This is a genomic window from Variovorax sp. LjRoot84 (assembly GCF_964254305.1).
Lineage (GTDB): Bacteria > Pseudomonadota > Gammaproteobacteria > Burkholderiales > Burkholderiaceae_C > Variovorax.
Genome location: NZ_CAXUTE020000002.1, coordinates 1,061,867 through 1,170,735, shown reverse-complemented (window position 1 = coordinate 1,170,735; position 108,869 = coordinate 1,061,867). Strand labels below are relative to the sequence as shown.

Genomic DNA, 108,869 nt, shown 5'->3' with positions numbered 1-108,869 from the left:
TGGTTGGCCCCCTGACCCAGATGCGGAAGCATCGGATGTGCCGCGTCGCCGAGCAGCGTCAACCGGCCCTTGGTCCAGGTCGGTAACGGCTCGCGGTCGTAGAGTGCCCAGCGAAATGTCTTGTCGACCTGCTGAAGGACATCGGCGATGCGCGGGTCCCAGCCTTCGAACTCGCGGCGCAGCACCGCCGGATCGCCGGGCGCGGACCACGATTCCTTCATTTCCTCATCGGTCGGTACGAACCCGACGTAGTTGACCATCGTTCCGTGACGAACAGGGAAGACCAGGAAATGCCTGGATGGACCGGCCCACATTTGCCAGCGGTCCATCGGCCAGTTCGGCAGGCGCTCCCGCGAGACCAGACCTCGATAAGAAATGGTGCCGTGAAAGACGGGCTTCGAGGGCGGAAAGACGTAGGAACGCAGTTCGGAATGTATTCCGTCGGCGGCAACCACAACGTCGGCCTCGGCGATGGCGCCGTTGGCAAATTCGACGCGGGCTACGTCGTCGGTCTGCTTGAAGGCGATAGCACGATGGCTGGTATGGACGATCCCGGCGGGCAGGTTGGCAGCGAGGAAATCGACAAAGTCGGCGCGGTGCATGCCAAAGGTCGCGTTCCAGCCGGAGGCATCCGACACCTGCACCGGGGCGATCGGCGTACCGTCGTGGCGAAAGTAGTAGGAGCCGGGACCGACTCGCGCACCCCATCTCTCGACGGCGGGCCCGAGGCCCACACGCTCCAAGTGGCGCACCGCATTCGGTGTCACAAACACACCAGCGCCGATCTCGCCCAGGGCGGACGCCTGTTCATAGACCGAGACACGCAGCCCCTGGCCGATCAGCGCATTGGCGGCGAACAAGCCGCCAATTCCGCCTCCGATGATCAGGACGTTTGGTCGAGATGCCATTTCAACCCAATCGAAAATCCTTCAACAGGGCATTGTGTGAGCGTGACGGGCAGAGGGCAACGGCAATTGACGAGGAGCTGATTCTCGCTATGCCGGGTGAGCGCGACTGAGGTGGGCCGGGAAGATCGCGAATGGCCGCTCTGATCCGCCGCCCTTGACTGTTTTGGGCCCCGACCGGCGACACTACAGTCGGCCAACTGCGGACATTCGCACGCTGTCCCCAGTTCCTCGTGCGTTGCCTTAGCTCGGGACTGGCATGCAGAACAGGACGGTGAAATTTGGCGTTGGCTTGTCGATTCCGTCACGCCGCGGGGTGACCCCATTGGGGCAAACTGACGGCATGCTCAGAGCGCTGCTGCTTCTACTCGTCGCCCTCGGCCCTATCTGGCTCGTCTACACGTTCGGCTTCTGGTTGCTGGTTGCATTCGTCGTGCTCACCGCGGCGACCTTTGTGTTCTCAACCGGTAAGGCTCGCGGGCCCGAAGAGACTCAGGGTGGTCGGCTGACGGGTTATCACACCACGACGCCTGCCGATTTCTAGGTAGGGTTCGGCAGCGTCGGTTGGCACCCGGTCTCGGCCAGAACCCGTCATTCAGTGAGCAGGCTCAGTTCGCCTCATAGCCGACCTTCGCGGCGCGTACACAACGATTTCTGTGGGTTTGCGAGCCGCTCGCGCTGAAGCGCGTGCACACCAACCGAGCGGCCATCAACAATCGGCCAACTGCTGACTTTCGCCCGCTGCAACTATTTGTATGCGCCGCTGATGAAACTCCTTCGTTCCTGGCTGCCCTCGTTGGCTCTCGATTCTGCATACCATACCGCGGCGTGGACGGCAGTCCTCGCGTCGATTTACTTCGCTTTCAGCTATGGCGAATGGTGGCCAGTCGCCGTTGTTCTCCCCGTAGTCCTCGCTGTGGACAGTCTGCTAATTCTCCGGCGAGTGAGGCGAAGGCGCAGAAGCGGCCGTTGAGATGTCGGTGCAATGGAGAAATCATGGAAGTTGGTCGAGGACAAGGCTTCCCTTCAGCGCTTTGTCCAAGAAGCGGATTGGAAAGTCCAGTGGCTCGGCTGACGCCCGCTCGACTTCGGTTCCGAATTCGGCTCAAGCGGAACTGCGTCGCGGCCGCCCAGGTTCACCTGCCAGTGCCGTGCCAACGTCTTCGACCTGGCTAATAGTCGGCCGCCAAGTGCGCATACAACCACCACGGCCTAGATGATTGAACCGCAACAGGCGATGCAGTTGCTAATCGATGCTTGCCCATCGTTCGCCGACCGCTGGGAGGAACACCAACGGGAGCACGGCGAAGACCTGCTCTACGTCGCGGCAGGGTCATTTGCCGCGCATCTGCTGAGCCTGTACAAGGATTCACTAACCGAGACCTTCCCGGCAGTAGCCGCAGCAGTGGAGCGCATGCATGTTGAGGGCTCGCCCTGGGTCAAGGAATTTGCCACGGTCGGGATTCTTGAGTCTGTTCAGAACGTGTGGGCCAATAGCGGGGCCGACCCCGCAACTTTCCGCGCGTACCTCGGAGAGGAAAGCCGAAAATGGTGGAGCAGCCTCAACGATTTTTGGTCTGGGAAAGCCCCTCTAGTACGTCCCCAGCCCTAGCCGCTGGCCAGTTGCAGACATTCTCTCCCGCTCCTGATTGCCCTCAACGCCTGATGTACTACGTCGCACAACTTCTTGTCTACGCGGTTTTCGCGCTCGGGGTTACCGTGTGCATTGGAACGGTCACGATGGCGTCCATCCTTCGCAAACGGTTCCCGGAGGTCTGGGCCAGTTGGGGGCAGCCCGCTGCTTGGGGGTGGCTCGCCAGAACGCCTGCAAGTCGAAGTTTCTTCGAGTTCCTGGACCGACGCGCGTACCTGGCGACGCATGACCGGACGTTCATCGCCTATTGCTCTGCTCTTCGGGCAGGCTGGTACTCGTTCTTCGGGCTGTTCGTAGTTGCATTCATCGTTCTTGTCGCCGCACTGGTTTGGCAGCACGGCGCGTGAAGCCACTTGGGAAAAGGCAGAATTCAGCCACGACCAGGCATACATATACGCACCACGAATCACATGGTCAATTTCGAACTAGACAACGGAGAAGCGATGCATGCGGCTGCACCCGCGACGTTTTATCTTCCTCCACTCGGAGCCAGGACTTGCTTGGTACCTGGCGACATCGTGAAGCTCGTCTTCCGAATCGAGCATGATGGCGAAGTTGACGTTGAGCGAATGTGGGTCATCGTGCAGTCCACCGGTCCATCAGGCTACGTCGGCGCGCTCGACAACCAGCCATATTGCACCGAGGAGCTTGAACTTGGGACACTGGTTCAGTTTGGTCCGGAGCATGTGATTCAAATCCACCTGTCCAGCTAACCGACCGCCGGATGCGGCCAGCACCGGACATTGCCCGGCGAGCCTAAATTGGACAGTAGACACCCGCGAACAATGACTTCAACGACTCGTTGACCATGGCGCCCGACTTCGCCGTTCACTACCTCAGCTCGCCTCTCGGCGTGGGGCTCCTTCTCGCGATTCTTGGGCTTCCGACGCTCTTCCTCCGCGTTGTCGCCTGGCGGTCGTTCCAGCGCTTGGGACTGCGCCTGGTCGCCCAGGGCTACTGCGCAGTCATCGCTGCGATGTTCGTCGTATCGGTGTTGGTGGTTCTCACCGGCGGGGGTAGCATGGAAGAAGCCGGGTACATGTTCGTCCTGTCACTCATCTTTGTGCTGCCGTTTGCGTCGTTTGTAGTGATGCCTTTGTCCGTGTGTCTTGCTCGCGTGGGTGCAGCGACAGTTACGCTGATGGCCGGAGCTGGGGTCGTGTCAGCACTCGCTCTTGGCGCCTTGAAAGCCGCATATCCTTCGAACGAATGGGGTCGCACGCATCGCCTCGAAGCGTTTGTCGACACTGCTCTCTCAGTTGGTGTCATGGCGACTATCGTGTTCTGTGCCTTCGCTCTTGGCGCTCGAATGCCACTCTGGCGCTTCCCACCGCGCGTGCCTGAGGCATCAGAGACGGCGTAGCCTGAAGGCAGAATGCGGCTGCGGACCTTCGACACCGCCCGCCAGTTCATGGCAACGGCATGACCCTCTCTCGACTTCTCTTCTGAGCTCAGTTGCGACGGCGAGCCTGATGGCAACGCCGGTTCATGCCCGCAGGCGCGGCGGTGGCGGTGGCGGCGAAGACCCGACTCCTGGCTCACTGAGTTCGTGGCCTATGCCTTTCTGAGCTTGCTCGCCTTAGCAGTCTTGGGCGCCCTTTGGCGCTACTTCACTCGGCCCTCTGCCGCGGACCTGGCCCGTGAGCGAAGCATGAGACGGCTCTCCAGGCGAGAAGACAAAGCAAGGCGCCGACCGTAGCGCTGACGGCGATGCTTCGGCAACGACCGGCCAGAACCAGACAGTCGCCAAGGCTCTTGCTTCTGGAGAAACAGCTACGCGAAAGGGAAAGCCTCTTGCCGCATGGCTGCCGCATTGGAATTAGGCCCCTAAGAGGCAGTCCCTTGCGACATCCTGCACCGACGACACGCCCAGCATCGCCATGTCGCGCGAGGTCTCTTCGCGCAAGAGCGAGATGGCTCTTCGCACACCGGATTCGCCTGCAACGGCGGCCGCGTAGTTGAATGGCCGGCCGACGAATACGAACTTCGCGCCCAGGGCGAGTGCCTTGAGCACGTCGGTGCCACGCCGGAAGCCACTGTCGATCATGACCGGCACTTCGGGGCAGGCGTGGACGATAGCGGGGAGCACCCTCAAAGGCGAAACGGTGCCGTCGAGTTGGCGACCTCCGTGATTCGAAACGATGAGGCCATCGGCCCCTGTCTCCACAGCCATCCGCGCATCACGGACATCGAGGATGCCCTTGATGACCAAGGTGCCTGGCCATATCTCGCGGATTTTCCGGATGTGCTGCCAGCCAAGGTGGCCGCGATCGGAGAAATCGCGCAACACGCTTGCGGAGAGAATGGGAGCACCGCGCCGCGCGAAGTTGTTCTCGAAGTGCGGCATGCCGTGGCGCACAAGCGTATTTAAGAAAGTACCGAAGAGCCACCGCGGATGTGTGAGACCTTCCCAAGCCAAGGCCATGCTCGGCCGAAGCGGCGTCGAGAATCCAGCCCTGATGTTGTTCTCGCGATTTGACGCGATGGATGCGTCCAGCGTTACCACCAAGGTTCCGTAGCCTGCGGCCTTTACGCGATTGATCAAGGCCACGATTTCTTCCTCCGTGCCGGGGAGGTAAGCCTGGAACCACGCCTGCGGGTTCGCTTTCACGATCTCCTCCATCCGGATGAGCGAGGAGCCGCTCATCACCATCGGCACGTTCTCATTCGCCGCCGCCGTCGTGAGCACCAGATCCCCGCGGTAGGCCGAGAGTGCGCAGATTCCCATCGGCGCAATCCCGAACGGTGCCGACCAAGTTCGGCCGAACAAGTTCGTTTCGGTGGAGCGCCTGGACGTATCGACCAGGACTCTCGTCACGAACTCAAAAGCGTCGAACGCTCTTGCATTCGCTCGCAGCGAATGATTGCGCTCCACCCCGCCTGAAACGTAAGCAAAGACGGGCCGTGGCAGGTGCCGGCGTGCGGCAACTTCAAAGTCGTCCAAGGAAAGAACATGGCCTAGCCGCGCGGGAAGGCCAATCGATTTGCCCAAGCCGGTATCTGCAGCAGCGCGGTCCGGCGGGCCCACGCCGCTTACTGGGGTTGCGCGCTGCATCCGCCGCCTACTTCTCGCCCCAGGGCATCACTTGCCACAGCTGCTTGAAGTTGGCTTCCGTCTCTTTCAGTTCTGTCGAATAGGCTTGAGGCTCGAGATAGCGCAGGGGAGCGTAGTAACTCGCAGCCTTCGCTTGAAATTCGGGGTCCGCGGCGGTTTTCTTCAGAGCCGCGACCAGCTGCTCACGGACCGGCGCGGGCAAGCCTTTGGGCGCTGCGAAGCCGCGCAAGGACGCCATGATGATGTCGTACCCCTGCTCGCGGAACGTAGGCACGTTCGGCGCTACGCTGGTCCGGGTCGCGCTCATCTGACCGAGCTGTCGAAGCTGGTTGCCACCCTTCACAGCGGCCAGCGCCTCGCCGATGTTCATGATTGCGATGGTGATCTGTTTGCCCACCGTGGCATTGAGGACCTCGGCTGCGCCTTTGAAAGGCACATGGTTCATCTTGATCCCAGTCGCCTTCTCGAGCTGCAGGGCTGCGAGATGGTCATCCGAGCCGACTCCGGTTGTCCCGTAGGACACCTCACCAGGATGCGCCTTGGCATACGTGACGAGATCCTTGAGCGTCTTGAATTCGCTGTCAGCGCGCACCGAAATGTTGTCGGGATCGTCGACCACGTTGCCCAGCAAGTCGTAGTCCTGCCAGTGGAAGTTGGACTTTCGTTCGATCGGGATCGTCAGGACATTGGGCGTGTTGATCATGCCGATCGTGTAGCCGTCTGCCGGAGCGCGCGTGAGCTCGCCGAAACCGATGCCGCCGCCCGCGCCTGGACGGTTCACGACCACGATGCTGGCGTTGTTGCCAAGATGCTTGGCCATGTACTGTGCGACCAACCTCGCGATGACGTCGCTGCCACCTCCGGGGGCATACGACACGATCATCTTGATCGGTTGCTCGGGGTACGCTGCGGACGCCATACCAGGGGCGACAGCGACAGCGGACAGGGCCAGGGCCGGCAAGAAGCGGCGCAGGAAATCGGTGATGCGTTGCATTTCGGTTGTCTCTTTCGGAAGGGTGGGTTGGGAGTGAGTGGGCAACTTCAGCCCAGAACCTGCGCGCGCCGTTTTTCGTAGGCAGCCCACGCTTCGGGGTTGATAAGACGGGGAGGCCGGTTGCCGGCCAGCAGGTCGACGATCTGCTCCGCGCTGATGGCAGCGACATTGCCGCGAGATTCGTGCGTCACGCCTGCCACGTGGTAGGTCGCGAAGACGTTGTCCATGGCCAGCAGCGGGTGGTCCAGCGGAGGCGGCTCCTGGTCCCACACGTCCACGCCAGCACCGGCCAGGTGACCGGACCGCAGTGCTTGCACCAGCGCTTTTTCGTCGTGGATGCCGCCGCGCGCAGTGGTGATGAAGATCGACCCCTTCTTCATGCGGCCGAAAGTGTCGGCATTCATGAGCTTCAGGGTGCTCGCATCGCGCGGGCAGTGCAGGGAGACGCAATCCGATCGCGTGAGGAGGTCATCGAAAGACACAGGCTGAGCGCCGCGACGTGTGATCTCTTCGTGGGACAGGAGAGGATCAATGGCGATGACTTCTAGACCGAACGCGCGCGCGAGGGCAGCGACTCGCGAGCCGATGTGCCCGATGCCCACCAGCCCGACCGTCTTGCCGCGGATCTCGTGACCCATCACGTCCTCGCGGGAGTAGCCGATCTCGCGTCGCATGCGACGGTCGCCCTCGATCATGCGGCGGGAAATGCCCAGGATCATCGCCAGCGTGTGCTCGGCGACGGAGACTGCGTTGCCGCCTGCCTGGTTGACAACCAGCACGCCAGCCGCCGTGCAGGCAGCAACGTCCACCGTGTCATAGCCGGCCCCGCCGGCGGACACGCACAGCAAATCCGGGCAACGGGCAAGGAGCTCGTCGCGAGCGAAGAATTCCCTGGGCAGCTCGTCCTTTGCGGCGGAGATGTGATACACGTGCGCCGCCGACAGCATGTCCCACGCCGCGGCGCTGTTGCTGCGCACCGAAAAAATGCGCAGTTCAATGTCTTGCTCGCTGGCCATGCGCTCGTCGAACGCCGGAGCGATCCACAAGTCGGAGCGAACGACGCGCTTTTGAAGGCCGGTCATCAAACAGCCTCCGGGTTGCAGCCAAGGCGCTTGAGCGTGGCATCGATCCAGCTCGTGTCCAGCTGGCCTGCCGCGATGTCGGCCAGCATTATTTTTTCGGCCTCCATCTTCTTGTGTGTCGCGGCGAGCACCTGCTCCGCGTCGTCGAAGGGGATGCAGAGCAGCCCGTCCGCGTCGCCCACGACCAGGTCGCCGGGCTGAATCACCATCCCGTCGATGGCGATCGGGACGTTGATTTCCCCGGGACCGTCCTTGTAGGGGCCGCGGTGTGTGACACCCGCGGCATAGAGCGGGAAATCGCCTTGACCGATCTCCTCCGAGTCCCGGACCGCGCCGTTGAGCACCACGCCGGCCACGCCGATCTTCACCGCCGTAGCGACCATGATCTCCCCGAAAAGAGCGTTGGTCAGGTCGCCGCCCGCGTCCACCACGATGACGTCACCGCGCTGGGCCATGGTCAGCGCCTTGTGGATCATCAGGTTGTCGCCAGGGCGGCACTTGACGGTGAGTGCGGGGCCAGCCATGGAGCCGCCTTTGTGCATGGGGCGGAGGCGAGGGCCACCCGCCGTCATCCGCGACATGCAGTCACTGATGTTGGCAACCGGCAGGCCGCGGAAGGCATCGATGAGTCCTGTGGAGACCTGGCGACGACGGTGGAGGATCTGGAGTCCGAGCATAGGATTTAGTTCGTTGTGAGTGGAATGAAATGTACAATAAAAAAACAAAACAGCAAGGCCAAGAGGCTAAGGGTTGTCTCTTATAGAGGGGGCAGTCAATTTCTGGACGCAACAAATGAACAAAAGCGGAACAATCACAGGAAGCGCAGCGGACACGGCCTATGAAGCTCTGAAGCAGTGGGTAGTCGGTGGCAGGTTCGCTCCCGGTGCACAGCTGAAAGAGGAACACCTCGCGCGTGAACTGGCGCTCAGCCGCACACCGGTGCGCGCCGCCTTGAAGCGACTTGTCGACGATCGATTGGCCACGGCCGATCCGAACCGGGGCGTGCGAGTGGCTGAATGGACCGATTCGGACATCGACGAAACCTTCGATCTGCGAGGCTTGCTTGAGTCGCATGCCGCCGAGCTCGCTGCGCGCCGAGGAGGCACCGCATTGGCTGATGTGCTGGATGACCTCAACGAGCGGATGGAGCGCGCGATCCGCAAAGGGGGAGATGAACTGCCCGAGCGATTGCAAGAAATCAACGCCCGATTCCACCGAGCGATCCTGGACGCGTCCGGATCCCCCCGCCTGCGCTCGATCCTGACGTCCTTGATCGACATGCCCATCGTGCTGCGTTCGCACTTCATCAGCACGCTGCAAGACAAGCTGCAGAGCCTGAGTCATCACCGCGATCTGGCCGCGGCCGTACGGGCACATGACGGCGAACTCGCCAAACAGGTGATGCAACTGCATCTGCGAGTGGCGTCGCACCGCTTCAAACGCCAGCGTGAGGCGTTCAGGCCTGCAGCAACTGGCACCGACGGCGCATGATCCCGGCGCTCATTCCCTCAACCCGCGCCGACTCGGTCACCGCGGAATTTCTGGCCGAGCTGCGCCTGCGTGGCTTCGATGGCGAGATTGCGCAGGGGCACGCCGACCGGACGGTGTTCGCGACAGACAATTCCATCTACCAGCTCCCGCCACAGGCCATCGTCTTCCCCCGCCACGAGACCGACGTCGTCCGGATCGCCAAGCTCGCCGGCGAAGAGCGGTTTCGAACCGTCAAGTTCGCGCCCCGAGGCGGCGGCACCGGCACCAACGGACAGTCACTCACCGAAGGCGTCGCCGTAGACCTGTCACGCCACATGAATGCCGTGCTGGAAGTCAACGCGGAAGAAGGCTGGGCGCGCGTTCAGGCCGGCGTGGTGAAGGACCAGTTGAATGCAGCCGTTGCCGATCAGGGCCTGTTTTTCGCGCCGGAACTCTCGCCTTCCAACCGTGCAACCATCGGCGGCATGATCGCGACCGACGCCTCAGGGCAGGGGTCGGTTCTGTATGGGAAAACGCGTGACCATGTGCTCGAGCTCAGCGCAGTTTTCCTGGATGGAACGTCGTGGTGCTCCAGACCGCTGACGGCCGCAGAGCTGGTCGTCGCGAAGGGGCGCACCGACCGGGTAGGTCATGTGCTCCGGGTGCTGGACCGCATCCGAGAGGACGACGCTGGGCTCATCGCCGAGCGATTTCCTAAGCTCAATCGCTGCGTGACCGGCTACGACCTTGCGCACCTTTGCGACTGCGAGGGCCGATTCGATCTGAGTGCAGTGCTTTGCGGTGCCGAGGGCACTTTGGCCTTTTTCACTGAAGCGAAGATCCGGCTCACGCCTGTTCCTCGATTCACGGCGCTTCTCAATATTCGCTACGCCACGTTCGACGCTGCGCTGCGTGACGCAGGCGCGCTCATGGCGGTGCAAGCCGCCTCCAGCGAAACCGTGGATGCGACGGTTCTGGCACTCGCGCGGCAAGACCCGGTCTGGCTCAAGGTAAGCGAGTATTTTCCGGACGATCTCGAAGGGCCTGCTGAGGGCGTGAACATTGTCGAATTCGTTGCCTCGGACGAATCAGGGCTCGCTGCGCAGCTCGCCAAGGTTGAGGCAGTACTGACCTCTGGCGGATCAGGCCGCCGCGGCTATACGGTCGCCCGCGATCCAGCGGCCGCGGCAGCGATCTGGTCGATGCGCAAGAAGTCTGTGGGCTTGCTGGGCAACATGCAGGGCGAGCGCAGGCCCATGCCATTTGTCGAGGACACCGTCGTGCCACCGGAGCATCTGGCGGACTACATCCGCGAATTTCGTGCGGTTCTAGACGCGCGCGGCCTGGTCTATGGCATGTTCGGCCACGTGGATGCTGGATGCCTGCACGTACGGCCGGCGCTGGACATGAAAGACCCCGCGCAGGAGGTGCTAGTGCGCCAAATCTCCGACGAGGTCTTCGCCCTGACGCGCAAGTACAAGGGCGTCCTCTGGGGCGAGCACGGGAAAGGTTTTCGCTCCGAATATGTCCCCGAGTTCTTCGGCCCGCTGTACCCGCGCATGCAGCAGATCAAGGCCGCCTTCGATCCTTACAACCAGCTCAATCCGGGCAAGATCGCCTCGCCGCCGGGACACGAACTCACCCGGCTCGACGCAGTCGGCACGCGTGGGCAGTCCGATCGCCGCATTCCGATCGCGGTGCGTCAGGCCAACCAGGACTCCCTGCACTGCAACGGCAACGCCGCGTGTTTCAACTACGACCCCGACGATGCCATGTGCCCGTCCTGGAAGGCAACGCGCGACCGCAAGCACTCGCCTAAGGGCCGCGCATCGCTCATGCGTGAATGGTTGCGCTTGCTGGCCGAACAGGACAACGATGCGGAACAAGCGGCGGCGCGGTCCCTACCCCAGAGTCAAGCGCGGCGCTGGCTTGAATTTCCTCTGCGCGCCGTCAATACCTGGCAGGCCCGCCGCGGCTCTGGCGATTTCTCCTTGCAGGTCAAGGAGGCAATGGACGGATGCCTCGCTTGCAAATCCTGTGTCGGTCAATGTCCGATCAAGGTGGACGTTCCGGCGTTCCGCTCCCGCTTCCTCGAGGCGTACCACGGGCGCTACCTCCGTCCCGTCAAGGATTACCTCATCGCGGGACTTGAGATCTGTTTGCCGTTTGCAGCCAGGTTCCCGCGGCTGGCAAATGCCGCGACGCACAATCGTGTCGGTCGCGGTGTCACCCGTGCACTTGGACTGGTGGCGCTGCCTGAACTCGCAACCACCGCCCTCGAACCGGCACTTGGTCGCTCGGGCGTTCGGACGGCGACAGCGCGGGCTTTGCGCGCGCTGACACCGGATGAGAGACGCCGCAGCGTGGTGCTGGTCCAGGACGCCTTCACGTCGTACTACGACACGGAAGTTGTTTTGGACTTTTGCGAACTTCTGCAAAGGCTCGGCTTCCTCGCGTGGCTTGCGCCCTTGCGCGCGAATGGAAAGCCGGAACACGTCCTGGGCTTTCTGCAAAGGTTCAGACGCACCGCAGCCCGCAATGCGAGTCATCTACGCGAACTTGCGTCCACGGGGGTCAGTCTCGTGGGCGTTGATCCGTCGATGACGCTGACCTACCGGGCAGAGTACGTTAAAGCGCTGGGTGCGGAAGCGGTTCCCGAAGTGGCTCTTCCGCAGGAATGGCTGCTGCGACGCTGGGACGAGTTGCCACAGCTGAAAGCCGACCGCCACTCTCGTTGGGCGCTGCTGCCGCACTGCACCGAGCGGACCAATGCGCCCGCCGCGACTGCGCAATGGGCGCAGCTCGGAGAGCGGTTCGGCATTGACCTGCAGGTCGTGGCCAGCGGCTGCTGCGGGATGGCGGGACTGTATGGCCACGAGCGCGCCAATCGCACCACCTCCGAGGCCGTCTATGGGCTGAGTTGGAAGTCCATCCTCTCAGATCCGGAGAATGCCGGCCGCACGGTCGCCACGGGCTACTCCTGCCGCTGTCAAGCGGCGATCATGGATGGCCTGGAGCTTGCGCATCCGTTGCAACTGCTGCTGCGACGCCTCAAGGGCGATCAAGCGGCGCGGCCGAGGCCTGCAGCACCGACACCGGAGCATCATGAAGAAATTTAACAAGCATCGGGCGACAGGGCGCGTCTGCTCTGGGGCCAAAAACTTCAGTTTACGGTTGCAGACAGCTGCCGCTCGTTGCTTTTCGGCAGCCTGTCCTAGTAGGGCTCAAGCGCTATAACGCGTCATGGACCCCATGCAATTGCACGAACTGGCCTCGAAGCGCCTCGACACCGAGGCGCTGGCCTGCGGCTGCAAGGCTTTGCAAACCCCCTCGTGGGAAAGCATCACCGACGATCGATGGCAGGCAGAGGTTGAGCGCGTCGGAAGCTTGCGCCCACCGGACGTGGACGAACCCACCTTCGAAGAATTTCACCCAAACGGGACCCGCTACGGGTCGCCCGACGCACCGATCGCCATCGCGTGGTATCCGTTCAATCGCTGCGACGTGTACTCCTGCCGCAAGTGCCGCAGCGTGTTCATGCGCTACACCGAATACGGGGGTTACTACGTTGACCATCGTGTGCGGATGGTCGACCCAGCCTTCGTCGTGCAGGACACATGAGGGCTCATGGCCAAGTCGATTTCCACGAGTCAGATCCGACAGCAGAGTGACCTGACTGCGATCCTCGCCTTCTATGAATCGCTTCATGTGGCTGGCCCTTCGCACGGCGCAAGCCTTTGAGCTTTGATGCTGGTCGGCTGATGTCAAAAGCGGCAGGCCTCGAGCCGTACCCCTGGCAGGATGCAGGCCACGAGCAGAGATTTCGAAGGACTACTCAGTGACGTTGCGGAAAGACCTCGAGCAGTTCGCTGAATCATACTGATACTGATACTGATACTGATACTGATACTGATACTGATACTGATACTGATGCTGATGCTGATGCTGATGCTGATGCTGATGCTGATGTTTGCTCGCCTCATCGTTGTCGCCGCTGTCTGGCATGCAACGGAGCGGACAAGCTCAATGTCCGAGTACCGCTTTCTTAAACGACTACTCCGAACGGCCGCTAAGTAGTACGGCCCGTGAAAAGTCATCGCGACGAGCGCGCCTCGGACCGGGAGTCAGTGAGCGGCGCTGCGTTGTATGAGATGGTCCCAAGCCACTTCTGAGCGGCCGCTTTGGAGCGAGGCGTACAGCCGGTATGGGCCCATAGCTGAACTACGGGCCGAGGGAAAGCGGACTTCCTCTTTCGAGCCCGCGCCGCTCACCCGACCATTCCGAGGTACATCGGCGGCTGGGTGGTCAGCCCGGCGTGCACGCTGCGTGTCATGTCGTCGGCCAGCAGTTCCGACTGCCCGGCTTCGAGCGCTGCAAGGGCCTGGCGCACGACTTCGTCAGGCGAAGCCTTCGGCCCCGGTACGCCGCGCGCCATGTCGGTGTCCATAAAGGCCACATGCAGCGACAGCACCTGCGTGCCCTGTGCCCGCAGTTCCTGCCGCATCGCATTGCTCAGCGCCCAGGCGGCAGCCTTCGATGCGCTGTAGCTGCCGGTCGCGCCTGGCAGCGTGACCCAGCTCAGCGCCGAGATCACGTTGACGATGGCGCCGTGGCCGCGCTCGCCCAGCGTACCCGCAAAGGCCTGCGCCATGCGCAGCGGCCCGACTGCGTTGGTCTCGAACTGCCGGTGCAGCGTGTCGATCGCCTTCGGGTCCAGCACTGGGCCGGAACCGCCGATGCCTGCGTTGTTGACCAGCAGGCTCACGTCGGTCAATTCGCGGGCGAGTGCAGCGATCTGGTCGGGCTGGGTCACGTCCAGCCGCACGGGCACCACGCCCGGCATGGTGACACTGGCGGGGTCCCGGGCGGCGGCATAGACCTTGGCCGCGCCGGCGGCGAGCAGCCCGCGCGCGAACGCCGCGCCCAGCCCGCGATTGGCACCCGTGACGAGTGCGACAGAACCTTGGATCTTCATGATGTTCCTTCGTGATGCGCGGCGTTCAGGCACGCGACTTCAGGTGAAGCATGGGGTGGTGCTCGTAGTGGCCGACGCCGTTCCTGACGATTGGATCGGCCGAGGTGAGCGCGGCGATGTCCTGGTCGTCGGCGATGCTGAACAGCGAGACGCCGTAGCCGCCGGCCGGGTCCATCACCGGGCCATGGGCGACGATGAGGCCGTGATCGAGCAACTGGTCCAGGTAGCGGCCATGCTGCTTCATCCACTCGCGTTCGTCGGCCGACATCGTGGGCAGGAAATCCGCGCGCGGCGGAATCCACTTGCAGAGGTAGTGCTTCATGGCGCTCAGCCGATGACGGTGAAGCCTTGCGCGTGCAGCCGTTGGGCGAGCATCAGGCCGAAGCCGGACGAGGCGCCGGTGATGAGGATGGTCTTGGTCATGTCGTGGGTTCTCCGGACAGGTCGAGGGGTTGGAAGAGTCGTGGCCATCAGCGCGGGCCATTGGTGTGTGGACCGCCTGAGGGCGCATGTTAGTATCGATACAGTAGTGAGTCAATACTGAAATGATATGAACTCGGCAAATTCCTCCGCGAATCCTTGTCCCATCGCGCGTGCCCTGGATGTGCTCGGTGATGCCTGGTCGATGCTGATCCTGCGAGACGCAGCTGTCGGGCTGACCCGCTTCGACGAGTTCCGCAAGAGCCTGGGCATCGCCCCGACCATGCTGACCAAGCGCCTGGCGGCGCTGACTGAGGAGCAATTGCTCGAGAAGCGCCTGTACTCGGAGCGCCCGCCGCGCGAGGAGTACCTGCTGACCGAGGCCGGACGCGCCTACCTGCCGGTGCTCTTCATGATCGGCGCCTGGGGCCGCAAGTACCGTGGCAAAGGGAAACTGGCGCGCTACCTGGATGCCGAGACCGGCCTTGACATCGAGCCGGTGGCGATCGACGCGGTGACGGGTGCAGAGATCGGGACACGCCCGTTCCGCGTGCTGTCGCCGAAGTGAAGCCGTGCTGCTGGCTCAGCCCCATTCCACTCCGTCACCCGGATCGCCATGAAGCACGACAACACGGTCGAAGCCACCTTGCAGGCCTGGCAGCAGCAGGTGGACCAGGTTCGACAGCGCAGGCGCGAACGCGGCGGTGGTCACGCCGGCCTGGCCGGGCCCGAGCAGGTTCAGGGCCTGACGGGCCTACAGGTGATGCTCGCGTTGCTCGAAGGCGACCTGCCGCACCCCTACATGGCGGACACCTTCGACTGCGAACTGGTCGAAGTCGGCGAAAGGCATGCGGTCTTCCAGGCGACGCCGCAGCTCAAGCACTACAACCCGCTGGATCGGTGCAGGGGGGCTGGTACGCGACCCTGCTCGACTCGCACTCGGCTGCGCGGTGCAGACCAAGCTACCAGCCGGACGAGGCTACACGACCAGCCAGATCAATCTAAACATCGTGCGCGCGGCCCACACGAAGACTGGCCCGCTGCGCTGCGCTGCGTGGGCGCGGCTCTGCACTTCGGTCGGCAGGTCGGCACCTCCGAAGCCAGGATCGTTGGGCCCGACGGAAAGCTGTATGCGCATGCGACAACCACCTGTGCGATCTTCGAGTCACGGCAGGTGGGGCCCTGGGCCAACGAAGTTTGTTCGCTTGTTCGGCCCAGTCCCACCCTCGACGTGTTACTCGCTGAACGGCAGAACCTCAAGGGGGACCATCGCGAAGTGCGATTGCATCCGCCCGACTGTCGGCTTACGAGCGCGAAGCTGAAGGACCGGATCTGGCCGCATGCTGCCTTCCAGGTAGCTAGCCAATCTACTGCAGCGCTCGCGCCAACGAGCCATTTCCAAGAATCAAGGGTGAATCACCCTCAGGGCTTCCAGCCTTGATTTCTTCAACCTGACTCCACTGCAGCTTTCCCTCGACAGATTGGCCGTGCCCATCGCAATCGCGCCGTTCCGTCCGCTCGTGACCACAAGTACGGCCGTCTCGGCGTTACGGTCCGACAGACCTGTGTCGCGCTTATCGAAAAGGATCAGCCGCGCAAACGACGCGAGCCGCGTCAAGAAGCGTGCGCCCTTGCCGGCACCGGGATCCTCTCGCCATGCTCGTCCGAGACGTCCGCCAGGCAGCTCATGGCAGCTCATCGCAGGTGTCCAGAACCCACAGCCTGTCGAGCAACGCACGCGCCGGGCCATTCCCGATCACCGGTGCCGTCAGTTCTATCAGTTTGTCGCTGAGTTCGGCGTCGGACAGTGGCAGTTCCGGGTCGCCCTTGCGGTGGGGCTGGAAGTGGGTGAAGCGGCGGCCGTCGCGCAGTATGACCTCTACGCGCGCGGCGCGGCGGCCCGGGAAGCCGGCGTCGATTTCGGAGTCTACCACCGCGGTGATGCGCGACATCATTGCTCGGGTGGCTAGATCTTCGAGCCTGGCCGGCTCATAGGCGGCCAGGCGCACGCTGCCGTGCACGAGCGCGGTCGCGACGACGTAGTGCAAGCTGAAGCGCGCCTCGGCGGCGCTGCGCGGCTGCGCATGGCAGGCAATCTCCAGCGCCGACTTGTACGTTGCGACGTGCAGCCCTTCGACATCGGCGTGAGTGAAGCCATGCCGGCGCTGAAGCTCCAGCACGCCGTCGATCGCCGGGAAGGTGTGGCCGCACCCGATGTGATTCTTGAATGTGAGCCGCATGATGTGGAAGTCCTGCCCCAGCGTCGCGCCGACCTGCGACCAGTCCGGGCCGGCGCTCATCGCACGGCCCAAACCGGCTTCGCCGTCGAGCACGTCGAGCGAGCAGCGCACTCCCCTGGCCGCCAGCTGCGCCGCCAGCAGCCCCGCTTCGGCGGCGCGGCCCGCGTGCAGTGGCTTGACCATCGTTTCGAGCCGGAACGCCTGCTGCAGGCCGGCGGTGAAGGTGCCTGCGATGGCGAGCGCATGCGCGAAGGCGGGCTCGTCCAAGTTCAGCAAGGCCCCGGCAGCGGCCACAGCGCCGAAACTGCCCATCGTGCCGGTGTTGTGCCAGTACTTGTAGTGCGCTCGGCCCATCGTGACGCCAATGCGTGTAGAGACCTCGTAGCCCAGCACGACCCCGCGCAGGAAGTCGAGGCCATTGGCCCCTGCGACCTGCGCGGCCGCGAGCGCGGCGGCAATGGTCGGGGCGCCAGGGTGAAGCATCGCATCGCGGAAGCTGTCGTCCACCTCCGCCGCGTGCGCAGCGGTGCCGTGGATTAACGCTGCCGCGCGTGCCGTGGCGGGACGCCCGCGAGCGAGGCGGGCTGCGCCACGGTCCAGGTCGTCGGAGAGCACGCCTTCGAGTGCCTGCACGGCCGGCGCATTGAGCCCTGGGTACAGCGACGCATACCAATCGATGACGGCGCGCTTGGCGTGGTGCAGCACGTCCTCGTGGAGCGGCTCGTTGCGAAAGCGCGCGGCGTGGCGCGCAAAGACTTCGGTGGCAAGCATCGACGCTCCCTCAAGCCCGTGTGAACGGCCCTAGTCGGGCTTGATGTGAGCTTCGTTGATCACTTTGGCCCACATGGCGATTTCCGACCGGATTCGCCGGGCTGCCTCTTCCGGTGTCGTCGACTCGGCGAAGGCGCCTTGTTGAAGCAGTCTTTCCTTCACATCGGGAAACTGCAAGGCGTCGGCGAGTGCTGAGTTCAGACGCTCGATGATGGCCTTGGGTGTTCCGGCGGGCGCCAAGATGCCGAAGGTCGAGCTCGCTTCGAAGGTGAACGATGCGACCTCTTCCACGGTCGGAACATCGGGGAGCATGGGGATGCGCTGTGTCGTCGTGACGGCGAGGGCGCGCAGTCTCCCCCCGCGGATGTGCGGTAGGGCCGCTGGCACGGACTCGAAGGCCGCAAGGACCTGGCCGCCGATGAGGTCGTTGATGACCTGGCCGCTACCCTTGTACGGTACGTGGAGCATGTGGATGCCGGTTTTCAACTTGAACATTTCGGCCGCCAGCCGCTGCGGCGCGCCGGCCCCCGAGGATCCGTAGGTCAAGTGCCCCGGCTTCGCCCGTGCATAGGCGATGAACTCCTGCATCGACTGGGCCGGGACGGACGGGTGCACCACCAACACGTACGGCACCGTGGCCACGATCATCACGGGGCTCAGGTCCCGTTCCAAGTCGTACCGGAGAACCTTGCGTTCCAAGGTGTGGTTGATCGAGTGCGAGGTGAGCGCGCCCATCAAGATCGTGTAGCCGTCGCCTTGCGCCTTCGCTACGGCCTCGGCACCGATGTTGCCGCTCGCGCCAGCACGGTTGTCGACAATCACTGGCTGGCCCACTTGTTCTGACAGCCTGTGTGCAAGGACGCGGCCGATAAGGTCGGCAGCGCCCCCCGGCGGGAAGGGGACGACCATGCGCACCGGCTTGGCCGGATACGTTTGCGCGAACGCGAGGCCGGCCGCGTCACACGACAAACAAACCGCGAGGGCGAACGCCTGGATGATGTGTCGCATTGCGGTTTCCCCTTTCCGACGAAAACGTGAATGCATCTTGACCCTGCGCATTGGTTCCTGCAACTATCCAGCTTTCATCAATCGTTGAATCTCGGGAAACGCATGGAGCTGAGGGACATCGAATACTTCGCCGTCATTGCGGAACACCGCAACGTGCGGCGCGCCTCTGAAGCGCTGGGGCTGAGCCCCGGCGCGCTGAGCAAGAGCCTGAGCCGGCTGGAGGAGTCGATGCATGCGCAGCTGGTCGAGAGGACGCCCAAAGGTGTGGCGTTGACCTCAGTCGGGGCGGCACTGCTGGCACAGGTGCATCGGCTCCGCGTCACCTTGATGGACATCCGCCGCGAAGCCGAAGACCTCACCGAAGGGCGGGCAGGCCACCTGCGCCTCGGCGTCGGCGCCACGACGGTCGAGGACCTGCCGCACTGTTGTGCTCCTCTCTTGCAGCAAGCCCCCGCCCTGAGCGTGCAAATCACGGTCGCCGACAACGACGTGATGGTGCCCGCGCTGACCAACGGCGAACTGGACCTGATCTTCAATGTGCTCCCCGATTCGCCGTATGCCGGGTGTGTACAGGAGCGTCTTTTCGACGACGTGTTTGTCGTCTGCTCAGCCGCTGACCACCCGCTGGCCAAGCGCAGACGTCTGGCGATGGCCGACCTCGCCGACGAGCTGTGGACGCTCTCGGTCCCTTCCGTGCTTAACGTGCAATACCTTCATCGCACGTTGCAGGCAAGCGGTCTGCCGCCGCCGCGGGTTGCGATCGAAGCACGGCCACTGCGCCTGCGCCTTCAGATCTGTGCATCGACCCGTCTGCTCAGCTTCAACGCCCGACGATCTCTACAACTCGTTGCACCGCGCTTGCGGGTCAAGGAGCTTCCGGTCGAGCACCTGAAGTGGCGTCGTGCCTTCGGCGTGATCTACCGAAAAGATTCCTATCTGTCTCCTGCCGCTCTGCGGCTGATCCATCTGCTCAGGACGATGGCGCCGGAGTAGTCGCAGCTGTCAAGTCGCTGAAGAGTAGCGATTCGCGGCCCGTTTGGCACGCCAGGGAGCGCTTCAGTCGCAGCGAACACGACCGGGAACGACTGCAACTGGGTCGTGCTGGAACCAACGCGAACGACTGCTCCTTGAGACGTCGAACGTCGGCAACCCGTCGTCATCGCGGCTACACCCTCATGCCGGCGGAGGATTGGTCTTAGATGACTGTAGTTGTTGCGCGGGCCGACCAAGCCCACGGTGTTCGCCAACTGGAAGGCCGTGTCCAGAGTCCGCTCCTGGCCGGGTCCGGCCTGATGGGCCGGCCGATTGTGCTGCGGCAAAGGGCCCGTTGCGGTCTCTCTACAGGCCGCAAGTGAAAGGCTGGCAAACTACGACTGACCTCCCGCCAGCGCACCAAGCTGCTGCATCAGGCTCAGCGTGTCCATCTGAATCCGAGTGGATTTGACCTTCGCACCCTCGAAGCGGTCGATGACCATGCCCGAGACACTGACTGACCTCTGCGTAGGGGGAATTCCCATGAAGGCGCCCTGATGCGTTCCGTGCCACACGAAGCGCGTCAGCACGCGGTTGTCTTCTGCCATCTGCTCCTCAACATCCCAGCGCATGTCGGGAAACGCCAGTCGCAGCGCAACTAACATTTCCTTGAGGCCAGCGAGGCCAGGACCTTGCCCTGGTAATGGAACCTCCTCCACCATGTCGGTGTGAAAGTAGTCGCCGGTCGCGTCAATATCGCCCAAGGAAAGTACCCGGCGCAGGAACTCCCTCACAGTGGCCTTGTTCTGTTCGAGCACGATATTCCCTAGGAGTAGAGGTTCCGCATGATACGGATTGGGATCGGTGGAGAACAGCATCAACCTTGGAGCAACGCAAGACTCTGATCGACGTCCGCTACTGGCCGACAGCGGCATTCATGGCGCCTCCGGCTTGGGGGCCTTCCCGGAAGCGTCGCTAGCGGCCTTAAGCTCCGACGGCGTGGGCGCGAGGAAGCGCATAGTCCCTCGAATGCGGGTTGCTCCGAGTTCGAATTCCACAGGCACACGCATCTCGACCATCTGCCAGATTCTCCCTTCGACCTCTGCCATCGGCCAGCCACGAATGGCCTCAGCGTCGGTCGAGTCGATTTCAAGCGTTGCGCGAATATCTAGCTCTGTCGTTTTCATGGGCTACGTCTCGAATGTGGAGTTTGCGGCCTTCGTTGTGTGAATCGGGAGCGAGGGCGTCAACCGTTCGATTGCCCGGCGCTCTCGCTAACGCAGATGTTGACCAACCTTCTTCTGCAGTAGCGTGACGAGCTCAGGCTGCATGAACTGGTAGCGGTCAGGAACATCCAGGCACACGACCTTTTCCCCCTGCAACGACGCCGTGAACCTCTGCTTGAGCTTCACCCGGTGCTGCTTCTCCATCACGAAGATCAGGTCCGCCCATTCAACCTGTTCGACGCTCAGTACGCAGTCTGCGTCGGGCGCGAGGCCAGCGGAGTCCGTCTCGATGTCCGGCCCCGCGAACACGCTCTCGGCGGTGGGGCTGCGAAGCCTGTTCCTACTGCAGATAAAGAGCACGCGGCGCATTGGTGGCGTCTGGATGGGGATGGATAGAGCAGGAATTCTGGCAGACCCTCGACCGTCCGGTCCTCATGCTCGCGCGGCCAGGAAGTCCAGAAAGCAGGCGATGCGCGCCGCCAGTTTCGTGTTGCGGTAGTACACCGCATTGATCCCCTGGCGTACGTCCGCCGTGTCGTGCGCGAGAAGCTGCACCAGCGCGCCGCGCTCGCGGTCGGCGGCGGTCATGAAATCCGAAAGGCACACCAGCCCGCACCCTCCAGCGCCAGCTGCCTGAGCGTCTCGCCGCTCGACGCCCTGACGCTCGGCGCAATTTGGCATTCGTCGCCATGCACGCCGCGCAGCACAGGCCAGGTATGCATCTCGCCGACGCGCTTCCTCGTGCACAACAGCATCAAGCAAGCCTTCGCCAAAGCGATGGTGAAGCATGCCGAGAGCCTCCAGCTCGGCGACGGCCTGGCCGAAGGCACGACCCTCGGCCCGCGATCAAGAACGCGCACCCGCTGTCGCAGCAGATGGAAGTCGGCATGCTGTGGATCAACCAGCCGGCCACGCCTTCGCCCGAAATGCCCTTCGGCGGCATCAAGGATTCGGGCTACGGCTCCGAGGGTGGCCCAGAGGCGATGGAGGCGTACCTGAACACCAAGGCCGTGTCCGTCTTGGCGGTTTGACCAGGCTGACGAACGCGGCGTCATGGTGGAGTCACGGCCGGATCCTATGGTTAGCGCTTTCCACCTGCCATGGGACTAGCACATGAAGCTCCTGTCGCTGCTCGCCGCGACCACTCTCGCCTTCGGCTCGATCTCCGCCTGCGCCCAGCCAAGTGAGCGGCACGGCGCCCGCCCGCCGGCGCCGCCGCTGGTCATCGGCCACCGCGGCGCCAGCGGCTACCTGCCCGAGCACACGCTGGCTGCCTACTGGATGGCCATCGAGCAAGGCGCCGACTATGTCGAGCCCGACCTCGTGATCACCAAGGACGGCGTGCTCGTCGCCAGGCACGAGAACGCGATCGCGATCCTCAATGCCGACGGCTCGGTGCGGGAAGCCACCACCGACGTGGTCGATCGTCCCGAGTTCGCATCGCGCAAGACCTCGAAGACGATCGACGGCGTGACAGTGACCGGCTGGTTCACCGAGGACTTCACGCTCGCCGAGCTGAAGACGCTGCGCGCCCGCGAGCGACTGCCCGCGCTGCGCACCGCGAACACGCGCTTCGACGGCATGTTCGAGGTGCCGACGCTCGACGAGGTGCTGCAGCTCGTCGCGCAGGCCAACGAGCGGCGCCGCGCCGAGGTGCACGCCGGGCGCGGGCGTCCGGCGGCGTGGCGGCCGATCGGTGTGTATCCGGAGACCAAGCACCCGAGCTACTTCCAGGGCATCGGCCTTCCGCTCGAGGAGCCGCTGGTGCGCACGCTGACGCGCCACGGCTACGTGGGGCCGCAGGCGCCGGTGTTCATCCAGTCGTTCGAGACCGCCAACTTGCGCAAGCTCAATCGCATGACGCAGGTGCCGCTGGTCCAGCTCATCAGCGCGAGCGGCAAGCCGTGGGATTTCGTCGCGAGCGGCGATCCGCGCACGTACGCCGATCTGGCCAAGCCCGCCGGCCTGGCCGAGATCCGCAGCTATGCGAACGGGGTGGGCGCCAACACCAGCGTGATGATTCCGCTCACCGCAGCCGGCACGCTCGGCACACCGACGAGCTTCGTCAGCGACGCGCACGCAGCCGGCCTGATCGTGCACGGCTGGACCTTCCGCGCCGAGAACACCTTCCTGCCGAACGAGTTCGACGCTGGCGCCGACCCGGCGGCCTTCGGCAAGCTCGACGGCCAGATCAAGGCCTTCCTCAAGCTCGGTATGGACGGATTCTTCACCGACCATCCGCACCTCGGCAAGCTCGCGCGCGACTCCTTCGTCGCACCCTGACGGTCGGGCCCGGCGCAGGGGCGGCGTGTCTTCTCGCGCACGACGACGCGCTTGGCTTTGCTAGAGCTCAGCGCTCTGCTCAAGCGGATGCTTGACGAAGATCACGCGGTCAAGCGGCCGCTAGACGCCGCTCTCGCGACCGTCCGCTGATGGCCGATTGTTGCCGAAGCTAGTGCGGTCGCCGCCCTCGCGCCTTGACCATTTGCTCGCTTGCGAAATCGACCATCGCCTCCTCACCATAGTCAGAGAGGTAGTCAATGATGCCGCGCCCCTCGCCATCTAGCGCTGCAAAGTCGGCGCCATGCAACACAAACCAAGCGAACAGCGTGCGATATCCAAGAAGCGCCACCTCGAAAAGGACAGGGGTTCCGAAGTCGTTCTTGGTATCCAAACTCGCGTTCCTCTCGCTCAACCATGTCATGGCGTCGAGATCATCCTCCACGGCAAAGAAGTGCAGGACGGTCTCGCCGAGGCCGTTGCGCAAGTCAAGGAGCCTCGAGTCGGACGCAAGCTGTTCGCTTGCGACATCAAACTGCCGTGCCTGGACCGCGTCGCGAAAAGCGCGCCACTCGGCGTCAAGGGGACCCATTCGGTTGCCTCGGAGCATCGTCATTCTGCGATTCTCGACCAATGCTCCACTGGCTGCTATTGGCCGACATGAGTCATCGGTCGGCGCGCGCCTCAGGAGTGCTCCCGCTGCAACTGAGACACTCGTGACCACCTGCGGCAGGCAGCTGAAAAGATGATGATCCGGAGCCCGGCTACTGCAATTTGACTGAAAACTCTAACGATTGACTGAAAAGTTCGATGAGTTCCTACAGGTAATTTACTTCTCCGGCATGGCCGAAGAATGGTGGCTGGTGATTAGCCATTGACTACCGTCCCACTTGTAGGTGTACGTGTACCGCGCCTTGACGACAGCTCCCGTCTTGGCGAACGTGAAGGTATATAGGCCAGCATCCACTGCCGTGGTGCAACCTATCTCTATTGTTCTGAAGTCAATGCGGCCGAACGGCTTGTTTTCAAGAAAGTGTTCAAAGTAGTCTTCCTTTTGCGCCGCATTGAGACGCGGTGTGTTGGAAACGGTGGGAAGCAGGACCGATTTCTCCGCATAATTTGCAACCACCTTGTGCGCGTCGCCAGTTTGCAAAGACTGGTTCCAGCGGTCAAACAGCGCGGCAACTTCCCGCTCGCTGGTTGCCTTGCAGACTTCGGTTCGCGTAGATGTGGAACCCGGTGGATTTAAGGCGCATCCTGCAAGCACGGCGCCCGCGGCCAAAAGCGAAAATACGACAGCGTTCTTCACGGGTGCTCCTTTTCGGTCTGGGAACTCGGCTGTAGGCGAAGTAGAGGGTTTAACAAATATCACTACTGTCCGGTTAAATGACCCGCGCCGAACCTGAGATCAAGCACTGGCGCGGGCCGCAGGCCGATTTTGTTTGGTGCCGACTTGAACGTCGATCGCGAGGAACCGCGTACTTTCCGGGGTCTGACAGCCCTGGGGAGCACGCGTGTACGTCGGCAAGACCTTGTTCGCTCAACTCATGGAGTTCGTTCCATGGACCAGCTTCGCCCGAATCGTGAATCGCTATGGTGGCAACTCGGGCGTTCGCACACTGACCTGTGCCGAGCAGTTCCGCGCCATGGCGTTCGCCCAGTTGACGTGGCGAGAGAGCCTGCGCGATATCGAGGTCAGCCTGTCCGCCAATGCCAGCAAGCTCTATGCGATGGGTTTTCGCGCGGCGGTCAAGCGATCGACCCTGGCCGATGCGAACGAGTCGCGCGATTGGCGCATCTGGTCCGACCTGGCGGCGGTGCTGATCCGTCGCGCGCGCAAGCTCTACGTGGGCGATGCGGTGCTCGGCGTGGAATTGGACAACACGGTCTACGCCCTGGACTCCAGCACCATCGACCTGTGCTTGAGCCTGTTCTCCTGGGCGCCGTTTCGCTCCACCAAAGCGGCGATCAAGCTGCACACCCTGCTGGACCTGCGCGGGGCCATCCCCGCGTTCATCCACATCAGCGACGGCAAGTTGCACGACGTGAACGTGCTGGACATGCTGGTCATCGAGGCCGGCGCGTTCTATGTGATGGATCGCGGCTACGTCGACTTCGCGAGGCTGCATGCACTGCAGCAGGCCGGCGCCTTCTTCGTCACGCGCGCCAAGTCGCCGATGGACGCCCGGCGCGTCTACTCGGCTACCACCGATCGCAGCACCGGCATCATCAGCGATCAGCAAGTGATGCTCAATGGGCACTACTCGGCGAAGAAGTATCCGCAGCACCTGCGACGCATCCGGTTCAAGGACCCGGAGTCGGGCAAGACTCTCGTCTTCCTGACCAATCACATGGCTTTGCCGGCGCTGACGATCGCTGCGCTCTACAAGAGCCGCTGGCAGGTCGAGTTGTTCTTCAAGTGGATCAAGCAGCACCTGCGCATCAAACACTTCATGGGCAACAGCGAGAACGCGGTAAAGACGCAGGTCTGGTGCGCCGTCGCCACTTACGTGCTCATCGCCATTGTCAGGAAGGAGCTTCAACTCGATGCCTCTCTCTACACTTGTCTACAGATATTGTCGGTCTCGGTATTCGAGAAAACCCAGCTCTCATGCGCCTTGCAGGCCGATCTGTCCCATTCGGAACCGCCTGACCTCGCTAACCAGTTGAATCTGTTCAACTTTTAACCGGACAGCAGTGAACAAATATCACTGCTGTCCGGTTAAATGATCCGCTGCGGGGCTGAGATCAAGCATTGGCGCGGGCTGCAGGCCGATTTTGTTTGGTGCCGATTTGAACTTCGATCACGAAGAACCGCGTACTTTCCCCGGTTTGGCAGCCCCGGGGAGAGCGTGTGCACATCGGCAAGACTTTGTTCGCTCAAGTCATGGAGTTCGTGCCATGGACCAGCTTCGCTCGCATCGTGCAACGCTACGGCGGCAACTCGGGCGTGCGCACGCTGTCTTGCGCCGAGCAGTTCCGCGCCATGGCGTTTGCTCAGCTGACGTGGCGAGAGAGCCTGCGCGATATCGAGGCCAGCCTCTCGGCCAACGCCAACAAGCTCTATGCCATGGGCTTTCGCTCGGCCGTCAGACGCTCGACCTTGGCCGATGCCAACGAATCGCGCGATTGGCGCATCTGGTCCGATCTTGCGGCTGTGCTCATTCGGCGTGCGCGCAGGCTCTACTTGGGCGACTCCGTGCTCGGCGTGGAATTGGACAACACGGTCTATGCCCTGGATTCCAGCACCATCGATCTGTGCTTGAGCTTGTTCTCCTGGGCGCCGTTCCGCTCCACCAAGGCGGCGATCAAGCTGCACACGCTGCTGGACCTGCGCGGGGCCATCCCCGCATTCATCCACATCAGCGACGGCAAGCTGCACGACGTGAACGTGCTGGACATGCTGGTCTTCGAGCCCGGCGCGTTCTACGTGATGGATCGCGGCTACGTCGATTTCGAGAGGCTGCATGCACTGACTCAGGCCGGCGCCTTCTTCGTCACGCGTGCGAAGTCGCCAATGGATGCCAGGCGAGTCTATTCGGCGCCGACCGATCGCAGCACTGGCATCATCAGCGACCAGCAGGTCATGCTCAATGGGCACTACTCGGCCAAGAAGTATCCCCAGCACCTGCGGCGAATTCGATTCAAGGACCCCGAATCGGGCAAGACGCTGATCTTCCTGACCAACCACATGGCCTTGCCGGCGTTGACGATCGCCGCGCTGTACAAGAGCCGCTGGCAGGTCGAACTGTTCTTCAAGTGGATCAAGCAGCACCTGCGCATCAAGCACTTCATGGGCAACAGCGAGAACGCGGTCAAGACGCAGGTCTGGTGCGCCGTGGCCACCTACGTGCTCATCGCCATTGTCAAGAAGGAGCTTCAACTCGACGCCTCTCTCTACACTTGTCTACAGATCTTGTCGGTCTCCGTCTTCGAGAAAACCGAGCTTTCATGCGCCCTGCAGGCCGATCTGTCCCAAACCGAGCTACCCAACACCGCTAACCAGTTGAATTTGTTCAACTTTTAACCGGACAGCAGTGAACAAATATATACATAAACCGCAAACGGGTGAGTCGGTAAGGCGGCTCACGCGGGCCAGCGACCGAGCCCGGTTGATGCATCCCGAGCAGGCGATACAGAGGTTCTGTGAGCTTACCGGTCAACCCCGTACAGAGAAACTCAGGTAATTGCCAATGACAGGCCGGGCCTCTCATCGTCCCAGGCCATTGCGCTCATCTTCCACCCTGTGGGCGTCAGAATGAACTGGGTCGAAATCATCCCACGCGCCGTGAAAGAGCGTCCATTCATGGTTCCAGACTTCGAGTACGCGCTGAAGCGGTGCGCGATATTGCCAAAGATTTGCGTTACCTCGGAAAGCTCTTCTTCTAGGAACCTCGTCAGTTCGCCCTTGCGGATCATGGTCTCCCTTGGCTCGATGAATTCCTGAACAGTAGAGATTTCAGGCGTGGCTCCCACGTTCTTGATGAGCAAACCGGACTTGATGAAGAGCGACCGGATGCGCTCATAGGCTGGTGGGCTGCTGGCGGGTTCAAACGACACAGCGCCGAAGAACTCGGAAGTCAGACGGTCGAGTTCGGTCTTGACAGACACGGTGGTTTGCTGATTGCCCATGGCGCCCTCCTAGAGGAGCCAGATTCTGCGCTGCTCGTCGACAACAGGCCAGCGGGTCGGGTTTGCGAACGCCGCCCGGCCCGCGACCGTGAGTCTGCTTGATCACCATCCGCCAGCGGCGAGCCACTCTTCGACAACCGGCAATTTCTCCAAACCGAAGAACGGCTCTCCATCCACGATGAAGTAGGGCGAGCCAAACACGCCGCGCTGGATCGAGTCATCGACATTGCGCCGAAGGAGCTCAGCCGGAGTTCCCTCGGCGCGAGCCGCCTCGAAGGCGGGCCACGACAGCCCGGCCTTTCTTACACACGCGCTCAGCACGCTGTCCTCCGAGATGTCGAGACAGCGCACGAAGTAGCTGCTAAAGATGAATCCGGCGAGCCGTTTGGCAGCTGCCGGATCGATCCCCTTTGCCCAGGCGAAGGCGCGTCCAGCCTCCACAGGGCGGGACGTTGGAGACGTGCTGGGGCGTTCGAATGCAACTTGATGCTGCCTGGCATAGCGTTTGGCATCGTTGATGACATATGGACCCTTCAGCGGAAGCTCGACGATGGGCGGCAGACCCATCACCTTGAGCACACTGACGCCCACCAGCATCGATGTCCACTCCACCTCGCGGCCATAACGTCGGGCCAGATCGTCGATGCGAAGGCTTGCGAAGTAGCCGAAGGGGGAAATGAAGTCGAAGTAGAACTGGATCGGCGTTGCGGTTTGCGCCGTCATTTTGCTTCCAGCTTGATCGATCTGGCGAGCCGCCGAAGCTTCTCGGTGTCGTCGCCATAGAACTTCGCTGCTTGCTGCAGCGTCAGGCCGGGCTCGGGAACGCTGGTGCCGTTCTCAGCCGAGAACTTGAGGTACTCCGGGGTGCGAATCGCATCATTGACGGCGGCGTTCACCTTCTTTGCCGCCTCGGCGGGCAACGTGGCAGGGCCGAACAGGCCCAACCAGACGGTGTGGTGCAAGTCCTTCATCTGCCGGGACTCGTCCACCGACGCGACTTGTGGGAGCTGGGGATTTCGCTTGGGGCCCGTCAGCGCGATGGGCTTCACCCGGCCTGAATTGATGAGGCCCACGGTCTGTCCGGCCACGGGCAAGAAGGCGAGGTCGACCTGATTGCCGATCAGATCGGTGACGACGGGTCCCATACCCCGGTAGGGGACGTGCAGCAGTTTCCCGCCGCTGCGATTCTTCAGGTCCTCTCCGATCAGGTGGTAGATCGACCCGTCCCCGAAGGAGGCGTAGCTCAATTCCATGCTGGATGCGGCGCGCATGTGCGCCACGAGGTCATCCAGGCTGTTCAAGGCCAGCCCCGGGCGCCCCACGATGACGAATTCGGCTTGGCCCATGTAGCCCAGCAGGCGCAGGTCTTCAGGCTTGTATCGCGCCGACTGGATGGCAAGCGGTGCCAGCACCGTGTCGCTCGCGGTACCGAGAAACAGGACGTGCCCTTCAGGCGCCGCATTCAGCATCTTCTGCACGCCGATGGAACCACCGGCACCCGGCACGTTCTCGACGATGACGGTCTGTCGCCACAACTTCTGAAGGTGCGGTATCGCGACCCGGGCGGTGACGTCCGTCGCGCCGCCGGCGGGAAAGCCGACCACGACGGAAATGGTGCGCGAGGGAAACGCCAGGCTTTGGGCCTGTGCGCTTCCGAAAGGCAAAAGCGTAGCTGCGACGGCCGCTGCGGCGGTCCGCCTGTTGACGGTTTTCAAGGTGATCTCCTGGTTGCGATCAGGACGGGCTTGTCTGGGAGCTTGTCCACTCGAGGGTGAGCAGATAGCCCTTCAAGTCGGCAGCGATGCGCTGACGGGTTTCGTGGGAGGAGTCATCCTCGGCGGCTGCCAACTCGATGCACACGACCAGGCCGCGGCCGGGTTCCTCGCGCACCGTCAGGGCTGCGATCGATTCACCCTGGAGCACCTCCAGCAAGTGCTGCCGTGTGCAGTCCTGCCGCAGCGCGGGCTTGTAGATCTTTCCCACGGCGGTCATGGGCAGTTGCTCCAGGACGAAGAGCCGCCGCGGGAGCGCGGGCGGTTCATTGATGGTGGCCTTGGCGAAAGCCAGCAATTCGTCCTCCGTGACGCTAGCGCCTTGCCGCAACGTGACATAGGCCACCGGCACTTCGCCCGCGTAGGCGTCCAGCATGCCCACCGCGCCCGCATCGGCCACTGCGGGGTGCCGCATCAGGCACTCTTCGATGACAGCCGGGTCGATGTTGTGGCCGCCGCGGATGATCAGATCCTTAGCCCGTCCCGTGATGAACACACGACCGGTGGCGTCGACGTACCCCACGTCTCCGGTGATGAGCCAGCCGTCCTCGGTAAAGAGGCTGGCGGATTGCCCGGCGTCCTTGTAGCCGGGCGTCACGTTGGGCCCGCGAACCACGAGCATGCCCGCCTCACCCGGCATGCAGGAGCGGCTCGAGGCGCTTGTTCCAGCCAGCGCGCGCGCCTCGACTTCGCAGAACGGTATGGGGCACCCCGCGGACCCCATGACCCGCGCGCGGGACACCGGGTCGACGCAGATCACACCACCGGCTTCGGTCATGCCATAGACCTCACGCATGGGCTTGCCCGTGAGCAGCTCCATCTGCTCGGCGACACTGCGAGGAAGCAAGGAGGCACCGCAGATGTTGATGCGCACGCGGCTCAAGTCCGCGCCTTTCGGATCGACCTTCACCACGGCCGAGAGCGCCGTGGGTACGCCGCCGACGATGGTCGTTTCGGTGCGCTCCACGATGCGCCAGAAGTTGGCGACGATCTGGGGGTTGCGAAATCCGGCTGGCGAGAGGATCACCATCTCCGCGCCGGCAACGAACATGGCCAGGCTGCAAAAGATCGCGGATGCCACATGGAACATCGGCAAACCGTTGACGATCACGTCGTCGGTGCAAGCGCCTACCGCCCAGGCGCCTCCGTAGGCAGCGGCCAGCTGGTTGCGATGGGTATGAACGACCAGCTTCGGCGCACCGGTCGTTCCGCCCGTGTGGAAATAGGCGGCGACATCGTCTGGCTCGGGCAGGTCAGAAAATGCCAGTTGCCGCGAGTTCGACCGCAGCAGATCCGCCAGCAGATGAACCTCGGCGCCGCCGGCGGCTTTCTCACCTTCCACCTGGATCAGGGCGCCGATCGCCGGCACCAGCGCGCTTACCCGCTCGGCCTTGTCCCAGATCTCGGTGCCCGGCAGAGGTCCCAGTGCCACCAGCGCCTTGACACCGGCTGCCCGGCAAAGGCTGGCGATCTCCTCGGCCTTCAGCAGCGGGTTGAGCGGCAAGGCCGACGCAGCCGTCGCCGCGCCCCACAGCACGAACTGCGTTTCGACCAGCGACGGCAGCATATAGGCCACCACGTCGCCCCGCCGCAAGCCGAGAGACCGGAAGGCATTCGCCGTCCGCGCGATCCCCTCCACCAGTTCCGTATAACTGACCTTTCGCGGCAGGGCTTCAGGTTCCGTGCCGAGGAAAGTGATGGCTGTCTTGTCGACGCAGCAGCGCCTTTGCGTGCGCTCGATGGCATCGAACGCGTTCGCAGCCTGAATCCAGTCTTCGAAGCGCGTTCCGGAGCCGGGTGTATCGATGGTCGGCAAGGCGACGCCGGGGGTGCTGTTCATGCTGGTCTCCTTTCTTGTGCAGATTTCAGGCGGCAGCGCTGGCGGCCTGCGCGACAGAATCCTTCAGCATCCGTCCGAACTCCAGGGAGCCGACGGCGGAGAAGCCGCCATCGATCGGAATCACCACGCCATTGATGTAGCGCCCGGATTCGCTGGCCAGGTACAGCGCCAGGTCGGCGATCTCCTGCTTGGATGCGCCACGTCCGGACGGAATGGACTGCAGCAGCCTGGCCCAGCTTTCCTGGCCCTGCGGCGCGAGCCGGACCATGCCTTCGGTATCGGCCACCGGGCCCGGCGCTATGCCCACGCATCGGATTCCATCGTCCGCCCACTCCACCGCCAGCGAGCGAATCAACATGTCGATGCCGGCCTTGGCGGCGCACACATGGGCCTGGGCGTAGGTGGGCATGCTGGACTGGACGGCGGAAATGGCCAGCACCAGGGCGGATGGCTTGCGAAGGAAATCGTAGGCGGCGCGTAGCGTATTGAAAGTCCCGACCAGATCGGTGTCGATGACGGCACGAAAGCCGTTGGAACTCATCCCCGTCGCCGGCGCGACGAAATTTCCGGCGGCGCCGGCGACCACGATGTCGATCGGGCCAAACGCCGCGTGCGCCTGCTCGACGGCGTTTCGCAACGCCTCATAGCTGCGCACATCCGCGGACAGCCCGATCGCATGTCCGCCGACAGCCCCGATCTCGGCAGCGGCATCGCGCGCCTTTTCCTCGCTGCGGCCAACGATCGTCACTGACGCACCGGCAAGCGCGTAGGTGATCGCGATCTGGCGGTTGATGCCGCTGCCGCCGCCCGTGATGAACACGGCCTTGTTGCGCAGGAGGCCGGGTTGGAAGGTGTGGTGGGTGCTCATGGCGTTCCTCTCAATGCGCGCGCAGCGCGGCAGCGATGGCGGCGAACGCCCGCCGGTCGAGGTTGTGCGTGAAGCCGGTATCCCCATTGGGGTGGGAAGAGAGCTTGACGATGACCAACTCGGCCGCCGGGTTGATGTGCATGTGCTGCCCGTTCAATCCCTTCATCTCGAAAGTGCCGTCGCGGTCGTGGGGAATCCACCACTGGTTGTGGTACGAGTAGCCAAAGCGCGTCGCCTGGCCGCTGGCCTTGAACTTCTCGATGTCGGCGCCCTTGCGGATTTCCGCGACGACGCTTTCCGCGATGACCTGCTGCCCGTTGGAACGGCCCGCCGTGCGCAGCGTCTCGCCCACCCGCCCAAGGTCTCGCAGCGTTGCGCTGAAGCCCACGCTGGTGATCTGCGTGCCGATCGGGTCGACCCAGACGTACGCGTCATCCTGGGCGCCGATGCGCGACCAGAGGCGTTCGGACAGAAGCGCGGAATAGCTCTTGCCCGTGACGCGCTGCAGGAGCCAGCCCATGACCTCGGTGTCGACGGTCTTGTATTTGAATCCCGCGCCATGCTCACCATCCTTCTTGAGGGTCACCAGCAGGTCGGGGATGGTGCGGGGCCCGCTGTAAGCGGGAGGCGCGGGCAACAGCCCGGCGGCGTGCAGGTACTGGAAGATGCCGGAGCTCGGGTCGCGGAAGTTTTCCTGGTACGCAACGCCAGTGGTCATGTCGAGCGTCTGCTGTACGGTGGCATCCGCCCACGCGCTGTCTTTCAGCTCGGGCAGGTACTTCGTGACCAGGGCGTTGGGATCGATCACCCCCTCCTTGATCAGCATCGTTGAGAGCAAGCCGGTAAACGACTTGCTCATGGACCAGAGCGAATGCGGCTGGTGGGCGGCCATGCCGGAGTAGTGCTTCTGGTAGACGATCGCGCCCTTGTGCAGCACGAGAAGGCCATCGGTGTAGGTGCTGCGCTGCCAGTCGGCCAGGGTGGTCTTGCCGCCCTTGTCGTCCTCGAACTTCAGCGCGCCGATATCCTGTTGGGCCTCGCGCACGATGGACGGCTTCTCGTCGCCACGCCAGACCTGCGCCGTCGGACCGAGTTCTCGCATGTGGTGGAACGCCCAGCGGCCATTGGGGAATTTCAGGACCGTGGACAGCCTGACGGTTTTGTCGGGCGCCGGCGGGAATCCTTTCATGAGTTCCAGCTTCACGGGATCGGTGGCCTCTGGCGGCGGAGGCTGCGGAGCCTGCGCCAGGGAGGCCGAGGCACTGAGGATGAGAGCAACCGCGACGGCAACGGCGCGATGCGGTTTCGATGGGTTCTGCATGATGGTCCTTGCGAGGTGGGATTGGGATTGGGGTTGGGGTTCAGGGGATTTTTCTTGCCGCTTTGCGAGCGGGGGCGGGGCTGATGCGTTCCAGGGCGCTTGTGCCGCGGCTGCTGGCCGTCCCCTGATGGGCGCCGCGAACCAGGGCTGACATGGTCCTTTCATGGAGTTGCCGCAGTTCGGTGTCGTCGGCCACGATGCCCGAGAGCCTCAGCATCACGAGGCCGTGTGCGGACGCCCACAGCATCTGCCCCAGGGCTTGCGTTTCGCCGCGCAGGATTCCCTTGTCGATCAGTGGGGCCACGTATGCCACCATGCCGCGGCGCGCCCGCGCCAAAGCTTCTGTCAGCTCCGCATTGCCGGTCACGGCGGCTTGACTGACGTCGAACATCATTCGGTAGGCGTCCGGGTTCTCCAGGGCAAAACCCAGGTAGGCCTGGCCGACGTTGCGTGCGCTCTTGCGCGGGTCCGGGCTCGAGCGCATCGCTTCTTCGATGACTTCGCAGAACCGGTTGAATGCAGCGGCTCGCACAGCCGCAAGGATTTCTTCCTTGTTCTTAAAGTAGCGGTAGGCGGTGGTAGGACTCCAGGCAAGCTCCGCGGCAATCTGCCGCATCGTGACGCCCTCGACGCCATGACGCGCGAACAGCACCTCGGCAACGCGGCAGACATCGGCACGGAACTGAGCTACCTCTTCGTCGGTCAGTACAGGTCGCATTTCATTTACACCGTTAAATAAACAGTGTTAAATGTACTTTGCTTGCGTTCCTTGTCAATGCTTTTTCGGGCGGATCGCTGAAAGGGCCAGTAGGGACAGGGCACAACGCCCCCACGCGGCAACGGCCGGTACCGACTTCTGAAGACCGATCGCTCGATCTGGACGTCGTGTGCCGCCCGTATTGAGAAAGAGATCGAACAGCTCTCTGGTCTCGCGCAGCGTGAGGGGGTGCACACCGCCGCACTCGCAATCGATGCCCGCAATTGGCAATGGATGAAGTTTGTAGCGTGGGAGCACGCAGTTCCGATTGACGAGGTTGTCACCGAGAAGTACGAGATCCTGCATGTGTCCACGCCCGGCGGGCCGGGTTTGGTAGGGAGCACCGCCTACGCACAGGTGCGCCGAATTTTCAGAGCACCTCTGCGGTCTTGGCAACGCGTGGCGTTTGCCGGCCTGCCATCGCGCTCGTGGCCATGGCATTGGCGCCTACCGCGATCTTGTTCTTCTCACGCGGGCGCTTGTGGCAGCCGTGAGCCAAATGGATCTGGCGGCAGAATGGCGTGCTCATAGACTCGCCCTGCTTACGGCCACAAGCATCGGTGATCGGGCGGGTCCAGTAGCTCGCGGAGTCGCCTCTCTAGACTCGTAGCCCTTCACGAAGGAGAGATCGAACGAGGTCGGCGAGCGCAATTCAGGGCGAGCGATCTGCTGAACAGGACCGACGCATCGATCGCCGATGGCGTGCCCATGCAGGTGGCGTTGTCGTTGATCGACTTCGATCCATCGCAGCCGCGGCGTTCGGTCGATGAAAGGACCATCGCGGAACTGGCGGAGTCGATTCAGACGCACGGGGTGCTGGAGCCCGTGTCGCTGCGCCGGCATCCGGAGGCAGCGGGACGCTACATCGTGAACCGGGGGGAACGTCGCGTTCGCGCGGCCAGGCGCGCGGGACTCGAAACGGTGCCGGCCTTCCTGGACGACCGGGTGGATCCGTTCGCCCAGGCCGCAGAAAACCTCCACCGCGAAAACATGTCGCCGTTCGACCTGGCGCTGTTCATCGCGGAGCGCGAGAGGGAGGGGTATTCGCGCGCGGAGATTGCCCGCAGGCTCAACAAGCCTCGATCATTCATCACCGAAGCCGCGAGCCTGATCGACGCGCCGGCGCAGGTGCGGTCTGCATTCGAGACAGGACGTGTGGGTGGCGATACCCGGGTGCTCTACCAGCTCGCAGCGGCGATGAAGAAACGACCGGCCCAGACCGTGGCGTTGCTGGAGGCAGCGCAGCCATCACGCGTGGCAACGTCGATGCGATTCTTGGTCGACCACCGCCAGCTGAGTCGGGCGCAGCAGCGACTGCGGCGCCCGCCGCGGTTCGTTGCGACTCAAGGCGCACGACAACGACCTGGCAGAGATTCGCTTCGGCGATGGCTCTCGCGACCTCATCAATTTGAAAGAGCTCCGGCTCGTCTGCTGGGCGACGGAGGAATGAACCATGGACCACTTCAATATCGGCCGATCTCGATCTGTGACCGTGCCCACGCACCGCATTCCCATCGCGCTTCGGTTGCTAGAGATCTCGCTTTTCGTCGGTTGGCAGGTGGTGCGCCTGGCATGCTGCGCCTTGCTCGTGCTGATGGAGCCGTTTCTGCGCGCGACGTTCGTGCCGATCGGATTCCTGGGGTTCCTGGTAACCCTGGTCTTCGGCTTCCTGATCGGCGACCCCCGATTTCCGCGCTGGGGCATGCTTGCGTTCTCGGTGGGGGCTGATGCTCTACTGGCTATTCCTGGGCCTGATGAGCCTCTTCATGACCTTGCCGCCCAGCCATGACCGTCATTGACAGCCACCTGCTCGAACGCGTCGCGCGCGAGCGGCGCTTCGATCCGCGGACATTGGAGATTGCCTGGCGGCTTTTCATCGAGAAGGAACCGGTCAAGAAGTTATCGGCCGAGTACGGCGTGAGCAGATGACCGAGCTGACCGCGGAAGCGAACAGTAGTCGATGGATCGGCGACCGCGAGGGCATCGGTAGTCGCGAGATCGACTGTTGACGCCCCTGCGCTGCCCATGGAGTGCCAGCGTCCTGGTCGCGTGGTTAACCCCGGAGGTCTTCCAGAGTCTTTCCGGCGGCCAGTGCGGCCTTCAGCCATCCGGGCTTGGGCCCCATCCCGCTCCAGGAATTGCCGGCATCATCCTTGTAGGTCTTCGACGCGGCGCGCTTCGCCTTCTTGCGGGCAGGGCGGGCAGCTGGCGCAACAGTCTCGCCGGACACGGTCTCCACGGAGACAGGCTTCGACTTCTTGCGCGATCCCACTCGGAATTCGTCGATCGACCGACCCGCCGTCAGCGCGTCACGAAGCCATTGAGGACGCGGTCCACGGCCTGACCAGACGTTGCCGTTGCCGTCACTGAACTTCGCACCGGACTTGCCCGAAGCGTTCGTGGCCTTCTTCGGCTGAGCAACTGTCTTGTTCGTGCCAAGTCCCAGTTGTGCAGCCGTCAGGCCGTAGTGCGCAATCGCCACCTTGATGCGGTCGATGACACCTTTGACCTCACTGTTGCGCAGAGCTTCTGCCTGTCGTTGAAGCTGTTCGATCTGCTTCTGGATCTGCTTGTACGTTTGCGCCATGGATACTTCCATTGAATGAATAGAGGGCCGACTTTACTCGGTTGCCAATGGGAAGCTGATTAACTCCATTCGCCAGTCCACCAATGCGTCTGATTGATGGGTGCCCGTTCGACAGTGTGAATCATGCTAGACCACATCTTCGGGACTGCTCACGACTCTGCGGTATTTGCCCATGGCCTCTGGCTCGACCCCAAGCCACCGTGCGACCTGATCGGAATCTGTCCCGCGGCGCAGCTGCCGCAATGCAAAGGTATGCCGCAACCGGAACGAGCCGCCATCGCTGGCATCCAGACCTGCTTCCTCCAAGACCTGCCTGGCGGCCTTGTACTGCGCGTCCTTGCTCCAGGGCTTGCCGCTGCGGGTCGACGGGAAAAGGAAATTGCCCAGAATGCGAGCTTCCGTGCGGACTTGGAGCCAGTGCTGCAGCAACTCGCCCGCCCAGGGGGCGATCGGCGTTTCGCGTGCGGGCGAATTGCCGTTGCCCGGCACCGCGACTTTCCATGGGCGTTCGCGCACGCGGCCACCGCGCGATGTCGGCGCATCGAGGGTCAGCGCGCGAACATCGCCCGGTGCCAGGCCCCCGCCCAATTGCAGCGCAACGGCCACTCGATTGCGCAGCTGCTGCCAGGTGAAAGCCAGATGACTGTCGCGGCGTGAGCCCGACAGACCCGGGCGAGGTCGCGCATCCGACAAGAACGTGATCAGGTGCCGCGCCTCGGCCACCGACAAAAACTCAGGCAAGGGATCGGCCTGCGCGGCTTCGGCGTAGCGGATCTCCGGGTGCGCATCGATCCAGTCGCTCGCCGCCGTGTTCACGGGTTCGCCGGTCTCAGCGGCATGGTGACGCAGCACCCGGTCGATCAGGCGCAGCAGGCGAAGCGCGTGACGCGGGGTGAGCGACAGGTCGGCGCTTTTCATGCCGAAGCGCGCCGCCTGGAACGCCTGCAGATCGCGGACATCGAGAGACGCCAGCGACACGGCCGGGGATTGTCCGAGGCACCAGGCCGTGAAGCTGCCCCACATGTCTCGGTAGACCTCGATGGACGACGCCTGGCGCAGGGATCCAACGGCGCGCTGATCCTGCAACCATCGCTCGAACGCCAGGCGATGAACGGCGAGGGGCGACTCTTCGAAGAGGGAGAGAGAAGGCATTGAAATTACGCTAACGGCGAAGGCCTTGATTTTGCCTAGCTGGGTTCGTTTTGTCACTTTGTAGTGGAGTGGGCGTGCGCTTGCTGGTTGCTAAGTTGGTGTGCCGTTAGTGTATTAATTGCGGCACAAGGGATGGGGCCCGGCCTGGGGTTCCGGGCTCGAACTCTGGGACAAGAAGCAGGACCGCTGCGTGACCACCGTGCAGCCCGAGTTCGGCCGCACCATCGTGCTGCCGCACGGCCCCGCGAGCTACCACGGCCACACCAAGCCGCTGCAGGCGCCGGACGGCCGGCCGCGCCGTTCGGTCGCCGCCTACTACTACACCAGCCCGCTCGCCGGCAAGCAGCACGGGGACGAATCGGCCTCGGTCTTCATGAAGACGCACCGCGTCGACCGCGTCAAGGCGCTGGCCCGCATGCTGACGCCGCCTGTGGTCTGGCTGCTGGCGCGAAAGGTCAGCGGGCGCGCCTGAGGAGCGGACCCGGCGCTGCCCCGCAGGACGGGGGAGATGTCAGTCTTTCGACTTCGGGACTTCCCCGAGTGTGCGACAGTCCTACGCCAGCACTGGCAACTCCCGACACCTTCGGCCGGTCGCGCTGCAGCAAGATGAATCATGAGACATCTGTGGTTAATGGCCAGGGTGATCGTGATCATCGTGCTGACACCCTTGGTCGCGATTGCGGGCTTGGCCATGGGCCAGATCTACGCCGTGCTGGCGCTGCTGTCGCTGCCGTTCCTGTTGGCGTACGAACTGATCCAGCGGAAGGCCGAAGAAGCCGCCTTGGCCGAGCGCGAACTGGATCTGCTGCAGATGACCTACCCAGACGTTCCGCGGCACATGCTGCGGCAAGCCAGGCGGGAGACTCTCATGCAGGAGGGCGGACATGAAGTAGACGCGCGGCAGTTGGAGCGCGATGCGACAGCGGAGATGTGGGCCGACACTGCAGGGCAACGCGCTCCAGACCTGTCGCGCTGATGCGCTCGCTCGCCGAAGCGTTCGACGGCCCCGTGCTCAACGCGCGCACACGCATCAATCATCCTTGCGAGTCGCTTGGCGACCTGGCATTCAGTTTCCATCGTCGTGCTCGCATTGACGCAATGAAAGTGGCAGTAGTTTCTGCTGCGGCCAACATCCTAGATTCCTGGATCGAGGCCGCGGCGCTGCTGCCGCTCGAAAGTCGTGCAGGTCTTTTCTGCCAATGGCATGCGCCTGCTGTCCCGCAGACAGTCCGGTTTGGTCATTCACGGCTACCTCCACGCGCAGTCGCACATTGTCGAATGGCTGAGCTGGTTTCAGCTCGGAAATGCTGCCGCGCGCAGCTCGCTCAACGAATTCGAAGAACCCCCGCGACACCCGCTTACCGTCAACACCGGGGCCGTAGACGCGAACGCTTCCTAGGTCCGGCCCGGCGGCACATGAAAGATGAAACTTGAAGTCGCACCCATCGTCCGAAATGGGGACCAAGTGCGATGGCAACCCGTCGAGCAACAGGTTCCTGAGCAGCGCTCGAACGTCAGTCCAATAGGGTGGCTTATTCCCAAGTCCTCACAGGTGTCCATTTGGTGATGGTCCGCCATCGTCGCGGATCGCGCGATTGACACACCCAACAAGGCCATCACCTGGCGCACGGCCAGGTCTAGGGCCGCGCGGGACAAAGCACACTAACATTGCGGGCGACCAGCGGCAGGTGTTGGTCGTTCCTGCCGCTCTCGCAAGACGGCACCCCCGGCCCGAGTGCAAGTCTGAGCAATGAGCAACAAGAGCAAAAGGATTCGCGGCACCGTCGAGATGGTTGCCGCCATGCTGATTTCGGGGACGATCGGGTGGTTCGTCGTTTTCTCCGGGCAGCCCGTGATCCAGTTGCTGTTCTGGCGCTGTGTCTTCGGTGCCGTGACGCTGCTGATCGCATGTTTCCTCACGAGAACGCTGGTCGGCCCGCTGACGCTCAAGCAAGTCGGTTGGGCCGCCCTCGGCGGTGTGGCCATCGTCCTCAACTGGCTGCTGATCTTTGCCTCGTTCTCGCGCGCGTCGATTTCCGTCGCGATCGCGGTCTACAACACACAGCCTTTCATCCTGGTCGGCCTCGGCGCGATCTTCTTCTCGGAGCGCATCACTGGCACCAAGCTCGCGTGGCTTGGCATCGCATTCGCGGGCGTACTGCTCATCGTCTATGCCAGACCTTCAGCGGCAGCCTACGCCGGGCCCCCAAGCGCGTATATCGCCGGAGTCCTGATGGCGCTCGGCGCTGCATTTTTCTACGCCATCGCGGTGATCGTGACCAAGAAACTGGGCGATACGCCGCCGCATCTCATCGCGTTGATCCATGTCTGCGTCGGCACCGTCATGATCGCGCCGTTCGCGGACCTCACGAATCTTCCAACCGACTATCGGGCCTGGCGCGATTTCGTGGTGATGGGCGCCGTATACACAGGTCTGGTCTTCGCGCTTCTGTACGGCGCGATCCAGAAGCTGCCGACGCACTCAATAGTTCGCCATCGGGCGAGCCCGACCCCGGGGCATGAAGCGGGGGACGTGGCTGGCGACAGATGGCGCGTGGTTGTAGGATGAATTTGGGCGCTGCTGACGAGGTCGGCTTTCCCTTGGTGCGACAAGCCCGTTCAGTAGTTGGACCCGCAGTCCTGCGAGCACCCCGGAATGTGGCAGAGGGCGGCGACGCCCCGAAGCACGCTTAGTAGAGTTCGATGACGAGGACTGCCTGCGGTGCCCATCAACCGCCAGGAGGTTCTCATGCAAGTGCTTTACACGCGCTGTGCGGGCCTGGACGTGCACAAGGACACCATCGTGGCCTGCGTGCGGTGCGTCTCGCCGCCCATGCACCAGGAGGTGCGCAGCTTCGGCACCACGACTGCCCAGTTGCTCGAACTGGCCGATTGGCTGGCCGAGCACGACTGCACCCACGTGGCGATGGAGGCCACCGGCGTGTACTGGAAGCCGGTGTGGCATGTGCTGGAGGCCGAGTTCGAGTTGGTGCTGGCCAACGCCGCGCACATTCGCAACGTGCCCGGGCGCAAGACGGACGTCAACGACGCGATGTGGATTGCCGATCTGCTGGCGCACGGCCTCATTCGCTCCAGCTTCGTGCCGCCGCAGGCGATCCAGCAGTTGCGCGACCTCACGCGCACGCGCAAGCAACTCGTGCGGGAGGTCTCCCAGCACTCGCTGCGTATCCAGAAGGTGCTGGAGGACGCCAACCTCAAGTTGGGCAGCGTCCTGTCGGATGTACTGGGCAAGAGCGGCCGTGCGATGCTCGATGCCATCGTGGCCGGCCAGAGCGATCCGGCGCTGCTGGCCGCGCTGGCCCAGGGCACGGCGCGCAACAAGACCGCCGAGTTGCGCGAGGCGCTGCGCGGGCGCATCACCGAGCACCATCGCACGATGCTGCGGCTGCACCTGCAGGTCATCGATGCCTTGCAGCGCACGCTGGGCGAACTGGATGCGGCCGTGGGAAAAGCGCTGGCGCCGATCCGGCAGCGCGCCCGCCTGCTCACGACGATGCCCGGGGTCTCTGACCTGACGGCCAGCGTCGTGGTGGCGGAGATCGGCGTGGACATGTCGCGCTTCCCCACTGCCGGCCATCTGATCTCCTGGGCCGGACTGTGTCCACGCAGCGACGAGAGCGCCGGCAAGCGCCGATCCACCCGCGTGCGCAAGAGCGGCACCTGGATCAAGACCACCCTGGTGACTGCCGCCTGGGCCGCGGTGCGCGTGAAGACCAGCTACCTGCGTGCGCAGTTCCTGCGTATCAAGGCACGTCGCGGAGCCAAGAAGGCCATCCTCGCCGTGGCCGCTTCCATGCTCACTGCCGCGTACCACATGCTTCGCGACGGCACCGAGTACAGCGACTTGGGTAGCGAATACCTCGACCGCCACGACCGATCCAAAATCATCCGCCGCTTGATCAAGCGCCTTCAAGACCTCGGCTGCGAGCTTCCTGTGGTTGCTCATACGGGATAGCGCTTCTTAGTAGGTGCACTGTCCTTCCTCTATCCCATCTTCGCCATGGTCGTGGACTTCGTCGCCTTCGACCATAGGCTCAAGCTGTTGCAGTTCGTCGGCTCGGTTGCCATCCTGATCGCCGCTGCCGGAATGACCCTCGGGTGGTCCCTGCATCGAAGGAAGACTACTTCGCACACCTGAGCTTGGAAGGGAGCCGCAATGGGAGCGGCGGCTGGGCGCGACAGCATGACTCTCTTCGTCGCCGCTCGAGTAGTTCACGTTGATGGCCGCGATCGGAATTCTGGCGTGTCCCGGCTCGCCGGAGCCGGCGTTCCACTCGGGAATTGGGTGGTCCATCACCGCGGCCTATTCAGCCGAACAACGGGTAGGAAAGCTTCGCGCGCCATAGGCTCTGAAAAGGTGTTCCCCTCTGCTAACCGTAGGGACCAGCCTGCTCCCACTCCTTCCGGTGGATTCATGCAGCGCTTTCGATCTTGCAATGAATGCTTTAGTAAACGCTGAAGGATTGGCTGGCCGAGAAGTGCAGCCGGGGGTTGAACGGCACTGGCCGACAAAACGCCGCCCCTCGAAGCAATTGCGTCGTGACAACGCAACTTCATTCACGCTCGTGCGATCTCTGGTCGCTCACGCACGCGTGCCGGGCGGGCTTTTATGAGTATGCTGGCCGAGGCGTTGACCCGATGACCAGAGCGAAGCGACGCTTCCGGGTCTGCGGCATCGAGCTGCGGCTGTTCTGACCTGAACTCACATGATGCGCCTCCCAGTCCTTCGCCTCTCTCGCCTCGGCCTCCGCGCCCGGTTGACCGTGGGCGTGGTTGCCGTTGTCCTGCTGACGACGCTGGGCGTCGCCACCGCCGCGCTCTACTTTGTCAAGCGCCACATGCAGGAGGACATCGCCAACGAACAGTTCGAGCGGATTTCGGCCATCGCCGATGCAGTGGATCAGAAGTTCTTAAGCCGGCGCACCTTGCTCAAGACCTTCGGCAACAGCGTCGAGGCACAACACATTGCCGACAGCAAGCTGCTGCAGGACTTTGTTATGCAGCACAAGTCGCTGAAGGAGGCCTTTGACAACGTCGCCTTTGTCGACAGGAACGGCGACCTTGTGGCCAACCTCAACGGCGCGGACAAAATCGGCAAGGTCAATATCAAAGACCGTGAATACTTCCTGCGGACGGTCGCTGCCAAGGCGGGCGTCATCTCGCAGCCCTACCGGAATCGACTCAACGGCCTGGCGCAGATCGCGATGACGGAGCCGGTATTGAACAGCCAGGGTGAAGTGGTCTATGTCATCTCCGGCGCCATCAGCCTCAAGGAGCAGAACTTCCTGGGTGAACTTGCCAACATCAAATTTGGCAAGAGCGGATACATGTTCATCGCCAATACGGATGGCATTGTTATCGACCACCCTCGCAAGGACCTGATTCTGCAGAGTGTGAATGCTGAGGGAGGCCGCAATCCTGCGCTGGACCGCGCCATCGCCGGATTTGAGGGTACGGCCGAAGCCATGAATCGCGTTGGCGTGTACGGGCTCTACGCATTCAAGCGCAGCAGCCAGACCAACTGGGTGCTCGGGGGCATTTATCCGCGAAGCGAGGCCTTTGCCCGGATCGAAGAGATCGAACGGTACACCTGGGCGGGCGCGCTGCTCCTGACCGTGCTGGTGGGAGGCCTCGCCTTCGTGGTCATGCGCTCCCAGCTCGCGCCCTTGTCGCGGCTGCATGAACACATGCAGGTTTCGCGCGCCGTCTCGAACTACGCCCCCTTGGAGCAGGTCGGCCCCAAGGACGAGATCGGCGATCTTTCGCGCACCTTCGATTCGCTCATGCTGGAGCGCCAGATCTCTCACAAGCGGCTGCGGTCGAGCGAGCGGTTCTTGCGCGATGTGACCGACAACCTGCCGGCCGTCGTCGCCTACTTCGATCGCCACCAGGTCTGCCTCTTCGGCAACAAGGCGGGACTCGCCATGCGTGGCAAGACGCCGGCCGACATCGGCACCCTGACGATGAAGGAGTCGCTGCCGGAGGCGGTCTACAAGCAACTGGAGCCGGAGATTGCCAAAGTGCTGGCGGGGACGGCGACGCGCTACGTGGGCACCTACGATCGCAATGGCAAGGAGGGTTTCTTCGAGTGCCATCTGGTGCCCGACATACGCCATGCCGGCGAGGTGTTCGGCTACTACGTGATGACCTTCGACGTCACGCGCCAGAAGGTGGCCGAACGCGAGCGGGCTGCGGGCGAGGCTCGCATTCGCACCATCACCGATAACCTCCCGGCACTGGTCTCGCACGTGGATGCATCGTTGCGCTACACCTTTGTCAACGCACATGTGCGGGCGCTGCACGACAACGCGGAGCTGGTGGGCCAGAGCATGGCCGATGTGCGTGGAATCGAAGACTTCAAGATGGTCGAGCCCTATGTGCAGCGTGTGCTCGCCGGGGAAGCGGTGACCTTCGAGAAGACTGGATACCGTACGCGCGGGCTCAGTCAGAACTGGTACCAGTCTCACTACATTCCGGATCTCGATCAGGAAGGCATCGTGCGAGGCTTTTATGCGATGACCTTCGACGTGACCGAGCGCAAGCGAGCCGAGATCCGCAGTGCCGAGAGCGAGAAACGCCTGCGCGGGCTCACCGACAACGTGCCGGCGCTCCTGACCGAGCTGGATCGCGATGAGCGGGTGGTATTCTGCAACGGCAGGTACCTGACCTGGCTCGGCATCCCGCCATCTTCGATGATGAACCGGCCCATTCGGGAGGCCGTTGGTGACGCGCACTACGAGATGCGCAAGCCGCTGCTGGCGCGCGCGTTTGCCGGCGAGGAGGTCTCCTTCGAGCAGACGGCCAAGCTGCTGGTTGGCGAGCGGACCCTGCAGACGACCTACCTGCCGCAGAGGAATGCAGAGGGCGAGGTCGTCGGCCTGTACATCCTGGCGAACGACGTGAGCGACCTGAAGCAAAAGCAGATGCAGCTCGACACCCTCGCGCGTGAAGACGCACTCACGGGCCTGCCGAACCGCCGGTCCTTCGAAGAGCACGTGCGCGAGGCATTCGCCAGATCCCGGCGGTCCCACCTTCCGGTCTGTCTCATGTTCCTGGACATCGACTACTTCAAGTCAATCAACGATTCGCTGGGCCATGCAGCGGGTGACGCGGTGCTCAAGGAGTTCGGCCGTCGGCTCAAGGAGAGCGTGCGTGAGACGGACATGGCGGCGCGCTACGCCGGCGACGAATTCGTGGTCCTGCTCGAAGGTGTCACCGATGCCGACGAAGCGCGGCTGGTTGCCGGCAATGTGATCAGTGCGATGCAGCCGATATTCCACCTTCCGAGCCGCACCTTGCAGGTGACGACCAGCATCGGTGTCGCGATCTCGGAGGGGGATGAGGACTTTCCCGCGCTGCTGGCATGCGCCGACTCGGCGCTGTACGCGGCCAAGAAAGAGGGACGAAACCGATTCATGATGGCCGCGTCGAGGTCCGAAACCCAGGAAGCCCGGTACGGATCCTCATTTGCGAGGCGGGAGCAGCTGGTCCAATGAAAACCGAAAACATCGCCGACGCCGCCGGTTCTCGCATCGGGCCGGACTTCACCATCGCGTTCCAGCCCATCGTGGACCTCGAGCAGCGAGGCATCTTCGCGCATGAGGCGCTTGTTCGAGGCATTCACGGGGAAGGGGCCTTTGAGGTGCTCGGCAAGGTGCAGGCGCGTCATCGCTTTGCTTTCCATGAGGCGTGCCGCGTGAGGTCGATCGAGATGGCATCGATGCTCGGCATGCAATCGAGGCTCAGTCTCAATGTCACGCCCAACGACATTGCAAGGCCAGCGCAATGCTTTCATACCGCCATCCGCACGGCCGAGCGAGTGGGCTTTCCCGTCGATCGCCTGATGTTCGAGATCACGGAGGGCGAGCCGTTCAAGGACCTGCGCGAACTGGCCGCGACGTTCGAAACCTTCGAGCGCTTCGGGTTCACCTCGGCCATCGACGATTTCGGTGCGGCCTATGCAGGCTTCGAACTGCTGGCCGCTTTTCAGCCGGATATCGTCAAGATTGACATGAGCTTCATTCGGGACATCCACCTCAGCGCCGTGCGCTTCACGATCGTGAAGGGGTTCGTCGCGACGTGCGACGAACTCCAGATCAAGGTGATCGCGGAAGGGGTGGAGACCCGGCAAGAGGTCGATTCGCTCCGAAGCCTCGGCGTGAAGTTGTTCCAGGGCTACTTGTTTGCACGTCCTTGCATAGCCATGCTGCCGAATGTTGCCTGGGATGCGGCCTGAGCTTGGCGCTGCGCGATGCCCGTCGGCGCCAGCAGACGGGCGCGCGCGATGGCCTGCTGTCGATTGCCCATGTCGCCGCTGACTGGTGTCGACGTCGCCGTGCCGTTGGCGAGGGTCGTCACCGGAGGACTGAGATGGGCGAGGCCGTCAGGGCGCAGTCCTGGCCCACCCTCGCTGCGGGCTCAGAGGCTTCGTAGGCCTCGGACATCGGCTTCGGGCAGCGTGGTCGCACTGTCAGAGCCCAAGACCACGGCCAGCAAGGCATTGCACGTCCGCCGATCGGTCCGAGGGACAGAAAGCCGGACCTATGCGCCGCCGCGGAAGCAGGACAGGCCCCACGGCGTCAGCTTCACGGGCAGGTGGTAGTGCTGCGACATATCGGCCAGGCCGAAGCGGAAGACCTGCACGCCCATGAACGCGGGCTCGGGCAGCTTGACGCCTCTTGCGCGGTAGTACTCGGCCACGTGCAGGCGCAGCTCGTAGAAGCCGATCTCGAACAAGGACTCGCGGCTTTCGATGCCGTCGACCACGCCATTGCTGCCGACCTTGCCCGAGGCCACATCCGTCCAGCCTTCGCCCTTGAACCGGGCGATGTCGACCCGCATGCCCTGAGCGACAACGCCATGGGCTACATCGACGACGTGGATGGAAACGGCCTGCATTTGAAAGCTCCATGAAGTATCGATGGCCGGCAGTATGACGCCATCGCCAGTGCCGCATTCAGGGGCAACTCGCCGCTGCGTGGGCTGATCCTCGACATGTTTGCGAAGCCAAACTGATCCTGACGCTGCGGGAACGCCGGCTTGGTTCTCGCGACTTCCTCCGTCAAATGCCCCGATAGCGACGTCGAGGTGATGGGCAGCCGCGAGCGCAGGCCGCTGCACCCGTTCCAGGCTGTGCGCGTCCGCAATGCCGAGGGTGACGCCTTGCACATCGCGTTCGATGCGCCAGCACTCCGGGAAGCGACGTGGCAACGCCCGATGCAGCGGAACGGACACGAAGCTTCCGAACGCTGTTGGTGCCCAAACGGGCGCGGAGACGTCGGCCGACTGATCGAGGCACCCGGATGCATGAGCAACTCCGCGTCACATGAAAACTTTGGATTTCATGTCGCCATGAGTCTCTCCAATGCACGCCATCTGGCCACACCGACTTCGTCAGTAATGCACGTTTCCCTTGTGGAACCGAACCCCAGAATCCGCACGCGCGGCCGCTCGCAACCGTACGATACAGCCGTGCCGCACGAGGAAGCGAAGGAACTGAACCATGAGCAAACGCAGCGATGACATCGAGACGGTGCCCCATAGCTTGGATGTCTGGCCATCAGGGCCGAAGGCCCAAGCGAATGCCAGGCCGTTCGCAAGCACCGTGGCCAACTTCTTTCGCAGAAATGGCGGCGCGGACGCTCCAGAGTCGATGGTCGCCAAGATCCAGCCATTCGGGCCGACATCGGAGGTCGTCCAGCGCGAGCAGACAGCCGCGAAGTCGGCGCTCTACAAGCACTGGGACGCCATCAAAGCCGAAGGCATCACGGCATCGCAGTTCATCGCGTTCTTGCAGCCTCTCGCCGACTTGGACGGCATCACGGTCTCGTACACCTACAGCCATGAAGATGGCACGGAGCACGTCTACAACCACAGGCGCGGTGAGTTCGGGAGTGCAAATCCGCTTTCCCGAGCCATTCAGGAAAAGAAGCTATCCAAAGACAAGGCGCTGACCTTCGCGCTGAATGAGGAGGGCCGCGTCTGGATCGAGAGCAACTTCATCGAGCTCAGCGACCTCACGTAGGGTTCAAGACGCGGGCCGGAGAGCTCCAAGGTGCTCTGCATTGGGCCGACATGAAAAGGCTCGTTCTCACTGTCCTCCTGCTGCCCTTGGCCTTGCCCTGCGCGGCAGCGTCAGGTGCGGGGAGCAGTCGTGCAACAGGCCACATCAGCTTCAAGGTGCACGTGCCACCGGTTTTCAAGGTCCTGCAAACAACGCCCACCGCCGGTGGCTACGAATACCGGGTGTGGGCGAACATGAAGTCCATTGTGATCGACGGCAAGGAACATCGATTGACCCGAGTCGGCGAGACGACCTTGTTCGTACCCTCCTCGAAGGACGCCATTATTGTTCATGGGCTCTAGGGTCAGGTTGGCCGTTTTGAGGTCGAGCCCGCAGACTTCAGTTCAGGCGCGCCGACGCAAGGGCTCTGTCTGCCGATTTCAGGTAGCCAAGTGCCGCAGACGGGCCTTCGGCATGCAGGACGGCCGTGAACGTCTCCAGATTGCGGGGCAACGCCATCACCCCGATTGTTCGCATCGAGAGAGGAGGCGGACATGATGGATACCCGAAGTCCAGGTCCCGCTGAGCTCCATGGATTGACGCCCGCTCATACTTCCTCCGACGCTGTGCAGCTCCGCAGATTGCGGCCAAGAGACCGCGTTGGAGATGAATGAGAATTGCTTGTTACTGCATTCCGTCTTTCTTCATTTCATCCAGCGCCCAGCCCTTGTGCGAAGTGAAAAAGAACAGCCGCCACTTGCCGCCTTCGAAGCGCCAGCCGCCGAAGCTTGGCTCGCTCACGTCCTCACGCTTGTACTTGCCATCGGTCTTGGGCGGTATCAAGCCGACCTGACGCAACATGACGCTGGCTGTCCCGTCGGGCATCATGCGGACTCCCTTCACCTCCCACCGGAGGTCGGTGTTCTTCACGTCGTACTCGAACGCGGTTTTCACCGCCGTCTTGCCCTTCATGCGCCCGTAGTGGTCGAGCGCTTGGGTGAACCAGACATCCTCGGTCATCAATGCCAGGCAGGCATTCACGTCGTGCCGGTTCCAGGCTTGAGACCCGCGCCGTGCAGCAGCTGCTGTTGCACGGGCTGGAACGCCATCAGGTCTTCTTTTCTGCTGCGCTCCCCAAGCAGATCTCGCCACCGCTCTTCAATCGCTACGGCGGTGCCTCCAACAGCTTCGGCAACCACGTGGACAGCTCGGTGCGCTTCCTGCGCAACGGCGCCGGCCGCGTGCGCACCGATGTGTCGTGCACCGTCTTCCTGAGCGAGCCTTCCGACTACGACGGCGGCGAGCTCGTCATCGAAGACACCTTCGGCGAGCAAAGCGTCAAGCTGGCGGCCGGCGACATGGTCATGTACCCGGGAACCAGCGTCCATCGCGTGATGCCCGTGACCCGCGGCGTGCGCGTGGCCAGCTATTTCTGGATCCAGAGCATGATCCGCAGCGACGAGCAAAGGCTCCTGCTCTACGAGATGGACAACCATCTGCGCCATCTGCGCAGCACCTTCGGCGAGACCGACAAGGGCGTGATCGGCCTCACCAGCACCTACCACAACCTGCTGCGCATGTGGCTCGACGTCTGAACCATCGCGGCAGCCTCTTCTGCAGGAGTTTCTCGTGTCATCCATCCCTTTCCGGACGATCGCTTTCGCATTGGCGCTTTGCGGCGCGGCCAGTGCCTTCGCCCAGTTCGTCGATCACAACACCGTGCGCTGCGAAGCCGTGCCCAAGGAAGAAATGAAGCCGCAGATGGAACTGCAGCGAAAGCTCAGCGACGAAGGCTGGAAGGTTCGGCAGGTGAAGAACTTCAACGGCTGCTACGAGGTCTACGGCTTCGATGCGAAGGGCAAGCGCACCGAAGCCTTCTTCCATCCCAAGACTTTCGCCAAGATCGGAGAGGTCCGCCAGCCCGAGTAGCGCGAAAGGCTTGCATGGCAGTCATCCGCCCGCTGGTACCCGTCTGGGACGTCGCGCAACGCCTGCTCCACTGGGGGCTGGCCGCCGCTGCGACGGCCGCCTGGCTCAGCGGCGAAGAAACGCTCGCGTTCCACATTGCGGCCGGCTACGCGACCCTGGCGCTAGCGTCGACACGGATCCTCTTGGGCTTTGTCGGCAGCCGCAACGCCCGCTTCGCCAACTTCGTGCGCAGTCCGGGCGCCGTCTGGCGCTACGGGCGCAGCATCGTGCAAGGCCGCGAACACCGCTACCTGGGGCACAACCCGCTGGGCGGCTGGATGGTGCTTGCACTGCTGCTGTTGACGGTCGTCGTCTGCGCCAGCGGCTACATGTACACGACCGACGCCTTCTGGGGCTTGCGCTGGGTCGAATGGATTCACCGCGGCAGCGCCTGGCTGGGTGTCGCGCTGGTCTGCGTCCACGTCAGCGCCGTCTTCGTGATGGGCCGGCGCCACGGAGACAGGTTGGTCGCAGCCATGCTCACGGGCCTCAAGCGACCGGCTCGGCCTCCATGCGACGCGGAAGCGTCCGAGGCCGACTGCAGCTCGAACTAGTACATCCCGTAAATAGGTTTAATTATTAGGATCGAAGTAGGGGTTGAGTAGGAGCGCGGGCGCCGGCGTGACGAGATGAAGGCCATCTCCGGCTCCCACGCCTTGCTGACGAACATCGTGCTGGCCTGGAACACCAGGGGCATGAACGAGATCGTGGAGCGACTGCGAAAGGATGGTATGGCGATCGACGATGCGTGGTTGCGTCGCATGGGACCGGTGCACTTCGGGCACATCAATTTCCGCGGCACGTTCCGGTTCGGGATCGAGAAGTACGCGCAGGTGCTGCTGCGGCAGTCGTCAGCCACCGGGGAGAAAATGCTCTCCGAAGGCTGATCTAAATGGGTGGCCCGACGCTCTGCGCCAGGACCTCAAGCGAAGCGTCGAGGGACTGTGTCATGGAATACGACAAGGCCAAGATCGAAGAGGTGCTATTGACGCTACTCGGCGTCTTCGAATTCGAGAGCGGGCGAGTATGGAAGCGCTACGACTTTGCCACGATGGATGCCCTGCACGCCAAAGGCCTCATCACTGAACCGCACGGGCGGCGGCAGTCGATCTACCTGACCGACGAGGGCATGCGCATGGCCAAGAAGATGGCGGCCAAATACTTCGGGCCCCGACGCAGCGGCGAGGAATGCTGATCTACAGGAGCCGGTGGACTCACTCGTAGGGCGCGGGGACGACCAGCCGGGAAGCCAACAAGCGGCCCAGTGCGACGATCAGCGTCGCGATCCCCAGGTTCCAGATCAGGATCATCACGGTTGCGTCCAGGCTATGGAAAAGCGACATCGCCGTGGCGCTCATCGCCGCGACGGCCAGGCTTCCTGTCAGCGAGACCGTGCTCGCCGATAGCAGCGCCCCGCGGCGCAGCATGGCGAACATGGCGAGCGACAGCGGCAGGCTGGTGATCAACGCGGTGGCGAAACAGCGCGCCGTCTCGCCGAGTTGGACGCCATCGGGGCCGATGCCGACCCAATTCACCAGACATCCGTACCCGACGGTGCCCACCCACGCGAGCAGCGCCGGCACCGGCAGCAGGGCCCAGCCACGCGATCGGTCGGGCAGATTCAACATGAACGACGCGACCGCCGCCAGCACACTCGTCAGCAGGGCGGCGGCCGTGCCGACGATGAAGGCCGGCTGGTCCAGCCGCTGCGCAAGGTCAGGGCGCACGCCATGGCCCGCGGCCAGCAACCCAAAGATCAGCACCGCCAGCAGCAACCACAGCGCCGCCCGAACCACAGGCGGCCGCAAGCGGCGCACCGGAGGGGCATCGGCCACCAGCGCCTCGATGAGTTCGCTCGTCGTGATCATGATTCGCCGCCAGATCCGTTGAGTAGCTTGCGCAGCCTCTTGAGCCCACGGTGAGTGGCCACCTTCAGGGCCGCGATCGACATCCCGCTGACCGTGGCGGCCTGGCGCAGCGACATCTCCTGCAGTTTCATCAGCTTGATCGCCTCGCGTTGTGCCGGCGGCAGGTGCTCCACCGCCTCGCGCACGGCCATCGAGTCGACCGTGTCCTCAAGGTAGTTCGCTTCGGTGGCCGCCAAGGTTTCATGTCCGGGGGGCAGCGGTGTTTCGTGCTGGACAGTGCGGCCCTGGCGGCGCAGCCGGTCGACGATGCGCCGATGCGCAATCGCCACCAGCCATGGGCCGAAGGGGCGGCTCGGATCGTAGGTATGACGGATGGAATGCACGGTGAGCAGGACATCCTGCACCGTGTCTTCGACATCGCTGCGATCGCGATGCGCCTTCGCCGCCAACGAGCGCAAATACGGCGTGATCTCGTCGAGCAGGCGCCGATAGGCCTCTCGATCACCCGCCTGGGCACGCGCCATCAGGATGGACCAGTCGAACTCGCGCACCACGACGGCCATCTCGGTCGGCGACGTTGCATGAGGGACGAGCCTCAGCGCAGGGTTTCGATCGCGGCTGCTGTTCACGCAATGCACGATAGCTCTCAACGCGGTCCGCCGGGGCGACTATTTTTCTCTCGCGGCGCGTAACCTTTCCCCGCCGTCGAGCGAACTGTCGGTTGTGGTCTCGACCCGAGACCCCAACCGAGAGGTGAAACCATGACTCATCAGGTGTTCGCAGGTTCCGCGCTGTCTACCGCGCTCGGACTGGTGTTGGCCGCATCGGGGATGGCGGCCCAGGCGCAAGGCATGGACATGAGCAAGGCGCCGCAGGCCGTCAAGGACAACATGGCGCGCATGGAGAAGAACAAGCTGGAAAAGTGCTACGGCATCAACGCCGTCGCCAAGAACGACTGCGCCGAGGGTAAGCACTCCTGTGCCGGCCAGTCCACGCAGGCGCGCGACACCAAGTCCTTCGTGCTGCTGCCGGTGGGCGACTGCGCCAAGATCCAGGGCGGAAGCATGAAGTCGAGCTGAGCGCGGTGGCGGCCATGCGTGACGAACGCGGCGCGGTGCCCGCCGCCGCGGGGATCGGGCTGCGCTTCCAGCACCACGAGGCCGTGCTCGAGACACGACCCGCTGTCGCCTGGCTGGAGGCGCATACCGAGAACTACATGGGCGGCGGCCCACCGATCCGCACACTCGAGGCCATCCGGCGCGACTATCCGATGTCCCTGCACGGCGTCGGCCTGTCGCTGGGTAGCGCGGATGGGCTGGACGCCGCGCACCTTGAACGCATTCGGGATGTCGTGCGCCGGATCGAGCCGGGGCTCGTGTCCGAACACCTGTCATGGAGCGCCGTCGGCGGTACCTACCTGGCCGACCTGGTGCCGCTGCCGATGACCGACGAAGCGCTCGACCTCGTCTGCCGCCATGTCGAGCAGGCCCAGAGCTGTCTGCAGCGCCAGATCCTGATCGAGAACCCATCGACCTACCTGCGCTTCAAGCATTCGATGATTCCCGAATGGGACTTCATCGCGGCAGTGGCGCAGCGCACCGGCTGCGGAATTCTGTGCGACGTCAACAACATCTACGTCAGCGCGTGCAACCATGGCTGGGACGCCTCGGCCTACCTGGACGCACTGCCCGCGCATGCCATCGGCGAAATCCATCTCGCCGGCCACACGCTGAAGCAGATCGAAGGCGGACAGGCCTTGAGGATCGACGACCACGGCTCGCGCGTCGCACCGGAGGTCTGGGCACTGTATGCGCAGGCGTTGGCTCGGTTCGGCCCGGTGCCGACGCTGGTGGAGTGGGACACGAACATACCGCCCTTGGACGTGTTGCTGGCCGAGGCGGCCCAAGCCGCGGCGCTGCTCGAGGAGACGGGCCATGCCGTCGCTGCATGATGTACAGCATGCAATGCGGTGCAGCCTGCTGCAGGACGGGGAAGGTCCTGCGGCGGACCTGATCGTCGGCGCGGGACTGGCGCCCGCGCAGCGGCTGAGCATCTATCGCAACACCATGGTCGCAACGCTCGCCAACGCGCTGCGGCTGTCATTTCCGGCCGTGCATCGGCTGGTCGGCGCGGACTTCTTCGAGGGCGCCGCGCAGATCTTTGTGCGCGACAAGGCGCCACGCTGCGCCGATCTGAACGCCTACGGCGCCGAGTTTCCGGATTTCCTGCAGCGCTTCGAGCCCGCGGCAACGCTCGCCTACCTGCCCGACGTGGCTCGCCTCGAATGGGCGGTGAACCGTGCGCTGCACGCGCCCGACGCCGACCCGCTCACGGTGGAGCGGCTGGCAACCGTCGCACCCGCCGACCACGGCAAGGTGTGCTTCACGGCGCACCCGTCGGTATCAATGTTGCGCTCGGAGTTCCCGGTCGACGCCATCTGGCGCGCCGTGCTGCAACAAGACGACGAGGCCATGGCCGCGATCGATCCGGGCAGCGGGCCCGTGTGCCTGCTGGTGCAGCGCCTGACGGGCGAGGTCGAAGTCGAGCGCCTCGACGAGGGCGCGTGGCGTTTTACGGCCGCATTGTTCGAGGGCAGGCCACTCGACGCCGCGCTCGCGGCGGCGGAGGCGGCGGGCGTCGATGCGCCCGCACTTCTCGCGCAGCACCTGAGCGCGGGGCGCCTTGTTGCATTTCGGCTCGCTGCTGCGGAGGGCAACGGGCCTTGCCGAGAGGGAGACACGCCATGATCCAACTTCTCGCGCGCCTGCGCCGCTGGCTCGAGGCGGTTCCCTACACCGCCCTTGCCGTCCCGCTGCGGCTCGCGGTGGCGACCGTGTTCTGGAACTCCGGGATGACCAAGCTCGCGAACTGGGACACGGCCGTTGCACTGTTCGCGGACGAATATCGCTTGCCGTTGCTGCCGCCGGAACTTGCGGCGTACATGGCAGCAAGTATCGAGTTGAGTGCACCGGAGATGCTCGTGCTGGGACTCTTGACCCGGCCCGCCGCCGCCGTGCTGCTGGGCATGACGGCGGTCATCGAGATCTTCGTCTATCCCCAGGCGTGGCCGACGCACATTCAGTGGGCTGCGATGCTGCTCGTTCTGCTGTGCCGGGGCCCCGGAGCCTTGTCGCTCGATCATTGGTTGTGGCAGAAGATCGGCCGGCAGTTTGACCCGATTCTCAAATGACCAGCGACACGCCGACCCGATGCCAGGAATTCGCGCGCTTGACATCATCCGCCGAGGTTTATCTTCGGTGCCACGATGTGTGCTACATAGCTCACCCCTCCCACCGGACGCCGCCATGAACATCCTGCGTTGCATCGCCATGCTCGCGCTCCTCGCCTATGGTCCTCTCAGCGCTGCGGCCGACGGCCTGATGATGCTCAAGAGCCCCTACAGCGTCACAGAAACGATGAATCGGCTCGAAGAGGTAGTGAAGAAGCGCGACCTCAACGTCTTCGCGCGCATCGACCACGCGGCAAGTGCGGCGAAAGTCGGCAAGACGCTTCGCCCGACTGAGCTTCTCATCTTCGGCAATCCCCAAGGGGGCACCCCCTTGATGGAATGCGCGCAGACCGCCGGCATCGATTTGCCGCTGAAGGCGCTGGTCTGGCAGGACGAGTCCTCGCAGGTCTGGCTGGGTTACAACGATCCTGCGTACTTGGCGCAGCGCCACGGAGCTGTGTCATGTCCGGTCGTCGAGAACTTGCGCAAGGTGCTGGCGGGTGTGGCCGAGGCCGTCGTTGCGCGCTGATGCAATGTCACGCGCGTCGATGGTCGGGAAAAATTGGGGTGCCGAGACCCGCCGAGTGATCATGAAGGCCGCCTTCAGGCCGCTAACGAGGATATTGCTGGCCGTGACGGCGTTCGCTGGCAACTCGCTTCTTGGATCGGCGTTGGCGATCGGCGCTTGCACTCTTCGCATTTGCGACAGCCCTTTCCCTCGCCTACGTTGAGCAATCGCTGCGACCGACGCGCCAGCGGGCAGCGCAAGCGATTCGCCCACGGTACGTCCAAACTGATACGGTCAGCAGCGATATTCGGTTGGAGATCAAGGCTGTAAGACGACCGGCGGTCACGACATCACCCACGCTCGCAAGGCGTTGCCGCGCAAAGCGTTCTTACTGTCGATCTCCACCGATCCCTGAATTTTCTGCAGCTAAGTTAGAACTCGCGGGGTCCGGGCGGCCAGGGCACCATTGCGCGGGGCAGTGCTTTCCGGAGAGGGCACCGTGCCGTGACCTGCAACCTCATCGATCTGGCGATGGTGCGAGCACGGCTCGACGCAGGTCGTCGAAGCCATCGATGATGAAGTCGTACGCCATGTTCGGCAGCGGGTCGGGTGGACCCTCGGGGCCCCACTCCTCGGGCCGGCGCACGAAGGCCGTCCGCATGCCGGCTTGGTGGGCGGCGTTCAGGTCGAAGTTGTGGCAGGCCACCATCAGGATCTGCGCGGGCTCGAGGTTCATCCAGCGCGCCGCCGTGCGATAGGCCTCGGCGTGCGGCTTGTACACACCGATCATTTCGCAGGAAATGATCGCGTCCCAGACGATGCCGTTGCGCCGCGAGACATCGACTACCAGCGAAACCGGCAGCATGGTGAAGGACACTACTGGCAGCGCAGCCCTGAGTGCCGCCAGCGCGGCCGGGAAGTCGGGCCAGGCGTCGAGTTCGTGCCAGGCGCGCCACAGGTCGAGGCGGTCCGCGGCGGTGAGTCGGTCGAAGCCGAATTGGGCCAGCGTGTCGTCGAGAACGCGCCGATGCACGTCGTCCATGTGGAAGTCAGGCCGCACTTGGCCGACGATGCCCTTCATGGTGCGCCGCCGCCAATCGTTGACCGGCGCGTGCCAGTCTGCGGTGATGCCATGGCGGGCGCCGACACGATGGAACGCATTCACGAGCCCGGCGTGCCAGTCGAGCACGGTGCCGCCGGTGTCGAAGGCCAGGGCCTGGATGTTCATGCGGTGTCCTCGGTGTAAGTAAGGCGGCGCGGGTCAGGCCCGCGCCGCGCCGTCGCGTTGCTGCCAGGCGGTCGGGCTTTGCCCCAAGCACTGCGAGAAGACGCGCCCCAGCGCGCTGGCGTTGGCGTAGCCCACTTCCACGGCCACCTGTTTCACCGGCAGCCCCCGGCGCAGCATGGTGCGCGCCAGCCCGAGACGCCACCCGGTGAGATATTCACCCGGCGGCACACCGACGAGCTGCGCGAAGTGCGCCGCGAAACGCGCACGCGACATGCCGGCCTCGGCAGCCATTGATTCCAGCGTCCAGGCGCGCGCGGGCTCGGCGTGCACGGCGCTGAGCGCCTTGTGCAGCCGCGGGTCGGCCAGGCCCGCCATCAGGCCACCGTCAACCAGGCGCTGCTCGATGGCATAGCGCAACACCTGGATCACCAGCACCTCGGTCAGGCGGTTCACCACGGCGTCGTGGCCGCAGCGTTGGCGGAAGGCCTCGCCGAACAACAGCTGTTGCGTGAGGTCCAGCCCGGGCAGACGAGCCAGCGGCACGAGCAGCCGAGCGGGCAGGGCACGCAGCAAGGGGTTCTCGTCACCGACACCGAACTCGACCGAGGCACACACCAACTCGGCGCCTTGCACCGGATCGGCGTCCAGACGGTGTGCCGCTGGCCGGGCGAAGAACAGCACGCTCGGCTCGTCGAGCACCGTGCGCTGCCCGTGGACATCGGTGACGCCGAGGGTGCCGTGTCGCAGCAGGTGCAGATGGCCCACGCCGTGCTCGGCGTCGAAGCCGCTCACGCCGCACAGCGCACCACTGTGAAAGACATGGGCGCTCAGCTCGAAGCGCTGCAGCAAGGCGGAAAGACGGTCCGACATGAGACGTATCGTATATCAATTGAGACGAACAGCGTCCCAAAGTCTCACTCAAACCCGTAGACTGCGACTCATTCCAAGGAGACCCGTCATGCTGATGCCCCGCCAACCCGTACCCACGCTGCACGTGCCCACGCTCGCCCATGGCAACTTCAAGCTGGCCGAGGACGCTGCGCCGAACTTCACCCTGGTCGTGTTCTACCGCGGCCTGCATTGCCCGATCTGCCTGAAGTACCTGCTGGAGTTAGGCCGGCTGCAGCCCGAGTTCGAAAAGCGCGGCGTGAAGGTCATCGCCCTGTCCAGCGACGGCCGCGAACGCGCGCAGGCGATGGCTGACAAGCTGAACGCGCCCGGCCTGCGCATGGGGTACGACCTCGGCTTGGCGAGCGCGCGCGCGTGGGGCCTGTACGTCAGCACCTCGCGCGGCGTCACGTCGATCGGCATCGAGGAGCCGGCGCTGTTCTCCGAGCCCGGTGTCTTCATCGTTCGCCCGGACGGCACGCTCTACTACGGCGCCGTGCAGACCATGCCGTTCGCGCGGCCGCATTTCGACGAGCTGCTGGCGGCGATCGACTTCGCGCTGGCGAAGGACTACCCGGCCCGTGGCGAGTACGCGGGTGCGGTGTAGCCTCGTCCGCGCGCGTTGTCCGCATCCATCGTGAAGAAGATCCTCCTCCTCATCGTTTCGCACGCGGTGGTGGCCGCCTTGGGCTTCGGCGCGGGCTTCTATACCTTGCCCATCCTCACGGCGCCGCCCGCGCCCGCGCAGGCCGAGGTCACGGCACTGGCCGCCCAAGCGCAGCTCACCGGCCGGTTCAGGCGCAACCTGACAGACAGCGATGCGCTCACTGGGTGAAGGCACGGTGGCGGTGAGCCGCAGCGCTGTGTCACTGCAAGGCAGGATCGCGCCCGGGCCCGACTACAAGCTCTACCTGGCGCCGGAGTTCGTTCAGACCGAGGCCGACTTCCTGCGGCTGAAGGCGAAGATGCTGCGCGTGGGCGACGTGAAGACCTTCGAGAACTTCATCGTGCCGATGCCGGCATCAGCCGACACGACGGCCTACAACACGGTCATCGTCTGGTGCGAATCGTTCGGCCAGTTCATCACGGCGGCCCAGTACCGATGATGCGGATGCGGCAACGCGCGAGAGGCTCTTGCGAAGTCCGCCTGTTACGGGTGGCACGCCCACGATTCGACGCAGGCTCACCCTCGTCGCGATGGCGGGGACTGATCGGGACGCCAGCGCTCGCAGTGTCGAAGCCATTGGTGTTCCAACCTGTGGCGACACGTGAGCCGATGGCGCAGATCGCCGCAGGCGGGCCGACCGGTCTTCTGCGTGTGAGCGTGAACGGCGCCGCTGGTGATGGGCGCCCGCGGATTCGGCGCCTGATTCATCCTGTGCTGATCCGTCGCACGCGGCTTTTCCGCATCATGTAACGGTATCGACCGGTCCATATGCCCGATCACTCCATCGTCACGTCGACATGAACTTAGCTCCAGATGCGCTTCAGCGCCACGGGCCTTCCAAGGTGGCATTCCGCAGGAAGCCGGTGGGCATCTGTGACGCACCGCCGGCCTGCTGATGGGCCTCGAGCAACTGGTCCAGTCGCTGATTTCGCATCACCGTTGAAGGGGCGCCAGTACCGATCACGACCTGCGTAGGCGTGAGCCGGGACGTGGCGGTTTGCGGCGGCCCGCGCGATGCCGCAAGGACCGAGCCCGAGCCTTGCTGGTGTGCCAGCGGTGTCGCTGCTGGTTGAACTCCGTCGCCGCTGACCCAATACCATCCGATGGCTGATGTTGCCGTCAGCGATGCGAAGCCGGCCACCAATTTCCACCAGAACACCGGCTCGTTGGCGCCCGCTGAACGGGGTTCCCCAAGCAAGGCCTCGGGAAAAGGAGCCGGTGCGGGGGACTCCGCAGCGAGTCGATGCTGGAACTTCGCCAAGAAGAAGGAGGTATCGCTACACGAAGGATGGACACCCGACCGCAGCACTTCGCCAACCAACTGGTAGGTGCGCCAGGTCGTACGCAACTCCTCATCGCCACAGACATCGCCGATGGCGTGCGCAAGCTCACCCTCCCGTAGCTGGCCGTCGGCGAGGGCAGAAATCTGTACGTGGCTCGTGGGTGGATGATCCATCTGATTCACCTGCTCCTAGCGCTTGCCGCAACCTGGAAGGTACGCAAATGGGCAGCGCCAACGGGCTAACTCGTGCCCGCAGCAGCGTCTGCTTGGTTCGGCCCTGTATGTCGGTACGTAACTCGCCCCGCCTAAGCCAACAACGTTTCCGGGCCGCCGCGACCATGACCACATGGACGGCCCGTTCGATTCGGGGACCTCGTCGAAGATGGATTCTTTCCCAGGGCGAGAAGTTCTTTGATTTTTCGCCGGGGGTGCCCCAGACGGCTATGGGCCCCAACGGTCGAGGATCAAGAAGATATCGACAAGCTGGTGGTGTTGAAGGGCACGGAGCTGATTGAGGCAGAGTTCCAAGATGCGCCGACCATCGGGCGCGCACCGGTATGACGATCCTGCGGTGGTCCTGCGGTGGTCCTGCGGGTGACCGAAAGGGGCCGCGCGCCAATGAGAACGGCGTGCGCTGCCTTGAAGGCAGTACGTGGCGGGTGCCACCGGGGACTTGGCGTGATGGGCTAGCAATGCGCTGGCCGCTGAGGTCTACTGTGTTGCGCCCCTCGGGTGGCTGGGAGATATGCGTTGGCCCTTTTTTTGGAAGCCGCCGAAGCCTTGGTCGCCGACTATCTGAACGGACGCACCTTGCCGGAGGCTGTGCACAAGGCTGTAGTGCTTGCGGCCCGAACGCGGCTGATCAATGGGGAGGTGCCCATCCTTGATGAGACGCTGCGTAGCGATATTGACCGCGAGGCGAGTAAACCGATTCCGCCATGAGCTACAAGAATCCGAGGGGTATCGGACTAGGGCCAGCTCCCCCGCACCCCTTGCGGCGAGGAATAGGATTCCGGCGCCCTTGTCTAAGCTTGAAATCTAGGGCTGGCGCGCCATGTCGCCGCCCTCGAACGACTGGTCCGGCCGGATTCCGCCTGCGGGAGCCCGCGCCAGCTGGGGCTCGAGTGCCTCCAGTGACTTCCGCAGCGCCAAGGCCGGTCGCCGCGACTGCACCTGGTTGGCCAGGGCGCAGGCTTGTCGATTAGGGACTGGGGGGAACGTCGTCGTTACCGCGGCGGGTGATTCCGAGGGACGTGGTCGTCGTGTCGGCGGCGCCGGTGTTGTCGATCGCCACTGCGAACGGCAGCCTTCGCGACTCGGCTAAATTGACCACAGAGACCGGCGGGTCGTAGCTCATGGAACCGGCCAATGTCTCGTAGCCACGCGACCTGTACCTTTCGTGCGTGGCGGTGATCGCGGGCATCTCCTTGACGCAGGTGGCACAACTCGTCGCCCAGAAGGTGACCAGCACCACCTTGCCGCGTAACGCTTGCAACTCCCCCTGCTTGCCGTCGAGCAGCGTGTAGACCACGTCCGGCGCCGATTCGCGCGAGCCGGTCAGCTGCACCAACACCGCGCCAACGGCGACCGTCAACGCAACCAGGCCAGCGGTAATGCTCCGGGGGAACTTCATTGGCCAACTCCCACGACTGCGTTGGCAGTATAGGAAGTCGCGCGGAGATTTGCAGGTTTGCGATCAGCGCTTGGAGGCCGCTCGCTCCTGCTCAACGGGTCGGTACGGCAGTTGCGATGCCGCAAACCATCCACGCAGCACGCCACGGCACGAGCGCGTCGATGTGGAAGCCTCTACGCTCTTCGCTTCTGACCGCTTAGGCCGTTCGAAGGTGAAAACCGACACACGCGCCCTTATTAACGCAGATTGCCGGTATGCCCCAGCGAATAGCGGCCGGGCTGAGGCCATACGGTCAACCCGTGCGGTTCACGGCCGACCTTGATCTTGTCGACGCTGCCCGAGCGGGTATCGAAACGGTACACGACATCATCATATCGGCCCGATAGCCACAGATGCGTGCCATCAGCGCTGACATTGCCCATGTCCGGGCTACCACCACCGGGAATGGGCCAGTTCTTGATGACCTTTCGAGTGGCAAAGTCAATCACCGAGACGCTACCTTTGCCCGCTGGTTTGCCGCGGATTTCGTTGGAACCGCGATTGGCCACATACAAGCTCTTGCCGTCGCGACTCGGATACAGCCCGTGGGCGCCGACGCCGGTGGGGATGAAGTCGATCTGCTTGAAGGACTCCGCATCAACCACGTGCACGCCATCGGCCATCATGTCGGCAACGAAGAAAACCTTGCCATCTGGCGATGCACGAACATCCTGCGGCATACCTTGGGTGGTACAGATCTCTGAGCCCAGCTCGCTGGGGTCCGGAACTTTTTTCGGTTTTTTCCCCGGCGCAGCAATGATCGCGAGGACCTCCGGGCGGCTGAAGTATTTGCTCAGCTTGATGGTGCCGACCACCCGCCGATTGACCAGATCTACCTTGGTAATTGCGCCGGCAAACTCGCACGTAAAGAAGGCGACCTTGCCATCGATCGAGAAATCGGCATGGTTAATGCCGCCACATTGCGGCGTTGCTATCGAATATTGCAAACGCATGGTGTTGGGATCGCGGAAGTCCAGCCGTTTGTATGCTTCCGCCACCACGATCGCGGACCGGCCGTCCGGCGACCAATAGAGGTTGTAGGGATCTTCGACGCGAATCGAGGCTCCAGGCTTGCCGGTTTTTGGATCGATTGGCGTCAAGCTGCCGTCGGTGCGTCCTTCCGCATTGTTTGCGACCCACAAAGTGCGCAAGTCCCACGCCGGCACGACATGCTGCGGATTGATGCCGACCTTGAATGTATCGATCACGTTCAACGTCGCCGGGTCGATGACGGACACCGTATTTGCCGTGCGGTTCGGAACGTAGACGCGCTCCAGCGCACCGGAAACCGCAGCGCTCATGTGGCTTGCGCCAATCTCGCTGTACAGGTTCTGAGGGTCAACGACGGCCGGCATTCCAGGCACCGTGATCACTGCCGCGGCGGGGCGGGCCGCATCGGGCGGCGACGACTTGGCGGCGGTCTGGGCCGCGACCCACCAAGCCGCCGATCCCAGCAGGAGGAACAGGATTGAAATTGCTGCTGCACGGTTCTTACGCATCGTCGGCTCCTCAAGTACTCGGTCTATACGGGACGGAATGAAACAGCGCGCTCAACGCGAAGGTCCCTTCGCAGCGCGGATGGCGGCCACCGTCTTCGCCACGATCAAATCGACACCCAATTGACCCAGGGCTGCACTGGAGGCTCGCGGATCGCCTGTGACGCCATTGGCCTCGCTTTCGCGAGGGTCATGTGCAATTTGAGCCGGCCGAACCAAGGTGGCGTCAACGGCCATCATCAACGAGGTGTCGGCCGTGCCTGCATGCACGCCAATCTGAACGTCACTCAATCCCTTGGCCTTGAGTGCCTGCACGTAATCGGTTTGGGTGACGCGGTAGTAGTCGCCGATGAAGTGGGCGCGAGCAGGCGTCGCCGCCCAGTCGCGATTGAGACGCGTCGCCACCGCCTTGAGCTGGGCCTGGTATCCGCCGTGATCACCAACCAGCACCACATCGACAAAGCCGCTTTGCTTGAAACTGCGTGCTGCGCCCTCGAGTACGCCCTTGAAGGCGTCCTCCGGCACCGAGATCGTGCCAGCAAAGCGCATGTGCCCGGTGGGCGGCGCGATGCTGCCTTCGGGCACGTAGGCCACCACCGGCGCGACCAGCGTGTGACCCAGCGAAGCGGCGATCCGTCCTGCCAGCACCTTCACTCGCACGTTGTGTTTGCCCAGGGCCATGTGCGGGCCGCTCTGTTCGGTCCCGCCGACCGGAATGATGATCGTCGTCGTGCCCGCGCGGATGGCATCTCGGGCTTCGGTCGATGTCAACTCCTCAAGGTAGACACTGGTCGAGGCGGACCAGGCTGCGGAGCTGAAAGCGACCGCCCCAATCATGAGCAAGCGAGGTATGGTGAGCATCAATGGTTCGTGTCTGGCTGCGAGTTGGCGTTTTGGCAATTTGAACCTGCGATCACTTGTTCGACCGATGCAAGGAAGGTTCTGCCTTTGGCGGCAAAAAGAGTGTATGAGATCACAATCACGCAGTCAGGATCTCTTGCCATGACCATGAGCGCCCCTCTTCGCAAGCTCACGCTCACCGCCCATGTCACCGCATCGGTTGGGTGGCTTGGCGCGCTTGCTGTTTTTTTCGCTCATACCCTCGCCAGTATGATCAGCCAAGACGAGCAGATGGTGCGTGCGGCATCTCTCGCGATGGATCTAACCGCCTGGTTCGTGATCCTGCCGCTGAGTCTCGCCTCGCTGACAACTGGGCTGATTCAAGCACTGGGTACTGCGTGGGGCTTGTTTCGGCACTATTGGATTCTTTTCAAACTCCTACTAACCGCCGTTGCCACCGGCGTGTTGCTATTGAAGCTGCAGCCAATTAGCTACCTGGCCGACGTGGCGGCAGAGGCGACATTTTCCAGCGCCGACCTCATTGGGCTGCGAACCTCCCTCGTGGTCCACACCGGAGGTGGGCTATTGGTGTTGCTCGCGGCCGTCACGCTGGCGGTATACAAGCCGCGGGGCATGACTCGGTACGGTGTGCGAAAGCAGCGCGAACAGGGCAACGCCAGGGCAGGGTCCGACCTCGGGTCGACCACGAGCACGCCACTCTGGGTGAAAGTCTTTGGCGGAATTGTCATCGTCCTGATCCTGATAGTTGGTGCCATGTTGCTTGGCGGCGGCCATGGCCCAGGCGCCCATGACTAACAAGGCGCTGCACCGGACGGCAATTCCGCTGCGCACCAGCGCGCCGGTGAGCTTTGGCGTTGTGCCCCACCTTCGCTGCCATGAACTCGCTTGAGCTGAAGGTCCCGCCTCCTGCCGTGGCGTTGCTTTTCGGCGTCCTCATGTGGCTCGTGTCCTCGCTGGTCGCGCCGGCTGAAGTGCCGTCCGGCCTTCGCGTATCGGTTGCCCTTGTTCTTGCTTCGGTTGGCCTGGTTTTCGGCCTAGCAGGCATGGTCTTCTTCTGGCGAGCAAGAACCAAGATCAATTCAACTGGGCCCATGGCTACATCGTCTCTGGTCACCAGCGGTGCCTTTCGCCTCACACGCAATCCCATGTACCTCAGCCTTCTGCTCTACATGCTTGTGTGGGTCGCGTACTTGTCAAACTGCTGGCTTTGCTTCTGCCGGTGTTCGTGCTCTACATCAACAAGTTCCAAATCAAGCCCGAGGAGCGCGCGTTGTCCTCGCTCTTTGGTCCACAGTACGCCGCATACAAGAAAAGGGTTCACCGGTGGGTGTGAGGCATAACCGTTCCCATATGGACTCCGTCTCAACCGCAAGAAAGCTGCCCGATATTGATGGCTTGAGGGAAGCGCCCGCCCAAGTTCACGATCGCCTTCATAGGGGCCGTTCGTCGGCGACCTCCCATCGTCGTCGGCCACCGCCTGCTTGTAGTTCCGTAGCACCTCCAGCTCGAAAGTTTTGCAAACGTCGAATCTGTGCGCCGTCGCAACACCTCAACGATGGCTTGTAGCCGCGCGCGACGGCACGAAGCTGGTTTGCGTGGGGTGGAACTGTTTTACCTGCCGATACACAAATCATCATGACGACGCCCCTCGCGAGGTGCTTGGTCTGTCGCCTGCTGATTGGCGTGCTTGTGCCCACCCAGTTGGCGATTGCTGCCTATGGCCTCTCCGGCGAGTCGACGCTGCTTATCGGTGTGGGAGTCGTTTGCTGATCCGCAGGACCGGAGGCCTCAGATGATTCGTGCGAGCTTCGCCCAACGACAGACTCTCCACGCCTGGATGCTCGCATGCGCACTTGGCGTCCTCGCGGCGCCGCCGGTTCGTGCCGGCCAACCGGTGACCCTGACTCACGTCCACGGGCTGTCCTATAGCGCTGACGGAAAGCAGCTCCTGATCCCCAGCCACCATGGCCTTGCCGTGTACGCGGACGGACATTGGTCCAAGGCGGAGGGGCCGGCGCACGATTACATGGGCTTCTCCGCCACGCGCGATGCGCTGTACAGCAGCGGGCACCCGGCGCCGGGTTCCGAGCTGACCGATCCCTTTGGCCTGATCAAGAGCAGCGACGGCGGCAAAACCTGGCAGCAGCTCGGGCTCACGGGCGAGTCGGACTTCCACATACTGGCAACCAGCTTCGCGACCAACGCCGTGTACGTGGCCAACAAAGAGGCAAACACCCGCATGAGCCAAGTCGGCATCTACCACACGCGGACCGACGGCCTCAGGTGGCGACGCGCCGCGGCCAAGGGACTGGGGCGCTGGCTCCATAGCCTGGCCGTGCATCCCACTGACGCTGCCGTCGTCGCCGCCGGCACGGACGAGGGACTCTATCTGTCCCGGAATTCGGCCGAGAGCTTCGAGCGGCTGGTCGGCGGCATGGTGACTGCCGAAAGCTTCGATCTGGATGGGCAGCACTTGTGGTTCAGCACCTATGCCGACAAGGCGGTGCTGGCGAGGATCGTATTGAAGGCCAGGGCCAAGGCCGAAGAGGTGCCGATCCCAGCGCCGACAGACGATGCTGTGGCGTACATCGCGCAGAACCCTGTCCGGCGCGGAGAGATCGCGATCGCGACCTTCAAGCGAAGCGTGTTTCTCAGCAAGGACCAGGGTCGGACCTGGACGCAGATCGCGAAGGGCGGAACGACCCATGAGTGACTCGACGCCACGCCGGCGGCCTCCCGCATCGACGGTTAAGGCTGGCGCGTGCTGCCCAAGCGGTTCGGCAACCGGCACACTGTCTAGTCGTTGTGAAGCGGAGCGGCGTCCAAAGCGGGCTGAGCAACGGTAGCCTACATCTTGGGCCCGCGTTGCCCCCTAGGACAGGTCAAAGCAGCAACCCGCGTAGTACGCTTTGTCGCCGCCGTCGACGAGAGGCACCTCGATCGGCTTGCCCTCGTTGCGCCAGGCGTCGCGCCGCTTGTAGCCGGATTCGGCGAGCTCGGCGAGGAGCTCGTCGTGGTGCTGGATCCGGTAGGGACAGACGGCAAAGCCGATGCTGTTGAGCGTGTAGAGCGTGCGCTCGGGATGCACCGCCGTCGTGTTGAGCACGATGCGCCGTGGCTTCACAGGCAGCGCGGCAATGATCTCGGACATGCGCGTCGGCAGGTACTGCAGGCTGCCCGAGGCGTAGAGCACGTCGCAGCCGCTCGCGTCGCGCCAATCGGTGGTGAAGCTGAGCTGTGCGCTGGCCTCGCGCTGCACCGCGAGCTCCCGGCCGCTCGCCACCACGTTAGGCACGTCGCAGACGGTCCAACGCAGGTCGGCAGGGTAGTTGAGCATGCGGCGGAAGGCGTAGTACTTGATGCCGACATGGCCGCCCAGGTCGAAGATGCTGCGCATGCCGTCGTCGAGCGCGCGGCCGAGCCAGAACAGGCCGGGGTAGTCGTAGAAAGCGACCTGGTGACTGTAGAAGGCGTCCGCCGGGGCGTTGTCGTATCCGATGGCCTTGGAGGGCGGCGCGCCGGCTTCGGCAGCGGCGAAGCTCTCGAAGGAACCCATGAACAGGTCCTCTTCGCGGTTGTCCAGGAACTTGCGCCGGTAGGCAGCTTCGCGGACCGACGACGGCAGCAGACTCAAGTGCATTCTTCCTCCTGTGTATGCGCAACGGAGCCGGGTGTAAAAACTGATGCAAACCCACTCAATAGTTCGTCATCGGGCGGGCCCGACCCCGGAGCATGAAGCGGGGGACGTGGCTGGCGACGGATGGCGGGTGGTTGTAGGATGAAATTGGGCGCTGCTGACGAGGTCGGCTTCTCCTTGGTGCAACAAGCCCGTTCAATAGTTGGACCCGCAGTCCTGCGAGCACCCCGGAATGTGGCAGAGGGCGGCGACGTCCCGAAGCACGCTTAGTAGAGTTCGATGACGAGGACTGCCTGCGGCGCCCATCAACCGTCAGGAGGTTCTCATGCAAGTGCTTTACACGCGCTGTGCGGGCCTGGACGTGCACAAGGACACCATCGTGGCCTGCGTGCGGTGCGTCTCGCCGCCCATGCACCAGGAGGTGCGCAGCTTCGGCACCACAACCACCCAGTTGCTCGAACTGGCCGATTGGCTGGCCGAGCACGACTGCACCCACGTGGCGATGGAGGCCACCGGCGTGTACTGGAAGCCGGTGTGGCATGTGCTGGAGGCCGAGTTCGAGTTGGTGCTGGCCAACGCCGCGCACATTCGCAACGTGCCCGGGCGCAAGACGGACGTCAACGACGCGATGTGGATTGCCGATCTGCTGGCGCACGGCCTCATTCGCTCCAGCTTCGTGCCGCCGCAGGCGATCCAGCAGTTGCGCGACCTCACGCGCACGCGCAAGCAACTCGTGCGGGAGGTCTCCCAGCACTCGCTGCGTATCCAGAAGGTGCTGGAGGACGCCAACCTCAAGTTGGGCAGCGTCCTGTCGGATGTACTGGGCAAGAGCGGCCGTGCGATGCTCGATGCCATCGTGGCCGGCCAGAGCGATCCGGCGCTGCTGGCCGCGCTGGCCCAGGGCACGGCGCGCAACAAGACCGCCGAGTTGCGCGAGGCGCTGCGCGGGCGCATCACCGAGCACCATCGCACGATGCTGCGGCTGCACCTGCAGGTCATCGATGCCTTGCAGCGCACGCTGGGCGAACTGGATGCGGCCGTGGGAAAAGCGCTGGCGCCGATCCGGCAGCGCGCCCGCCTGCTCACGACGATGCCCGGGGTCTCTGACCTGACGGCCAGCGTCGTGGTGGCGGAGATCGGCGTGGACATGTCGCGCTTCCCCACTGCCGGCCATCTGATCTCCTGGGCCGGACTGTGTCCACGCAGCGACGAGAGCGCCGGCAAGCGCCGATCCACCCGCGTGCGCAAGAGCGGCACCTGGATCAAGACCACCCTGGTGACTGCCGCCTGGGCCGCGGTGCGCGTGAAGACCAGCTACCTGCGTGCGCAGTTCCTGCGTATCAAGGCACGCCGCGGAGCCAAGAAGGCCATCCTCGCTGTGGCCGCCTCGATGCTCACCGCCGCGTACCACATGCTTCGCGACGGCACCGAGTACAACGACTTGGGCAGCGAACACTTCGACCGCCAGGATCGAACCAAGATCATCCGTCGCCTCATGAAACGACTTCAAGACCTCGGCTGCGATGTTCCTGCGCTGGTACATACGGGTTAGCGCTTCTTAGTAGGAGCCCGGCGGCGGTGTCGTCACCGGCTTGAAGCGCCGCGCCGATGCGGTCATGTCGACGAGAGGCAGGATCGCGTCGCGCCGACCAGTGGGTCAAGCGCCTTCTTCTCTGCCACATCGAAAGCTGTGGTCATCGCCGGCACCGCGAGATTGCGAAGTTTTGGATTCGCGCCTGCGCAAGCGCCCGTATCGCGTCGCCCCTCTCTTGCGATCGATCACCTGCCACTCCGGATAGGCGAACCGTTCCGAGTCGATGGCGCGTTCATGCAACGAGGTCAAGCTTGCGGGCTTGGGAACGGCAGGAGCGAAACTAATGTCACGACGGCATGGGCAAACCCTCAAGAAACAATTGGTGACATTCGGGGATGCTTCATCTCGCCTGCTTTTGGGCAAGGAGATCGATATGAAGAAACTGATGGTCGCCCTCGTCGCGCTGATGATGAGCGTTGGGGTTTGGGCGCACTCCGGCGGCACGGACAAGAATGGCTGCCACCACGATCGGAAGAGCAGCGGATACCACTGCCATTGAGATAGATCAGCGCGCGGGCCCGCCAAAATCGCGGGCATGCATCTGCGCCGCATCGACCCTCGGCTAGACTTGCGCGATGCGCCGCAGGCTAGCCCTCGTCCTCCTCCTACTTTCTGCGTTCTGGCAGGCCATCGCCATCGGCGGGCAGGCCACCGCGTTTGCAGATGTAGAAGAAATGGCCCACGCCGTCTTGCACTGGCAGGACGAGGCGCATCACCATCACGATGACGGGTCCGTGGCGCAGGACGACTCGGACGAGTCCGTCCAACACGTCGTTGCCGATGGCTGCCTGGGCGCGTCCGCGGTCTGGCTCACGGCTTCCTTTTTCTTTGCACCTGCCGAAGCGCCCCGACCGATGATGGTCAACGAGGCGGCCGGACCCTGGCCGCATGTCGACGGTCCTCGACGACCTCCAAGACTGACGACCTGAAAACGCCACTGCTCACCCCGCGTTCGCGCGCGTGGGCCGTTTTCATGTTGGCGACCCTCGCAGGCTGATCCCAGCACGCATCGCGCGTGCGCGGCCGGCTCGCCGATGTCGCCGTCCCGTCAGTCAGGAGTCTTGTGAAATCCGTTCCATGGCTTGTGTCCTGCACGATCGCAGGAAGCGTGCTCCTTGGGGTCACGGCGCCCGCAGCCGCGCAACCATCCACTTTATCCGTCAGCGCAGCGTCGGCCAGCGTGAGCATCGCCCAGGCCTTCGAAGCGGCCTGGCAGCGCGCCGTCCAATCGCGAGAGACTGAATCCCAGACTCGACGCGCACGCGCAGAGCGGACGGCGGCGTCCAGCCTCTGGGCGGCGCCGCCTGCCGCCGAGCTCAACCACATCAACGACCGCTGGCATTCGAACGCCGGGCGTCGCGAGACGGAGGTGGGCCTCGTGTGGCCACTCTGGTTGCCGGGCCAGCGCGACGCGCGCGCCGCAGCCGCCGATGCCGAACTGAGGCTCTCGGACCTTGGCCTCGAAGCGGCGCGATTGCGCGTGGCCGGACAGGTCCGCGAAGCCGCCTGGAAGCTGTCAGCAGCCCAGGCCGAAGCAATGTCGGTCGCAGCTCAGACGCGCTATCTGCAAGGCATCGCCGATGACGTGCAGCGTCGTGTCCAGGCAGGCGACCTGGCACGGGCTGATGCCTTGGCGGCCCGTGCCGAGTTCCTGGAGGCCAAGGCTGTCCAGAGCGAAGCCGATCAGCGATTGCAGGCGGCTCGCGCGCAGTGGCGAACGCTCACCGGCATCGACGCGATGCCGCAAATGCCGAGCCCGCCAGCGCCGGCTGCTGGAGAGCAGCCGTCGACGACCGGCGAGCATCCCGAACTGCGGCTCGCCACGCAGGCCGTCGAGCGGGCGCGCAAACGCCTGGACGCCGTCAACGTATCGCGACGCGACCCGCCGGAACTCTCGCTTCGGTACCGCGAAGAGGCACCCGGCATGGGTGAGGCGACACAACGTGGCATCGGCATCGGCCTGCGGATACCGTTCGGCACCGACAGCCGCAATGCGCCTCTGCAAGCCGCTGCCTTCGGCGACCTCGATGTGGCGGAGACGACCGAGCAACGCCTGCGCGAGCGACAAGACGCCGAACTCGCTTTGGCGCGTGCAGCCGTGCAAAGCGCCGCGCTGCAACTCGACAGCACGCGCACCCGCGCCGGTCTGCTGCGCGAACGTGCGCAGCTCGTCGACGCCTCGTTCAAGGCAGGCGAAACATCCCTTCCAGACCTGCTGCGAGCCGCCAACGCCGCCGCGCAGGCCGACGCCGCGCTCGCGCGCCAGCAAGCGGGGCTGGGCTTGGCCCATGCCCAACTCCAACAAGCACTCGGACTGTTTCCATGATTCATCTCACACACACCTCCAGCCTCAGGCGCCGCCCCCTGCTGCTGGCCGTCATCATTCCGCTGATGCTGCTGCTGGGTGCCAGCGCCTGGGCCAGCCCGGGGGCCCACGGCCCGAACGGTGAGCACCTCGATGCCCCTGGCCAGACCGTCAGCGGCGGCAACAGCGCTCCGCGCATGGAGGCCAAGTCGGAAACGTTCGAACTGGTCGGCCACCTGCGCGAGGACGAGCTTTCGATGCTCATCAACCGGTTCGAAACCAATGAGCCGGTCCTCGATGCGAAGGTGGAAGTCGAGTCCGGCGCGCTCAAGGCAATCGCCAAATTCCATTCCGATCTGGGCGACTACGCCGTCGACGATGCCGCCTTCCTCAAGGCCCTGAAAGCGCCCGGCGAGCATGCGGTCGTGATCACCGTGCTGGCCGGTGCAGACGCGGATCTGCTGGACGCGACGATCAAGAGCGAAGGAGCCGCCGCGGGCTCCCACGGGCACTCCCATGACGACGAACACGGCCACGGCGTCCCCTTGACCGTCTGGCTCGCACTGGCGCTGCTGGCTGCCGGTGCCGTCATCTATTTCCTCAATCGCCATGCCGGCAGCCGCCCCGGCCTTCCGACCGGAGGTGCCCAATGACGCAGCGACTTCAACTTGCATCCTGCAAACCGGCGCCGTATCGCACGGCGGTGATCGCCGCGCTCGCGGTGCTGCTAAGCCTCGTCGCACCCAGTGCAACGCTTGCAGCGCCCGGCGCGCACGGACCTAACGGAGAGCACCTTGACGCACCGAGCAGCAACAACACATCGGGCCTTGCTCGCCTGCCGGACGGCAGCGTTCAGGTGCCAATGCTGGCCCAGCGCCGCATGGCCATCAGGACCCTTGTGGCCACCGAGGGCGAGGCGGCCGCCACCGTGGAGCTGCCGGGGCGGATCGTGATGGATCCCAACGCCGGCGGCCGCGTGCAAGCTGTGCACGGCGGGCGTATCGAGCCGGGCCCGCGCGGCTTGCCGGTGGCCGGCCAATCGGTACGCCAAGGCGAGCTGTTGGCCTATGTGAAGCACCATGCCGAGCCCTATGCGCTGGCGAACCAGCAATCGCAGCTGGCCGAGCTGCGAAGCAGCCGGGAACTGGCGGCGCAGCGGGTGCAGCGCCTGCAGTCGCTGGAAGGCACGGTGCCTCGCAAAGACATCGAAGCCGCGCGCGCGGAGCTGCAAAGTCTTTCGGCGCGTGAGAAGAGCATCGGTGCGAGCCTCGGCGCGCGCGAAGCGCTCGTGGCGCCCGTGGCCGGTGTGATCGCGAGGGCCGATGCAGTCTCCGGCCAGATCGTGGAAGCGCGCGACGTGCTGTTCGAGGTAGTCGACCCGAGCCGGGTGCTGGTCGAGGCCACGACCGCCGATCCTGGCTTGCCTGCTCGTCTCGGAGACGCTTACCTGCAAGCCACTGCCGGCGTGAAGCTGAAGCTGCTGGGTGCCGCACGCAGCCTGCGCGACGGCGTGCTTCCGCTCACGTTCCGGGCGCAGCCGGACAAGCCTGGCGCAGCCATGCCCTTGGCCATCGGCCAGCCGGTCACCGTCGTGGCGACGCTCACGGAACGCATCAAGGGCTTCGTGCTGCCGGCGCAGGCCGTCGTGCGAAACAGCGCCAACGAGCCCATCGTGTGGATCAAATCTGGCGCCGAGCGCTACATCCCGCAGCCGGTGCAGTACAGTCCGCTGGACGCATCGACCGTGATCATCACCCAGGGACTGGGTGCCGACAATCGCGTGGTGGTGCAAGGTGCTCCGCTGATCGCGCAGATCCGCTGAACGGAGCTTCTGCATGTTCAACTGGATCGTTCACCACAGCCTGCGCGGGCGTCTCTTCGTGCTGGCCGTCGCGGCGCTGCTGCTGGTCTATGGCGCCATCACCGCGTGGCGCACGCGGGTCGACGTCTTTCCGGACCTCAACAAGCCGCTGGTCACCGTGCTCACGGAAGCCGGCGGCATGGCGCCCGAAGAGGTCGAGCAGCTTGTCACCTTTCCCTTGGAGACGGCGCTCAATGGCATGCCGGGCGTGACGCGCGTGCGTTCGATCTCCGGGGTCGGCCTGTCCATCCTCTATGCCGAGTTCGACTGGGACACCGACATCTATCGCAACCGCCAGCTCGTGGCCGAGCGCCTGGCGCTGGTGCGCGAGCAACTGCCAGGTGGCATCACGCCCGCCATGGGGCCGGTGTCCTCGATCATGGGCGAGGTGATGCTGATCGCGCTGCCCCTGGCGGAAGGAAACGGCAAGACGGCCGCGGACCCGATGCGCGCGCGTGAGTACGCCGACTTCGTCCTGCGCCCGCGCCTGCTGTCCATCGCCGGCGTTTCCCAGGTCATTCCGATTGGCGGTGACGTGCGGCAACTGCGCGTCGAACCCGACACGGCCCGCATGGCCCAGTACGGTGTCTCGCTGACCCAGGTCGAGCAGGCGCTGCGCGGCTTCGCGAGCAACGCGGGCGGCGGCTTCATCGACCTCAACAGCCGCGAGTTCCTCATCCGCCATCTCGGCCGCACCAACCGGGTAGAGGATCTGCGCGGAATTGCGGTTGCCTGGAAGGAGGGCCGTCCCGTCCTGCTGGACCAGGTGGCCAATGTGCGTTTCGCAGCCAGTATGAAACGGGGCGATGCCGGCTACAACGGCCTGCCGGCGGTGATCGTCAGCGTGCAAAAGCAGCCCGCCGCGGACACCGTGAAGCTGACGGGCGCCATCGAGACCGCCCTGGGCGAGCTCCAGCAAGGCTTGCCGCCGGGCCTGGCGGCACCCAAGGTGCTGTTCCGCCAGGCCGACTTCATCCAGGCATCGATCAGCAACGTCAGCGAGGCATTGCGAGATGGGGCCATCATGGTTGCGATCGTGCTGTTTGCCTTCCTGCTCTCGGCGCGCACAACTCTGATTTCCCTGGTGGCGATCCCGTTGTCGCTGGCGGTCACCGCGCTGGTGTTCAAGCTGCTGGGCCAGTCCATCAACGTGATGACGCTGGGTGGCCTGGCGATCGCAATCGGCGAGCTGGTCGACGACGCCGTGGTGGATGTGGAAAACATCCTGCGCCGACTCAAGCAGAACCGTGCGGCCGGCAATCCCCTGTCCACGATGGAGGTCGTGCGAAGGGCCAGCGTGGAAGTTCGTTCCGGCATCGTCTATGCGACCGCCATCGTCGTGCTGGTGTTCGTGCCCTTGTTCGCGCTGCCGGGCATCGAGGGACGGTTGTTCTCGCCGCTGGGCATCGCCTACATTGTCTCCATCCTGGCTTCCATGCTGGTGTCGATGACGGTGACTCCAGTGCTGTGCCTCTACCTGCTGCCAACAATGAAGCGCCTGGATCACGGCGACAGCCCGCTGGTCATCCGCCTCAAGCGCTGGGACGAGAAGGTATTGGGCTGGTCTTTCGAGCGCGCCAAGCTGCTGATCGCCATCGCCGCCGTGGCGGTAGCCGCTGCGGCGACCAGCGTGCCGTTCTTCCCGCGCGCCTTCTTGCCGGCCTTCAACGAAGGGTCGTTGGTGCTTGGGATGGTCTTCAATCCCGGCACTGCGCTGGCCGAGGCCAACCGCATGGGATCGCTCGCGGAAACGCTGATCGCCGAGGTGCCCGAAGTCACCCAGGTCGGGCGTCGAACCGGGCGCGCCGAGCTCGACGAGCATGCCGAAGGCGTGCACGCCGCCGAGATCGACGTGGACCTGAAGCGATCCGCGCGCGACCGCGAGACCGTGATGGCGGATATCCGGGCGCGGTTGTCGGTGCTGCCGGCACAGGTGGCAATCGGCCAGCCCATCTCGCACCGCCTGGACCACCTGCTGTCGGGTGTACGCGCGCAAATTGCGCTGAAGATCTTCGGCGACGACACCGATACGTTGCGCGGCCTCGGCGAGCAGATGCGCCAAGGGCTGTCAGGCGTACCCGGCCTGGTCGACCTGACGGTGGAGAAGCAGGTGCTGATTCCCCAGATCACGGTGCGCCTCGATCAGCGCAAGCTGGCGCAGACGGGCTTGTCGCCGGGCGAAGCTGTGCGGGTGCTGCAGGCCTTGACGGACGGGGCACACGGCGCCCAGATTGTGGACGGCCAGCGTCGCTATGACTTGGTGCTGCGCCTGCCGGACGGTCGGCGCAGCCCGCAGGACCTTGCCGCCACGTTGATCGACACCCCGGCCGGCCGCTTGCCGGTCTCGGCGATTGCCACGGTGGAGGAAACCGATGGCCCGAACCAGATCGGACGCGAGAACGGGCGCCGGCGCATCGTGGTCTACGCCAACACCGACGGCTCGGACATGGGACGGGTGATCCAAGATATCCGCAATGTGATCGCCAAGACGCCATTGCCGCCGGGCACCTTCGTGAGCCTGGAGGGGCAGTTCCAGGCCCAGGAGCAGGCGATGAAGCTGATCGTGGGTCTGTCGCTGGTCTCGCTGGCGATGATCTTCCTGGTGCTCTATGCGCGCTACAAGTCCGCGGTGCTGGCCGGAATCATCATGGCCAACATTCCACTCGCCCTCATTGGCAGCGTGGTGGCCATGTGGCTCGCCGGTGTGAGCCTGTCGGTGGCCTCGATGGTGGGTTTCATCACGCTGGCGGGCATCGCGACGCGCAACGGCATCTTGAAGGTCAGCCACTACATCAACCTGTGCCGCTTCGAAGGCGAGAGCTTCGGCATTCCGATGATCGTGCGCGGCTCGCTTGAGCGTCTGACGCCGGTGCTGATGACCGCGCTGGTGGCCGCCTTCGCGCTGACGCCGCTGCTGCTGGCCGCCGATGCGCCGGGCAAGGAAATCCTGCACCCGGTCGCCGTGGTGATCTTCGGCGGCCTGGTCAGCTCGACCGTTCTCGACACGCTGCTCACGCCGGTCCTGTTCTGGCTGCTTGGCCGCCGCGCTGCCGAGCGTTTGCTCGAAGTGGAGGTGCCCGGACCTGGCCTCCAGCCGGTCCCGCAGGAGTCGTACTGAGGTGAGCTGCACGATTCTTGTTTCCATTCCCCAAGGCTTTGCGGCGCCGCCTTGTCAAAGCGCGCCATCCCCTGACCAAAGGACGATCCGATGATCCTGAAAAACTCTCCCTTGCGCCTTCTCGCCGCCGCTGTGGTGCTGACGGCATCGACGCTGAGCGTGAACAACGCGTTTGCGCACGGTGCTGCGAAGCCGCAGCACGGCGGCATCGTGCAAAGCGCGAGCGACCTGTCTTTCGAACTGGTCGCAGCCGGCGACGGCGCCACGATCTACGTCCTCGACCACGAAGACGAGTTCGATACGGCCGGTACGAGCGGCAAACTCACGGTGCTCAACGGCGCAGAAAAATCGGAAGCCGCTCTGAAGCCGGCGGGCGGCAACAAGCTCGAAGCGAAGGGTGTCAAGATGGGCAAGGGGTCCAAGGTGGTGGCCGCGCTGAAGACGGCGGACAAGAAGACCATCACCCTGCGATTCACGCTGAAGTGATCAGCAGCACGCGGCGGCGCCCTCCAGCAGGCGGCGTGGCGTTGGCACTCGTCGTGCTCAACGGCCTGTTGCAAGGCTGCGCCGGTCTGCTGGACGAGCGTGCCCGCTTCCTGGAAGGCTGGCGGCCGGGCAGGGTCGTGCAGATCGATCAAGGGGCCGCCATCCACGTGCGGATCGCCAAGGATTGCCGCAAGATGGTGGCGCCCGACGCCGCGGCGCGAGATCGCTACGTGCTGGTTCGCTACTCCGAGACGCCCAGCCGCTGTGCGTATCGAGTCGCACCGTTGTCCGGCGCTGAAACGATCGAAGTTAGTGATCGGGTTCAAGTCAACATTCAGCACTGTCATGTTCCGCTGGCAATGATCGGTGGCTGAGGGAAATAATCTTTCGAAGGTGGTCGGCGCATGAAGCAACCCCATGCTCATCTACCCGCATTGCGCGGAGGCCTCCTGGCTCTGGTGGCGGCGGCGCTGTTCGGCATCAGCACCCCGCTGGTTCAGCGATTCGGGGCAGGTCTCGGGGCATTCACGACAGCGGCTTTGCTCTATGCGGGTGCTGCTGTCGTGGGAGCGTTTTCGCGACAGCATGTTGAAAAGGAAGCTCGGCTCAAGCGTGGCGACCTTCCACGCCTGCTGTCGATGGCGGCCTTCGGCGCCGTGCTGGGGCCCGTCGCGTTGGCATGGGGCCTGCAACACACCAGCGGTACCGGTGCTTCGCTGATGCTCACCCTCGAAGCCTTGTTCACCGCCTTGCTGGCGCGCGGCTTGTACGGCGAGACCATGGATCGACGCGTCTGGGCCGCCATGCTGCTGCTGCTCGCCGGCGGCATCGCGCTGGTGCTGGACCAGGGCCGCCAGGGCGGAAATCAGCTCTGGGGAGTGCTGGCGGTGCTGCTGGCCACGGTGGCCTGGGGCGCAGACAACACGCTCTCGCGTGCGCTGGCCGAGCGCGACCCGGCACAGGTGGTGCTTGGCAAGGCGGTCCTCGGGGCTGCCGCCACGACAGCGCTGGCGATGCTGTTCGGTGATCCGCTGCCCACGCTCGGCGCGGCGATCGGGCTGCTGGTAGTGGGCGCGACCGGCTATGGACTGAGCCTGCGTTTTTATCTGCTGGCCCAGCGGGCCTTCGGCGCGGCGCGCACAGGCTCTGTTTTTGCGTTCGCGCCATTCATAGGCGCCGCGCTCGCGATGGCGTTGGGGGACCGCAGCGGTAGTTGGATCATGGCGGTGGGCGGTCTGCTCATGGTGCTGGGGGTGGCGCTGCACTTGGCGGAATCGCATGGGCATGCGCACGCGCACGAGGCGTTGGAACACGAGCATGCGCACCAGCATGACGACGGGCACCATAACCACGCGCACGAGGTGATGCCGGCGGGCCCGCACAGCCATCGACACGTGCACGAACCGATGAGCCATGCGCATCCGCATGTGCCGGATGCGCACCATCGGCACGAGCATTGACGGCGAATAGGAACAAGCTGGTCACACGTTTGTCTGATCTGGTTGACCAGCAAGCCGGTGCATCGAGGCCTGCGGCTCAGTCGAGCGTCACCACTGCGACGTACAGTTCCACCACCAGCCAGCCGATCAACGCCGCAGCGCCGATGGCCAGGAGCACTGAAGCAGCTCTGCCCTCAATGCGTCGAAATGCACTGCTTGCCATTGGGCGACCGGTCCCAAGAATTACCTGATAGGCGCTTCATGGAACGATTGTTGATCGCTTGGCGCGCAATGTAAAAGGCACGCTGGGCGCGAGGTTTCGCCGCGCAATGAGAGGAGCTTCGCATAGAGCGTGTCAACCGTCAGCACGCTCGGATGCACCCATTGCGCCGGAAAGAAGGCGCTGCTATGGCCACATCTGGGCGACTCTTGCGGGTCTTGTTCGTTCAGCTGTACCCGCCGATCAGCAGTAGTGCGGTAGTGCGCGTGCTCCAGGTAGGGCCTCGCACAGGGGATTTCTTGTGGTGTGAGCCGGCTACCAGACACTTCGCGGGCCGGCTCGGCGCATTGACTCAAGCGCCCAAAGGACGCTGGCATGGACGCCACAACAGTCCGCAGAGTGCAATCAGGCAGAAGGCCGCCCCGGCATAGAAGGTGGCAGACGCCCCGAGCCGATCCCACAACAGCCCGGCGACCACGCTGGCTACCAGCATCGCCACTCCGCTCACCAGGTTGAAGAACCCGTAGGCGGTGCCGCGCAGATCTGCGGGCGTGGTATCCGCCACCATGGTGGCTAGCAAGCCTTGCGTGATGCCCATGTGCACACCCCACAGGGCGACGCCTGCCAACACGACCCACCAATGATCGCTGGTGGCGAGCACGACGTCGGCCGCGATCAACACGGCCAGGCCGAGCGCCAGCAATTTGGTGTGGCTCATGCGGTCGGAGAGCTTGCCAAAGGGATAGGCCGACAGCGCGTAGATCAGGTTCATCGCTACCATCACGAGGGGCACCAGAGCGACCGCAATGCCGCCTTGCTGTGCTCGCAGCACCAGGAATGCCTCGCTGAACCGCGCCAGCGTGAACACGGCACCGATTCCCACCACCCACCAATACGGCGGGCCAAGCCGCTTCAGGTTTTCTCGGCGGATTGGATTGGTCCGCTTCTCAAGCTGATGATGTTTCGGCTCCCGAAGGCCGAACAAGAGCAGTGCGACAGCCATCAAGCCCGGGACCACTGCCACCCCGAAGACGGCCCGGAAATCATTGGCCCAGAGCAGCATCAAGCCCACCGCCAGCAGCGGACCGAGGAAGGCCCCCACGGTGTCGATCGACTGGCGCAGCCCGAAGGCGGCGCCGCGCAAGTGCGGCGGCGCAATGTCGGCGACCAAGGCATCACGGGGTGCACCGCGTACCCCCTTGCCGACCCGATCCAGCAGCCGGGCCGTCAGCACAATGCCGATCGTAGGGGCCAGCGCGAACAGCGGTTTGGACAGTGCCCCCAAGGCGTAGCCAAACACGGCCAGCCCTTTTCGCTTGCCGAGATAGTCGCTAAGCGCCCCCGAGAAGACCTTGACGATCAGCGCCGTGGACTCGGCCAGCCCTTCGATCAGACCGACCGCCGAAGCGCTGGCGCCCAAGGTCGAGACCATGAACATCGGCAGCAGGCTATGGATCATTTCCGACGAGATGTCCATCAGCATGCTGACAAAGCCGAGCACCCAAATGCCGGCCGGAATTTGATGCAGGGTGCTGCTGCTTCTTGTGGTCATGGGTTCCGGCGCAGCATTGCTGTCAAAGGGCATGTCAGGCGTGATGGGGGTTGGATCCACTCAGGGCTTGGCATCTCGTTTGGCAGGCCGCTTTGCGGTCGCTCTCTTTGCAGTTGCGGGCCGTCTCGTCGGCGCAGTTTTCGTGTTCTGCTCCCGCTCGAAAACCTCATTGGCATAGCTCTCCAGCAAGGCCTCGCACTCGACCAACTGCTGTTCGGCCCTCGCGCGCGCCGGCGCGCCATAGAAGTCGACGATCTTGATGCGCTCGAGCCAGTTCTTGAGCTTCTTCAGGTCTTCGTTCTCTTTGATCTCAGCGAAGCTGTAGCGGCCAGCCTTGACCTCTTTCTCAATCTCCTTCTTGTAGTCGTCACACTTTTCGAGAAACTCCTCGTAGTCCTGCTCGCGGTCGCGCTTGAAATAGGCCACAACACGTTCCTCCTGCTTGGCGTCGACTGCCTGCGTTTCGAAGATCACCGCCTCGCCGCCCGCTTGCTCGATATCGCTTTGCACCGTGCGCAGCTGACGCTGGTGCTCGCTGCTGGTCGACCTGACACCGGAGTTGCTGCCGCTGCCGAGCTATCTGGACGACCTGGTCATGTTGGCTGGATTGTCCTGGGCGGCGATCCACCTGGTTCTTGCAAACGTCTGGGATGCAAGTTGCGTCCAAGGGGATCATTGGCTGAGGCACGCGTTCGCGTGGATCCAAGTCAGAAACGACGATGTGATTCTGTGCATCGTTCTCGCAGCACTCGCCCTGTGGTTCAAGTTCTGGTTCGGAGGGTGAATTGGCCGGCGAAGCCCCTGGATTTCCCGATCAACGAGAAGCTCGCGGTTGGCAAGAAGGTCGACATCGAGTGCGTTCACAAACATACAAGGAAAACGAGCCTTCGCGGCCCGTTTTTTCTTTCGACCCCCACCCGGTCCGGGCGAGCGCCGAAGCAACCTCTACCAGCGCCTGCCGGCTGTCAGGATGAATTGTGAGGTGCGACGGTGAAGCAACGATTACAAGACCCAACGTCGCTTGCAACCGCCGCTGGATTTCGCTCTTCTTTGTCGGCGGGCCAGCTGAGGTGCTCAGCGGCTCCGCAATGCCGAGAACTGGCGCGCTCAGGCTGGAGGATTTTCTTGTGATCGGCGCTCGAAACGCGAAGCGGGCGTGCCATGCGTAGCGAGCCAAGCCCGCCGTTCCAACTCGCAAGCCTCACAGGTCGCGACTTCAGAGTCGATTTGCGTGACCAGGTCATCGTCCGAACCATAGCGAGCCCCGAGATCGCCGACGAGCGTGACCAAGTCGTGAAGGTGCCGGGACGTAGAAGGCATAGACATTGCGTTCTCCTCGGGGGGACGAAGCTTAGGTCATGTCCTCGGCGCTTGGCAAATCAAGAGGCGATTCGTTTCACCCCGCTCCTTTGCGCGTCAACCGTGGCGGCGCGCTACGGCTGCCTGCAGGCGATGGCGCAGCCATTGCGCGCCCCGCGCCCCGCGGCTCAGGGCGCAGGCACAGCCTCGCGGTTGCCGGGCACGATCATCGGCTGGTAAGAGAAGACATCGCGGCTCTTCGGGTCCACGACGACCTTCAGCCACTGGACGTCGTTGTTGCCGTTGGCCGCATTGTCGCCGAAAGTCTCGACGCGGGTGAAGTTCTCGAGCCGGCGGCCGCGGGCGTCGAGGAACGGCTTGTCGATGCGGAAGTAGTGCGAATCGCCATGCACGTACGCCACCGGGCGCCGGAACGCGATCACCTGTTCGCGCAGGGCCAGGAGGTATTCCTTGTAGCCGTCGGGCGCAGCGTCGGTCTGCTCCAGCGTCAGCGGGTTCCGCACCGGCGCGCGCGTGGGATCGCTCTTGTCCCAGCCGGGGTTGGCCTGGGCAATGATCATGAGCGCCACCGAGCCCGCTTGCGCCGCCGCCGCGAAGGACCCGCGCAGCCACCGGATGTTCGCTGCATTGCGCGCCTGGAACTCCGCAGGGTCCGGGGCCGTGTCGCACAGGTTGTTGCAGGAGCCTGGAATGTTCAGCGTGACGTAGGTGACCCTGCCCACTTTCCAGCGTCGATTCTCGACGCAGGGCACGGCCCCGGCCTGACCGAGGCACAGGGCTTCGGTCTGGACCTCCTGCACGATCGGATCGCGGCCCATCGAGAGCGGCGTGGAGAAGAACACCTGGCGTTCGCGGTCGAGCCGTTCGCGGGAGTTGAAGCCGCCGTTGGCCGGTCGGTCGCAATCGGTCCAGTCGTTGTCGCCCGGCGTGAACATGGCCGCGCCCTGCAGCGTATTGAACCAGCCCACCGCCCGGTGGAAGAGGGCGTCGTCGCACAGGCTACCCGAGCCCTGCTTGAGGTCGCCGTTGTGCACGGTGAACGTCAGCTTCTGCGCGTTCATGTCGGCCAGCAGGTTGGGCAACCCGACGGCTTCCTGGACGGGGGAGTAGGGAAGGTCGCCCCAGAGTCCAATCGCATATGCTGCGTTCGCCTCGCCCTGGTCGGCGTGGGCCGGCAGCGGGATGCAGGCGACCAGGCCGAGGGTGATCAGTCCTGCGCCCAGCCGCGTGGCGAAGCTGTGCAGGCGTCGAAGCAGCGAGCGGGTCATCGGGTGTTCTCCTCCAACGGGCCGGCGGGATCGCCGGGGCGCATCTTGGGGCTCACTCGGTGACGCGCCGATGACATTCGCGGCGCCACCGCCGTGCGGATCGATCACCTTTACCTTGCTCCAGGATCACTTTTTTTCACGGCCATTGAAGTCGCAAACAGGCCAACACAGTCGCAAATGCAGCGGCTAAGCAGGGCAAGAGGGTGGGGCGTTGCCGGTGCGTAGCGCGCGACTCAGAAAGCGACCGATGCGCGCGACCGTTCACGCGATTGAGACCGCGTGCCACGGCAAAATCACCCAATGACTGAACCCGGTGAACTCTCCGACGCTGATCTGCGGGAACGCGCTCTCGCTTGGCGCCGGCAGGCCCTCGAGTGCGTTGCACGCACGGGCATCAGACCGACTACGGACTGGCGCTCGACCGAGAGTTGCCGAACCGCCGTGCCGCGTTCTCAAACTCCTCGTGTGCAACCTCAGTGGGGTCACGGTCGGCTTTTGAAGGGTAGATCTCGATGGCCCAGTCCGCGAGTAGCTCCAGTGGGGCCTCTCCATTGGAGAGCCTGGAAAACTCCTGCGTGAAGCCGCGCAGCCATGCCTCTGCCGGCGAGAGGGTGTAGCCGGCGATGACGATAGGCGCGGCAGGTTTCCACATGGCTCTTGGCGCATTGGCGTATTGCATGTGATGGCGTTAATGCTGGGCCAAGCAATTCTTGTGCGCGCCATGTCCATTTTCAAGCGATCATGGGAGTCCGGCGCGGCGCCTGCGTGTGGACTTTCGGGGCGACGAACCATACTTCAGGCTGACAGTCGGCCGGCGCTGGTAGAGGTTGCTTCGGCAACCGCCCACTCCGGGCGGTTCCTCGATGCCGCCGGCTGTCGCGACCAAGGAGGCCGGCATGCCATCGGACCGTTATGCCGTGAGACTGTTGATTGGTCAGATTTCGTTTTCGTTGATCTCCGATGATTTGTCTGGGCAGTGAGCGCAGGCGCTCAAAGAGGCTCCGTATACGCAAAGGCGATTCGATCGTTGGCCGCCTCGAGCTTTGGCCGCTTCAAGATTTCGATCAGGCCCAGGTTCAGGAGCGCCCGCGCCGCGGCGACCGGATCTTTCAGCGGAGAGAGCTGATGAAGGTGCTGCAAAGCAGTATGGCCGTTGACTCGCAACAGCAACGAGCGTTCGTCCAAGCCCAGCGCAGACGCGCGGAACAACACCTCACGCTGGCCACGAGTGGTGCGCGCCAGGACAATTTGCAGATCTTCTGTATGGTTCATAAAGTTCCAGGGTACGTGTCAGAGAGGCGCAATGCTGGCTGATGTTGCATGCGCGTTTCCCGAAGCGCGACATCAGGCGCAGGGCGGTCAACTCGCCTTCTTGACCCATGCACTGCACCACCCGTTGGCTGCCACCAGCTTGCCCGGGAACAAGGGGCAGCCACCTGTCGCTTCTTTCGGCTTGCCCTGGAATAACTGGCAGTTCGCGCAGGTTTGCGAGACCACGTGCTTGGGGTATTTCTTGGGGTCCACCTTGGTAGTGTCTTGCTTGTAGCCGAGCGCCGTTGCCTGGGGATCGCTTTCTTCCAGCTTGGGCCCCGTAGATTGGGCGTAGACGCCAGTTGCCGCGAGTGCTGAACCTGTGGCGACGACTTGAAGCATGAAGCTCCGACGATTGCTGCTGTTCATGGAATGACTCCGGGTGATCGAAAAATGTTCGGGCAAAAGTTTGCGTGTAAGCGGCGGCAAGTGCCGGTGTCAGGATCGGGGTAACGGCGCACCTCGCGTCGCGACTCTTGCATTCGACGCATGACGGCCGCGAACCGTGCGCACCCGAGCGCGATGCTCAGCATCGCAATGCCCCAGTCCGGCCTCCGTCCGCCTTTCCAGGTGGGAGATGCGAAATATCGTCCGTTGCGGGCCTCCCGTGTCCTTAAGGCATCCCCTGGCTATGCCATCTGCCGAACCGCTTGATCATGGAAAAGCTGGGCGCCAGTTGCGTCCATGCTTCAGGCGCCAGCGTCGATGCGCAACGTTGCAGGTTTGCAAGCAGCGGCGGCGCGGGCGTTTCCTTGAATGCGAAGGCAATGGTGTTGCCATGATCAAAGTCACTCACGGTGACGACACGTCCAGCAAAGCTTTCTTTGATCCGCTCAAGGTAGAGCGGGAAGTGCTCATGATGGGAGTGGAGGTTTGCCACCAAAACCCCGTTGGGCTCCAGCATGCCAAAGCAGTTGTCGTAGAAAGAGCGCGAGCAAAGACTCGCAGGCACCCCGTTGGCATCGAAGCCGTCGGCTACGATCACGTCGTAGCGATACGGGGCAGTACGCACATAGTCAGCAGCGTCCTCCTTGCGGACATGAAACCGGTGGTCGTCTCTGGGCACCTCAAACTCATCGCGGAGCGCGATGACATAGGGGTTGATCTCGATCACCTGAATGCGTGAATCTGGCAGATACCGGTAGCAGAATTTCGGCAGTGACCCGCCACCCAAACCCACCATGGCGATGTGGCGGGGGTTGGGCGCAAACAGCAGGAAGCCCATCATGAGGCGCGTGTACGCCAGCATGAGGTTGTTGGGCCGGTCGATCTGCATCCGGCTTTGAACGTCGCAGATCGAGAAATGCATGGTCTTTGAGTTCAGCGATTTTTCAACAAGAGGTCGCGGGTGCCGGTTGTACTCGAGGCGGTCTGACATCAATGATTCAATGAGATGAAAAAGAAAGGCGGGCGGGGCGGGCGCGCGCGCTTGGAAGGACTACTTGTCGCTTGGGATCTCGGCGACAGTCAGGGCAGTCATGTTGAAGATGCCGCGCACCGTTGCCGACGGTGTCAAGACATGGATGGGCCGTGCTGCGCCGAGCAAGACGGGACCGATGGTGATTCCACCCCCCATGGCAGTCTTCATCAGGCCGTAGGAAATGTTGGCGGCGTCGATGTTCGGGAAGACCAGCAGGTTGGCGTCGCCAGCCAGCGCACTGTGCGGCATGACGGCGGCGCGCTGCTTGCCGTCGAGCGCCACATCGCCCTGCATCTCGCCGTCGACTTGCAGCCAAGGCGCCTGGATCAGAAGGGCGTCGAGCGTCTGGCGCATCTTGACCGCGCTGGGCTGGTTGCTGCTGCCGAAGTTGGAATGCGACAGCAGCGCAGCCTTCGGCTTGAGGCCGAAGCGCATCATCTCCTCAGCCGCCATGGTGGTGATCTCGGCGAGTTCCTCGGGCGTCGGGTCGTAGTTGACGTGCGTGTCGACCAGGAACACCTGGCGGTCGGGCAGGAGCAGGCCGTTCATGCAGGCGTAGGTGGAGACGCCGGCGCGCTTGCCGATCACCTGGTCGATGTAGTGCAGGTGCAAGGCGGTGGTGCCCCAGGTGCCGCAGATCATGCCGTCCACGTCGCCCTTGTGCAGCAGCATGGCGCCGATCAGCGTGAGGCGGCGGCGCATCTCGATCTTGGCGGTCTGCACCGTCGTGCCCTTGCGCTCGGTCATGCGGTGGTAGGTCTGCCAGAAGTCTCGGTAGCGATGGTCGTGCTCGACGTTGACGATGTCGTAGTCCAGCTCTTCCTTGAGGCGCAGGCCGAACTTCTCGATGCGCTGGGCGATGATGGCCGGCCGGCCGATCAGCGTGGGCCGGGCGATGCCTTCGTCCACCACGATCTGTGCCGCCCGCAGCACGCGCTCTTCCTCGCCCTCGCAGTAGGCGACCCGCTTCTTCGGCGCGCGCTTGGCGGCATCGAAGATCGGCTTCATCGCGGGGCCTGAGGCGTAGACGAAGCTCTGCAGCTTGTCGCGGTAGGCATCCAGGTCCGCGATCGGGCGCAGCGCGACGCCGCTCTCGGCCGCGGCCTTGGCCACGGCCGGCGCGACCTTTATCATGAGCCGCGGGTCGAAGGGCTTCGGAATCAGGTACTCGGGACCGAAGCTGAGCTTTTCGCCGACATAGGCGGCAGCCACGCGCTCGCTCTGCTCGGCCTGCGCGAGTTCGGCGATGGCATGCACCGCTGCGACTTCCATCTCGTCGGTGATGGTGGTCGCGCCGCAGTCGAGCGCGCCGCGGAAGATGTAGGGGAAGCACAGGACGTTGTTGACCTGGTTCGGGTAGTCGGTGCGCCCGGTGGCCATGACCACGTCGCTGCGCACGGCATGCGCGTCCTCGGGCGAGATCTCGGGGTTGGGATTGGCCAGCGCGAAGATCACCGGCTTGGCCGCCATCTTCGCCACCATCGCGGGCTTGAGCACGCCGCCGGCCGAGAGGCCGAGGAACACGTCGGCGCCTTCGATCACCTCGGCCAGCGAGCGCGCCGAGGTCTTTTGCATGTACTGGCGCTTGTCGTCGTCCATCAGCTCGGTGCGGCCTTCGTAGACCACGCCGGCGAGATCGGTCACGAACACGTTCTCGCGCTTCAGGCCGACCTTCAGCAGCAGGTTCAGGCAGGCCAGCGCCGCGGCGCCGGCGCCCGAGGTGACGAGCTTGACCTGCGAGATGTCCTTGCCCACCACCTTCAGGCCGTTGAGCATGGCGGCCGCCACCGTGATCGCCGTGCCGTGCTGGTCGTCGTGGAAGACCGGGATCTTCATGCGCTTGCGCAGCTCGCGCTCGACGTAGAAGCAGTCCGGTGCCTTGATGTCTTCGAGGTTGATGGCGCCGAAGGTCGGCTCCAGCGCGGCGATGACCTCCACCAGCTTGGCCGGGTCCTTCTCGTCGATCTCGATGTCGAACACGTCGACGCCGGCGAACTTCTTGAACAGGACGCCCTTGCCTTCCATCACCGGCTTGGCGGCCAGCGGCCCGATGTCGCCGAGGCCCAGCACGGCGGTGCCGTTGGTGATGACCGCCACGAGGTTGCCGCGCGCGGTGTACTTGAAGGCGTTGACCGGGTCCTTGACGATTTCCTCGCAAGGTGCCGCCACGCCGGGCGAGTAGGCCAGCGCCAGGTCGCGCTGGTTGAGCATCTGCTTGGTCGCCGCGATCGCGATCTTGCCGGGCACCGGATACCCGTGATATTCAAGCGCGGCAAGGCGAAACGGATCAGTGGGGTTGGTCATAAGGTTCCTGTTCTGGCGCTTCATACGGAGCCGAGATACGCTCCCCGCCAGCTGAACGCGCTGGTCCTCGAGGTCTGTGGGGCAACTTCATGACGACAGTGGCGTAGCCCACACCAGCCGAACCAACCCGTTGGCGATGTGTGGCAGCCGCATCCCCGTCGCGAGCACGCTGGTTGTCAGCCGGAGAGGTAGCGCGCCCTTCAACTGAGCGAATACAAAGAACGAGACTTCCGAGTCCGAGCGCAGGCGAAAAAGCCGATCACTCTCCGCAAGCAACTGGGGGACCACGCGACTCGGACGCGTATCGCGATCAAAGTAGATGCGTACGAGCCGGTCGTCAGGGAGGAGAAGTCGCGCGCACTCGCTCGAACCCTCCTCGGATATCAGCTCCAATGGAAGGCCCTTGAGAACGGCATGCTCCTTGACGAGGTGCTCCAAGGTCAGGTTCACAACGGTCCGAAGCATCTCGACATCCAGCAACTGCGCTTGGTTCTCTCCTTCCAGCAGGCTGGCGAGATCCCCGCCACGATCCGGTCCTTCGTACCGAACGCAGCTCAACCCCAGGCCCGGTTCTGTCTGGCAGGCCTGTGCAACGTCCAGTAGCTCGCGCGCAGCGCTGCAAACTGACTGCAGCCAGGTGATAGCGGCAGCGAAGTGATCAAATTCGTATGTGGCTTCTGGAAACCGGTCAACGAAGAGCTTCGGGTCCAACACGTCATTGAGTCTTCGTGTGATCGGTGACGTCCACCGGACTTCGTTGCCCAGTTGCCAAACCGCACCGAAGGTGCGGCTTGCACCTCCCGATGGAGGCTGGTAACGCAGCAGCTTGATGTGTCGGCTGACGGTGCGGTTCGTTCCCGCAGCGGCTTTCACGAAACATCCCCCGTAGATCTGTCACCCATCGACCTCAAGTCTTGCAGCATCGGCAGTGCAGCCAACGTCACCAGCACGGCGGCAAAGAGCACCGCCGCCGCAAAGCCCACAACCGAGAAGGCGATGGCGTCGACAACGCCTCCGCCCACAAACAACCCAAGGATCGTCGTATAGAGAGCCACCTTCTCGGAGTCGGCCTTCACCATGCGTTGGCCATCGACTCCCCGAGGATCGTCACCGTGGATCCATCGACCCAGTTCAACGCCCAGGTCCGTGATAACGCCAGTCATGTGTGTCGTCCTGATCTCGGTCTTCGAGATCTTGCTGACGATCGCGTTCTGCAGCCCCATGATGAAACAAGGGAGCAAAACGGTGGACGGAACGAACCATTCGCCAAGCAGCTCGAGATTGGCGCCCAACAAACCAAACAGCAACAGCAAGACCGCCTCGAGCACAAGGGGGTGCGCGAACTCGCCCTGTAATCGCCGGCGGCGCGCACGAGTGGCCAGCGCTCCGGTGGTTGCCGCTCCGCAAATAAATGAAATGAGCAACGCGACTCCGGCAAACGCCCAGGCGACGTGCCCGGAGATCAGGTCGCCCGCGATGGCGGACACGATCCCGGTCGTGTTCGACGTATAGCGCTGCACCGCCAGAAACCCACCGGCGTTGATCGCGCCGGCAATGAACGCGAGCACGCCTCCCAGCTGTCGGTTTGTTCGTTGGGCCCGAACCAACTGGATGAGTTCTTGAAGAATGTTCGCTCGCATGGACGGTGGGGGCGTCGCGAGCTCATCGGGCTTCACGGCGGAAGCGCAAATATAGTTTTCATTGTGTATCATTGCAATTACCATTTGATTAACATATTTTTCGATCACCTCAGCGCGACAGGTACGCCCGTCGTAACACCGCATCTGCGTCGCCTGAGGCTCAATAGATGAAAGTGCTCGAATGGCCTGTTCAGCGCCGCGGCGTCACGCTCCTCGCAGCCGAGCGCCAGCTATTCAGCAGTCCGTCCTTAAGGGAGCTGACGGAGTTTTTTCTGCGGATTTCGGTCTGCGTGGCGGGATGAACGGCCGAGATTTGGCCGAGAGGAGCTGGGCGATACGACCCAGCCTCAAGGTGCTGTTCGTTACCGGCTATGCCGAGAGCGCCGCGTTTGGCAAGGGGTTTGTGTGAAGTTGGACATCTACGAAATTCTGAAGAGGCTTCCCCACCGCTATCCGTTCCTTTTGGTGGACCGCGTCGTGAATCTCGAGAAGGGCGTGCGGATCGAGGCGCTGAAGAATGTCACGATCAACGAAGCATTGTTCCAAGGTCACTTTCCTCATCGTCCCGTGATGCCCGGCGTACTGCTGCTGGAAGCGCTGGCGCAGGCGGCTGCATTGCTCGCATTCGAGACTTTCGGTGAAACACCTGATGACACGAAGATGTACTACTTCGGTGGAATCGATGCAGCGCGATTCAAGAGGCCGGTCGAACCTGGGGATCAGTTGATGATGGACGTTCGACTGCTGCGCAGGAAAGCGGGGGTCTTCAAGTTCAAGGGGAGCGGCTTTGTAGACGGTCAGCTCGCCGTTGAGGCCGAGTTGCTGTGCACGCGTGTGGTCATCGCGTGATGCTTCGATGCCGCGCGTGCCGCCTGACCCGGCGCGTGGCCACCTATCGAAAAAGAGCTCGTTCTACAGGTGGGAGGGGGACATCCTGGTCCTCAACATTCTCGGGACACCCGGCGCAGCAGAAGACGCCACCGGCAAGGTCGAGGGCAATCAGCTGAAAGTCAGCGTCACCGAGGCGCCGCGCGTGGCCCTGCAACAGACCACATGGTGCGTTTCCTGGCCGGCGAGTTTGGCGTATCGCGCTGCGCCATCGAGGTTGTGTTCGGGCGCAAGAACGTCAACAAGCAACTGCGAATCAAGGCTTCCTCGAGGTTGCCTGCATGCATTGAGCCGCCTGCCATGGTCTCACCAGGTTCAGCTCGACCCAAATAGGGCTGTCCAGTCGACAGAGCACGGCTTGCCAACCGGCATGGAGTATCAATGAGCGGGAATGGCCCGCCGACTCCTGTCTGGCACCGAGGCTGCAGACCACGATGTCCGCAGGCACCGAAATCCAAGGTTTGACGAGGAGCGGGCGGGCGGTGGACGCAGGCGTGGCGCCAACCTCGGCGCCTTTCGCCTCAAGCAGGAATCCGTCGGCAATCATCATGGTGAACGCTTGCCGGGCTGTGCCTGACGTTGTCGAACAGCGCTAAGGATCCCGCGCAGGATGTCGATCGGCGGTGGGGGACAGCCGGGTACCGCCACATCGACCGGAATCACGTTCGCCACCTTGCCACAGCTGGCGTAGCTCTCGCCGAAGATGCCGCCGGTGCAGCCGCAATCACCGACGGCGACCACCAGCTTCGGTTCCGGCGTGGCGTCGTAGGTGCGCCGCAATGCCTCTTCCATGTTGCGCGACACCGGCCCGGTGACCAGCAGCATGTCGGCATGGCGCGGACTGGCGACGAACTTGATGCCGAGTCCCTCGATGTTGTAGTAGGGGTTGTTGAGTGCGTGGATCTCGAGTTCACAGCCGTTGCATGAGCCGGCATCGACCTCGCGGATCGTGAGCGCCTGGCCAAGGATCACGAGGATGTCGCGCTGGATGCGATCGACCGCGGCGTGTTCGGCATCGTCAACCTGCGGCGCCGGCTCAGTGACGATGCCGGTGCGCACGATCTGCTTGAGGATGTGCCACATCAGAGGTCGTGCCCCGAATAGCTGAGGTTGAAGGACTTATTGATCAGCGGGAAGTCCGGAACGATATTGCCCATGATGGCGTGCTCGAGCACTGGCCAGTTCTGCCAGGACGGATCGTGGCAATGGCAGCGCACGATGCGGCCATCGCTCCCGATCTCCAGTGCGACGAAAACCTCGCCCCGCCAGCCTTCGACCCAGCCCGCACCCAGCGATGCCGAGGCCGGAGGCCGAAGCTCGGCGCGAGCAGCGCCGTCCGGCAAGCCAGAGCAGATGGCGCGGATGAGCCGCAATGACTCGAATGCCTCTTCGAACCGCACCGTCACGCGCGCTGCGACATCGCCGTCGCGGTGCGTTGCGATCGCAACCTTGAGTCGGTCGTAGGGCGACCACGGGAAGTCGCAGCGCAGATCGGCCGTCTGCCCGCTGGCGCGTCCCGCAAGGCCCGTGAGACCGAGTAGTGCGGCCAGTTGTGGCGTCACCCCTCCGGTGCCGACAAAGCGGTCCTGCAGGCCCGCATGTTCGTCGTACACACGCCGCAGCGCGCGCACCTCTCGCTCGATCACATCGCACTGCATGCAAAGGCGATCTCGCATCGTTGGCGTCAGATCGATCGCCACGCCGCCGGGCACAACGGCGTCCATCATCAAGCGGTGCCCGAAAATCTCCTTCGACAGACGCAACCAGTCTTCGCGCAGGCGCGAGAACTGCGCCAGGCCAAAGGCCAGGGCCGCATCGTTCCCAAGAGCGCCGAGGTCGCCCAGATGATTGGCCACGCGTTCGCGCTCCAGCATCAGCGCACGCAGCCAGGCGGCGCGTGCCGGGACCTCGTCGCTCCAGGCCGACTCGAGCGCCATGCTGTAGGCCCACGCGTAGGCCACCGTCGTGTCGCCCGAGATGCGTCCCGCGAGGCGGTGCCCCTCGAGCGGCGTCAGTTCCGTGAACCGGCGCTCGACGCCCTTGTGCGTGTACCCGAGGTGCTGTTCGAGCCTGAGCACCTTCTCGCCCACGACCGAGAAGCGAAAGTGGCCGGGCTCGATGATGCCGGCATGCACGGGCCCGACGGCGATCTCGTGCACCCCGTCACCGTCGACGCGCACGAAGGGATAGTCCGCAGGTAGCGCACCGGCGGCGGAGGCAACTTCGGACTGGGGTTTGTGCTGCAGCGGCCATGATCCGGGCGGCCACACCCCATGGTTGAGCCAGGGGCGATCGTCGCAGCTGCCCTCGGCGCGGATACCCGATAGATCGGCCACAGCGCGCTGCATGCGCCCCGCGCACGGGAATGCGACTGCCAGATCGGGAAATCCTTGCGCTGCATCGTCCAGCTTCAGTTCGAGCCAGATCAGCCCCTCGGAGACGGCGTAAGCTGCACACGCCACCATGCCGTCGCCGGCGGCACTGCGGTCGAGGCCCCAGACCGAGACCAGACGCCCTCCCGTGTCCGCGATTTCGCGCGCGACGGCGCTCCAGGCGTCCCGACCCACCCGTCCATGCCAAATGGGCATCGGCGCCGACAGGCGCCGCAGATCGAGTCCGAGTTCCGGCAGCGCCATTTGATCAGTTCCCCAGCATCGCCGCCGCCTGGACGTACCAGGCGTTGAGATAGGGCGGGATGTAGACGCCGAGCATCAGGCCAAGCGCCAAATGAACGAACACCGGAACCAGGGCCGGCGGATGCGCCAGGGGCCTGACGTTGGTCTCGCCGAAGACCATCGGCTGGACCCGGCTGAAGACGGATGCAAACGCCAGGCCCAGAGCGATCAGCAGGAACGGGGTCGCCCAGGGCTGCTCGCGCATTGCGGTCGTGACGATCAGGAACTCGCTGGCGAAGACCCCGAACGGCGGCATGCCGAGGATGGCGAGCGATCCGAGCATCAGCCCCCAGGCGACCGTCGGGCTGACCTTGATGAGCCCGCGGATGTCTTCCATGATCTGGGTACCCGCCTTCTGCGTGGCATGGCCGACGGCGAAGAAGATCGCGGACTTGATCAGCGAATGCACCGTCATGTGCAGCAGCCCGGCGTAGTTGGCGATCGGGCCGCCCATACCGAAAGCAAAGGTCATCATCCCCATGTGCTCGATCGACGAGTAGGCAAACATGCGCTTCACGTCCTTCTGCCGGATCAGGAAGAACACTGCCGCCACCACCGACAGCAGGCCGAAGCCCATCATCAACCGGCCGGCCAGAGGATAGTGCAGCGCACCGTCGGTCAGCACCTTGCAGCGCAGGATCGCGTAGAGCGCGACATTCAGCAGCAGGCCCGACAGCACGGCCGACACCGGCGTCGGACCCTCGGCATGCGCGTCCGGCAGCCAGTTGTGGACCGGCACCAGCCCGACCTTGGTACCGTAGCCGATGAACAGGAACGCGAACGCCAGCGTAATGATGTTCGGGTCGAGCTGGTCCTTCACTGCATCGAGGTTGGTCCAGAGCAAGGCGCCGCCCTCGGGGCCGATCACCTTTTCGGCCGCCATGTAGAGCAACACCGTTCCGAACAACGCCTGGGCGATGCCCACGCCGCACAGGATGAAGTATTTCCATGCGGCCTCGAGACTGGCCGCGGTGCGATAGACGCTGACCAGCAGCACGGTGGTCAGCGTGGCGGCTTCCATCGCGACCCAGATGATGCCCATGTTGTTGGTCGTCAGTGCCAGCAACATCGTGAAGCTGAACAGCTGGTACATGCTGTGGTACAGGCGCAGGCGCGGCGGCGTCATCTTGCCGTGGTCGCGCTCCACGCGCATGTAGGGGCGCGAGAAGATGGAAGTGGTCAGGCCGACGAATGCGGTCAGCGTGACGAGAAAGACGTTCAGCGGGTCGATGTAGAACTCGCGGTCCCAGACCAGCATCGGCCCGCTCTTGACGATCTGCGCCGTGAGTACGCATGCGGCGACGAAGGTGCCCAGGCTGAAGGCGACGTTGACGTCGCGCGCGTTGTCGCGATGGCCGACCAGCGCCAGCACCAATCCGCCGGCCAGCGGAGTTGCGAGGAGGAAGGCCAATGCGAGCAACTCAGTCGTCCTTCAGCTTCTCGAGGTGGCGAATGTCCAGGCTGTCGAACTGCTCGCGAATCTGGAACATGAACACGCCCAGGATCAGCACGCCGATCAGCACGTCTAGCGCGATGCCGAACTCGACCACCATCGGCATCCCGTAGGTGGCCGACGTGGCGGCAAAGAACAGGCCGTTCTCCATCGCGAGGAAGCCGATCACCTGCGGAACCGCCTTCGCACGCGTGATCATCATCAGGAACGACAGCAGCACGCAGGCCAGCGCGATGCCCAGTGTGCCGCTGGCCAGCGCCGACGACAGCTGGGAGATCGGTATCGCCAGATTGAAGGCGAAGATCACGACCCCGATGCCGATCAGCATCGTCGTCGGGATGTTGATCAGTGTCTCGACGTCCCAGCGGATGTTGAGACGGTCGATGACCCGGTGCAGCAGGTACGGGATCAACAGCACCTTGAGCACCAAGGTCAGCCCGGCCGACAGGTACAGGTGGTGCTGGTCGGTCGCATAGCCGACCACGGCGGTCGCGAGCGCCAGCGCAGCACCCTGCATCGTGAACAGGTGAATCAGGGTGAGGATGCGCCGCTGCGAGATCATCGCGAATGCGAGCATCAGCAGCACCGCACCGAGCAGGTTGACGAGTTGGGTCAGGATGCCGCTGCTCATGTCACTGGTTGAGCAGCAGGTGCACCAGCATGCCGATCACCGCAAGCAGGAAGGCGGTGGCCAGGAACTCGGGCACGCGGAAGATGCGCATCTTGGCGCTTGCCGTCTCCAGCGCGGCAAGCAGAAAGCCGCCCACGGCGAGCTTGATCACCAACACGGGCAGCGCCAGCAACATCTCCAGCGGCGCCTGGGCCTCGGCAACGCCCCAAGGGAAGAACAGGGCCAGGCCGATGCACGAATAGGCGAACAGCTTCAGGCTGGCCGCCCATTCGATCAGCGCCAGGTGGCGGCCCGAGTACTCGAGGATGAGCGCCTCGTGGATCATCGTCAGCTCAAGGTGCGTGGCCGGGTTGTCGACCGGCACGCGCGCGTTCTCGGCCAGCGACACCATCGCGAATGCAACCCCGGCAAAGGCCATACCGGGATAGATCGCCAGTTCGCGGTGCGCCAGCGTCTCGACTATCGTGGTGAGCGAGGTCGACTGGGAAATCAGCGAAGCCGAAAACAGCACCATCAACAGCGCGGGTTCGGCAAGGAAACCGACCAGCATCTCGCGCCGCGCACCCATGGTGCCGAACGCGGTGCCGATGTCCATGGCGGCCAACGAGATGAACACTCGCGCCAGGGCGAACAGGCCGACCAACGCGATCGCATCGGCCGCTGGCGCCAACGGCAGATCGGTCGACAGCGTGGGGATAATGGCGCAAGCCAGCACCATGCAGCCGAACATCACATAGGGCGCGACGCGAAACAGTCGCGATGCATGGTCGGCGACCATCGACTCCTTGTTGAACAGCTTGTGCAGCATCCGGTAGGGCTGCCAGAGGCTGGGCGCGGACTTGTTCTGGAGCCACGCGCGCCACAGGTTGACCCAGCCGGTCAGCAGGGGCGCCAGCCCGATCGCGATGACGATCTCCAGCAACTGCGACATGAAGCCGGCGAAGCTCATGGCGACCTCATCGCATCACCACGAGCAACGTGGCCACCAGCGTCAGGAAGCTGTACAGCAGGTACACCGAGATCCGCCCTTGCTGCATGAGGCCGATCAGTCGCGCGAGGTACGCCGCCAGATCGGCGATGGGCACATAGAGCCAGCGCCAGAAGTGATCCTCCACCGTCACGCGGTAGCGCGGTTTCGCGTCGAACGGCGTGGGCAGATCACGCCGCATCAGGAAGAAAGGTTCGAAGATCTGGCGGATCGGCTGCCCGAATCCTTCTGCGGTGTCCTGCATGCGTGCTGTGCTCCATGGGAAGCCGCAGGCCCAGGGCAGGCCGCGACGCACGCGGCCGTGGTAAAGCTTGCGCACGAGCAGGAAGGCGAGCGCAAAGCTCCCCAGGATGCCGAGCAGGAAGATCACGGGGCCGTAGCTGGCCTGCGCGAGACTGTTCGGCGCCAACAGCCAGCCATTGGCTGCTACCTTGGCGCCGAGACCCGACTCGACAAGCTGCTGCGTCACGGGGTCGATCAGCTGAATGAATTGTGTCGGCAGCAGTCCGAGCGCGATGCAGCCGAGCGCCAGCCACACCATACCCATGCGCTCCCAGCGGCCGCCATCATGGGCGTGGGTGAGCTTGTCCTCGCGCGGCTGCCCGAGGAAGATCACGCCGAAGAACTTGACCATCGTGTAGCCGGCCAGCGCGGCCACCAGAGCGATGAGCGCGGCGACCACCGGGATGAGCATGGTCAGCAACGGCACCGGCAGCCCCGGCGTGAAGAGGAAGCTCTGCAGCAGCAGCCATTCCGACACGAAGCCTCCCAGCGGCGGCAGACCCGCGCTGGTCAGCACGCCCAACAGCGTGAGCCAGGCTACCCAGGGCATCGTCCGGATCAGGCCCCCCAGCTTGCCGAGGCTTCTCTCGGAAGTGGCATGAAGCACGCTGCCGGTGCCGAGGAAGAGCAGGCTTTTGAAAAAGGCGTGGCTCGCGACGTGATAGAGGCTCGCGGTCAGCGCGAGCGCGGCCATCGGCTTCATGCCGTAGGCCGAGAAAATCAAGGTCAGGCCCATGCCGACGAACAGCAGGCCCATGTTCTCGATCGACGAATAGGCCAGCAGCCGCTTCATGTCGGTCTGCACCGCCGCGAAGATCACACCGAACAGGGCGGTCGACAACCCGACTGCCAGCAGCAGCCCACCCCACCACCACAGGTGTGTGTGCAGCAAGTCGAAAGACACGCGCAACAGGCCGTAGATGGCCGTGTTGAGCATGACCCCACTCATCATGGCCGAGACGGGGGAGGGCGCGGCGGGGTGGGCTTCGGGCAGCCAGACATGCAAGGGCAGGATGCCGGCCTTGGCGCCGAACCCCAACACGGCGAGCAGGAAGCCGGCCGAGGCCCAGAACGGCGACAGTGCCTGGGCGCGCATGTTGGCGAAGGTGTAGTCGCCCGTGTTGGCCTGAAGCACACCGAAGCACAGCAGGACAGCGATCGCGCCGATTCTCGCCATCGTGATGTAGAGATAGCCGGCGCTGCGCACTTCAGCCATGCGGTGGTTCGCGGTCACCAGGAAGAACGACGACAGCGCCATCGTCTCCCACATCACCATGAACGAATACGCGTCGTCGGCGAGGATCACCCCCACCATGCTGACCAGAAATACGTGGTACTCCAGGCACAGCAGGCCGGGGGGCGTGCCTTCGCCCTTGCGGAAGTATCCGGCCGCAAATGTGGAGATCCCGGCTGAGGCGCCACCGACCACCATCAGGAAGTAGGCCGACAGGCTGTCCAGGCGGAGATGGAACGGCAATGCCGGCAGCCCGATGGGCAGCACGGCAACCTCGGGGGTGCCAAGCAGTGCGTCCAGCGCCAAGCCGAAGAGCGCCAACCCGAGCAGCGCCCCGACCGGGAAGAGCACCTGGGACACCAAGCTGAATCGATGCAGGGCAAAGATCCCGGTAGCCCCCACGACCAACCAGGCCATCGCCACAACGAGTATCCAGTCGAGATGGATCCATTGCGCGACGGGGGGCAGGCCGCTCATGACTCAGGCACCGTCCTGCGCGATGTCTCGGGGTAGCTGTCGCACCATCTGCGGCGCCGGCCGATCCTGCAGCGCACAAAGCCGCTCGAAGGCTTCCTTCCTATGAGGGGCGATGAGCAGAGTCAGGCGCGCAGTTTTGAACTCCATGGATCCTCAGCATGGCAATGCAATAGGTACCCGCAGCACATAGTATATGAACGCCATGCAATTGGAGAGGTCTAGCTTCGCTGGTCTCTCAGCACCGATGCGATCAGCGCAAACCCTGCGAGTAGCTGGTTGGCGGCGCCTGGGTCGAGGTCTGGCGGCCTGCGAATCGCTCCCAAGCGGTACGTCTCGAGGGCATCACCTTTGCAGGCAAACACGATGCTATGGCTCTCCTCGCCGTCATCGACCACCAGGACCGAGCCATTGAAACTGCGACGGATGTGAGCCAGGTGCTCGTCAGTTTCAGGGTCACCGTACTGCAAATTGACCACCATGATCCCGTCGGGCTGGAGCGACTCGCGGCAGTCGTCGTAGAAGCTTCGAGAAGACAGCTGCGCAGGCAGTCCCTCAAGGTCATAGCCGTCGACGATCAATACGTCGAAACGATTTGGACCACGGCGTACAAAGTCCGCCCCATCGGCTTGAAAAACGATGAAGCGCGCGTCATCGCGCGGTATGTGGAACTCCTCGCGCAATGCGATCACCATCGGATTGATCTCTGCGACCTGGATTCGGGCGCGGCTCAAATGGCGGTAGCAGAATTTGGCCAACGACCCACCGCCCAAGCCGACCATCCCAATGCTGCGTGGCTCCGGCTTGAAAAGCAGGAATCCCATCATCGTGCGTGTGTACTCGAGAGCGAGCGCGTACGGGTCGTTGAGTCGCATGCGGCTTTGAGTGTGACTGATACAGAAGTGGAGAGCCTTGGAGCTGACGGTCTCGTAAATGAAGGGTTTGATGTGCTGCGCAGATGCGGAACTGTCGGACATGGGCAAGGTTGGTCTACTGTTTCTTGATTGAGGAGCTCGGGTTTCCGCGCTTGGCCATGTCTACCAGCGAGGCTCGAACGTGATCAGTGTCCATGTTGGTGATCGCCACGCGCGGGGTAAGGAACGTCGGCTGGTTGATTTGGAGATGGGGCACTACGAGCAGGCATTGGGTCCGAGCATTGTTCGGGGCAGTCATCCTGTGATGTGCCAGCACCCCTTGATGTACGACGTCCGTCGAGGTGATGTTCGCGAGCAAGGTGACAACCACCATTCGACCCCGCCCGAGGTCCAGCGTCGCGACGTCGTCCCCCTTCTGAGAGGTCGATTCGATCTGCCCTGCCACCAGATCAGGGTCGTTCTTCAGGATCTGCCTGATCATTTCCAGCAGGCAATCGCGCATGATCGCCTCCGGGAATGCGCCGGCTGTCTCCGTAGCCCGAATGAGGCTTGCCAGCCCCAGCAGGTTGGCGTCGCTTCCGTCGTACCGCACGCATTGCAGCCTCCACTCAGGGTACAGCTGGCAGGCAGTGTCAACCTCGTGCGGATCGGCAGCGCCATAGCACGCTGCATCCAGGCAGGTCATGGCTTCTTCAAAGGCATCGATCGACGCCAAGGCATCGGGAAACTGTCGTGCAAAGGACTTCGGGTCCCGAACACCGTTGCGTGCGCGCATGAGCGGCGCTGCGAGGTGTACACGGTCACCCTCGCGCCAGAGTGCTGCACAAACTCGTGGTTCCCCGCCGGGCGGCAGAAATTGCACCAGCATCAGGTTGTGGTTGAGCCGTGATCCGCAGGCCGCCGTGGGCTTGTTGAAATGCTGTTGGGGCATGGTGTCGCCTCAGGCGCCTCGAACGACGTTGATCAACCGTCGTCTCGGTGAACACCGCCGGCCAACTCGAACTGCGATCGTCGTCGCTGCCGGAACGGCAACAAGAGTCGGGCGAATGAACCCCACGTCATCGAGCCTCTGCACTGCAAGTGTGGCCAGCGACGCGATCTCTCGACGCTGGGCTAGCCAACGCGCTCAAGGAGGCATAAGCTTCAAGGCAAATGTAATGCGTTGAAAGTGTAATTGCAATGGTAATGATATTACCATGTTTGGCGGATACGGATGCCGGATCGCTGCAGGTGCGGCCACCGTGATGCGGCGATGGAGCCGACGCGCTATCCGTCGCTGCCCGTACGGCCGACAACAACAAGAATGCGCCGGAATGTTCAAGGCCCTGGTAAATCGGCTCGATCGCCACGGCATCGACGCTTCGGGCATCGTCAACTAGAACCTGGAAACCTGTCTCGTCGAGTTCATCGCAGGGTTGTGGTACTTGTGGGAGAGAAGGCCGCTCTTGCAAGCCGTTGGAGGGACGCCTTGACGGAACAGCTGTTGCTTCCTGCCTTCTGGCTCGCGGTTGGCCAGATCATCATGATTGACATCCTGCTGGGTGGCGACAACGCCGTTGTGATCGCTTTGGCCTGTCGCGGCCTGCCTGATCACCAGCGCATCCAAGGGATCGTGTGGGGAACGCTTGGCGCGATCCTCATGCGAGTTGTTCTGATCTTTTTCGCGCTCCACATGCTTGCGATCCCCTACCTGAAGATCGTCGGTGCGGTGCTCCTCAAGTGGATCGGGGTCAGACTGCTGCTCCCGCAAGATAACGGTAGTAGGCATGCGCATATCGGGAGCACCGAGCAGCTCGGCAGAGCCATACGGACCGTGATCACCGCCGACTTGGTGATGAGTATCGACACGTGTTGGCGATTGCCGCGGCAGCTGAAAGCGCCGCCATCCAGCACAAGATGCCGGTCGTGGTGTTCGGGCTGCTGGTAAGCATCCCCATCATCGTGGTCGGCAGCCGTTTGGCATTGCGGCTGATGGATCGCTACCCGATCGTCGTGACCGCAGGTGGATTACTTCTTGGCTGGATCGGCGGTGTCATGCTAGTCACCGACGTCGGGATCGCGTGACTGGTCCCGCAGAATGCCATTGCAAGGTACGTCAGCGGTGCGGTCGGCGCTGTTTTAGTGGTCGCGCTCGGCAGACTGGCGGCTGCGAGAGCTTCCAGGGCAGCTCACGAGACCGAGCCGGGCGGATGCGGGTGACCCGCCGTTCGACCAGCGGTCGAGCGCACCGCCCAGAGGCGGCGGCATGCGCGGTCACACGCAAAACAAGGTTCGGGCGACGCGGGGCAGAGCGGCCGACCGTTTCAGCGACAGGCGCCACTCAAGCCGGTACCCCTGAACGCCGGTTAGAGCGCACGATGTGCTTCGGAAGATTCCTCCGCGCCGAATCGTCTCCACGCCAACCATTGTGAGCAGGTCGCGCCGGACGACTGCTGCGACGGTCAAGCGACCGCGAACATCCCGAAGCCGAGCACGACGGCCACGCAAACTATCGTCACGATGTGACCGGCAGCGACCGAGCGCACCCGCTGAAGGCTGCTCCTAAACGCAAACAACCGCTCCTGCGAAAGCGCGCACTGCCGCATGTGAGATGCGAGCGCATCGACGTCGCCAGATACGAAGTCGATCTGGGAATGGGCATGGGTGTTGGGGGAAGACATGGCGAAGATTCCGGTGAACGACGCTCAAACTGCCGCCTCAGTACGAGAGGCGAGAACTGTAAACGGGGCAAAAAGCATACTCCTCATCCAGAACAAAGACCATTGCCCTTAATACTGTGGCTCTGGTTGTGGGGCCACGTATTCTCGAAGCCGCGAGTCAGTGAAATATCTCAGCTCTTGATGCCGAGCAGGTCGAGCACCCCGCATACGAAAGTGAGCGGATGGGGCGGACACCCAGGCACGTAGAGCGTCGGCTTGAAGCGGTCGAGGAAGCTTCGCTCCAAGGCTGACGATTCCTCGAAGGGGCTGCCCGATATCGCGCAGGCCCCGACTGCGATCACCAGCTTGGGATCGGGCATACCGTCCCAGCACAGCTGCAGCGCCGCGGCCATGTTGCGCGTGATCGGCCCCGTCAACACCAGGCCGTCCGCATGCCGCGGGGATGCCACGATGTCGATGCCATAGCGCCCGATGTCGAAGTTGACATTGGTGAGCGCATTGACCTCGAGTTCGCAGCCGTTGCAGCCGCCTGCCGAGACCGATCTCAGTTTGAGCGAGCGACCAAAGCGCTTGCGTAGCCCTTCGGACACCTTGACGGGATCAGGTGCCGGCCGCGCGGCGCTGATCACCAATCCAGAGCGGTTTGTAGAGGCCAGCTGAAAGTCGTTCGTGAAAGAAAGCTTCCCGCTTGGACATGCGGAGGCACAATCCCCGCACATCACGCAGCGGCCCAGATCGATCTGCACCGGGTCCGGCGTGATTGCCTCAACTGGACAGGCGGTAACGCAGGCATTGCAACCCGTTTCGCAGGGAGCAGCACCGATGACGGGCTTGCCGCGGAAGCCGACAGGATTCGCCTGGCGAGGATCCTTGATGTATTGAGTCCCCTGCGAGACCCTGACCTTGATCGACTGGAGCACCGATGTTCCTAAAGATCGTTCCCACAATAGGAAAGATCAAAGCTCTTGTTGCAGATGGGAAAGTCCGAGATCTCGTTGTCGCGAAGCGCGAGCGCGAGGCCGAACCAGTTCAGCAGCGACGGATCCTGGACCTTGTAGTGAACGAGGCGCCCGTCGACGCCAGTTTCGAACGCTTGGACCACGGGTCCGCGGAAGCCTTCGCGCACCGAGACGCAAAGCGTGTCGGGGCAGAGCGGCCCTATCGGAACGGGCGTCGTGGCCGCCAGGTCGAGCCCCGGTGTTTCGAGCACCTGCGTCAACCAGCGGACGGATTCGTCGATCTCGCGCATGCGAAGCTTCAGCCGCGCCCAGCAGTCGCCGGTCTCCTCGGTCAGAAACCTGACCGGATGGCTGGTGTACAGCTGCCCGGGCAGGCTGATGCGCATGTCAACGGCAACGCCGCTGGCGCGACCCACCAAGCCCACGAGCCCGATGTCCTGCGCCGCCCCGTTGCTGACGACGCCCACTCCCTGAAAACGGGACTGAACGCTGCGCGCGTTGAGCATCAGGTCGTTGACTTCGGCAATGTCCTTCGCGAAGGCTGCGATGGTCGCGAGCAGGTCCCGTCGCAGCTCATCGGTGATCCCGAACCGCACGCCGCCCGGTCGCAACCAACCCCGGCCGAAGCGGCTTCCGCAGGCGCGCATCGATGCGTTGATGACCGCCGTGCGCAAACGCCCATAGGTGGCGCCCCCCTGCAGGAAAGCGATATCGGTGGCGAGCCCGGTGAGGCCTGCCAGATGCATGGCGACGCGCTCGAGTTCCAACGCGACGCCGCGCACAAGATCGGACTCGGTGCTCACCTGAGCACCGGACAGCGCTTCCACCGCGGCGCAGTAGCCCCACGCATAGGCGATGCTGCTGTCGCCAACGATGGACTCGACCAACGACGTGAGCGCGAGCGGCGGGCGGCGCAACAGGAGTGCTTCGACGCCGCGATGCTGGTAGCCGAGCTGAATTTCCAGGTGATGCACTTGCTCGCCGTGGCACATAAAGCGGAAATGTCCCGGCTCGATCACGCTGGCGTGGATCGGACCGACCCCTACCTCGTGGATCTCCTGCCCGCGCACCTTGAAAAAAGGATGTTCAGCCATGCGCTGCTGGCGAGGCCCTTCGTAGCGCACTGGCTTGAGCCAGGGATGCCCAACAGGGGTAAGTCCCGTTTGCTCCCACAACTCCCGTTCGAACATCTGTACGGCCGGATGCCGTGGTGTGAGTGAGGGGAACGATGCATGGCACTTCCCGCGGCCGCGCAGGACGCTGAGCTGCCCTTCATTGCCCTGCAGAACCGCCGTGACCACCACTTCGTCGTTCGCATCGGGGCGCCCGAAGAGCGTGATCATGCGATCGCCGGCGCCGAGGGCCTGCGCGCAACAGCCCGCCCACTCGGCCAAGCCGAAGGGTGCGATCTCGCGGGTCGGCACCATGGCAGTCGGCTTGGCGAGTCCCCTCATTGCCATCATTGCCCGCCAATCGATTGCGCCACTTGCAGCAGCAGTTGGCTGATCGGGGCCGGTGTGTAGACGCCGAGCAGGACCAGGACAACAACGAATCCGAGCTTGGGCACCGCAGTCACCCAGCTTTCGGTGATCGGCGGACCTTGCCGGTCCGACGGTCCCCACAGCATCGGAAAAATGGATCGGCCGGTCGCGACGAAGATGATCGTCAGCATCGTGCACATCATCGTGAACGCGATCAGGTTGCCCGACTGCACGATGCCCGACAGGATCAGCATCTCTGCCATGAAGCTGCCGAAGGGTGGAAAGCCCAGCAGGGCGAAGGTGCCCACGGCGAACAGCAGCCCTGAGAACGGCAGCACCCGGATCACACCGCTCAGTGCCTTGACTTCGTTGGTGCCGTAGACGGCCCGCAGCCGGCCCGCGGTGAGGAACAGCAGCGCCTTGACGAAGGCGTTGCTGACGACATAGAGCAGCACCCCGTACGCCGCCGCCTTGCCCACCGACAACCCGATCGCGATCACACCGGACGAGCTGACGCACGCATAGGCGATCAGCCGCTTGTAGCTGCGCGCGGCCATCACCTGAATCGCTGCCACCACCAGCGACAGGCAGCCCATGATCAACAGCTGATATGCCACGAAGCCGGTGTCCTGGGCACGAAACACCTGCAGGATGCGGAAGACTGCCACCACGCTGATGTTGAACTGTACGGCCGCCAGCAGCGCGCTCGCGCTGGTCGGCGCTGCTTCGTAGGTCTCCGGCATCCAGCTGTAGAGTGGCGCGAGGCCGAGCTTGCTGCCCAGGCCGAACAGCATCAACCCCAGCCCGAGGTGCTGCCAGGTGTCACCGACGGTCGGTGCGGCCGCCGCCATTTCGCCGAGGGCGAAATTGATCTCCACGCCCTGCAGGTACGCCGAGCGGGTGAGGCACATGATGCCCAGGAAAGTCAGCGCCAGAGACATGCTGGAATACAGCAGATAGCGCCAAGCGACGCGATGCGGCGCCGGCGCACTGCCCTGGGCGACCAGAGGCGCTGCGCACAAGGTGGTCAGCTCGATGAACGCCCACAACAGCAGTAGGTTGTTGGCCATCACTCCCAGGTTCATAGCCACCATGAACGCGAGCGTGAGTGAAGCCCTGGACAGTATGTTCTTGGCCAGCGAAGTCGACGTTCCCACGCGCGAGGCCATGTAGACGCTGATGCCCAGGAAGACGCCGTTGATCACCAGCAGAAACAGCAGCGAGGTCGCGTCGAGCACGAAATAGCGCTGTGCAAAATAGAGCGGCAAGCTGGTAAGCGGCGCGAGCACGAAGACAGTGGCCGACAGCAACAGGCTCGCCAGCGCCACCGCGACCAGCGCCGGGCCGACCCACCGGTGGCGCGCCCCCGAGTGTGAGCGTGCCAAAATGGAATGCGCTTGGATCATTGATGGGCGCTGAGCGTCGCGCGCGGCCTCGCCAAGCGTGAGCGCGTCTGCCTGGTGACTGACGGGTGGCGGACTCAGGCGCTTTCCTTCGCCACGTGTGGCTCGCCGCCCGCTTCGCTCGACTCGCGCGCCCCGACCAGCCAACCGCCCACCCCCACCGTGAGCAGGTAGATGGCACTCAGGGCAGCGTGGACCGGCAGCGGCCACGGCTCGGGAAGCAGCGACTCGAACAACGCCAGCGCGTTTTCCATGAAGAGCACGGCAACCAACTGGGCCGGAGGCGAATTGTTGGTCGACAGCACCAACAAGGCCACGGCCACTGTCGCACCGACGACGCCGAGCGCGAGGGCCTGCCGATCGGACATGGCGGGAGCGCCGAATTCGAACGCCAGCACGATGAGCGCGATGGCGATCGCCCAGGTAAAGAGGTTCGAAGGCATCAGGTCGAGGTTCGGCTCTGCGCGCAGGCGGATGGCCCGGCGCAACAGTCGCGGGGCAATGGCACCTCGCACGAGGATGACCTCAAGCAGTGCCACGAGAGCGTGGACCGATACCTCCGCGTGATGCGCGATGCCGTTCCAGCCCAACGCCAGGGCCTGCACCGCGAGCCAGACCGGCGCGGAGCGGATCTTGCCGAAGAAGACCGGGATGACCGCGGCGACCAGGAAAACGACCAGCGCTAGCGTCATCGAGATCCTTCCAACCAGCCGGCGCCGCCCAGGCACAGGGCCGCCACGGCCGACGCCAGCATCAGATACCGCGGCACCAGGCTCATGCGCAGCCGCGCGACCAGCGACTCGACGCATCCCACCGCCACGGCGACGCCGGCCATGGTGAACAGCGAAGCAAGTACACAGGCCAGCGGCGCGCTCAGGGGGTCAAAGGGATTGAGCAGTGCCGCGATCAAACCCGCATAGATGGTCATTTTCAGCGCCGCCGCGTATTGCATCGCAGCCAGTTCCGGGCCGCTGTGGTCGAGGACCATCACCTCGTGGACCATCGTCAGCTCGAGGTGAGTCAGCGGGTCGTCCACGGGCACTCGCGAGGCTTCGGCCTGCAGCAGGACGAAAAGAACTGCGACAGCGGGCGCCGCAAGCCAGCGGAACGACTCGGCTTGGTGCAGATGGCCGATCAGGCCGGCGAAGCTGCTCTGGCCGGTCGCCACGCTGGCGGCCCCGACGAGCAGGAACAGCGCCGGTTCGACAAAGGCGGTGAACGATGCCTCGCGGGCAGCGCCCATGCCCTCGAACGAGCTGCCGACGTCCATGGCCGACAACATGAGAAAGATGCGGGCCAGCGCGAGCGTGTAGGTAAAGAAGATGAAGTCATGCCTGAACTCGAGCGGCGCGATGCTGCCGAGAATCGGCGCAATCATCGCGGCGAGCATGGACGCCGCCAGGACCACCCAGGCACCAGTCCGGAACAAGGGCGTGGCGACGACGCTGAATACCGGCTGCTTGCGCAGCAGGCGCAGCAGGTCCCAGCCCAACTGCATCAGACGCGGGCCCTTGCGCCCGGCCCACAGCGCTTTGGTTCGATTCACGAGGCCGACCATCAGTATTGGCATCCCGAGCGCGATGAGCACATGGACGACTCCGATCAACAGCTTCATCGCAGCGGCCCGCTCATCAGCACCAGTACTCCGGCGATCACGACGATGCCGATCAGGGCGGCCGCGAAGGCGACGCGCGGATCGTCTTCGCGCAACCTCTTTGACAGGTCGGCAGCCGACGCATCTCCGTGGCCGATGACGGAGAACAGCCTTCGCTCGACCGCGTCCACACAGTCGGTGATCAGGTAGCTTTCGGTCGGAAAGTAACCCGCTGGCGCCTTCCGCCGCCGCAGCGTCAGCACCACAGCGCGAAAGCGGGCGCTGAAGTCTGAAGAGAAGCTGGAGCCGGTGTACTGCATGCGCGGGGTCGGCGCACCATAGCCACAACCCCAAGTCAGATGGCTGGCGGCCAATTTGGACGACACAGCCCTCGACCGCACCCAGAGCAGCAGCTCGATCGACAGGACCAGCGCGCCGGAGATCGCGCCAATCCACATCAACGTGTCGGCGATTTGCTTTAGGGCACTGAAGGTCGGCTTGGACAGAGACTCCAGCGCGATGACAGTTGAACCTTGCACCAACTTGAAGCCCAGCAACGGTATGACGCCGAGCACAATGACGCCTACCGCATGCACGCCCATGGGCACCAGCATCCAGCGGCTCACCTCGGCGGGTGGTGTCACGCTGCGATCTCGCGGCACGCCAAGAAAGACCACACCGAAGGCGCGCGTGATGCTCAGCGCGGAAACGGCACCCACAAAGGCCAGCAGCGCGCCGGCAGCGCCCAGCGCTACCTTGGCCCAGACGCCCACGGGGGCATCGGTGAACAGACCCGAGTAGATGACGAACTCGCTGGTGAAGCCGTTGAGCGGCGGCAGCGCGGCGATCGCGACGCCGCCGAGAATGAAGCTCAGCGCCGTCCAGGGCATCAGGCCTGACAGCCCGCCCAGCCTTTCCATATCGACGGTATGCGTCGCCTGGTAGACCGCGCCGGCAGCGTAGAACAGTTGGCACTTGAAAAACGCATGGTTCAGCACGTGCAGCAACCCACCCGCGAACCCGATCGCTACCAGCGAGGCGTTGCCCCAGCTCAGCCCGAGGCACCCGACACCGAAGCCGATGCCGGCGATGCCCACGTTTTCGGTCGACGAGTAGCCCAGCAGGCGCTTCAGGTCACGTTGCCCGACCGTGTACAGGGCGCCGACCACCGCCGACAGGACGGAGAAGCCGATCAGGAACCAGCCCATCCATTCGTCAGGCTTGCCGATCAGAAAAACGAAGCGCACCAGCGCGTAGAGGCCGGCCTTGTGGATGACGCCCGACATCAGCGCCGACACGTGCGCCGGCGCCGCCGCGTGGGCCCGTGGCAGCCAGGAGTGAAATGGGAAGAACGCGGATTTAAGGCCGAAGCTCGTGACCAGCAGCAGGAAAACGAGGTTGCGTTCCGAGCCCGCGTTGTCGCGCAGCCATCGCCCGAAGCTGCTGAGGTCCCACGAGCCCGAGTGCGTGTACAGGATCATGAACGCCGCAACCAGGAAGATCAGACCGATGTGCGTGGACACCAGGTAGTTGAAGCCGGCGAAGCGGACTTTCTGGTTCGTGTAGTCCCAGATGACGAGAAGCCATGCGGCCAGAGCAGCGGTTTCCCAGCCGAGCAGGAAGATCAGTGCATGATCCGCGGTGTAGACGAGCACGAACGACAAGGCCGTCAGGTTCAGCAGCGCGTAGTGCACCCCCAGATGCCGCTTCGATGTGAAGTGCGGCCGCAGGTAGCCGACCGCATAGACGCTGCCCAGCAAGGTCATCGGGAGTGACCAGGCCAGGAAGAAGGCGCCGAGTGCGTCCAACCGTACCCGCAGCGCGCCCACCGGATAGGCCCATGCCAGTTCGCCGACCACGGGTGTTCCACCGGCCAGAATGGGTGTCACCGTTGCCCAGACCAAGGCCGTAGCGACCACTTGCGACAATATCCCGATGCCGGCATGCGTGGCGCCGCGCGCGGGCAGCAAACAGGCTGCGGCACCCAGCAGCAAGACGAATACGGCGGCGCTGAGAGCCGTCATTGGTGTTCCGGAGCCTTGGGCGACGTGAAGCCGTCTCGAACTCGTCCGGTTTCGCGCTTCAGTGATCCGGGCGGCCAAGCCGCGTGCGCTGCGCAGGAATC

Annotated in this window: 116 protein-coding genes and 5 pseudogenes (1 of these 121 cut by a window edge); 57 read left to right on the top strand and 64 right to left on the bottom strand. The window is 63.7% G+C overall.

Going from position 1 to position 108,869, the window contains the following annotated elements; genetic code table 11:
* Window positions 1-908, bottom strand: partial view of an FAD-dependent monooxygenase gene (locus tag ACSQ9I_RS36360; RefSeq protein WP_436316806.1) — the 5' portion only. 277 nt of this gene lie to the left of the window's left edge; 908 of the gene's 1,185 nt are visible here — the first part of the coding sequence; its start codon is at window positions 906-908; its stop codon lies off the left edge, out of view.
* 256 nt (window positions 909-1,164) lie between these two features.
* Between ACSQ9I_RS36360 and ACSQ9I_RS36355 the strand changes: the two genes are divergently transcribed.
* The 5 genes from ACSQ9I_RS36355 (at window position 1,165) to ACSQ9I_RS36335 (ending at window position 3,922) form a co-directional block, all read left to right on the top strand.
* On the top strand, window positions 1,165-1,449 hold the full coding sequence (locus ACSQ9I_RS36355; protein WP_436316805.1) for a hypothetical protein: 285 nt from the start codon (window positions 1,165-1,167) through the stop codon (window positions 1,447-1,449).
* A gap of 672 nt (window positions 1,450-2,121) precedes the next feature.
* Window positions 2,122-2,517 (top strand): DUF7674 family protein, encoded by a 396-nt coding sequence (locus tag ACSQ9I_RS36350; RefSeq protein ID WP_436316804.1) that lies wholly within the window; start codon window positions 2,122-2,124, stop codon window positions 2,515-2,517.
* A 53-nt stretch (window positions 2,518-2,570) separates the two neighbouring features.
* Entirely contained in the window at window positions 2,571-2,906 is a 336-nt protein-coding gene (locus tag ACSQ9I_RS36345) for a hypothetical protein (RefSeq protein WP_436316803.1), read from the top strand.
* A 63-nt stretch (window positions 2,907-2,969) separates the two neighbouring features.
* On the top strand, window positions 2,970-3,272 hold the full coding sequence (locus ACSQ9I_RS36340; RefSeq protein ID WP_436316802.1) for a DUF2314 domain-containing protein: 303 nt from the start codon (window positions 2,970-2,972) through the stop codon (window positions 3,270-3,272).
* Between the two features lie 95 nt (window positions 3,273-3,367).
* On the top strand, window positions 3,368-3,922 hold the full coding sequence (locus tag ACSQ9I_RS36335; RefSeq protein ID WP_436316800.1) for a hypothetical protein: 555 nt from the start codon (window positions 3,368-3,370) through the stop codon (window positions 3,920-3,922).
* 456 nt (window positions 3,923-4,378) lie between these two features.
* Here ACSQ9I_RS36335 and ACSQ9I_RS36330 read toward each other — a convergent pair whose 3' ends face one another.
* From ACSQ9I_RS36330 to ACSQ9I_RS36315, 4 genes are read right to left on the bottom strand one after another with little or no spacing between them, the layout of a single operon-like run.
* On the bottom strand, window positions 4,379-5,614 hold the full coding sequence (locus ACSQ9I_RS36330) for an alpha-hydroxy acid oxidase (RefSeq protein WP_436316799.1): 1,236 nt from the start codon (window positions 5,612-5,614) through the stop codon (window positions 4,379-4,381).
* A gap of 7 nt (window positions 5,615-5,621) precedes the next feature.
* Entirely contained in the window at window positions 5,622-6,608 is a 987-nt protein-coding gene (locus tag ACSQ9I_RS36325; RefSeq protein WP_436316798.1) for a tripartite tricarboxylate transporter substrate binding protein, read from the bottom strand.
* A 47-nt stretch (window positions 6,609-6,655) separates the two neighbouring features.
* A complete protein-coding gene (locus ACSQ9I_RS36320) occupies window positions 6,656-7,690 on the bottom strand; it encodes a hydroxyacid dehydrogenase (protein ID WP_436316797.1) in 1,035 nt (344 codons plus the stop codon).
* Window positions 7,690-8,367 carry an RraA family protein gene (locus ACSQ9I_RS36315; RefSeq protein WP_436316796.1) on the bottom strand — a complete coding sequence of 226 codons (678 nt, stop codon included), beginning with the start codon at window positions 8,365-8,367 and terminating at the stop codon, window positions 7,690-7,692. The genes ACSQ9I_RS36320 and ACSQ9I_RS36315 overlap by 1 nt, the downstream gene beginning before the upstream one ends.
* Before the next feature lie 115 nt (window positions 8,368-8,482).
* Here ACSQ9I_RS36315 and ACSQ9I_RS36310 point away from each other — a divergent pair, with 115 nt between their 5' ends.
* The 3 genes from ACSQ9I_RS36310 (at window position 8,483) to ACSQ9I_RS36300 (ending at window position 12,781) form a co-directional block, all read left to right on the top strand.
* Window positions 8,483-9,181 carry a GntR family transcriptional regulator gene (locus ACSQ9I_RS36310; protein WP_436316795.1) on the top strand — a complete coding sequence of 233 codons (699 nt, stop codon included), beginning with the start codon at window positions 8,483-8,485 and terminating at the stop codon, window positions 9,179-9,181.
* Window positions 9,178-12,279: a D-2-hydroxyglutarate dehydrogenase YdiJ gene (ydiJ, locus tag ACSQ9I_RS36305; RefSeq protein WP_436316794.1), complete on the top strand. Its 3,102-nt coding sequence runs from the start codon at window positions 9,178-9,180 to the stop codon at window positions 12,277-12,279. The genes ACSQ9I_RS36310 and ydiJ overlap by 4 nt, the downstream gene beginning before the upstream one ends.
* A gap of 124 nt (window positions 12,280-12,403) precedes the next feature.
* Window positions 12,404-12,781, top strand: coding sequence for a hypothetical protein (locus ACSQ9I_RS36300; protein ID WP_436316793.1), 378 nt, complete (start codon window positions 12,404-12,406; stop codon window positions 12,779-12,781).
* Between the two features lie 646 nt (window positions 12,782-13,427).
* Here ACSQ9I_RS36300 and ACSQ9I_RS36295 read toward each other — a convergent pair.
* From ACSQ9I_RS36295 to ACSQ9I_RS36285, 3 genes are read right to left on the bottom strand one after another with little or no spacing between them, the layout of a single operon-like run.
* The gene (locus ACSQ9I_RS36295) at window positions 13,428-14,135 is read right to left on the bottom strand and encodes an SDR family oxidoreductase (RefSeq protein WP_436316792.1); all 708 of its coding nucleotides are present in this window, start codon (window positions 14,133-14,135) and stop codon (window positions 13,428-13,430) included.
* A gap of 25 nt (window positions 14,136-14,160) precedes the next feature.
* Window positions 14,161-14,457, bottom strand: coding sequence for a YciI family protein (locus ACSQ9I_RS36290; RefSeq protein WP_436316791.1), 297 nt, complete (start codon window positions 14,455-14,457; stop codon window positions 14,161-14,163).
* 5 nt (window positions 14,458-14,462) lie between these two features.
* Complete coding sequence (locus tag ACSQ9I_RS36285; protein WP_436316790.1) at window positions 14,463-14,558, bottom strand: SDR family NAD(P)-dependent oxidoreductase; 96 nt, start codon at window positions 14,556-14,558, stop codon at window positions 14,463-14,465.
* 127 nt (window positions 14,559-14,685) lie between these two features.
* Between ACSQ9I_RS36285 and ACSQ9I_RS36280 the strand changes: the two genes are divergently transcribed.
* The gene (locus ACSQ9I_RS36280; protein WP_436316789.1) at window positions 14,686-15,123 is read left to right on the top strand and encodes a winged helix-turn-helix transcriptional regulator; all 438 of its coding nucleotides are present in this window, start codon (window positions 14,686-14,688) and stop codon (window positions 15,121-15,123) included.
* A 48-nt stretch (window positions 15,124-15,171) separates the two neighbouring features.
* The gene (locus tag ACSQ9I_RS36275) at window positions 15,172-15,996 is read left to right on the top strand and encodes a PaaI family thioesterase (protein WP_436316788.1); all 825 of its coding nucleotides are present in this window, start codon (window positions 15,172-15,174) and stop codon (window positions 15,994-15,996) included.
* Between the two features lie 244 nt (window positions 15,997-16,240).
* On the opposite strand, the gene ACSQ9I_RS36270 is transcribed toward ACSQ9I_RS36275, so the two are convergent.
* Window positions 16,241-17,566: an MmgE/PrpD family protein gene (locus tag ACSQ9I_RS36270; protein ID WP_436316787.1), complete on the bottom strand. Its 1,326-nt coding sequence runs from the start codon at window positions 17,564-17,566 to the stop codon at window positions 16,241-16,243.
* Between the two features lie 30 nt (window positions 17,567-17,596).
* Window positions 17,597-18,574: a Bug family tripartite tricarboxylate transporter substrate binding protein gene (locus ACSQ9I_RS36265; RefSeq protein ID WP_436316786.1), complete on the bottom strand. Its 978-nt coding sequence runs from the start codon at window positions 18,572-18,574 to the stop codon at window positions 17,597-17,599.
* A gap of 30 nt (window positions 18,575-18,604) precedes the next feature.
* Here ACSQ9I_RS36265 and ACSQ9I_RS36260 point away from each other — a divergent pair, with 30 nt between their 5' ends.
* Complete coding sequence (locus ACSQ9I_RS36260; protein WP_436316785.1) at window positions 18,605-19,567, top strand: LysR family transcriptional regulator; 963 nt, start codon at window positions 18,605-18,607, stop codon at window positions 19,565-19,567.
* A 374-nt stretch (window positions 19,568-19,941) separates the two neighbouring features.
* Here the strand turns inward: ACSQ9I_RS36260 and ACSQ9I_RS36255 are convergent, their stop codons facing one another.
* The 4 genes and pseudogenes from ACSQ9I_RS36255 to ACSQ9I_RS36240 form a co-directional block, all read right to left on the bottom strand.
* The gene (locus ACSQ9I_RS36255; protein ID WP_436291137.1) at window positions 19,942-20,424 is read right to left on the bottom strand and encodes an ester cyclase; all 483 of its coding nucleotides are present in this window, start codon (window positions 20,422-20,424) and stop codon (window positions 19,942-19,944) included.
* 57 nt (window positions 20,425-20,481) lie between these two features.
* On the bottom strand, window positions 20,482-20,733 hold the full coding sequence (locus ACSQ9I_RS36250; RefSeq protein WP_436291138.1) for a hypothetical protein: 252 nt from the start codon (window positions 20,731-20,733) through the stop codon (window positions 20,482-20,484).
* 87 nt (window positions 20,734-20,820) lie between these two features.
* The gene (locus tag ACSQ9I_RS36245) at window positions 20,821-21,141 is read right to left on the bottom strand and encodes a low molecular weight protein tyrosine phosphatase family protein (RefSeq protein ID WP_436316784.1); all 321 of its coding nucleotides are present in this window, start codon (window positions 21,139-21,141) and stop codon (window positions 20,821-20,823) included.
* A 63-nt stretch (window positions 21,142-21,204) separates the two neighbouring features.
* Window positions 21,205-21,494: pseudogene (locus ACSQ9I_RS36240) on the bottom strand (LysR substrate-binding domain-containing protein); the annotation flags it as partial.
* On the opposite strand from ACSQ9I_RS36240, the pseudogene ACSQ9I_RS36235 reads away from it, so the two are divergent.
* Window positions 21,472-21,803 (top strand): annotated as a pseudogene (locus tag ACSQ9I_RS36235) (aldehyde dehydrogenase family protein); the annotation flags it as partial. The pseudogenes ACSQ9I_RS36240 and ACSQ9I_RS36235 overlap by 23 nt on opposite strands.
* Before the next feature lie 82 nt (window positions 21,804-21,885).
* On the top strand, window positions 21,886-23,055 hold the full coding sequence (locus tag ACSQ9I_RS36230; protein WP_436316783.1) for a glycerophosphodiester phosphodiesterase: 1,170 nt from the start codon (window positions 21,886-21,888) through the stop codon (window positions 23,053-23,055).
* Window positions 23,056-23,224: 169 nt separating this feature from the next.
* Here the strand turns inward: ACSQ9I_RS36230 and ACSQ9I_RS36225 are convergent, their stop codons facing one another.
* Window positions 23,225-23,668 (bottom strand): hypothetical protein, encoded by a 444-nt coding sequence (locus ACSQ9I_RS36225; protein WP_436316782.1) that lies wholly within the window; start codon window positions 23,666-23,668, stop codon window positions 23,225-23,227.
* Window positions 23,669-23,881: 213 nt separating this feature from the next.
* Window positions 23,882-24,361, bottom strand: coding sequence for an SgcJ/EcaC family oxidoreductase (locus ACSQ9I_RS36220; protein WP_436316781.1), 480 nt, complete (start codon window positions 24,359-24,361; stop codon window positions 23,882-23,884).
* A 205-nt stretch (window positions 24,362-24,566) separates the two neighbouring features.
* Here ACSQ9I_RS36220 and ACSQ9I_RS36215 point away from each other — a divergent pair, with 205 nt between their 5' ends.
* Window positions 24,567-25,739 (top strand): IS4 family transposase, encoded by a 1,173-nt coding sequence (locus ACSQ9I_RS36215; RefSeq protein ID WP_436316779.1) that lies wholly within the window; start codon window positions 24,567-24,569, stop codon window positions 25,737-25,739.
* A gap of 167 nt (window positions 25,740-25,906) precedes the next feature.
* The gene (locus ACSQ9I_RS36210; RefSeq protein WP_436313178.1) at window positions 25,907-27,079 is read left to right on the top strand and encodes an IS4 family transposase; all 1,173 of its coding nucleotides are present in this window, start codon (window positions 25,907-25,909) and stop codon (window positions 27,077-27,079) included.
* Between the two features lie 152 nt (window positions 27,080-27,231).
* On the opposite strand, the gene ACSQ9I_RS36205 is transcribed toward ACSQ9I_RS36210, so the two are convergent.
* The 8 genes from ACSQ9I_RS36205 to ACSQ9I_RS36170 all read right to left on the bottom strand — a co-directional run bounded on the left by ACSQ9I_RS36205 (window position 27,232) and on the right by ACSQ9I_RS36170 (window position 34,548).
* Window positions 27,232-27,684, bottom strand: coding sequence for a hypothetical protein (locus tag ACSQ9I_RS36205; RefSeq protein ID WP_436316778.1), 453 nt, complete (start codon window positions 27,682-27,684; stop codon window positions 27,232-27,234).
* Between the two features lie 102 nt (window positions 27,685-27,786).
* Window positions 27,787-28,407 carry a 2-hydroxychromene-2-carboxylate isomerase gene (locus ACSQ9I_RS36200; RefSeq protein WP_436316777.1) on the bottom strand — a complete coding sequence of 207 codons (621 nt, stop codon included), beginning with the start codon at window positions 28,405-28,407 and terminating at the stop codon, window positions 27,787-27,789.
* Entirely contained in the window at window positions 28,404-29,399 is a 996-nt protein-coding gene (locus ACSQ9I_RS36195) for a Bug family tripartite tricarboxylate transporter substrate binding protein (protein WP_436316776.1), read from the bottom strand. The genes ACSQ9I_RS36200 and ACSQ9I_RS36195 overlap by 4 nt, the downstream gene beginning before the upstream one ends.
* A gap of 19 nt (window positions 29,400-29,418) precedes the next feature.
* Complete coding sequence (locus ACSQ9I_RS36190; protein ID WP_436316775.1) at window positions 29,419-31,296, bottom strand: AMP-binding protein; 1,878 nt, start codon at window positions 31,294-31,296, stop codon at window positions 29,419-29,421.
* A 25-nt stretch (window positions 31,297-31,321) separates the two neighbouring features.
* On the bottom strand, window positions 31,322-32,164 hold the full coding sequence (locus ACSQ9I_RS36185; RefSeq protein ID WP_436316774.1) for an SDR family oxidoreductase: 843 nt from the start codon (window positions 32,162-32,164) through the stop codon (window positions 31,322-31,324).
* A 10-nt stretch (window positions 32,165-32,174) separates the two neighbouring features.
* Window positions 32,175-33,485, bottom strand: coding sequence for a serine hydrolase domain-containing protein (locus tag ACSQ9I_RS36180; protein ID WP_436316773.1), 1,311 nt, complete (start codon window positions 33,483-33,485; stop codon window positions 32,175-32,177).
* Window positions 33,486-33,525: 40 nt separating this feature from the next.
* Window positions 33,526-34,203: a TetR/AcrR family transcriptional regulator gene (locus tag ACSQ9I_RS36175; RefSeq protein ID WP_436316771.1), complete on the bottom strand. Its 678-nt coding sequence runs from the start codon at window positions 34,201-34,203 to the stop codon at window positions 33,526-33,528.
* Window positions 34,204-34,257: 54 nt separating this feature from the next.
* The gene (locus ACSQ9I_RS36170) at window positions 34,258-34,548 is read right to left on the bottom strand and encodes a hypothetical protein (RefSeq protein ID WP_436317129.1); all 291 of its coding nucleotides are present in this window, start codon (window positions 34,546-34,548) and stop codon (window positions 34,258-34,260) included.
* On the opposite strand from ACSQ9I_RS36170, the gene ACSQ9I_RS36165 reads away from it, so the two are divergent.
* From ACSQ9I_RS36165 to ACSQ9I_RS36150, 4 genes and pseudogenes are all read left to right on the top strand, one after another.
* Window positions 34,432-34,773 carry a hypothetical protein gene (locus tag ACSQ9I_RS36165; RefSeq protein ID WP_436316770.1) on the top strand — a complete coding sequence of 114 codons (342 nt, stop codon included), beginning with the start codon at window positions 34,432-34,434 and terminating at the stop codon, window positions 34,771-34,773. The two genes, ACSQ9I_RS36170 and ACSQ9I_RS36165, sit on opposite strands and share 117 nt — an antisense overlap.
* 177 nt (window positions 34,774-34,950) lie before the next feature.
* A pseudogene (locus ACSQ9I_RS36160) lies at window positions 34,951-35,421 on the top strand (ParB/RepB/Spo0J family partition protein); the annotation flags it as partial.
* Between the two features lie 274 nt (window positions 35,422-35,695).
* A complete protein-coding gene (locus ACSQ9I_RS36155; RefSeq protein ID WP_436317128.1) occupies window positions 35,696-36,031 on the top strand; it encodes a hypothetical protein in 336 nt (111 codons plus the stop codon).
* Entirely contained in the window at window positions 36,028-36,171 is a 144-nt protein-coding gene (locus tag ACSQ9I_RS36150) for a hypothetical protein (RefSeq protein WP_436316769.1), read from the top strand. The genes ACSQ9I_RS36155 and ACSQ9I_RS36150 overlap by 4 nt, the downstream gene beginning before the upstream one ends.
* Before the next feature lie 124 nt (window positions 36,172-36,295).
* On the opposite strand, the gene ACSQ9I_RS36145 is transcribed toward ACSQ9I_RS36150, so the two are convergent.
* Window positions 36,296-36,829 carry an H-NS family nucleoid-associated regulatory protein gene (locus ACSQ9I_RS36145; protein ID WP_436316768.1) on the bottom strand — a complete coding sequence of 178 codons (534 nt, stop codon included), beginning with the start codon at window positions 36,827-36,829 and terminating at the stop codon, window positions 36,296-36,298.
* Between the two features lie 126 nt (window positions 36,830-36,955).
* Window positions 36,956-37,981 carry a tyrosine-type recombinase/integrase gene (locus ACSQ9I_RS36140; protein ID WP_436316767.1) on the bottom strand — a complete coding sequence of 342 codons (1,026 nt, stop codon included), beginning with the start codon at window positions 37,979-37,981 and terminating at the stop codon, window positions 36,956-36,958.
* A gap of 118 nt (window positions 37,982-38,099) precedes the next feature.
* On the opposite strand from ACSQ9I_RS36140, the gene ACSQ9I_RS36135 reads away from it, so the two are divergent.
* From ACSQ9I_RS36135 to ACSQ9I_RS36120, 4 genes are all read left to right on the top strand, one after another.
* Entirely contained in the window at window positions 38,100-38,453 is a 354-nt protein-coding gene (locus ACSQ9I_RS36135) for a hypothetical protein (RefSeq protein ID WP_436316766.1), read from the top strand.
* A 141-nt stretch (window positions 38,454-38,594) separates the two neighbouring features.
* A complete protein-coding gene (locus ACSQ9I_RS36130) occupies window positions 38,595-38,957 on the top strand; it encodes a hypothetical protein (RefSeq protein ID WP_436316765.1) in 363 nt (120 codons plus the stop codon).
* A 774-nt stretch (window positions 38,958-39,731) separates the two neighbouring features.
* Window positions 39,732-40,550: a DMT family transporter gene (locus ACSQ9I_RS36125; protein ID WP_436316764.1), complete on the top strand. Its 819-nt coding sequence runs from the start codon at window positions 39,732-39,734 to the stop codon at window positions 40,548-40,550.
* Between the two features lie 180 nt (window positions 40,551-40,730).
* A complete protein-coding gene (locus ACSQ9I_RS36120) occupies window positions 40,731-41,957 on the top strand; it encodes an IS110 family transposase (protein WP_436315254.1) in 1,227 nt (408 codons plus the stop codon).
* Between the two features lie 6 nt (window positions 41,958-41,963).
* On the opposite strand, the gene ACSQ9I_RS36115 is transcribed toward ACSQ9I_RS36120, so the two are convergent.
* On the bottom strand, window positions 41,964-42,296 hold the full coding sequence (locus ACSQ9I_RS36115) for a hypothetical protein (protein ID WP_436316763.1): 333 nt from the start codon (window positions 42,294-42,296) through the stop codon (window positions 41,964-41,966).
* A gap of 412 nt (window positions 42,297-42,708) precedes the next feature.
* On the opposite strand from ACSQ9I_RS36115, the gene ACSQ9I_RS36110 reads away from it, so the two are divergent.
* Together ACSQ9I_RS36110 and ACSQ9I_RS36105 are read left to right on the top strand one after the other, a co-directional pair.
* Complete coding sequence (locus tag ACSQ9I_RS36110) at window positions 42,709-45,498, top strand: PAS domain-containing protein (RefSeq protein WP_436316762.1); 2,790 nt, start codon at window positions 42,709-42,711, stop codon at window positions 45,496-45,498.
* Window positions 45,495-46,238, top strand: coding sequence for an EAL domain-containing protein (locus ACSQ9I_RS36105; protein ID WP_436316761.1), 744 nt, complete (start codon window positions 45,495-45,497; stop codon window positions 46,236-46,238). The genes ACSQ9I_RS36110 and ACSQ9I_RS36105 overlap by 4 nt, the downstream gene beginning before the upstream one ends.
* A 305-nt stretch (window positions 46,239-46,543) precedes the next feature.
* On the opposite strand, the gene ACSQ9I_RS36100 is transcribed toward ACSQ9I_RS36105, so the two are convergent.
* Window positions 46,544-46,900, bottom strand: a complete 357-nt coding sequence (locus ACSQ9I_RS36100; protein WP_436316760.1) for a hydroxyisourate hydrolase — start codon at window positions 46,898-46,900, stop codon at window positions 46,544-46,546.
* Window positions 46,901-47,504: 604 nt separating this feature from the next.
* On the opposite strand from ACSQ9I_RS36100, the gene ACSQ9I_RS36095 reads away from it, so the two are divergent.
* Both ACSQ9I_RS36095 and ACSQ9I_RS36090 read left to right on the top strand, forming a co-directional pair.
* On the top strand, window positions 47,505-48,026 hold the full coding sequence (locus ACSQ9I_RS36095; RefSeq protein ID WP_436316759.1) for a hypothetical protein: 522 nt from the start codon (window positions 47,505-47,507) through the stop codon (window positions 48,024-48,026).
* A 50-nt stretch (window positions 48,027-48,076) separates the two neighbouring features.
* Window positions 48,077-48,367: a hypothetical protein gene (locus ACSQ9I_RS36090; protein WP_436316758.1), complete on the top strand. Its 291-nt coding sequence runs from the start codon at window positions 48,077-48,079 to the stop codon at window positions 48,365-48,367.
* Window positions 48,368-48,689: 322 nt separating this feature from the next.
* On the opposite strand, the gene ACSQ9I_RS36085 is transcribed toward ACSQ9I_RS36090, so the two are convergent.
* Complete coding sequence (locus tag ACSQ9I_RS36085) at window positions 48,690-49,046, bottom strand: hypothetical protein (RefSeq protein WP_436316757.1); 357 nt, start codon at window positions 49,044-49,046, stop codon at window positions 48,690-48,692.
* On the opposite strand from ACSQ9I_RS36085, the gene ACSQ9I_RS36080 reads away from it, so the two are divergent.
* From ACSQ9I_RS36080 to ACSQ9I_RS36060, 5 genes and pseudogenes are all read left to right on the top strand, one after another.
* Window positions 49,028-49,600 carry a Fe2+-dependent dioxygenase gene (locus ACSQ9I_RS36080; RefSeq protein ID WP_436316756.1) on the top strand — a complete coding sequence of 191 codons (573 nt, stop codon included), beginning with the start codon at window positions 49,028-49,030 and terminating at the stop codon, window positions 49,598-49,600. The two genes, ACSQ9I_RS36085 and ACSQ9I_RS36080, sit on opposite strands and share 19 nt — an antisense overlap.
* A 34-nt stretch (window positions 49,601-49,634) precedes the next feature.
* Window positions 49,635-49,934 (top strand): PepSY domain-containing protein, encoded by a 300-nt coding sequence (locus ACSQ9I_RS36075; RefSeq protein ID WP_436316755.1) that lies wholly within the window; start codon window positions 49,635-49,637, stop codon window positions 49,932-49,934.
* Between the two features lie 14 nt (window positions 49,935-49,948).
* Window positions 49,949-50,527, top strand: a complete 579-nt coding sequence (locus ACSQ9I_RS36070; RefSeq protein ID WP_436316754.1) for a cytochrome b/b6 domain-containing protein — start codon at window positions 49,949-49,951, stop codon at window positions 50,525-50,527.
* Window positions 50,528-50,578: 51 nt separating this feature from the next.
* A pseudogene (locus tag ACSQ9I_RS36065) lies at window positions 50,579-50,860 on the top strand (Tn3 family transposase); the annotation flags it as partial.
* Window positions 50,861-50,922: 62 nt separating this feature from the next.
* Window positions 50,923-51,168 (top strand): DUF6429 family protein, encoded by a 246-nt coding sequence (locus tag ACSQ9I_RS36060; RefSeq protein WP_436316753.1) that lies wholly within the window; start codon window positions 50,923-50,925, stop codon window positions 51,166-51,168.
* A 19-nt stretch (window positions 51,169-51,187) separates the two neighbouring features.
* Here ACSQ9I_RS36060 and ACSQ9I_RS36055 read toward each other — a convergent pair whose 3' ends face one another.
* On the bottom strand, window positions 51,188-51,841 hold the full coding sequence (locus ACSQ9I_RS36055) for an NrsF family protein (protein ID WP_436316752.1): 654 nt from the start codon (window positions 51,839-51,841) through the stop codon (window positions 51,188-51,190).
* Window positions 51,838-52,404 carry a sigma-70 family RNA polymerase sigma factor gene (locus ACSQ9I_RS36050; protein WP_436316751.1) on the bottom strand — a complete coding sequence of 189 codons (567 nt, stop codon included), beginning with the start codon at window positions 52,402-52,404 and terminating at the stop codon, window positions 51,838-51,840. The genes ACSQ9I_RS36055 and ACSQ9I_RS36050 overlap by 4 nt, the downstream gene beginning before the upstream one ends.
* A gap of 198 nt (window positions 52,405-52,602) precedes the next feature.
* On the opposite strand from ACSQ9I_RS36050, the gene bufA1 reads away from it, so the two are divergent.
* From bufA1 to ACSQ9I_RS36025, 5 genes are all read left to right on the top strand, one after another.
* Entirely contained in the window at window positions 52,603-52,920 is a 318-nt protein-coding gene (gene bufA1 / locus ACSQ9I_RS36045) for a BufA1 family periplasmic bufferin-type metallophore (RefSeq protein ID WP_436316749.1), read from the top strand.
* A gap of 14 nt (window positions 52,921-52,934) precedes the next feature.
* Window positions 52,935-53,792 carry an MNIO family bufferin maturase gene (bufB, locus tag ACSQ9I_RS36040; protein WP_436316748.1) on the top strand — a complete coding sequence of 286 codons (858 nt, stop codon included), beginning with the start codon at window positions 52,935-52,937 and terminating at the stop codon, window positions 53,790-53,792.
* Window positions 53,776-54,588 (top strand): HvfC/BufC family peptide modification chaperone, encoded by an 813-nt coding sequence (locus tag ACSQ9I_RS36035; protein WP_436316747.1) that lies wholly within the window; start codon window positions 53,776-53,778, stop codon window positions 54,586-54,588. The genes bufB and ACSQ9I_RS36035 overlap by 17 nt, the downstream gene beginning before the upstream one ends.
* Complete coding sequence (locus ACSQ9I_RS36030; protein ID WP_436316746.1) at window positions 54,585-55,031, top strand: DoxX family protein; 447 nt, start codon at window positions 54,585-54,587, stop codon at window positions 55,029-55,031. The genes ACSQ9I_RS36035 and ACSQ9I_RS36030 overlap by 4 nt, the downstream gene beginning before the upstream one ends.
* A 115-nt stretch (window positions 55,032-55,146) precedes the next feature.
* The gene (locus ACSQ9I_RS36025) at window positions 55,147-55,599 is read left to right on the top strand and encodes a DUF302 domain-containing protein (RefSeq protein ID WP_436316745.1); all 453 of its coding nucleotides are present in this window, start codon (window positions 55,147-55,149) and stop codon (window positions 55,597-55,599) included.
* Window positions 55,600-56,095: 496 nt separating this feature from the next.
* Here the strand turns inward: ACSQ9I_RS36025 and ACSQ9I_RS36020 are convergent, their stop codons facing one another.
* Together ACSQ9I_RS36020 and ACSQ9I_RS36015 are read right to left on the bottom strand one after the other, a co-directional pair.
* Window positions 56,096-56,806 carry a haloacid dehalogenase type II gene (locus ACSQ9I_RS36020; RefSeq protein ID WP_436316744.1) on the bottom strand — a complete coding sequence of 237 codons (711 nt, stop codon included), beginning with the start codon at window positions 56,804-56,806 and terminating at the stop codon, window positions 56,096-56,098.
* A 33-nt stretch (window positions 56,807-56,839) separates the two neighbouring features.
* On the bottom strand, window positions 56,840-57,676 hold the full coding sequence (locus tag ACSQ9I_RS36015; RefSeq protein WP_436316743.1) for a cupin domain-containing protein: 837 nt from the start codon (window positions 57,674-57,676) through the stop codon (window positions 56,840-56,842).
* A gap of 88 nt (window positions 57,677-57,764) precedes the next feature.
* On the opposite strand from ACSQ9I_RS36015, the gene ACSQ9I_RS36010 reads away from it, so the two are divergent.
* The 3 genes from ACSQ9I_RS36010 to ACSQ9I_RS36000 are packed head-to-tail and all read left to right on the top strand — an operon-like array spanning window position 57,765 to window position 58,800.
* The gene (locus ACSQ9I_RS36010) at window positions 57,765-58,301 is read left to right on the top strand and encodes a peroxiredoxin-like family protein (RefSeq protein WP_436316742.1); all 537 of its coding nucleotides are present in this window, start codon (window positions 57,765-57,767) and stop codon (window positions 58,299-58,301) included.
* Window positions 58,302-58,331: 30 nt separating this feature from the next.
* Window positions 58,332-58,529 carry a hypothetical protein gene (locus ACSQ9I_RS36005; RefSeq protein ID WP_436316741.1) on the top strand — a complete coding sequence of 66 codons (198 nt, stop codon included), beginning with the start codon at window positions 58,332-58,334 and terminating at the stop codon, window positions 58,527-58,529.
* Window positions 58,513-58,800, top strand: coding sequence for a DM13 domain-containing protein (locus tag ACSQ9I_RS36000; RefSeq protein WP_436316740.1), 288 nt, complete (start codon window positions 58,513-58,515; stop codon window positions 58,798-58,800). Before ACSQ9I_RS36005 ends, ACSQ9I_RS36000 begins: the two co-directional genes overlap by 17 nt.
* Window positions 58,801-59,181: 381 nt before the next feature.
* On the opposite strand, the gene ACSQ9I_RS35995 is transcribed toward ACSQ9I_RS36000, so the two are convergent.
* Window positions 59,182-59,817 carry a sigma-E factor negative regulatory protein gene (locus ACSQ9I_RS35995; protein WP_436316739.1) on the bottom strand — a complete coding sequence of 212 codons (636 nt, stop codon included), beginning with the start codon at window positions 59,815-59,817 and terminating at the stop codon, window positions 59,182-59,184.
* Window positions 59,818-60,393: 576 nt separating this feature from the next.
* On the opposite strand from ACSQ9I_RS35995, the gene ACSQ9I_RS35990 reads away from it, so the two are divergent.
* On the top strand, window positions 60,394-60,585 hold the full coding sequence (locus ACSQ9I_RS35990; protein WP_436316737.1) for a hypothetical protein: 192 nt from the start codon (window positions 60,394-60,396) through the stop codon (window positions 60,583-60,585).
* A 259-nt stretch (window positions 60,586-60,844) separates the two neighbouring features.
* Here the strand turns inward: ACSQ9I_RS35990 and ACSQ9I_RS35985 are convergent, their stop codons facing one another.
* From ACSQ9I_RS35985 to ACSQ9I_RS35975, 3 genes are all read right to left on the bottom strand, one after another.
* A complete protein-coding gene (locus tag ACSQ9I_RS35985) occupies window positions 60,845-61,276 on the bottom strand; it encodes a TlpA disulfide reductase family protein (protein ID WP_436316736.1) in 432 nt (143 codons plus the stop codon).
* Window positions 61,277-61,512: 236 nt separating this feature from the next.
* Window positions 61,513-62,814 carry a hypothetical protein gene (locus ACSQ9I_RS35980; protein ID WP_436316735.1) on the bottom strand — a complete coding sequence of 434 codons (1,302 nt, stop codon included), beginning with the start codon at window positions 62,812-62,814 and terminating at the stop codon, window positions 61,513-61,515.
* A 51-nt stretch (window positions 62,815-62,865) separates the two neighbouring features.
* A complete protein-coding gene (locus tag ACSQ9I_RS35975; RefSeq protein WP_436316734.1) occupies window positions 62,866-63,672 on the bottom strand; it encodes a creatininase family protein in 807 nt (268 codons plus the stop codon).
* A 141-nt stretch (window positions 63,673-63,813) separates the two neighbouring features.
* Between ACSQ9I_RS35975 and ACSQ9I_RS35970 the strand changes: the two genes are divergently transcribed.
* On the top strand, window positions 63,814-64,467 hold the full coding sequence (locus ACSQ9I_RS35970) for a hypothetical protein (RefSeq protein ID WP_436316733.1): 654 nt from the start codon (window positions 63,814-63,816) through the stop codon (window positions 64,465-64,467).
* A 997-nt stretch (window positions 64,468-65,464) separates the two neighbouring features.
* A complete protein-coding gene (locus ACSQ9I_RS35965) occupies window positions 65,465-66,385 on the top strand; it encodes a F510_1955 family glycosylhydrolase (RefSeq protein ID WP_436316732.1) in 921 nt (306 codons plus the stop codon).
* A gap of 159 nt (window positions 66,386-66,544) precedes the next feature.
* On the opposite strand, the gene ACSQ9I_RS35960 is transcribed toward ACSQ9I_RS35965, so the two are convergent.
* A complete protein-coding gene (locus ACSQ9I_RS35960; protein ID WP_436316731.1) occupies window positions 66,545-67,312 on the bottom strand; it encodes a TIGR04325 family methyltransferase in 768 nt (255 codons plus the stop codon).
* Between the two features lie 322 nt (window positions 67,313-67,634).
* Between ACSQ9I_RS35960 and ACSQ9I_RS35955 the strand changes: the two genes are divergently transcribed.
* From ACSQ9I_RS35955 to ACSQ9I_RS35910, 10 genes are all read left to right on the top strand, one after another.
* Window positions 67,635-68,861 (top strand): IS110 family transposase, encoded by a 1,227-nt coding sequence (locus tag ACSQ9I_RS35955; RefSeq protein ID WP_436316730.1) that lies wholly within the window; start codon window positions 67,635-67,637, stop codon window positions 68,859-68,861.
* 415 nt (window positions 68,862-69,276) lie between these two features.
* A complete protein-coding gene (locus tag ACSQ9I_RS35950) occupies window positions 69,277-69,402 on the top strand; it encodes a YHYH domain-containing protein (protein ID WP_436316729.1) in 126 nt (41 codons plus the stop codon).
* 76 nt (window positions 69,403-69,478) lie between these two features.
* Window positions 69,479-69,832 carry a hypothetical protein gene (locus tag ACSQ9I_RS35945; protein WP_436316727.1) on the top strand — a complete coding sequence of 118 codons (354 nt, stop codon included), beginning with the start codon at window positions 69,479-69,481 and terminating at the stop codon, window positions 69,830-69,832.
* Between the two features lie 86 nt (window positions 69,833-69,918).
* Entirely contained in the window at window positions 69,919-71,229 is a 1,311-nt protein-coding gene (locus ACSQ9I_RS35940) for a TolC family protein (protein WP_436316726.1), read from the top strand.
* A 65-nt stretch (window positions 71,230-71,294) separates the two neighbouring features.
* Window positions 71,295-71,861 (top strand): hypothetical protein, encoded by a 567-nt coding sequence (locus ACSQ9I_RS35935; RefSeq protein ID WP_436316725.1) that lies wholly within the window; start codon window positions 71,295-71,297, stop codon window positions 71,859-71,861.
* The gene (locus ACSQ9I_RS35930) at window positions 71,858-73,030 is read left to right on the top strand and encodes an efflux RND transporter periplasmic adaptor subunit (protein WP_436316723.1); all 1,173 of its coding nucleotides are present in this window, start codon (window positions 71,858-71,860) and stop codon (window positions 73,028-73,030) included. Before ACSQ9I_RS35935 ends, ACSQ9I_RS35930 begins: the two co-directional genes overlap by 4 nt.
* Window positions 73,031-73,043: 13 nt before the next feature.
* Window positions 73,044-76,187 carry an efflux RND transporter permease subunit gene (locus ACSQ9I_RS35925; protein WP_436316722.1) on the top strand — a complete coding sequence of 1,048 codons (3,144 nt, stop codon included), beginning with the start codon at window positions 73,044-73,046 and terminating at the stop codon, window positions 76,185-76,187.
* 90 nt (window positions 76,188-76,277) lie between these two features.
* Complete coding sequence (locus tag ACSQ9I_RS35920; RefSeq protein WP_436316721.1) at window positions 76,278-76,673, top strand: hypothetical protein; 396 nt, start codon at window positions 76,278-76,280, stop codon at window positions 76,671-76,673.
* A gap of 41 nt (window positions 76,674-76,714) precedes the next feature.
* Window positions 76,715-77,047: a hypothetical protein gene (locus ACSQ9I_RS35915; protein WP_436316720.1), complete on the top strand. Its 333-nt coding sequence runs from the start codon at window positions 76,715-76,717 to the stop codon at window positions 77,045-77,047.
* A 30-nt stretch (window positions 77,048-77,077) separates the two neighbouring features.
* Complete coding sequence (locus tag ACSQ9I_RS35910; RefSeq protein WP_436316719.1) at window positions 77,078-78,133, top strand: EamA family transporter; 1,056 nt, start codon at window positions 77,078-77,080, stop codon at window positions 78,131-78,133.
* 551 nt (window positions 78,134-78,684) lie between these two features.
* Here the strand turns inward: ACSQ9I_RS35910 and ACSQ9I_RS35905 are convergent.
* From ACSQ9I_RS35905 to ACSQ9I_RS35860, 10 genes are all read right to left on the bottom strand, one after another.
* Window positions 78,685-79,884: an MFS transporter gene (locus tag ACSQ9I_RS35905; RefSeq protein ID WP_436316718.1), complete on the bottom strand. Its 1,200-nt coding sequence runs from the start codon at window positions 79,882-79,884 to the stop codon at window positions 78,685-78,687.
* Window positions 79,885-79,944: 60 nt separating this feature from the next.
* On the bottom strand, window positions 79,945-80,403 hold the full coding sequence (locus ACSQ9I_RS35900; protein WP_436317116.1) for a Chromate resistance protein ChrB: 459 nt from the start codon (window positions 80,401-80,403) through the stop codon (window positions 79,945-79,947).
* 968 nt (window positions 80,404-81,371) lie between these two features.
* A complete protein-coding gene (locus ACSQ9I_RS35895; RefSeq protein ID WP_436316717.1) occupies window positions 81,372-82,472 on the bottom strand; it encodes a hypothetical protein in 1,101 nt (366 codons plus the stop codon).
* Between the two features lie 403 nt (window positions 82,473-82,875).
* Window positions 82,876-83,151, bottom strand: coding sequence for a hypothetical protein (locus tag ACSQ9I_RS35890; protein WP_436316716.1), 276 nt, complete (start codon window positions 83,149-83,151; stop codon window positions 82,876-82,878).
* 311 nt (window positions 83,152-83,462) lie between these two features.
* Window positions 83,463-83,744, bottom strand: a complete 282-nt coding sequence (locus ACSQ9I_RS35885; protein WP_436316715.1) for a hypothetical protein — start codon at window positions 83,742-83,744, stop codon at window positions 83,463-83,465.
* A gap of 87 nt (window positions 83,745-83,831) precedes the next feature.
* Window positions 83,832-84,152, bottom strand: a complete 321-nt coding sequence (locus tag ACSQ9I_RS35880) for a high-potential iron-sulfur protein (protein WP_436307622.1) — start codon at window positions 84,150-84,152, stop codon at window positions 83,832-83,834.
* Between the two features lie 244 nt (window positions 84,153-84,396).
* Window positions 84,397-85,161: a fused MFS/spermidine synthase gene (locus tag ACSQ9I_RS35875; protein ID WP_436316714.1), complete on the bottom strand. Its 765-nt coding sequence runs from the start codon at window positions 85,159-85,161 to the stop codon at window positions 84,397-84,399.
* 60 nt (window positions 85,162-85,221) lie between these two features.
* On the bottom strand, window positions 85,222-87,507 hold the full coding sequence (locus tag ACSQ9I_RS35870; protein ID WP_436316713.1) for an NADP-dependent malic enzyme: 2,286 nt from the start codon (window positions 87,505-87,507) through the stop codon (window positions 85,222-85,224).
* Window positions 87,508-87,594: 87 nt separating this feature from the next.
* Complete coding sequence (locus ACSQ9I_RS35865; protein ID WP_436316712.1) at window positions 87,595-88,380, bottom strand: hypothetical protein; 786 nt, start codon at window positions 88,378-88,380, stop codon at window positions 87,595-87,597.
* Window positions 88,377-89,147: a YoaK family protein gene (locus ACSQ9I_RS35860; protein WP_436317115.1), complete on the bottom strand. Its 771-nt coding sequence runs from the start codon at window positions 89,145-89,147 to the stop codon at window positions 88,377-88,379. Before ACSQ9I_RS35860 ends, ACSQ9I_RS35865 begins: the two co-directional genes overlap by 4 nt.
* Window positions 89,148-89,314: 167 nt before the next feature.
* Here ACSQ9I_RS35860 and ACSQ9I_RS35855 point away from each other — a divergent pair, with 167 nt between their 5' ends.
* The 3 genes from ACSQ9I_RS35855 (at window position 89,315) to ACSQ9I_RS35845 (ending at window position 90,368) form a co-directional block, all read left to right on the top strand.
* Window positions 89,315-89,449 (top strand): hypothetical protein, encoded by a 135-nt coding sequence (locus ACSQ9I_RS35855; RefSeq protein ID WP_436316710.1) that lies wholly within the window; start codon window positions 89,315-89,317, stop codon window positions 89,447-89,449.
* 109 nt (window positions 89,450-89,558) lie between these two features.
* Complete coding sequence (gene fabZ / locus ACSQ9I_RS35850) at window positions 89,559-89,996, top strand: 3-hydroxyacyl-ACP dehydratase FabZ (RefSeq protein WP_436316709.1); 438 nt, start codon at window positions 89,559-89,561, stop codon at window positions 89,994-89,996.
* A gap of 204 nt (window positions 89,997-90,200) precedes the next feature.
* Entirely contained in the window at window positions 90,201-90,368 is a 168-nt protein-coding gene (locus tag ACSQ9I_RS35845) for a DUF167 domain-containing protein (RefSeq protein ID WP_436316708.1), read from the top strand.
* Window positions 90,369-90,581: 213 nt separating this feature from the next.
* Here ACSQ9I_RS35845 and ACSQ9I_RS35840 read toward each other — a convergent pair whose 3' ends face one another.
* The 9 genes from ACSQ9I_RS35840 to ACSQ9I_RS35800 form a co-directional block, all read right to left on the bottom strand.
* Window positions 90,582-91,118 (bottom strand): NADH-quinone oxidoreductase subunit B family protein, encoded by a 537-nt coding sequence (locus ACSQ9I_RS35840; protein WP_436316707.1) that lies wholly within the window; start codon window positions 91,116-91,118, stop codon window positions 90,582-90,584.
* The gene (locus ACSQ9I_RS35835; protein ID WP_436316706.1) at window positions 91,118-92,671 is read right to left on the bottom strand and encodes an NADH-quinone oxidoreductase subunit C; all 1,554 of its coding nucleotides are present in this window, start codon (window positions 92,669-92,671) and stop codon (window positions 91,118-91,120) included. Before ACSQ9I_RS35835 ends, ACSQ9I_RS35840 begins: the two co-directional genes overlap by 1 nt.
* 4 nt (window positions 92,672-92,675) lie before the next feature.
* Entirely contained in the window at window positions 92,676-94,130 is a 1,455-nt protein-coding gene (locus ACSQ9I_RS35830) for a hydrogenase 4 subunit F (protein WP_436316705.1), read from the bottom strand.
* 1 nt (window position 94,131) lies between these two features.
* Window positions 94,132-94,794, bottom strand: a complete 663-nt coding sequence (locus ACSQ9I_RS35825; protein WP_436316704.1) for a formate hydrogenlyase — start codon at window positions 94,792-94,794, stop codon at window positions 94,132-94,134.
* Window position 94,795: 1 nt separating this feature from the next.
* Window positions 94,796-95,743, bottom strand: coding sequence for a respiratory chain complex I subunit 1 family protein (locus tag ACSQ9I_RS35820; protein WP_436316703.1), 948 nt, complete (start codon window positions 95,741-95,743; stop codon window positions 94,796-94,798).
* 7 nt (window positions 95,744-95,750) lie between these two features.
* On the bottom strand, window positions 95,751-97,775 hold the full coding sequence (gene hyfB, locus ACSQ9I_RS35815; RefSeq protein WP_436316702.1) for a hydrogenase 4 subunit B: 2,025 nt from the start codon (window positions 97,773-97,775) through the stop codon (window positions 95,751-95,753).
* Window positions 97,776-97,778: 3 nt separating this feature from the next.
* The gene (locus ACSQ9I_RS35810) at window positions 97,779-97,922 is read right to left on the bottom strand and encodes a hypothetical protein (protein WP_436316701.1); all 144 of its coding nucleotides are present in this window, start codon (window positions 97,920-97,922) and stop codon (window positions 97,779-97,781) included.
* 71 nt (window positions 97,923-97,993) lie between these two features.
* Complete coding sequence (locus tag ACSQ9I_RS35805; protein ID WP_436316700.1) at window positions 97,994-98,749, bottom strand: fused MFS/spermidine synthase; 756 nt, start codon at window positions 98,747-98,749, stop codon at window positions 97,994-97,996.
* Between the two features lie 13 nt (window positions 98,750-98,762).
* A complete protein-coding gene (locus ACSQ9I_RS35800) occupies window positions 98,763-99,578 on the bottom strand; it encodes a hypothetical protein (protein WP_436316699.1) in 816 nt (271 codons plus the stop codon).
* 282 nt (window positions 99,579-99,860) lie between these two features.
* On the opposite strand from ACSQ9I_RS35800, the pseudogene ACSQ9I_RS35795 reads away from it, so the two are divergent.
* Window positions 99,861-100,711 (top strand): annotated as a pseudogene (locus ACSQ9I_RS35795) (TerC family protein).
* A gap of 377 nt (window positions 100,712-101,088) precedes the next feature.
* Here the strand turns inward: ACSQ9I_RS35795 and ACSQ9I_RS35790 are convergent.
* From ACSQ9I_RS35790 to ACSQ9I_RS35760, 7 genes are all read right to left on the bottom strand, one after another.
* Window positions 101,089-101,307: a hypothetical protein gene (locus tag ACSQ9I_RS35790; RefSeq protein ID WP_436316698.1), complete on the bottom strand. Its 219-nt coding sequence runs from the start codon at window positions 101,305-101,307 to the stop codon at window positions 101,089-101,091.
* 170 nt (window positions 101,308-101,477) lie between these two features.
* A complete protein-coding gene (locus ACSQ9I_RS35785; RefSeq protein ID WP_436316697.1) occupies window positions 101,478-102,227 on the bottom strand; it encodes a 4Fe-4S binding protein in 750 nt (249 codons plus the stop codon).
* A gap of 8 nt (window positions 102,228-102,235) precedes the next feature.
* A complete protein-coding gene (locus ACSQ9I_RS35780; RefSeq protein WP_436316696.1) occupies window positions 102,236-103,693 on the bottom strand; it encodes an NADH-quinone oxidoreductase subunit C in 1,458 nt (485 codons plus the stop codon).
* Window positions 103,694-103,725: 32 nt separating this feature from the next.
* Window positions 103,726-105,132, bottom strand: coding sequence for a complex I subunit 5 family protein (locus ACSQ9I_RS35775; RefSeq protein ID WP_436316695.1), 1,407 nt, complete (start codon window positions 105,130-105,132; stop codon window positions 103,726-103,728).
* Between the two features lie 95 nt (window positions 105,133-105,227).
* Window positions 105,228-105,842 (bottom strand): hypothetical protein, encoded by a 615-nt coding sequence (locus ACSQ9I_RS35770; RefSeq protein ID WP_436316694.1) that lies wholly within the window; start codon window positions 105,840-105,842, stop codon window positions 105,228-105,230.
* Window positions 105,839-106,765: a respiratory chain complex I subunit 1 family protein gene (locus tag ACSQ9I_RS35765; RefSeq protein WP_436316693.1), complete on the bottom strand. Its 927-nt coding sequence runs from the start codon at window positions 106,763-106,765 to the stop codon at window positions 105,839-105,841. Before ACSQ9I_RS35765 ends, ACSQ9I_RS35770 begins: the two co-directional genes overlap by 4 nt.
* On the bottom strand, window positions 106,762-108,768 hold the full coding sequence (locus tag ACSQ9I_RS35760; RefSeq protein ID WP_436316692.1) for a proton-conducting transporter transmembrane domain-containing protein: 2,007 nt from the start codon (window positions 108,766-108,768) through the stop codon (window positions 106,762-106,764). The genes ACSQ9I_RS35765 and ACSQ9I_RS35760 overlap by 4 nt, the downstream gene beginning before the upstream one ends.
* Between the last annotated feature and the right edge of the window lie 101 nt (window positions 108,769-108,869).

Excerpts from the sequence above, each read along its gene's own strand:
- ACSQ9I_RS36355 (WP_436316805.1), top strand. The coding sequence starts at position 1,165 with ATGCAGAACAGGACGGTGAAATTTGGCGTTGGCTTGTCGATTCCGTCA.
- ACSQ9I_RS36350 (WP_436316804.1), top strand. The coding sequence starts at position 2,122 with ATGATTGAACCGCAACAGGCGATGCAGTTGCTAATCGATGCTTGCCCA.
- ACSQ9I_RS36345 (WP_436316803.1), top strand. The coding sequence starts at position 2,571 with ATGTACTACGTCGCACAACTTCTTGTCTACGCGGTTTTCGCGCTCGGG.
- ACSQ9I_RS36340 (WP_436316802.1), top strand. The coding sequence starts at position 2,970 with ATGGTCAATTTCGAACTAGACAACGGAGAAGCGATGCATGCGGCTGCA.
- ACSQ9I_RS36335 (WP_436316800.1), top strand. The coding sequence starts at position 3,368 with ATGGCGCCCGACTTCGCCGTTCACTACCTCAGCTCGCCTCTCGGCGTG.
- ACSQ9I_RS36330 (WP_436316799.1), bottom strand. The coding sequence starts at position 5,614 with ATGCAGCGCGCAACCCCAGTAAGCGGCGTGGGCCCGCCGGACCGCGCT.
- ACSQ9I_RS36325 (WP_436316798.1), bottom strand. The coding sequence starts at position 6,608 with ATGCAACGCATCACCGATTTCCTGCGCCGCTTCTTGCCGGCCCTGGCC.
- ACSQ9I_RS36320 (WP_436316797.1), bottom strand. The coding sequence starts at position 7,690 with ATGACCGGCCTTCAAAAGCGCGTCGTTCGCTCCGACTTGTGGATCGCT.
- ACSQ9I_RS36315 (WP_436316796.1), bottom strand. The coding sequence starts at position 8,367 with ATGCTCGGACTCCAGATCCTCCACCGTCGTCGCCAGGTCTCCACAGGA.
- ACSQ9I_RS36310 (WP_436316795.1), top strand. The coding sequence starts at position 8,483 with ATGAACAAAAGCGGAACAATCACAGGAAGCGCAGCGGACACGGCCTAT.
- ydiJ (WP_436316794.1), top strand. The coding sequence starts at position 9,178 with ATGATCCCGGCGCTCATTCCCTCAACCCGCGCCGACTCGGTCACCGCG.
- ACSQ9I_RS36300 (WP_436316793.1), top strand. The coding sequence starts at position 12,404 with ATGGACCCCATGCAATTGCACGAACTGGCCTCGAAGCGCCTCGACACC.
- ACSQ9I_RS36295 (WP_436316792.1), bottom strand. The coding sequence starts at position 14,135 with ATGAAGATCCAAGGTTCTGTCGCACTCGTCACGGGTGCCAATCGCGGG.
- ACSQ9I_RS36290 (WP_436316791.1), bottom strand. The coding sequence starts at position 14,457 with ATGAAGCACTACCTCTGCAAGTGGATTCCGCCGCGCGCGGATTTCCTG.
- ACSQ9I_RS36285 (WP_436316790.1), bottom strand. The coding sequence starts at position 14,558 with ATGACCAAGACCATCCTCATCACCGGCGCCTCGTCCGGCTTCGGCCTG.
- ACSQ9I_RS36280 (WP_436316789.1), top strand. The coding sequence starts at position 14,686 with ATGAACTCGGCAAATTCCTCCGCGAATCCTTGTCCCATCGCGCGTGCC.
- ACSQ9I_RS36275 (WP_436316788.1), top strand. The coding sequence starts at position 15,172 with ATGAAGCACGACAACACGGTCGAAGCCACCTTGCAGGCCTGGCAGCAG.
- ACSQ9I_RS36270 (WP_436316787.1), bottom strand. The coding sequence starts at position 17,566 with ATGCTTGCCACCGAAGTCTTTGCGCGCCACGCCGCGCGCTTTCGCAAC.
- ACSQ9I_RS36265 (WP_436316786.1), bottom strand. The coding sequence starts at position 18,574 with ATGCGACACATCATCCAGGCGTTCGCCCTCGCGGTTTGTTTGTCGTGT.
- ACSQ9I_RS36260 (WP_436316785.1), top strand. The coding sequence starts at position 18,605 with ATGCATCTTGACCCTGCGCATTGGTTCCTGCAACTATCCAGCTTTCAT.
- ACSQ9I_RS36255 (WP_436291137.1), bottom strand. The coding sequence starts at position 20,424 with ATGCTGTTCTCCACCGATCCCAATCCGTATCATGCGGAACCTCTACTC.
- ACSQ9I_RS36250 (WP_436291138.1), bottom strand. The coding sequence starts at position 20,733 with ATGAAAACGACAGAGCTAGATATTCGCGCAACGCTTGAAATCGACTCG.
- ACSQ9I_RS36245 (WP_436316784.1), bottom strand. The coding sequence starts at position 21,141 with ATGCGCCGCGTGCTCTTTATCTGCAGTAGGAACAGGCTTCGCAGCCCC.
- ACSQ9I_RS36230 (WP_436316783.1), top strand. The coding sequence starts at position 21,886 with ATGAAGCTCCTGTCGCTGCTCGCCGCGACCACTCTCGCCTTCGGCTCG.
- ACSQ9I_RS36225 (WP_436316782.1), bottom strand. The coding sequence starts at position 23,668 with ATGACGATGCTCCGAGGCAACCGAATGGGTCCCCTTGACGCCGAGTGG.
- ACSQ9I_RS36205 (WP_436316778.1), bottom strand. The coding sequence starts at position 27,684 with ATGGGCAATCAGCAAACCACCGTGTCTGTCAAGACCGAACTCGACCGT.
- ACSQ9I_RS36200 (WP_436316777.1), bottom strand. The coding sequence starts at position 28,407 with ATGACGGCGCAAACCGCAACGCCGATCCAGTTCTACTTCGACTTCATT.
- ACSQ9I_RS36190 (WP_436316775.1), bottom strand. The coding sequence starts at position 31,296 with ATGAACAGCACCCCCGGCGTCGCCTTGCCGACCATCGATACACCCGGC.
- ACSQ9I_RS36185 (WP_436316774.1), bottom strand. The coding sequence starts at position 32,164 with ATGAGCACCCACCACACCTTCCAACCCGGCCTCCTGCGCAACAAGGCC.
- ACSQ9I_RS36180 (WP_436316773.1), bottom strand. The coding sequence starts at position 33,485 with ATGCAGAACCCATCGAAACCGCATCGCGCCGTTGCCGTCGCGGTTGCT.
- ACSQ9I_RS36175 (WP_436316771.1), bottom strand. The coding sequence starts at position 34,203 with ATGCGACCTGTACTGACCGACGAAGAGGTAGCTCAGTTCCGTGCCGAT.
- ACSQ9I_RS36170 (WP_436317129.1), bottom strand. The coding sequence starts at position 34,548 with ATGCAGGATCTCGTACTTCTCGGTGACAACCTCGTCAATCGGAACTGC.
- ACSQ9I_RS36155 (WP_436317128.1), top strand. The coding sequence starts at position 35,696 with ATGGACCACTTCAATATCGGCCGATCTCGATCTGTGACCGTGCCCACG.
- ACSQ9I_RS36150 (WP_436316769.1), top strand. The coding sequence starts at position 36,028 with ATGACCGTCATTGACAGCCACCTGCTCGAACGCGTCGCGCGCGAGCGG.
- ACSQ9I_RS36145 (WP_436316768.1), bottom strand. The coding sequence starts at position 36,829 with ATGGCGCAAACGTACAAGCAGATCCAGAAGCAGATCGAACAGCTTCAA.
- ACSQ9I_RS36140 (WP_436316767.1), bottom strand. The coding sequence starts at position 37,981 with ATGCCTTCTCTCTCCCTCTTCGAAGAGTCGCCCCTCGCCGTTCATCGC.
- ACSQ9I_RS36130 (WP_436316765.1), top strand. The coding sequence starts at position 38,595 with ATGAGACATCTGTGGTTAATGGCCAGGGTGATCGTGATCATCGTGCTG.
- ACSQ9I_RS36125 (WP_436316764.1), top strand. The coding sequence starts at position 39,732 with ATGAGCAACAAGAGCAAAAGGATTCGCGGCACCGTCGAGATGGTTGCC.
- ACSQ9I_RS36120 (WP_436315254.1), top strand. The coding sequence starts at position 40,731 with ATGCAAGTGCTTTACACGCGCTGTGCGGGCCTGGACGTGCACAAGGAC.
- ACSQ9I_RS36115 (WP_436316763.1), bottom strand. The coding sequence starts at position 42,296 with ATGGACCACCCAATTCCCGAGTGGAACGCCGGCTCCGGCGAGCCGGGA.
- ACSQ9I_RS36110 (WP_436316762.1), top strand. The coding sequence starts at position 42,709 with ATGATGCGCCTCCCAGTCCTTCGCCTCTCTCGCCTCGGCCTCCGCGCC.
- ACSQ9I_RS36105 (WP_436316761.1), top strand. The coding sequence starts at position 45,495 with ATGAAAACCGAAAACATCGCCGACGCCGCCGGTTCTCGCATCGGGCCG.
- ACSQ9I_RS36100 (WP_436316760.1), bottom strand. The coding sequence starts at position 46,900 with ATGCAGGCCGTTTCCATCCACGTCGTCGATGTAGCCCATGGCGTTGTC.
- ACSQ9I_RS36095 (WP_436316759.1), top strand. The coding sequence starts at position 47,505 with ATGAGCAAACGCAGCGATGACATCGAGACGGTGCCCCATAGCTTGGAT.
- ACSQ9I_RS36090 (WP_436316758.1), top strand. The coding sequence starts at position 48,077 with ATGAAAAGGCTCGTTCTCACTGTCCTCCTGCTGCCCTTGGCCTTGCCC.
- ACSQ9I_RS36080 (WP_436316756.1), top strand. The coding sequence starts at position 49,028 with ATGCCAGGCAGGCATTCACGTCGTGCCGGTTCCAGGCTTGAGACCCGC.
- ACSQ9I_RS36070 (WP_436316754.1), top strand. The coding sequence starts at position 49,949 with ATGGCAGTCATCCGCCCGCTGGTACCCGTCTGGGACGTCGCGCAACGC.
- ACSQ9I_RS36060 (WP_436316753.1), top strand. The coding sequence starts at position 50,923 with ATGGAATACGACAAGGCCAAGATCGAAGAGGTGCTATTGACGCTACTC.
- ACSQ9I_RS36055 (WP_436316752.1), bottom strand. The coding sequence starts at position 51,841 with ATGATCACGACGAGCGAACTCATCGAGGCGCTGGTGGCCGATGCCCCT.
- ACSQ9I_RS36050 (WP_436316751.1), bottom strand. The coding sequence starts at position 52,404 with ATGGCCGTCGTGGTGCGCGAGTTCGACTGGTCCATCCTGATGGCGCGT.
- bufA1 (WP_436316749.1), top strand. The coding sequence starts at position 52,603 with ATGACTCATCAGGTGTTCGCAGGTTCCGCGCTGTCTACCGCGCTCGGA.
- bufB (WP_436316748.1), top strand. The coding sequence starts at position 52,935 with ATGCGTGACGAACGCGGCGCGGTGCCCGCCGCCGCGGGGATCGGGCTG.
- ACSQ9I_RS36035 (WP_436316747.1), top strand. The coding sequence starts at position 53,776 with ATGCCGTCGCTGCATGATGTACAGCATGCAATGCGGTGCAGCCTGCTG.
- ACSQ9I_RS36030 (WP_436316746.1), top strand. The coding sequence starts at position 54,585 with ATGATCCAACTTCTCGCGCGCCTGCGCCGCTGGCTCGAGGCGGTTCCC.
- ACSQ9I_RS36025 (WP_436316745.1), top strand. The coding sequence starts at position 55,147 with ATGAACATCCTGCGTTGCATCGCCATGCTCGCGCTCCTCGCCTATGGT.
- ACSQ9I_RS36020 (WP_436316744.1), bottom strand. The coding sequence starts at position 56,806 with ATGAACATCCAGGCCCTGGCCTTCGACACCGGCGGCACCGTGCTCGAC.
- ACSQ9I_RS36015 (WP_436316743.1), bottom strand. The coding sequence starts at position 57,676 with ATGTCGGACCGTCTTTCCGCCTTGCTGCAGCGCTTCGAGCTGAGCGCC.
- ACSQ9I_RS36010 (WP_436316742.1), top strand. The coding sequence starts at position 57,765 with ATGCTGATGCCCCGCCAACCCGTACCCACGCTGCACGTGCCCACGCTC.
- ACSQ9I_RS36000 (WP_436316740.1), top strand. The coding sequence starts at position 58,513 with ATGCGCTCACTGGGTGAAGGCACGGTGGCGGTGAGCCGCAGCGCTGTG.
- ACSQ9I_RS35995 (WP_436316739.1), bottom strand. The coding sequence starts at position 59,817 with ATGGATCATCCACCCACGAGCCACGTACAGATTTCTGCCCTCGCCGAC.
- ACSQ9I_RS35985 (WP_436316736.1), bottom strand. The coding sequence starts at position 61,276 with ATGAAGTTCCCCCGGAGCATTACCGCTGGCCTGGTTGCGTTGACGGTC.
- ACSQ9I_RS35980 (WP_436316735.1), bottom strand. The coding sequence starts at position 62,814 with ATGCGTAAGAACCGTGCAGCAGCAATTTCAATCCTGTTCCTCCTGCTG.
- ACSQ9I_RS35975 (WP_436316734.1), bottom strand. The coding sequence starts at position 63,672 with ATGCTCACCATACCTCGCTTGCTCATGATTGGGGCGGTCGCTTTCAGC.
- ACSQ9I_RS35970 (WP_436316733.1), top strand. The coding sequence starts at position 63,814 with ATGACCATGAGCGCCCCTCTTCGCAAGCTCACGCTCACCGCCCATGTC.
- ACSQ9I_RS35965 (WP_436316732.1), top strand. The coding sequence starts at position 65,465 with ATGATTCGTGCGAGCTTCGCCCAACGACAGACTCTCCACGCCTGGATG.
- ACSQ9I_RS35960 (WP_436316731.1), bottom strand. The coding sequence starts at position 67,312 with ATGCACTTGAGTCTGCTGCCGTCGTCGGTCCGCGAAGCTGCCTACCGG.
- ACSQ9I_RS35955 (WP_436316730.1), top strand. The coding sequence starts at position 67,635 with ATGCAAGTGCTTTACACGCGCTGTGCGGGCCTGGACGTGCACAAGGAC.
- ACSQ9I_RS35950 (WP_436316729.1), top strand. The coding sequence starts at position 69,277 with ATGAAGAAACTGATGGTCGCCCTCGTCGCGCTGATGATGAGCGTTGGG.
- ACSQ9I_RS35945 (WP_436316727.1), top strand. The coding sequence starts at position 69,479 with ATGCGCCGCAGGCTAGCCCTCGTCCTCCTCCTACTTTCTGCGTTCTGG.
- ACSQ9I_RS35935 (WP_436316725.1), top strand. The coding sequence starts at position 71,295 with ATGCTGCTGCTGGGTGCCAGCGCCTGGGCCAGCCCGGGGGCCCACGGC.
- ACSQ9I_RS35930 (WP_436316723.1), top strand. The coding sequence starts at position 71,858 with ATGACGCAGCGACTTCAACTTGCATCCTGCAAACCGGCGCCGTATCGC.
- ACSQ9I_RS35925 (WP_436316722.1), top strand. The coding sequence starts at position 73,044 with ATGTTCAACTGGATCGTTCACCACAGCCTGCGCGGGCGTCTCTTCGTG.
- ACSQ9I_RS35920 (WP_436316721.1), top strand. The coding sequence starts at position 76,278 with ATGATCCTGAAAAACTCTCCCTTGCGCCTTCTCGCCGCCGCTGTGGTG.
- ACSQ9I_RS35910 (WP_436316719.1), top strand. The coding sequence starts at position 77,078 with ATGAAGCAACCCCATGCTCATCTACCCGCATTGCGCGGAGGCCTCCTG.
- ACSQ9I_RS35905 (WP_436316718.1), bottom strand. The coding sequence starts at position 79,884 with ATGACCACAAGAAGCAGCAGCACCCTGCATCAAATTCCGGCCGGCATT.
- ACSQ9I_RS35895 (WP_436316717.1), bottom strand. The coding sequence starts at position 82,472 with ATGACCCGCTCGCTGCTTCGACGCCTGCACAGCTTCGCCACGCGGCTG.
- ACSQ9I_RS35890 (WP_436316716.1), bottom strand. The coding sequence starts at position 83,151 with ATGCAATACGCCAATGCGCCAAGAGCCATGTGGAAACCTGCCGCGCCT.
- ACSQ9I_RS35885 (WP_436316715.1), bottom strand. The coding sequence starts at position 83,744 with ATGAACCATACAGAAGATCTGCAAATTGTCCTGGCGCGCACCACTCGT.
- ACSQ9I_RS35880 (WP_436307622.1), bottom strand. The coding sequence starts at position 84,152 with ATGAACAGCAGCAATCGTCGGAGCTTCATGCTTCAAGTCGTCGCCACA.
- ACSQ9I_RS35875 (WP_436316714.1), bottom strand. The coding sequence starts at position 85,161 with ATGTCAGACCGCCTCGAGTACAACCGGCACCCGCGACCTCTTGTTGAA.
- ACSQ9I_RS35870 (WP_436316713.1), bottom strand. The coding sequence starts at position 87,507 with ATGACCAACCCCACTGATCCGTTTCGCCTTGCCGCGCTTGAATATCAC.
- ACSQ9I_RS35860 (WP_436317115.1), bottom strand. The coding sequence starts at position 89,147 with ATGCGAGCGAACATTCTTCAAGAACTCATCCAGTTGGTTCGGGCCCAA.
- ACSQ9I_RS35855 (WP_436316710.1), top strand. The coding sequence starts at position 89,315 with ATGAAAGTGCTCGAATGGCCTGTTCAGCGCCGCGGCGTCACGCTCCTC.
- ACSQ9I_RS35845 (WP_436316708.1), top strand. The coding sequence starts at position 90,201 with ATGGTGCGTTTCCTGGCCGGCGAGTTTGGCGTATCGCGCTGCGCCATC.
- ACSQ9I_RS35840 (WP_436316707.1), bottom strand. The coding sequence starts at position 91,118 with ATGTGGCACATCCTCAAGCAGATCGTGCGCACCGGCATCGTCACTGAG.
- ACSQ9I_RS35835 (WP_436316706.1), bottom strand. The coding sequence starts at position 92,671 with ATGGCGCTGCCGGAACTCGGACTCGATCTGCGGCGCCTGTCGGCGCCG.
- ACSQ9I_RS35825 (WP_436316704.1), bottom strand. The coding sequence starts at position 94,794 with ATGAGCAGCGGCATCCTGACCCAACTCGTCAACCTGCTCGGTGCGGTG.
- ACSQ9I_RS35820 (WP_436316703.1), bottom strand. The coding sequence starts at position 95,743 with ATGAGCTTCGCCGGCTTCATGTCGCAGTTGCTGGAGATCGTCATCGCG.
- hyfB (WP_436316702.1), bottom strand. The coding sequence starts at position 97,775 with ATGAGCGGCCTGCCCCCCGTCGCGCAATGGATCCATCTCGACTGGATA.
- ACSQ9I_RS35810 (WP_436316701.1), bottom strand. The coding sequence starts at position 97,922 with ATGGAGTTCAAAACTGCGCGCCTGACTCTGCTCATCGCCCCTCATAGG.
- ACSQ9I_RS35805 (WP_436316700.1), bottom strand. The coding sequence starts at position 98,749 with ATGTCCGACAGTTCCGCATCTGCGCAGCACATCAAACCCTTCATTTAC.
- ACSQ9I_RS35800 (WP_436316699.1), bottom strand. The coding sequence starts at position 99,578 with ATGCCCCAACAGCATTTCAACAAGCCCACGGCGGCCTGCGGATCACGG.
- ACSQ9I_RS35790 (WP_436316698.1), bottom strand. The coding sequence starts at position 101,307 with ATGTCTTCCCCCAACACCCATGCCCATTCCCAGATCGACTTCGTATCT.
- ACSQ9I_RS35780 (WP_436316696.1), bottom strand. The coding sequence starts at position 103,693 with ATGGTGCCGACCCGCGAGATCGCACCCTTCGGCTTGGCCGAGTGGGCG.
- ACSQ9I_RS35770 (WP_436316694.1), bottom strand. The coding sequence starts at position 105,842 with ATGACGCTAGCGCTGGTCGTTTTCCTGGTCGCCGCGGTCATCCCGGTC.
- ACSQ9I_RS35765 (WP_436316693.1), bottom strand. The coding sequence starts at position 106,765 with ATGAAGCTGTTGATCGGAGTCGTCCATGTGCTCATCGCGCTCGGGATG.
- ACSQ9I_RS35760 (WP_436316692.1), bottom strand. The coding sequence starts at position 108,768 with ATGACGGCTCTCAGCGCCGCCGTATTCGTCTTGCTGCTGGGTGCCGCA.